At 70.8% G+C, this 108,201-nt stretch carries 113 protein-coding genes and 4 tRNA genes (1 of these 117 cut by a window edge); 99 read left to right on the forward strand and 18 right to left on the reverse strand.

Annotation, left to right across the window (positions count from 1 at the left end; genetic code table 11):
• From AC068A_RS14620 to AC068A_RS14670, 11 genes are all read left to right on the forward strand, one after another.
• Nucleotides 1-281, forward strand: partial view of an NADH-quinone oxidoreductase subunit C gene (locus AC068A_RS14620; protein ID WP_478584824.1) — the 3' portion only. Its footprint begins 826 nt before the window's first position; only the last 281 of its 1,107 coding nucleotides appear in the window; its start codon lies off the left edge, out of view; its stop codon occupies nt 279-281.
• Nucleotides 278-1,237, forward strand: a complete 960-nt coding sequence (locus AC068A_RS14625) for a complex I subunit 1/NuoH family protein (protein WP_478584826.1) — start codon at nt 278-280, stop codon at nt 1,235-1,237. Before AC068A_RS14620 ends, AC068A_RS14625 begins: the two co-directional genes overlap by 4 nt.
• Nucleotides 1,234-1,869 (forward strand): NuoI/complex I 23 kDa subunit family protein, encoded by a 636-nt coding sequence (locus AC068A_RS14630; RefSeq protein WP_478584985.1) that lies wholly within the window; start codon nt 1,234-1,236, stop codon nt 1,867-1,869. The genes AC068A_RS14625 and AC068A_RS14630 overlap by 4 nt, the downstream gene beginning before the upstream one ends.
• Nucleotides 1,866-2,468, forward strand: coding sequence for an NADH-quinone oxidoreductase subunit J family protein (locus tag AC068A_RS14635; RefSeq protein WP_478584828.1), 603 nt, complete (start codon nt 1,866-1,868; stop codon nt 2,466-2,468). Before AC068A_RS14630 ends, AC068A_RS14635 begins: the two co-directional genes overlap by 4 nt.
• Nucleotides 2,468-2,827: an NADH-quinone oxidoreductase subunit NuoK gene (nuoK, locus tag AC068A_RS14640; RefSeq protein ID WP_478584830.1), complete on the forward strand. Its 360-nt coding sequence runs from the start codon at nt 2,468-2,470 to the stop codon at nt 2,825-2,827. Before AC068A_RS14635 ends, nuoK begins: the two co-directional genes overlap by 1 nt.
• Complete coding sequence (locus AC068A_RS14645; protein WP_478584832.1) at nt 2,824-4,827, forward strand: NADH-quinone oxidoreductase subunit 5 family protein; 2,004 nt, start codon at nt 2,824-2,826, stop codon at nt 4,825-4,827. The genes nuoK and AC068A_RS14645 overlap by 4 nt, the downstream gene beginning before the upstream one ends.
• Before the next feature lie 14 nt (nt 4,828-4,841).
• A complete protein-coding gene (locus AC068A_RS14650; RefSeq protein WP_478584986.1) occupies nt 4,842-6,437 on the forward strand; it encodes a complex I subunit 4 family protein in 1,596 nt (531 codons plus the stop codon).
• Nucleotides 6,434-8,065 (forward strand): NADH-quinone oxidoreductase subunit N, encoded by a 1,632-nt coding sequence (locus AC068A_RS14655; protein WP_478584834.1) that lies wholly within the window; start codon nt 6,434-6,436, stop codon nt 8,063-8,065. Before AC068A_RS14650 ends, AC068A_RS14655 begins: the two co-directional genes overlap by 4 nt.
• A 232-nt stretch (nt 8,066-8,297) precedes the next feature.
• A complete protein-coding gene (htpX, locus tag AC068A_RS14660) occupies nt 8,298-9,161 on the forward strand; it encodes a zinc metalloprotease HtpX (protein ID WP_478584836.1) in 864 nt (287 codons plus the stop codon).
• Nucleotides 9,158-9,550 carry a YccF domain-containing protein gene (locus AC068A_RS14665; protein ID WP_478584838.1) on the forward strand — a complete coding sequence of 131 codons (393 nt, stop codon included), beginning with the start codon at nt 9,158-9,160 and terminating at the stop codon, nt 9,548-9,550. The genes htpX and AC068A_RS14665 overlap by 4 nt, the downstream gene beginning before the upstream one ends.
• A gap of 43 nt (nt 9,551-9,593) precedes the next feature.
• Nucleotides 9,594-10,574, forward strand: a complete 981-nt coding sequence (locus AC068A_RS14670) for a glycosyltransferase family 2 protein (RefSeq protein WP_478584840.1) — start codon at nt 9,594-9,596, stop codon at nt 10,572-10,574.
• Nucleotides 10,575-10,619: 45 nt separating this feature from the next.
• Here AC068A_RS14670 and AC068A_RS14675 read toward each other — a convergent pair whose 3' ends face one another.
• Nucleotides 10,620-12,050: a SulP family inorganic anion transporter gene (locus tag AC068A_RS14675; protein ID WP_478584842.1), complete on the reverse strand. Its 1,431-nt coding sequence runs from the start codon at nt 12,048-12,050 to the stop codon at nt 10,620-10,622.
• 361 nt (nt 12,051-12,411) lie between these two features.
• Nucleotides 12,412-12,900, reverse strand: coding sequence for a YajQ family cyclic di-GMP-binding protein (locus AC068A_RS14680; protein ID WP_179173479.1), 489 nt, complete (start codon nt 12,898-12,900; stop codon nt 12,412-12,414).
• Between the two features lie 202 nt (nt 12,901-13,102).
• Here AC068A_RS14680 and AC068A_RS14685 point away from each other — a divergent pair.
• A tRNA-Tyr gene (locus AC068A_RS14685) sits at nt 13,103-13,184 on the forward strand.
• 208 nt (nt 13,185-13,392) lie between these two features.
• Here AC068A_RS14685 and AC068A_RS14690 read toward each other — a convergent pair.
• Nucleotides 13,393-14,049: an SDR family oxidoreductase gene (locus AC068A_RS14690; RefSeq protein ID WP_478584844.1), complete on the reverse strand. Its 657-nt coding sequence runs from the start codon at nt 14,047-14,049 to the stop codon at nt 13,393-13,395.
• 55 nt (nt 14,050-14,104) lie between these two features.
• Nucleotides 14,105-15,430, reverse strand: coding sequence for an amidohydrolase family protein (locus tag AC068A_RS14695; RefSeq protein WP_478584846.1), 1,326 nt, complete (start codon nt 15,428-15,430; stop codon nt 14,105-14,107).
• Nucleotides 15,431-15,803: 373 nt separating this feature from the next.
• Between AC068A_RS14695 and AC068A_RS14700 the strand changes: the two genes are divergently transcribed.
• The 7 genes from AC068A_RS14700 (at nt 15,804) to AC068A_RS14730 (ending at nt 18,992) form a co-directional block, all read left to right on the forward strand.
• Nucleotides 15,804-15,876, forward strand: a tRNA-Thr gene (locus AC068A_RS14700).
• 49 nt (nt 15,877-15,925) lie between these two features.
• Nucleotides 15,926-15,998, forward strand: a tRNA-Met gene (locus AC068A_RS14705).
• 89 nt (nt 15,999-16,087) lie between these two features.
• Nucleotides 16,088-16,252: a 50S ribosomal protein L33 gene (rpmG, locus tag AC068A_RS14710; RefSeq protein ID WP_003956487.1), complete on the forward strand. Its 165-nt coding sequence runs from the start codon at nt 16,088-16,090 to the stop codon at nt 16,250-16,252.
• A gap of 126 nt (nt 16,253-16,378) precedes the next feature.
• Entirely contained in the window at nt 16,379-16,831 is a 453-nt protein-coding gene (locus AC068A_RS14715; protein WP_478584848.1) for an FAS1-like dehydratase domain-containing protein, read from the forward strand.
• A 1-nt stretch (nt 16,832) separates the two neighbouring features.
• On the forward strand, nt 16,833-17,261 hold the full coding sequence (locus AC068A_RS14720; RefSeq protein ID WP_478584850.1) for a MaoC family dehydratase: 429 nt from the start codon (nt 16,833-16,835) through the stop codon (nt 17,259-17,261).
• A 72-nt stretch (nt 17,262-17,333) separates the two neighbouring features.
• Nucleotides 17,334-18,560 (forward strand): UDP-N-acetylmuramate dehydrogenase, encoded by a 1,227-nt coding sequence (locus tag AC068A_RS14725; RefSeq protein WP_478584988.1) that lies wholly within the window; start codon nt 17,334-17,336, stop codon nt 18,558-18,560.
• 15 nt (nt 18,561-18,575) lie between these two features.
• Nucleotides 18,576-18,992 (forward strand): hypothetical protein, encoded by a 417-nt coding sequence (locus AC068A_RS14730; protein WP_478584851.1) that lies wholly within the window; start codon nt 18,576-18,578, stop codon nt 18,990-18,992.
• A 45-nt stretch (nt 18,993-19,037) separates the two neighbouring features.
• On the opposite strand, the gene AC068A_RS14735 is transcribed toward AC068A_RS14730, so the two are convergent.
• Both AC068A_RS14735 and AC068A_RS14740 read right to left on the reverse strand, forming a co-directional pair.
• Nucleotides 19,038-20,069, reverse strand: a complete 1,032-nt coding sequence (locus AC068A_RS14735; protein WP_478584852.1) for an adenosine deaminase — start codon at nt 20,067-20,069, stop codon at nt 19,038-19,040.
• 183 nt (nt 20,070-20,252) lie between these two features.
• Nucleotides 20,253-21,479 (reverse strand): pyridoxal phosphate-dependent aminotransferase, encoded by a 1,227-nt coding sequence (locus tag AC068A_RS14740; RefSeq protein ID WP_478584853.1) that lies wholly within the window; start codon nt 21,477-21,479, stop codon nt 20,253-20,255.
• A gap of 192 nt (nt 21,480-21,671) precedes the next feature.
• Here AC068A_RS14740 and AC068A_RS14745 point away from each other — a divergent pair.
• From AC068A_RS14745 to AC068A_RS14785, 9 genes are all read left to right on the forward strand, one after another.
• Nucleotides 21,672-21,744, forward strand: a tRNA-Trp gene (locus AC068A_RS14745).
• Nucleotides 21,745-21,849: 105 nt separating this feature from the next.
• Nucleotides 21,850-22,131: a preprotein translocase subunit SecE gene (gene secE, locus AC068A_RS14750; RefSeq protein ID WP_385673224.1), complete on the forward strand. Its 282-nt coding sequence runs from the start codon at nt 21,850-21,852 to the stop codon at nt 22,129-22,131.
• Between the two features lie 84 nt (nt 22,132-22,215).
• Nucleotides 22,216-23,115 carry a transcription termination/antitermination protein NusG gene (gene nusG / locus AC068A_RS14755; RefSeq protein WP_478584855.1) on the forward strand — a complete coding sequence of 300 codons (900 nt, stop codon included), beginning with the start codon at nt 22,216-22,218 and terminating at the stop codon, nt 23,113-23,115.
• Between the two features lie 166 nt (nt 23,116-23,281).
• The gene (gene rplK / locus AC068A_RS14760) at nt 23,282-23,716 is read left to right on the forward strand and encodes a 50S ribosomal protein L11 (RefSeq protein WP_478584857.1); all 435 of its coding nucleotides are present in this window, start codon (nt 23,282-23,284) and stop codon (nt 23,714-23,716) included.
• An 88-nt stretch (nt 23,717-23,804) separates the two neighbouring features.
• A complete protein-coding gene (gene rplA / locus AC068A_RS14765; protein ID WP_478584859.1) occupies nt 23,805-24,533 on the forward strand; it encodes a 50S ribosomal protein L1 in 729 nt (242 codons plus the stop codon).
• Nucleotides 24,534-25,087: 554 nt separating this feature from the next.
• The gene (gene rplJ, locus AC068A_RS14770; RefSeq protein ID WP_478584861.1) at nt 25,088-25,618 is read left to right on the forward strand and encodes a 50S ribosomal protein L10; all 531 of its coding nucleotides are present in this window, start codon (nt 25,088-25,090) and stop codon (nt 25,616-25,618) included.
• A 111-nt stretch (nt 25,619-25,729) separates the two neighbouring features.
• Entirely contained in the window at nt 25,730-26,113 is a 384-nt protein-coding gene (gene rplL, locus AC068A_RS14775) for a 50S ribosomal protein L7/L12 (protein WP_478584863.1), read from the forward strand.
• 594 nt (nt 26,114-26,707) lie between these two features.
• On the forward strand, nt 26,708-30,190 hold the full coding sequence (gene rpoB, locus AC068A_RS14780; protein ID WP_478584865.1) for a DNA-directed RNA polymerase subunit beta: 3,483 nt from the start codon (nt 26,708-26,710) through the stop codon (nt 30,188-30,190).
• A 98-nt stretch (nt 30,191-30,288) separates the two neighbouring features.
• Nucleotides 30,289-34,188: a DNA-directed RNA polymerase subunit beta' gene (locus AC068A_RS14785; protein WP_478584866.1), complete on the forward strand. Its 3,900-nt coding sequence runs from the start codon at nt 30,289-30,291 to the stop codon at nt 34,186-34,188.
• 142 nt (nt 34,189-34,330) lie between these two features.
• Here AC068A_RS14785 and AC068A_RS14790 read toward each other — a convergent pair whose 3' ends face one another.
• Nucleotides 34,331-36,844: a YfhO family protein gene (locus tag AC068A_RS14790; RefSeq protein ID WP_478584868.1), complete on the reverse strand. Its 2,514-nt coding sequence runs from the start codon at nt 36,842-36,844 to the stop codon at nt 34,331-34,333.
• Between the two features lie 424 nt (nt 36,845-37,268).
• Between AC068A_RS14790 and rpsL the strand changes: the two genes are divergently transcribed.
• The 4 genes from rpsL (at nt 37,269) to tuf (ending at nt 41,629) form a co-directional block, all read left to right on the forward strand.
• Nucleotides 37,269-37,640, forward strand: a complete 372-nt coding sequence (gene rpsL / locus AC068A_RS14795; RefSeq protein WP_007265893.1) for a 30S ribosomal protein S12 — start codon at nt 37,269-37,271, stop codon at nt 37,638-37,640.
• Between the two features lie 2 nt (nt 37,641-37,642).
• Complete coding sequence (gene rpsG / locus AC068A_RS14800; protein ID WP_114053724.1) at nt 37,643-38,113, forward strand: 30S ribosomal protein S7; 471 nt, start codon at nt 37,643-37,645, stop codon at nt 38,111-38,113.
• Nucleotides 38,114-38,152: 39 nt separating this feature from the next.
• On the forward strand, nt 38,153-40,282 hold the full coding sequence (fusA, locus tag AC068A_RS14805) for an elongation factor G (RefSeq protein WP_478584871.1): 2,130 nt from the start codon (nt 38,153-38,155) through the stop codon (nt 40,280-40,282).
• A gap of 153 nt (nt 40,283-40,435) precedes the next feature.
• Complete coding sequence (gene tuf / locus AC068A_RS14810) at nt 40,436-41,629, forward strand: elongation factor Tu (RefSeq protein ID WP_478584872.1); 1,194 nt, start codon at nt 40,436-40,438, stop codon at nt 41,627-41,629.
• 243 nt (nt 41,630-41,872) lie between these two features.
• On the opposite strand, the gene rfbC is transcribed toward tuf, so the two are convergent.
• Together rfbC and rfbA are read right to left on the reverse strand one after the other, a co-directional pair.
• Nucleotides 41,873-42,472, reverse strand: a complete 600-nt coding sequence (gene rfbC / locus AC068A_RS14815; protein WP_478584874.1) for a dTDP-4-dehydrorhamnose 3,5-epimerase — start codon at nt 42,470-42,472, stop codon at nt 41,873-41,875.
• Nucleotides 42,469-43,344, reverse strand: coding sequence for a glucose-1-phosphate thymidylyltransferase RfbA (gene rfbA / locus AC068A_RS14820; protein WP_478584876.1), 876 nt, complete (start codon nt 43,342-43,344; stop codon nt 42,469-42,471). The genes rfbC and rfbA overlap by 4 nt, the downstream gene beginning before the upstream one ends.
• Before the next feature lie 83 nt (nt 43,345-43,427).
• On the opposite strand from rfbA, the gene rfbB reads away from it, so the two are divergent.
• The 44 genes from rfbB to glmM all read left to right on the forward strand — a co-directional run bounded on the left by rfbB (nt 43,428) and on the right by glmM (nt 76,924).
• On the forward strand, nt 43,428-44,405 hold the full coding sequence (gene rfbB / locus AC068A_RS14825; RefSeq protein ID WP_478584878.1) for a dTDP-glucose 4,6-dehydratase: 978 nt from the start codon (nt 43,428-43,430) through the stop codon (nt 44,403-44,405).
• Complete coding sequence (rfbD, locus tag AC068A_RS14830; RefSeq protein WP_478584880.1) at nt 44,402-45,367, forward strand: dTDP-4-dehydrorhamnose reductase; 966 nt, start codon at nt 44,402-44,404, stop codon at nt 45,365-45,367. The genes rfbB and rfbD overlap by 4 nt, the downstream gene beginning before the upstream one ends.
• Nucleotides 45,364-46,695 (forward strand): lipopolysaccharide biosynthesis protein, encoded by a 1,332-nt coding sequence (locus tag AC068A_RS14835; RefSeq protein ID WP_478584882.1) that lies wholly within the window; start codon nt 45,364-45,366, stop codon nt 46,693-46,695. Before rfbD ends, AC068A_RS14835 begins: the two co-directional genes overlap by 4 nt.
• Before the next feature lie 68 nt (nt 46,696-46,763).
• On the forward strand, nt 46,764-47,450 hold the full coding sequence (locus tag AC068A_RS14840) for a glycosyltransferase family 2 protein (RefSeq protein WP_478584883.1): 687 nt from the start codon (nt 46,764-46,766) through the stop codon (nt 47,448-47,450).
• The gene (locus AC068A_RS14845) at nt 47,450-47,881 is read left to right on the forward strand and encodes a DUF2304 family protein (protein WP_478584884.1); all 432 of its coding nucleotides are present in this window, start codon (nt 47,450-47,452) and stop codon (nt 47,879-47,881) included. The genes AC068A_RS14840 and AC068A_RS14845 overlap by 1 nt, the downstream gene beginning before the upstream one ends.
• A gap of 8 nt (nt 47,882-47,889) precedes the next feature.
• Complete coding sequence (locus AC068A_RS14850; RefSeq protein ID WP_478584886.1) at nt 47,890-48,792, forward strand: glycosyltransferase family 2 protein; 903 nt, start codon at nt 47,890-47,892, stop codon at nt 48,790-48,792.
• A gap of 76 nt (nt 48,793-48,868) precedes the next feature.
• Nucleotides 48,869-50,809, forward strand: coding sequence for a hypothetical protein (locus tag AC068A_RS14855; protein ID WP_478584888.1), 1,941 nt, complete (start codon nt 48,869-48,871; stop codon nt 50,807-50,809).
• A gap of 111 nt (nt 50,810-50,920) precedes the next feature.
• Nucleotides 50,921-53,527 (forward strand): N-acetylmuramoyl-L-alanine amidase, encoded by a 2,607-nt coding sequence (locus AC068A_RS14860; RefSeq protein WP_478584890.1) that lies wholly within the window; start codon nt 50,921-50,923, stop codon nt 53,525-53,527.
• Nucleotides 53,528-54,083: 556 nt separating this feature from the next.
• Nucleotides 54,084-54,392 carry a 30S ribosomal protein S10 gene (gene rpsJ, locus AC068A_RS14865; protein ID WP_003948644.1) on the forward strand — a complete coding sequence of 103 codons (309 nt, stop codon included), beginning with the start codon at nt 54,084-54,086 and terminating at the stop codon, nt 54,390-54,392.
• A 14-nt stretch (nt 54,393-54,406) separates the two neighbouring features.
• Nucleotides 54,407-55,051 (forward strand): 50S ribosomal protein L3, encoded by a 645-nt coding sequence (rplC, locus tag AC068A_RS14870; protein WP_361090689.1) that lies wholly within the window; start codon nt 54,407-54,409, stop codon nt 55,049-55,051.
• Nucleotides 55,052-55,056: 5 nt separating this feature from the next.
• Nucleotides 55,057-55,707, forward strand: coding sequence for a 50S ribosomal protein L4 (gene rplD / locus AC068A_RS14875; RefSeq protein WP_125540845.1), 651 nt, complete (start codon nt 55,057-55,059; stop codon nt 55,705-55,707).
• Nucleotides 55,707-56,030 (forward strand): 50S ribosomal protein L23, encoded by a 324-nt coding sequence (gene rplW, locus AC068A_RS14880; protein ID WP_030298212.1) that lies wholly within the window; start codon nt 55,707-55,709, stop codon nt 56,028-56,030. The genes rplD and rplW overlap by 1 nt, the downstream gene beginning before the upstream one ends.
• Nucleotides 56,031-56,070: 40 nt before the next feature.
• Nucleotides 56,071-56,907 carry a 50S ribosomal protein L2 gene (gene rplB / locus AC068A_RS14885; RefSeq protein WP_114053737.1) on the forward strand — a complete coding sequence of 279 codons (837 nt, stop codon included), beginning with the start codon at nt 56,071-56,073 and terminating at the stop codon, nt 56,905-56,907.
• A gap of 12 nt (nt 56,908-56,919) precedes the next feature.
• Entirely contained in the window at nt 56,920-57,201 is a 282-nt protein-coding gene (rpsS, locus tag AC068A_RS14890) for a 30S ribosomal protein S19 (protein WP_478584896.1), read from the forward strand.
• Nucleotides 57,202-57,243: 42 nt separating this feature from the next.
• Nucleotides 57,244-57,591 carry a 50S ribosomal protein L22 gene (rplV, locus tag AC068A_RS14895; RefSeq protein WP_385428049.1) on the forward strand — a complete coding sequence of 116 codons (348 nt, stop codon included), beginning with the start codon at nt 57,244-57,246 and terminating at the stop codon, nt 57,589-57,591.
• Complete coding sequence (gene rpsC / locus AC068A_RS14900; RefSeq protein WP_179173312.1) at nt 57,591-58,430, forward strand: 30S ribosomal protein S3; 840 nt, start codon at nt 57,591-57,593, stop codon at nt 58,428-58,430. Before rplV ends, rpsC begins: the two co-directional genes overlap by 1 nt.
• Nucleotides 58,431-58,435: 5 nt before the next feature.
• Nucleotides 58,436-58,855 carry a 50S ribosomal protein L16 gene (gene rplP, locus AC068A_RS14905; RefSeq protein ID WP_352193895.1) on the forward strand — a complete coding sequence of 140 codons (420 nt, stop codon included), beginning with the start codon at nt 58,436-58,438 and terminating at the stop codon, nt 58,853-58,855.
• A complete protein-coding gene (gene rpmC, locus AC068A_RS14910) occupies nt 58,855-59,079 on the forward strand; it encodes a 50S ribosomal protein L29 (protein WP_125540842.1) in 225 nt (74 codons plus the stop codon). The genes rplP and rpmC overlap by 1 nt, the downstream gene beginning before the upstream one ends.
• A complete protein-coding gene (rpsQ, locus tag AC068A_RS14915) occupies nt 59,079-59,360 on the forward strand; it encodes a 30S ribosomal protein S17 (RefSeq protein WP_079429300.1) in 282 nt (93 codons plus the stop codon). The genes rpmC and rpsQ overlap by 1 nt, the downstream gene beginning before the upstream one ends.
• 102 nt (nt 59,361-59,462) lie before the next feature.
• Nucleotides 59,463-59,831 carry a 50S ribosomal protein L14 gene (gene rplN, locus AC068A_RS14920; protein ID WP_003956455.1) on the forward strand — a complete coding sequence of 123 codons (369 nt, stop codon included), beginning with the start codon at nt 59,463-59,465 and terminating at the stop codon, nt 59,829-59,831.
• A gap of 2 nt (nt 59,832-59,833) precedes the next feature.
• Complete coding sequence (gene rplX, locus AC068A_RS14925; RefSeq protein ID WP_179173314.1) at nt 59,834-60,145, forward strand: 50S ribosomal protein L24; 312 nt, start codon at nt 59,834-59,836, stop codon at nt 60,143-60,145.
• Nucleotides 60,145-60,696, forward strand: a complete 552-nt coding sequence (rplE, locus tag AC068A_RS14930) for a 50S ribosomal protein L5 (protein ID WP_179173315.1) — start codon at nt 60,145-60,147, stop codon at nt 60,694-60,696. The genes rplX and rplE overlap by 1 nt, the downstream gene beginning before the upstream one ends.
• 5 nt (nt 60,697-60,701) lie before the next feature.
• Nucleotides 60,702-60,887 carry a type Z 30S ribosomal protein S14 gene (locus AC068A_RS14935; RefSeq protein WP_003956452.1) on the forward strand — a complete coding sequence of 62 codons (186 nt, stop codon included), beginning with the start codon at nt 60,702-60,704 and terminating at the stop codon, nt 60,885-60,887.
• Nucleotides 60,888-61,107: 220 nt separating this feature from the next.
• Nucleotides 61,108-61,506 carry a 30S ribosomal protein S8 gene (rpsH, locus tag AC068A_RS14940; RefSeq protein ID WP_042812335.1) on the forward strand — a complete coding sequence of 133 codons (399 nt, stop codon included), beginning with the start codon at nt 61,108-61,110 and terminating at the stop codon, nt 61,504-61,506.
• 20 nt (nt 61,507-61,526) lie between these two features.
• Nucleotides 61,527-62,066 (forward strand): 50S ribosomal protein L6, encoded by a 540-nt coding sequence (gene rplF, locus AC068A_RS14945; RefSeq protein ID WP_114053744.1) that lies wholly within the window; start codon nt 61,527-61,529, stop codon nt 62,064-62,066.
• A 4-nt stretch (nt 62,067-62,070) separates the two neighbouring features.
• Nucleotides 62,071-62,454, forward strand: a complete 384-nt coding sequence (rplR, locus tag AC068A_RS14950) for a 50S ribosomal protein L18 (protein ID WP_114053745.1) — start codon at nt 62,071-62,073, stop codon at nt 62,452-62,454.
• A 45-nt stretch (nt 62,455-62,499) separates the two neighbouring features.
• Nucleotides 62,500-63,102: a 30S ribosomal protein S5 gene (rpsE, locus tag AC068A_RS14955; RefSeq protein WP_361913662.1), complete on the forward strand. Its 603-nt coding sequence runs from the start codon at nt 62,500-62,502 to the stop codon at nt 63,100-63,102.
• Nucleotides 63,102-63,284: a 50S ribosomal protein L30 gene (rpmD, locus tag AC068A_RS14960; RefSeq protein ID WP_005313525.1), complete on the forward strand. Its 183-nt coding sequence runs from the start codon at nt 63,102-63,104 to the stop codon at nt 63,282-63,284. Before rpsE ends, rpmD begins: the two co-directional genes overlap by 1 nt.
• Before the next feature lie 2 nt (nt 63,285-63,286).
• The gene (rplO, locus tag AC068A_RS14965) at nt 63,287-63,742 is read left to right on the forward strand and encodes a 50S ribosomal protein L15 (RefSeq protein WP_179173318.1); all 456 of its coding nucleotides are present in this window, start codon (nt 63,287-63,289) and stop codon (nt 63,740-63,742) included.
• A gap of 187 nt (nt 63,743-63,929) precedes the next feature.
• Nucleotides 63,930-65,243 (forward strand): preprotein translocase subunit SecY, encoded by a 1,314-nt coding sequence (gene secY / locus AC068A_RS14970; RefSeq protein ID WP_478584907.1) that lies wholly within the window; start codon nt 63,930-63,932, stop codon nt 65,241-65,243.
• Nucleotides 65,243-65,890, forward strand: coding sequence for an adenylate kinase (locus AC068A_RS14975; protein ID WP_478584909.1), 648 nt, complete (start codon nt 65,243-65,245; stop codon nt 65,888-65,890). Before secY ends, AC068A_RS14975 begins: the two co-directional genes overlap by 1 nt.
• A gap of 89 nt (nt 65,891-65,979) precedes the next feature.
• On the forward strand, nt 65,980-66,816 hold the full coding sequence (gene map, locus AC068A_RS14980; protein WP_478584911.1) for a type I methionyl aminopeptidase: 837 nt from the start codon (nt 65,980-65,982) through the stop codon (nt 66,814-66,816).
• A 128-nt stretch (nt 66,817-66,944) separates the two neighbouring features.
• Nucleotides 66,945-67,166, forward strand: coding sequence for a translation initiation factor IF-1 (infA, locus tag AC068A_RS14985; protein ID WP_003956442.1), 222 nt, complete (start codon nt 66,945-66,947; stop codon nt 67,164-67,166).
• Nucleotides 67,167-67,239: 73 nt separating this feature from the next.
• On the forward strand, nt 67,240-67,353 hold the full coding sequence (gene rpmJ / locus AC068A_RS14990; RefSeq protein WP_003956441.1) for a 50S ribosomal protein L36: 114 nt from the start codon (nt 67,240-67,242) through the stop codon (nt 67,351-67,353).
• A gap of 196 nt (nt 67,354-67,549) precedes the next feature.
• A complete protein-coding gene (gene rpsM, locus AC068A_RS14995; protein WP_179173322.1) occupies nt 67,550-67,930 on the forward strand; it encodes a 30S ribosomal protein S13 in 381 nt (126 codons plus the stop codon).
• A 55-nt stretch (nt 67,931-67,985) separates the two neighbouring features.
• Nucleotides 67,986-68,390: a 30S ribosomal protein S11 gene (rpsK, locus tag AC068A_RS15000; protein WP_003956432.1), complete on the forward strand. Its 405-nt coding sequence runs from the start codon at nt 67,986-67,988 to the stop codon at nt 68,388-68,390.
• Between the two features lie 154 nt (nt 68,391-68,544).
• Entirely contained in the window at nt 68,545-69,567 is a 1,023-nt protein-coding gene (locus AC068A_RS15005) for a DNA-directed RNA polymerase subunit alpha (protein ID WP_003956430.1), read from the forward strand.
• Nucleotides 69,568-69,704: 137 nt separating this feature from the next.
• Nucleotides 69,705-70,181, forward strand: coding sequence for a 50S ribosomal protein L17 (gene rplQ, locus AC068A_RS15010; RefSeq protein ID WP_361090656.1), 477 nt, complete (start codon nt 69,705-69,707; stop codon nt 70,179-70,181).
• A 108-nt stretch (nt 70,182-70,289) separates the two neighbouring features.
• The gene (gene truA, locus AC068A_RS15015; RefSeq protein WP_478584915.1) at nt 70,290-71,141 is read left to right on the forward strand and encodes a tRNA pseudouridine(38-40) synthase TruA; all 852 of its coding nucleotides are present in this window, start codon (nt 70,290-70,292) and stop codon (nt 71,139-71,141) included.
• A 95-nt stretch (nt 71,142-71,236) separates the two neighbouring features.
• Nucleotides 71,237-72,874: an ABC-F family ATP-binding cassette domain-containing protein gene (locus AC068A_RS15020; RefSeq protein ID WP_478584917.1), complete on the forward strand. Its 1,638-nt coding sequence runs from the start codon at nt 71,237-71,239 to the stop codon at nt 72,872-72,874.
• Nucleotides 72,875-72,912: 38 nt separating this feature from the next.
• Entirely contained in the window at nt 72,913-74,193 is a 1,281-nt protein-coding gene (locus tag AC068A_RS15025) for a glycosyltransferase family 87 protein (protein WP_478584919.1), read from the forward strand.
• Between the two features lie 238 nt (nt 74,194-74,431).
• A complete protein-coding gene (gene rplM, locus AC068A_RS15030; RefSeq protein WP_478584921.1) occupies nt 74,432-74,875 on the forward strand; it encodes a 50S ribosomal protein L13 in 444 nt (147 codons plus the stop codon).
• Between the two features lie 42 nt (nt 74,876-74,917).
• On the forward strand, nt 74,918-75,433 hold the full coding sequence (gene rpsI, locus AC068A_RS15035) for a 30S ribosomal protein S9 (protein ID WP_179173326.1): 516 nt from the start codon (nt 74,918-74,920) through the stop codon (nt 75,431-75,433).
• 132 nt (nt 75,434-75,565) lie between these two features.
• Nucleotides 75,566-76,924, forward strand: a complete 1,359-nt coding sequence (gene glmM / locus AC068A_RS15040; protein ID WP_478584923.1) for a phosphoglucosamine mutase — start codon at nt 75,566-75,568, stop codon at nt 76,922-76,924.
• A 24-nt stretch (nt 76,925-76,948) separates the two neighbouring features.
• Here glmM and AC068A_RS15045 read toward each other — a convergent pair whose 3' ends face one another.
• Both AC068A_RS15045 and coaA read right to left on the reverse strand, forming a co-directional pair.
• A complete protein-coding gene (locus tag AC068A_RS15045) occupies nt 76,949-77,908 on the reverse strand; it encodes a DUF389 domain-containing protein (protein WP_478584925.1) in 960 nt (319 codons plus the stop codon).
• 42 nt (nt 77,909-77,950) lie between these two features.
• Nucleotides 77,951-78,946, reverse strand: coding sequence for a type I pantothenate kinase (gene coaA, locus AC068A_RS15050; protein WP_478584926.1), 996 nt, complete (start codon nt 78,944-78,946; stop codon nt 77,951-77,953).
• 321 nt (nt 78,947-79,267) lie between these two features.
• Here coaA and AC068A_RS15055 point away from each other — a divergent pair, with 321 nt between their 5' ends.
• The 8 genes from AC068A_RS15055 (at nt 79,268) to AC068A_RS15090 (ending at nt 87,435) form a co-directional block, all read left to right on the forward strand.
• Nucleotides 79,268-80,044 (forward strand): hypothetical protein, encoded by a 777-nt coding sequence (locus tag AC068A_RS15055; RefSeq protein ID WP_478584928.1) that lies wholly within the window; start codon nt 79,268-79,270, stop codon nt 80,042-80,044.
• Nucleotides 80,045-80,167: 123 nt separating this feature from the next.
• Complete coding sequence (glmS, locus tag AC068A_RS15060; protein ID WP_478584929.1) at nt 80,168-82,018, forward strand: glutamine--fructose-6-phosphate transaminase (isomerizing); 1,851 nt, start codon at nt 80,168-80,170, stop codon at nt 82,016-82,018.
• Nucleotides 82,019-82,032: 14 nt separating this feature from the next.
• A complete protein-coding gene (locus tag AC068A_RS15065) occupies nt 82,033-82,401 on the forward strand; it encodes a holo-ACP synthase (RefSeq protein WP_478584931.1) in 369 nt (122 codons plus the stop codon).
• Between the two features lie 64 nt (nt 82,402-82,465).
• Nucleotides 82,466-83,875 carry an NAD(P)H-hydrate epimerase gene (locus tag AC068A_RS15070; protein WP_478584933.1) on the forward strand — a complete coding sequence of 470 codons (1,410 nt, stop codon included), beginning with the start codon at nt 82,466-82,468 and terminating at the stop codon, nt 83,873-83,875.
• Nucleotides 83,876-84,127: 252 nt separating this feature from the next.
• Nucleotides 84,128-85,267 (forward strand): alanine racemase, encoded by a 1,140-nt coding sequence (gene alr, locus AC068A_RS15075; protein ID WP_478584935.1) that lies wholly within the window; start codon nt 84,128-84,130, stop codon nt 85,265-85,267.
• A gap of 20 nt (nt 85,268-85,287) precedes the next feature.
• Nucleotides 85,288-86,487, forward strand: coding sequence for an alpha/beta fold hydrolase (locus AC068A_RS15080; protein WP_478584937.1), 1,200 nt, complete (start codon nt 85,288-85,290; stop codon nt 86,485-86,487).
• Nucleotides 86,429-87,001, forward strand: a complete 573-nt coding sequence (gene tsaE, locus AC068A_RS15085) for a tRNA (adenosine(37)-N6)-threonylcarbamoyltransferase complex ATPase subunit type 1 TsaE (RefSeq protein WP_478584939.1) — start codon at nt 86,429-86,431, stop codon at nt 86,999-87,001. The genes AC068A_RS15080 and tsaE overlap by 59 nt, the downstream gene beginning before the upstream one ends.
• Before the next feature lie 158 nt (nt 87,002-87,159).
• Nucleotides 87,160-87,435, forward strand: a complete 276-nt coding sequence (locus tag AC068A_RS15090; RefSeq protein WP_478584941.1) for a hypothetical protein — start codon at nt 87,160-87,162, stop codon at nt 87,433-87,435.
• A 46-nt stretch (nt 87,436-87,481) separates the two neighbouring features.
• Here the strand turns inward: AC068A_RS15090 and AC068A_RS15095 are convergent, their stop codons facing one another.
• Complete coding sequence (locus tag AC068A_RS15095) at nt 87,482-88,045, reverse strand: hypothetical protein (RefSeq protein WP_478584943.1); 564 nt, start codon at nt 88,043-88,045, stop codon at nt 87,482-87,484.
• A gap of 150 nt (nt 88,046-88,195) precedes the next feature.
• On the opposite strand from AC068A_RS15095, the gene tsaB reads away from it, so the two are divergent.
• Genes tsaB through AC068A_RS15120 form a run of 5 tightly spaced genes read left to right on the forward strand, consistent with a single transcriptional unit; the run spans nt 88,196 to nt 91,533 of the window.
• On the forward strand, nt 88,196-88,858 hold the full coding sequence (tsaB, locus tag AC068A_RS15100) for a tRNA (adenosine(37)-N6)-threonylcarbamoyltransferase complex dimerization subunit type 1 TsaB (protein WP_478584944.1): 663 nt from the start codon (nt 88,196-88,198) through the stop codon (nt 88,856-88,858).
• A gap of 32 nt (nt 88,859-88,890) precedes the next feature.
• Entirely contained in the window at nt 88,891-89,406 is a 516-nt protein-coding gene (gene rimI, locus AC068A_RS15105) for a ribosomal protein S18-alanine N-acetyltransferase (protein ID WP_478584990.1), read from the forward strand.
• Nucleotides 89,399-90,574 (forward strand): tRNA (adenosine(37)-N6)-threonylcarbamoyltransferase complex transferase subunit TsaD, encoded by a 1,176-nt coding sequence (tsaD, locus tag AC068A_RS15110; RefSeq protein ID WP_478584946.1) that lies wholly within the window; start codon nt 89,399-89,401, stop codon nt 90,572-90,574. The genes rimI and tsaD overlap by 8 nt, the downstream gene beginning before the upstream one ends.
• Complete coding sequence (locus tag AC068A_RS15115) at nt 90,571-90,852, forward strand: hypothetical protein (RefSeq protein WP_478584947.1); 282 nt, start codon at nt 90,571-90,573, stop codon at nt 90,850-90,852. The genes tsaD and AC068A_RS15115 overlap by 4 nt, the downstream gene beginning before the upstream one ends.
• Nucleotides 90,853-90,888: 36 nt before the next feature.
• Nucleotides 90,889-91,533, forward strand: coding sequence for a hypothetical protein (locus AC068A_RS15120; RefSeq protein WP_478584949.1), 645 nt, complete (start codon nt 90,889-90,891; stop codon nt 91,531-91,533).
• Here the strand turns inward: AC068A_RS15120 and AC068A_RS15125 are convergent.
• Nucleotides 91,520-92,749: a class I SAM-dependent methyltransferase gene (locus tag AC068A_RS15125; RefSeq protein ID WP_478584951.1), complete on the reverse strand. Its 1,230-nt coding sequence runs from the start codon at nt 92,747-92,749 to the stop codon at nt 91,520-91,522. The two genes, AC068A_RS15120 and AC068A_RS15125, sit on opposite strands and share 14 nt — an antisense overlap.
• 100 nt (nt 92,750-92,849) lie before the next feature.
• Here AC068A_RS15125 and AC068A_RS15130 point away from each other — a divergent pair, with 100 nt between their 5' ends.
• The 3 genes from AC068A_RS15130 (at nt 92,850) to AC068A_RS15140 (ending at nt 95,058) form a co-directional block, all read left to right on the forward strand.
• Entirely contained in the window at nt 92,850-93,821 is a 972-nt protein-coding gene (locus AC068A_RS15130; protein WP_478584953.1) for a polysaccharide deacetylase family protein, read from the forward strand.
• A complete protein-coding gene (locus AC068A_RS15135) occupies nt 93,818-94,708 on the forward strand; it encodes a polysaccharide deacetylase family protein (RefSeq protein WP_478584955.1) in 891 nt (296 codons plus the stop codon). Before AC068A_RS15130 ends, AC068A_RS15135 begins: the two co-directional genes overlap by 4 nt.
• A 131-nt stretch (nt 94,709-94,839) precedes the next feature.
• Entirely contained in the window at nt 94,840-95,058 is a 219-nt protein-coding gene (locus AC068A_RS15140; protein WP_478584957.1) for a hypothetical protein, read from the forward strand.
• A gap of 91 nt (nt 95,059-95,149) precedes the next feature.
• Here AC068A_RS15140 and AC068A_RS15145 read toward each other — a convergent pair whose 3' ends face one another.
• Complete coding sequence (locus tag AC068A_RS15145) at nt 95,150-96,553, reverse strand: FtsW/RodA/SpoVE family cell cycle protein (protein ID WP_478584959.1); 1,404 nt, start codon at nt 96,551-96,553, stop codon at nt 95,150-95,152.
• Between the two features lie 391 nt (nt 96,554-96,944).
• On the opposite strand from AC068A_RS15145, the gene groES reads away from it, so the two are divergent.
• On the forward strand, nt 96,945-97,253 hold the full coding sequence (gene groES, locus AC068A_RS15150) for a co-chaperone GroES (protein WP_360635802.1): 309 nt from the start codon (nt 96,945-96,947) through the stop codon (nt 97,251-97,253).
• A gap of 114 nt (nt 97,254-97,367) precedes the next feature.
• Nucleotides 97,368-98,999 carry a chaperonin GroEL gene (gene groL, locus AC068A_RS15155; RefSeq protein ID WP_478584962.1) on the forward strand — a complete coding sequence of 544 codons (1,632 nt, stop codon included), beginning with the start codon at nt 97,368-97,370 and terminating at the stop codon, nt 98,997-98,999.
• Between the two features lie 145 nt (nt 99,000-99,144).
• On the opposite strand, the gene AC068A_RS15160 is transcribed toward groL, so the two are convergent.
• From AC068A_RS15160 to AC068A_RS15170, 3 genes are all read right to left on the reverse strand, one after another.
• Nucleotides 99,145-99,837: an ester cyclase gene (locus AC068A_RS15160; protein WP_478584963.1), complete on the reverse strand. Its 693-nt coding sequence runs from the start codon at nt 99,835-99,837 to the stop codon at nt 99,145-99,147.
• A 104-nt stretch (nt 99,838-99,941) separates the two neighbouring features.
• The gene (locus tag AC068A_RS15165; protein WP_478584965.1) at nt 99,942-100,715 is read right to left on the reverse strand and encodes an SDR family NAD(P)-dependent oxidoreductase; all 774 of its coding nucleotides are present in this window, start codon (nt 100,713-100,715) and stop codon (nt 99,942-99,944) included.
• Between the two features lie 118 nt (nt 100,716-100,833).
• The gene (locus AC068A_RS15170) at nt 100,834-101,511 is read right to left on the reverse strand and encodes an MOSC domain-containing protein (RefSeq protein ID WP_478584967.1); all 678 of its coding nucleotides are present in this window, start codon (nt 101,509-101,511) and stop codon (nt 100,834-100,836) included.
• A gap of 79 nt (nt 101,512-101,590) precedes the next feature.
• On the opposite strand from AC068A_RS15170, the gene AC068A_RS15175 reads away from it, so the two are divergent.
• Nucleotides 101,591-102,556 (forward strand): LysR family transcriptional regulator, encoded by a 966-nt coding sequence (locus AC068A_RS15175; protein WP_478584969.1) that lies wholly within the window; start codon nt 101,591-101,593, stop codon nt 102,554-102,556.
• 166 nt (nt 102,557-102,722) lie between these two features.
• Here the strand turns inward: AC068A_RS15175 and AC068A_RS15180 are convergent, their stop codons facing one another.
• A complete protein-coding gene (locus AC068A_RS15180) occupies nt 102,723-103,049 on the reverse strand; it encodes a WhiB family transcriptional regulator (RefSeq protein ID WP_385428017.1) in 327 nt (108 codons plus the stop codon).
• Between the two features lie 388 nt (nt 103,050-103,437).
• On the opposite strand from AC068A_RS15180, the gene AC068A_RS15185 reads away from it, so the two are divergent.
• The 4 genes from AC068A_RS15185 (at nt 103,438) to AC068A_RS15200 (ending at nt 108,084) form a co-directional block, all read left to right on the forward strand.
• Nucleotides 103,438-104,049, forward strand: a complete 612-nt coding sequence (locus tag AC068A_RS15185) for a response regulator transcription factor (RefSeq protein WP_003948568.1) — start codon at nt 103,438-103,440, stop codon at nt 104,047-104,049.
• 366 nt (nt 104,050-104,415) lie between these two features.
• A complete protein-coding gene (locus tag AC068A_RS15190) occupies nt 104,416-105,045 on the forward strand; it encodes a sigma-70 family RNA polymerase sigma factor (RefSeq protein ID WP_478584971.1) in 630 nt (209 codons plus the stop codon).
• Nucleotides 105,046-105,239: 194 nt separating this feature from the next.
• Nucleotides 105,240-106,754: an IMP dehydrogenase gene (gene guaB / locus AC068A_RS15195; protein ID WP_478584973.1), complete on the forward strand. Its 1,515-nt coding sequence runs from the start codon at nt 105,240-105,242 to the stop codon at nt 106,752-106,754.
• A gap of 205 nt (nt 106,755-106,959) precedes the next feature.
• The gene (locus AC068A_RS15200) at nt 106,960-108,084 is read left to right on the forward strand and encodes a GuaB3 family IMP dehydrogenase-related protein (protein ID WP_478584975.1); all 1,125 of its coding nucleotides are present in this window, start codon (nt 106,960-106,962) and stop codon (nt 108,082-108,084) included.
• Nucleotides 108,085-108,201 lie beyond the last annotated feature (117 nt).

The following is a 108,201-nucleotide window of genomic DNA, read 5'->3' on the forward strand; positions in this document are numbered from 1 at the left end:
CTGCGTCCGATGCGGGAGCGGAGGCTCCGGTGCGGCCCGCGCGCCGTACGCGTTCTGCTGCGGACGGCTCGGCGAGCCAGGCCGCGGCCGGTGCCGCCGACGCCGGGAGCGAGCGCAAACCGCCCGCCCGGCGGAGCTCGGACGCCCCCTGGCACGATCCGAAGCCCGCCTTCGACGAGGGCGAACCGCCGGCCGGACGACCCCGCAAGGCCGAAACCGGCCCGGACACCGACCCGGACGGCACCCCCGACACCACCCCTGACAACGGAGGCGACGCGTGAACGACGTACTCGACGTCGCCCTGCGGCTGCTCGTCGTCTTCGCCGTCTTCCTCGTGCTCCCGCTCGTCGTCGGGCAGACCGAGCACAAGGTGATGGCGCACATGCAGGGCCGCCTCGGCCCCATGTACGCCGGCGGCTTCCACGGCTGGGCCCAGCTCGTCGCCGACGGCGTGAAGTTCGCGCAGAAGGAGGACGTGGTACCGGCCCAGGCCGACCGCCGCATCTTCCAGCTCGCCCCCGCCGTCGCCCTGCTCCCCTACCTCCTCGTCCTCATCGCCATCCCCATCGGCCCCGGCGAGGGCGCGGTCGGCCAGGTCATCGACGCCGGCCTGTTCTTCGTCCTCGCCGTGATGGGCGTCGGCGTCCTCGGCAGCCTGATGGCCGGCTGGGCCTCCGCCAACAAGTTCTCCCTGCTCGGCGGCCTGCGCACCGCCGCCCAGCTGCTCGCCTACGAGCTGCCCATGCTGCTCGCCGCCGCCTCCGTCGCGATGGCCGCCGGGACCGTGTCCCTGCCCGGCATCGTCGGGGCCTTCGAGTGGTGGTGGCTGCCCTGGCAGATCGTCGGCGCGCTGGTCTTCTTCACCGCAGGCCTCGCCGAACTCCAGCGCCCGCCCTTCGACATGCCCGTCGCCGACTCCGAGATCATCTTCGGCGCGTACACCGAGTACACGGGGCTCCGCTTCGCCCTGTTCCTGCTCGCCGAGTACGCGGGCATCGTCGTGCTGTGCGCCCTGACCACCGTCCTCTTCCTCGGCGGCTGGCACGGGCCCTTCGGCGGCGGCTGGGGCTGGACCCTGCTGAAGACCGCCGTCCTCGCCTTCGTCGTGATCTGGCTGCGCGTCAGCTACCCGCGGCTGCGCGAGGACCAGCTCCAGAAGCTCGCCTGGACCACACTCATCCCGCTCGCGCTCGCCCAGATCGCGCTCACCGGCATCGTGAAGGTGGCGATCAGCTGATGCCCATCCCCGGATCCGGCCTCGCCAAGGGGCTCGCCGTGACGCTGCGCACGATGACGAAGCGCTCGCACACCGCCCAGTACCCCGACGTACAGCCCGAACTGCCGCCCCGCACCCGCGGCGTCATCGGCCTGTTCGAGGAGAACTGCACCGTCTGCATGCTGTGCGCCCGCGAGTGCCCCGACTGGTGCATCTACATCGACTCCCACAAGGAGACGGTCCCCGCCGCCACCCCCGGCGGCCGCGACCGCAGCCGCAACGTCCTCGACCGCTTCGCGATCGACTTCTCCCTGTGCATGTACTGCGGCATCTGCATCGAGGTGTGCCCCTTCGACGCCCTGTTCTGGTCGCCGGAGTTCGAGTACGCGGAGACCGACATCCTCGAACTGACCCACGAGCGCGACAAGCTCCGCCAGTGGATGTGGACCGTCCCGGCCCCGCCCGCCCTGGACCCCGCCGCCGAGGAGCCCAAGGAGCTCGCCGCCGCCCGCAAGGCGGCGGAGAAGGCCGAAGCCGCCGCGGCAGCCGCGGCCGCTGCCGCCGAGGCCGCCGGCCCCGCCGGCCCTGCCGATTCCGCCGGACCCGCCGAGCCCGGGACCGATGCGCCGACCCCTGGGGAGGCAGACGCGTGACCCCCGCAGCCACCACCCTGGCCGCCGCCGCGACGGCCACGGCCGACCGCGGGTTCCTGTCCCCGACCGGCGTCGAGATCGCGTTCCTCCTCGTCGGCCTCGCCACCCTCGGCGCGGCCGTCATCACGGTCACCACCCGCCAGCTCGTCCACGCCGCCCTGTGGCTGGTCGTCGCGCTCGGCGGGATCGCCGTGGAGTACCTGCTGCTCACCGCCGAGTTCATCGCCTGGGTCCAGGTCTTGATCTACCTCGGCTCCGTCGTCGTCCTGCTGCTGTTCGGGCTGATGCTCACCAAGGCGCCCATCGGCCGCTCCCCGGACGCCGACTCCGGCAACCGGTGGGTCGCGCTCGGCGTCGCCGCCGTCGCGGCCGCCACCCTCGTCTGGGTCGTCACCGACGCCTTCCGCACCACGTGGATCGACCTCGACGGGCCCGTCCAGGGCTCCACCAAGGTCTCCGGCGAAATCCTCTTCCAGCACTGGGTGCTGCCCTTCGAGGCGCTCTCCGTCCTCCTCCTCGCAGCCCTCATCGGCGCCATCGTGCTGTCCCGCAAGGACACCGCAGCCCCCGCCCCCACCAGCGACAAGGGGACGAGCTGATGCACCTCGCCTACCCCGCCGTACTCGCGGCGCTGCTGTTCTGCACCGGCCTGTACGGCGTCCTCGCACGCCGCAACGCCATCCTGGTCCTGATGTCCGTCGAGCTGATGCTCAACGCCGTCAACCTCAACCTGGTGGCCTTCGACGTCTGGCTCCGCGACACCCTGCACGCCGGCCAGGCCCTCACCCTCTTCACCATCGCCATCGCCGCCGCCGAGATCGGCATCGGCCTCGCGATCGTGCTGATGGTCTACCGCAACCGCGGCACCTCGGACGTCGACCGGCTGCGCGACACCGCCGAGGGCCACGAGCCCGTCCCCGCCGACACCCCGCACACCCGGAGCGAGGCCACCGCGTGAGCACCACGACCCTCGCCGTCCTCGTCCCCCTCCTGCCCTTCCTGGGCGCCGTCGCGGGACTGCTCCTCGGCCGCAAGGCCCCCGGCTTCGTCCGGCCGCTCGCCGTGCTCCCGGCCCTGGCCGCGGCCGTCCTTGCCGTGCTCGTCGCCGTCCGGCAGGGCGGCGGACAGCCCATCGAGACCGCGACCCGGCTCACCCCGACCGGCTCCGTGCCCATCGACCTGTCGCTGTACCTGGACGGGTTCGCCGTGCTGACCGCCGTCCTGGTCGGCCTCGTCTCCACCTGCGTCCAGCTGTACTCGACGGCGTACCTGCGCGAGGACCCGCGCTACCCCTCGTACGCCGCCCTGATCTCCCTGTTCACCTCCGCCATGCTGGTCGTCGTCTACACCGGCGACCTGATGGTGCTGCTGGTCGGCTGGGAAATCATGGGCATCTGCTCCTACTTCCTCGTCGGGCACTACTGGGAGACCCAGGCGGCCCGCTCCGCCTCCCTGAAGGCCTTCCTCGTCACCAAGCTCGGCGACGTCCCCTTCCTCATCGGCCTGTTCGCCCTCGCCACCGACGCCGGCTCCTTCCGGATCACCGCGGTCCTGGACACCGTCGCCGAGGGCGGGCTCGACCACCCGACGCCGATCGCGCTGCTCCTGCTCGCCGGCGTCGCGGGCAAGTCCGCGCAGTTCCCGCTGCACACCTGGCTCCCCGACGCCATGGCCGGCCCCACCCCGGTCTCCGCGCTGATCCACGCCGCGACGATGGTCGCCGCCGGCGTGTACTTCATCGCCCGGCTGCTGCCCGTGTTCACGGCCTCCGCGGCCGCGCTGGTCGTCATGGCGGCCATGGCGGCCGTCACGATGATCGGCTCGGGCCTCGCCGCGCTGGCCCAGGACGACATCAAGCGCGTACTCGCCTACTCCACCATCGGCCAGCTCGGCTACATGACCGGCGCCCTGGCCGTCGGCGACCGCGGAGCCGCCGTCTTCCACCTCCTGTCCCACGGCGCCTTCAAGGCGCTCCTCTTCCTCGGCGCCGGCGTGATCATCCACGCCGCCGGCACCAACTCCCTGGCCGCCATGGCCCGGATGGACGGCCTCGCCAAGCGCATCCCCGACGCCTTCTGGACCATGACGGTCGGCCTGCTCGCGCTCGCCGCGATCCCGCCGTTCGCCGGCTTCTTCTCCAAGGAAGCCGTCCTCGTCGCCGCCGAGAAGGCCTCGGCCGGGCACACCGAGTCCGTACCCGGCGCCGTCGGCTGGCTCGTGCTCGCCGCCGGACTGCTGACCGCGCTGCTCACCGCCGCCTACGCCACCCGGCTGTGGCTGATGGCCTTCCGCGGCAAGGGCGCCCCCGCCCCCGACCACGGCAAGGAGCCCCTCGCCATGACGGGCGTGCTGTGGCTGCTGGCGATCCCCTCGACCGCCTTCGGCCTCGCCGCCGTCCCGGTCGCCGACTGGTTCGACGGCGGTCGGCTCACCCCGACCACCACCACCTCGCTGCTGGGAACCGGCGCCGCCGTCGTCGGCGCCGTGCTGACCCACGCCCTGTGGCAGCGCGCCGCCGCCCAGGCCGCCGCCGGCGCCTACCGGGAGGCCGCCGTGCCCGCGGCCGTCGCCGCCGCGGAGTCCGCCGCCGAGACCCCCGAGGTCGCCGAGGTCACCCACGACCACCCCGCCGTCCCGGCCGGCCCCGCCCCGGACCCCGGGCGCGCACTGCTCGGACCGCTCCACCGGCACGCCGCCGCCGGCTTCCACCTCGACGCCGTCTACGACCGGCTCTTCGCCCGGCCCGTCCGCGCGGCCGCCGGCCTCGTCCGCTTCCTCGACCGCGAGGTCGTGGACACGTACGTCAGCGGCGCGGGCGCCGGCCCCCGGCTGCTCGGCAGCCTCGTCCGCCGCGCCCAGACCGGCAACGTGCAGAGCTACCTGAGCGCCCTGTTCGCCGGAGCCGTGGTGCTGGCGATCGCCACCGCCGTCCTCGCCAACGTCAACGCCGGATCGTGAGCCGTGAGGCAGCCGTGATCGATATCAGCCCGTCCGTGATGCAGTTCCTCCTGGTCTTCGCCGTGGCCGCACCGCTCCTCGGTGCCGCCGCGGCGCTGCTGCCGGCCCCGCCCGGGCTCAAGGGCAGGAGTCCCGAACAGGCCGTGCTCCGCCACGGCGTGACCGTGACCGGCGCGGTCCTCGCCGCCGCGCTCGCCCTCGCCGCGGGCTTCGACCACGACACGCCCGCCCGCTTCCAGGCGACCACGGACCTCAGCTGGATCCCGGCGCTGCAGGTGCGGCTCCACCTCGGCGTCGACGGCATCTCGCTCCCCCTCCTCGTGATGACCGCGCTGCTGTTCTTCCTCTGCGCGCTGTACAGCTACTTCAAGCTCCCCGCAGGCCCGTCCCCGAAGGCCTTCGTCGCGCTGCTCCTCGTCCTCGAGTCCGGCACCCTCGCGACCTTCGCCGTCCTCGACCTGCTGCTGTTCTTCCTCGCCTTCGAGATGGTCCTCATCCCGATGTACTTCCTCATCGCCCGCTGGGGCGGTGCTCAGCGGCAGGCCGCCGCCTGGAAGTTCATCCTCTACACCCTCCTCGGCTCCGTGGTCATGCTGCTCGGCCTGCTGCTGATCGGCCTGAACAGCGGCACGTTCGACATGGTGGCACTCGCCACCGACAACGGCCGCGGACTGTCCGCGACCACCCAGCTTCTGGCGGCCCTCTCCATCGGCGTCGGCCTCGCCGTGAAGACCCCGATGTGGCCGCTGCACAGCTGGCTGCCCGACGCCCACACGGCCGCCCCCACCGTGGGCTCCGTCCTGCTGGCCGGCGTCCTGCTCAAGATGGGCACGTACGGGTTCGTCCGCATCCTGCTGCCCGCCACCCCCGAGGGCATGGCCGCCCTCGCCCCGTACCTGGGCGCGTTCGCGGCCGTCGGCATCGTCTACGGGTCCCTCGCCTGCCTGTGGCTCGCCCGCAAGGGCAACAGGGGCGACCTCAAGCGGCTCATCGCGTACTCCTCCGTCGGCCACATGGGCTTCGTCCTCCTCGGCATCGCCTCCATGACGCCCACCGGGGTCAACGGCGCCCTGTTCGCCAACATCGCGCACGGCCTGATCACCGGCCTGCTCTTCTTCCTCGTCGGCGCGCTCAAGGACCGCTACGGCACCGCCGACCTCGACACCCTCGCCGGAGCCACCGGCGCCGCCCTCTACGGCCGCGCCCCCCGCCTCGGCGCGCTGCTGGCCTTCGCCGCCGTCGCCTCCCTCGGCCTGCCCGGGCTGGCCGGGTTCTGGGGCGAGATGCTGGCCCTGTTCGGCGCCTTCGAGCCGGCCGTGGGGCTGTCCCGGCCCGCCTTCCTCACCTGGATGGCCCTGGGTGCCTTCGGCACCCTGCTCACCGCCGCCTACCTGCTGATCGTCGTACGGCGGGTGTGCATGGGCGACCCCGCGCGGCAGCCGCGGACCGGGGTCGGCGCCGTGCCCGCCCTCGCGGACGTCCAGGGGTACGAGTTCGCCGCCTGGACCCCGCTCGTCGCCCTCACCGTCCTCGCCGGCCTGTGGCCCGCGGTCCTCCTCGGCCTCACCGATCCGGCCGTCCAGAAGCTCCTCGCAGGAGGCAACGCATGACGGCCCTGTACACGGCCACGGTCACAGCCACCGCCACCGCCGCCGATGCCACGGCCACCGCCGCCGGCGGCTCCGCGGCGAGCCTGGTCCAGAGCGTCGACTGGCTCGCGATCATGCCGGTGGTCATTCCGGCCGCGGTTGCCCTGGTCGTGCTCGTCGCCGACCTCTTCGCGGCCGAGCAGCGCAAGCCGCTGCTCGGCTGGGCCTCCGTGGCCGGCCTCGCCGCCGCCACCGCCTCCCTGCTGCCGCTGCGCGCCGGCGACCGGGCCACGTTCTGCCTCACCGGCGACCCGGCCGCCTGCAGCTACACCGCCGACCACTTCACGCTGGTCATCCAGTTCCTGGTGCTGACCGGCGCCCTGGTCACCGCCCTGCTGTCGGTCACCGCCGTCCACGACGCGCGCATGCCGGCCGGCGAGTACTGGTTCCTGCTGCTCTCCTCCGCCGCCGGCGCGGCCCTGCTGCCCGCCTCCCGCGACCTCGCCACGCTGATCGTCGCCCTGGAGGTCGCCTCCCTGCCCGCCTTCGCCCTCGTCGGCATGCGCCGCGGCGACCGGCTCTCCTCCGAGGCCGCCCTCAAGTTCTTCCTGTCCTCGGTCACGGCCACCGCCGTCTCCCTGTTCGGCATCAGCCTCGTGTACGCGGCCACCGGCTCCCTGCACCTCGTCCAGGTCGCCGACCGGCTGGAGGACGTCCCCGGGCAGCTCGACACCCTCGCCATGGCCGGTGTCGCGCTCACCCTCGTCGGCTTCGCCTTCAAGACCGCGGCCGTGCCCTTCCACTTCTGGGTGCCGGACACCTACGTCGGCGCTCCGCTGCCCGTGGCCGGCTACCTGTCGGTGATCGGCAAGGCCGTCGGCTTCACCGGCCTCATCCTCGTCACCGTCATCGCCTTCCCCGCGTACTCCGACATCTGGGGCCCCGCCCTCGCCGTCCTCGCCGCGCTGACCATGACGCTCGGCAACGCCGCCGCGCTGCGCCAGTCCGCCGACCGGCCCGGCGGCGCCGTACGGCTGCTCGCCTGGTCCTCCGTCGGCCAGGCCGGCTACCTGCTCGTGCCGATCGCCGCCGCCGCGTACTCCGACCGCGACCAGATCGGCTCCACCGTCGCGTACGCCCTGATGTACGCCGCCGTGAACCTCGGCGCCTTCGCCGTCGCCGCCCTCGTGGGCCGCACGAAGCCGCTCCAGCGGATCAGCGACTACCGCGGCCTGTACGCCGAGCGGCCGGCCGCCGCCCTCGCCCTGGCCTTCTTCCTGCTCTGCCTGGCCGGCCTGCCGCCGGGCATCATCGGCCTGTTCGCCAAGGTCGCCGTCTTCGGCTCCGCGGTGGACGCCGGCCTGGGCTGGCTGGCCGTGCTCATGGCCGTCAACGTCGTCATCGCCCTGTACTACTACCTGCGCTGGACCGCGGTGCTCTTCCGCGCCCCGGAGCCGCTCCCGGCCGCCGCGGCGGACGCCGGCACCGCAGCCGAGGCGGGCGCCGGGCCGGCCGCCGCAGGGGCCCGTGCCGCGACGCCGTGGCCGGTCGCCGTCGCGATCGCGGTCACGGCCGCCGTCTCGGTGGTGCTGTCGGGAGCCCCGCAGCTGGTGCTGCGCTTCGCGGCGGGCGGCCTCTTCCCGCTGTAGGCCGCAGCGCGCCGCGGGCCGTCCCCGTGCGGCGCCGCGGGCGCCCGTACGCGGATGCGCTCACCCGGACGGAGCAGCGCCCGCCGTGCCGTGCCGCCCCGGCCACCGGGGCGGCCGCGCGGCACCCGCCCGGGAACCAGACGCCCTCACCTCGCGTTGACCAGGAAGGAAGGGTCCACTGGACCGTGGGCCCCTCGCGAGGTCCCCCGCCGCACGATTTGGAGGGCGTACCGTGCACCGCCGGCACAACGGGCTGAAGACCGCCGTACTCCTCGGCGGGCTGTCCGCACTCATCATCTTCATCGGGAGCCTCTTCGGGCGGGGCGGCCTGATCATCGCCGTCGTCGTCGCCCTCGCCACCAACGCGTACGCGTACTGGAACAGCGACAAGCTGGCTCTACGCGCGATGCGCGCCCGCCCCGTGAGCGAGTTCGAGGCCCCCGCGCTCTACCGCATGGTGCGCGAGCTCTCCACCTCCGCACGCCAGCCCATGCCCCGGCTCTACATCTCGCCCACCGACGCGCCGAACGCCTTCGCCACCGGCCGCAACCCGCGCAACGCCGCGGTCTGCTGCACCGAGGGGATCCTGCGCATCCTCGACGAGCGCCAGCTGCGCGGGGTCATCGGCCACGAGCTGAGCCACGTCTACAACCGCGACATCCTGATCTCGTCGGTCGCCGGAGCACTCGCCTCTGTGATCATGTTCCTGGTGAACTTCGCCTGGCTGATACCGATCGGCCGCTCCGACGACGACGAGGGGCCCGGCCTCATCGGCTTCCTGCTGATCATGATTCTGGGCCCGCTGGCCGCCTCCGTGATCCAGCTGGCCATCAGCCGGTCCCGCGAGTACGAGGCCGACGCCTCCGGCGCCCAGCTCACCGGCGACCCGCTCGCCCTGGCCGACGCCCTGCGCAAGCTGGACGCCGGCGTCAAGCAGCGCCCCCTGCCCCCCGAGCCCAGACTGGAGACCGCGAGCCACATGATGATCGCCAATCCGTTCCGCCCCGGCGCAGGCCTTTCTAAGATGTTCTCCACTCACCCTCCGATGGCCGAGCGCATCGCCCGGCTCGAACAGATGGCAGGCCGCAGTCAGTGAAGACCATCCTCAACGTCATTTGGCTGCTGCTCAGCGGCATCTGGCTGTTCCTCGGCTACTGCCTGGCAGGCGTGCTGCTGTGCATCACCATCATCGGCATCCCGTTCGGCATAGCCGCCTTCCGCATCGCGGTCTACGCCCTGTGGCCCTTCGGGTACACGGCGGTCGAGCGCCGGGACGCGGGCGCCGGATCCTGCATCGGCAACGGGCTGTGGCTCGTCCTGGCGGGCTGGTGGCTGGCCCTGGGCCACATCGCGACCGGCATCGCGCTGTGCATCACGATCATCGGCATTCCGTTCGGCATCGCCAACTTCAAGATGGTCCCGCTCTCCCTGCTCCCGCTGGGCCGCGAGATCGTCCCCACCGACGCCCCGTTCGCGTCCCGGTAAGCCGGTCGGCGGCGCCGCCTCAACCCACGGGCAGGAAGAACCAGTGTCGGCTGCGATCACGGGCACGACCCTGTCGGTCATCGTGCCGATGTACAACGAGGAAGAAGCCCTTCCCGCCCTGGTGGCCCGCCTCCGGCCGGTACTGGACGGCACAGGGGCCGCGTACGAGGTGGTGGCCGTCGACGACGGCAGCACCGACCGGACCGCCGAGCTCCTGGAGAAGTTCCGCACCGAATGGCCCGAGCTGCGGATCGTCCGGCTGCGCGGCAACTCCGGCCACCAGGCGGCCCTGCGCGCCGGCCTGCACCGCTCCGTCGGCGCGTACGTGGCCAGTCTCGACGCCGACCTCCAGGACCCGCCGGAGAAGATCCCGGAGATGCTGGACCTGGCCCGCTCCCAGCAGCTCGACATCGTCTACGGCGTCCGCTCCGACCGCAGCACCGACACCGGCTTCAAACGCCACACCGCAGGCGCCTACTACTGGCTGATGCGCCGCCTCGTCGGCAAGCAGGTGCCCGCGCAGGCAGGAGACTTCCGGCTGCTCAGCCGCGAGGCCGTGGAGGCCCTCAAGGCGCTGCCCGACCAGCACCAGGTCTACCGCCTGCTCGTGCCCTGGCTCGGCTTCCCCAGCGGCCAGGTCACCTACCGGCGGGGCGAGCGGGTCGCGGGTGAGACCAAGTACCCGCTGAGCAAGATGATCCGGCTCGCCGTCGACGGGATCACGAACTTCTCCGCGGCCCCGCTGCGGCTGGCGACCTGGCTCGGCGTGGTCAGCTTCCTCGCCTGCCTCGTGATGATCGCCGTCTCGCTCGGGGTCTTCCTGGCCGGGCAGACGGTGCCCGGCTGGACCTCGCTGTTCGTCGCCATGCTCTTCCTCGGCGGCATCCAGCTGATCTGCGTGGGCCTGCTGGGCGAGTACATCGGCCGCATCTACACCGCGGTCCAGCGCCGCCCCACGTACTTCGTCGGCTACGACTCGGCGCGCGACGACACCCCGAAGAGGCCCGACCCGAACGGGAGCTGACGCGCGGCGCCGACGGCCCGCCGGCCCGGCGGCGCACTGCCCCGGTCAGCCGACGCCCTCCCGGCCGGCCAGCGGGGCCCGGCCGCGCTCCCACCCGTGCAGGGCCGTCAGGCAGGCGTGGTCGAGGTGCCGCAGCCCGCTCAGGTCCAGCCGCACCGGCTGCCCGGCCGGCAGCGCGTCCAGTGCGTCGAGCAGCTTCGGCAGCCGCAGGAAACTGGCGTTCCCCAGGACCCGTACGCGCAGCTCCCCGTCCTCCTCCGCCACCTGCTCCACGTGCACGTGGGAGGTCTCCCAGGCCGCCTTCGCGATGGCGATCCCCAGCCCGACCAGCACCCCCTCGAAGAGGTTCGTGGCGACGATCGCCACCGCCGTCGCCACCAGCACCACGGCCTCACCCCGGTGCGTCCGCCACAGCGCGGCCACCGCCCGCCCCGGCAGCAGCTTCCAGCCCGCGTGCAGCAGCACCCCGGCCAGCGCCGCCAGCGGCACCGCCGCCAGCAGCTGCGGCAGCGCCACGGCGAACAGCAGCAGCCAGGCGCCGTGCATCACCCGGGCCGCCCGGGTGCGCGCCCCCGCCTCCACATTGGCGGCACTGCGCACGATCACCGCCGTCATCGGCATCGCCCCCAGCAGCCCGCACACGGTGTTGCCGACACCCTGCGCGACGAGCTCCCGGTCGTAGTGGGTCCGCGGCCCGTCGTGCATCCGGTCCACGGCGGCCGCGCTGAACAGCGTCTCCGCGGAGGCGATCAGCGCCAGCGCGATCACGGTCCCGCAGGCCCCAGCCGAGGCCAGCACCGCGAACCCGTCCCAGCCGGGCGGCGCCACGGCCTCCACGACCCCCTCCACCCGGACCCTCGCGACCGGCAGCCGCAGCAGCACGCAGACCGCGGTCGCGGCCGCCACCCCGACGAGGGCGCCCGGTACGAGCCGCAGCCGCGCCGGCATCCGCCGCCAGACCGCGATCACCGCGATGGTCCCGGCCCCCAGCGCCACCGCCGTCCAGTCGGCCTGCCCCGCCAGTGCCGGCACCGCCCCCAGCTTCTCCAAGGTGCCGCCGGGCGCCGACACCCCGCCCACCGCGTACAGCTGCCCGGCGATCAGCACCAGCCCGATTCCGGCCAGCATCCCCTGCACGACGGCGACGGAGATCGCCCGGAACCACCGGCCGAGCCGCAGCACGCCCATTCCGACCTGCAGCATCCCGGCGACCAGCACGAGCACCCCGAGCGCGGCCAGGCCGTGCGCGGTCACCGCCTCGTACACGAGCACGGTCAGGCCGGCGGCCGGCCCGCTCACCTGGAGCGAGCTGCCCCGGAACCAGCCGGTGACCAGCCCGCCGACCACGCCGGTGACGATCCCCCACTCGGCCGGCACCCCGGAGGCGACCGCCACCCCCAGACACAGCGGCAAGGCGACCAGGGCGACGACGAGGGAAGCCCCGAAGTCCTCGCGGAACGTGCCGGCCCAAGGCATGCGGAACCCCCTGATGCGGTGACGCGGCGGTGACGGATGCCACCCAGCCTGGTGGGCGCGCACCCCGCAGCCCAAGCCCCCACCGGCGGCCTCCCGGGCGCACACGCCGCGCACGCGGGGCACACGTCCCCCACGCCCACGCAGCGCGCCGCCTGCGCCTACGACCCGCCGCGGGCTGCGGAGCTCACCCGGCACTCCGGGGGAACCCGGCGGGCCCGTCCCCGCCGAAGGTGCGCACGGACACCCCGGCACCCGGCCCGCGGGCCCACCCGTCGGGACGGACGGGCCCGCGTGGGGGAGGGGGCGCACATGGGGCCGAGGCACGTCGGCCGGGCGTGTTCGCGCAGGTCAGGGGCCTTGATCAGCGGTAGTTCACGAACTGGATCGCGAAGTCCAGGTCCTTGCCCTTGAGCAGCGCCTGGACGGCCTGGAGGTCGTCACGGCTCTTCGAGCTGACGCGCAGCTCGTCGCCCTGGACCTGCGCCTTGACGCCCTTCGGGCCCTCGTCGCGGATCATCTTCGCGACCTTCTTGGCGTTCTCCTGGGAGATGCCCTCCTCGATCGAGGCGAAAATCTTGTACTCCTTGCCGGACAGCTGCGGCTCACCGGCGTCCAGCGCCTTGAGCGAGATCCCGCGCTTGACCAGCTTGGTCTCGAACACGTCGAGGACGGCCTTGACCCGGTCCTCCGAGTTCGCCTCCATCAGGATCTTCTCGCCGGACCAGGAGATCGAGGCGCCGGTGCCCTTGAAGTCGTAGCGCTGCGAGAGTTCCTTGGCGGCCTGGTTGAGGGCGTTGTCGACCTCCTGCCGCTCGACCTTCGAGACGATGTCGAAACTGGAGTCGGCCATGTGCTGTGGCTCCTTGAAGTCGGCTGTCGGTGCCCCGGAGGGGCGGCGGCCGGCCCTACCCGGCCCGCTCCGCAAAGCCTAGCCACCGCACCCGCCGGCAGCGCTGATCAATCCGGTGGCGAAGCACCCCGGAGCATCGGGTATTGTTTACGTCGTTGCCAGGGAGAACCGCCGCAAAGCGGTCTCGACGGCGGCATCCCATGGCGGTGTGCCCGAGTGGCCAATGGGAGCGGACTGTAAATCCGTCGGCTTAGCCTACCCAGGTTCGAATCCTGGCGCCGCCACACTGGAGGAACGGCCCCTGATCTGCGGAAACGCGGACCAGGGGCCGTTCTGCGTTCAGGCGGCGGCGATCTGCGGTTCAAGAGCCCGGCCGGACGGCGTCTGGACGGGATCTCGAGGCTTCCGCAGGGCCGGCCGGGTGACCCCGGCCCGGCACCGGCATCCCCGGCCCCGTCAGGCCGGCGCCCCGGCTCCGCCGTGCGCCGGCCCTCAGTTGCCCGCCACGTCCTTGACGGCCACCGACACCGGCACCGAGCCCGCGACCAGCTCCAGCGTCAGACCCGCCGTCGCCGGGGTTTCGAGCAGCTCCGCCAGCACCGCCGCCACGTCGTCGCGCGGCACCGCCCCGCCGCCCGCGTGCGCCTCCAGGCGCACCAGCCCCGTCCCGGGGTCGTCGACCAGCGACCCCGGGCGCAGGACGGTCCACTCCAGGCCGAGGCGGGTGCGGACGTGGTCGTCGGCCTCGCCCTTCGCCCGCAGGTAGGCGTCGAACACCTCGTCGCCCTTGTGCTGCGCGTCCGCGCCCATCGAAGACACGATCAGGAAGCGCCGCACCCCGGCCCGTTCGGCCGCATCGGCGAACAGGACCGCCGCGCCCCGGTCCACCGTGTCCTTGCGGGCGATCCCGCTGCCCGGGCCCGCCCCCGCCGCGAACACCGCCGCCTCCGCGCCCTGGAGGATGCCCGCCACGTGCTCGACCGTCGCCGACTCCAGGTCGCACAGCACCGGTTCGGCGCCCGCTGCCCGCAGGTCGTCGCCCTGCGTCCGGTTGCGGATGATGCCCGCGACCTCGTACCCGCGCACGGCGAGCAACCGCTCCAGCCGCAGCGCGATCTGACCGTGTCCACCCGCAATGACGATGCGCATGAGCCGACCGTACGACGACCCGGGCCCGGCCGCCCGCGAAACAGACGCCCGACGCTCAGGGACCGGGCTCCATACGGCCCTGCCGGGGCAGGTCCAGGGCCACTGCGACCGCCGAGTCGCAGTACTCCCGCACGGCGCTCGTCCGGGCGACGACCCGCCCGCGGTGGATCACGATCCGGCTGTACGCGAGGGACAGCACCCCCGCGATCCGGTCCCCGCGCACCGCGACCAGCTCCGCCGGGAACCCGGCCTCCACCCGCACCTCCGGCAGGCCCATCGCCTCCCGGGCGGCGGCGCTCACCGCGTCGTAGGCCTCCGCCGGCCGCAGCCCGCCCTGGGAGGCCAGCAGGTACGCCCCCTCCAGGGGGTCGCCCCGGCCCACCGGGTTCCCGGCGTCGCGCAGGGCCCCGCTGCCGGCCGCGACCCGCACCCCGGCGGCCCGCAGCAGCCGCACGGGCGCGGTACGCAGGCTCCGCCGCTCCAGCGCCGCACAGTCGCCCTGGGGCAGGCAGGTCACCCGTACGCCGGCCGAGGCCAGCCGGTCGGCGGCGCGGTGGGCCACCTCCAGCGGGAGCCGGGACAGGCCGCCGCACGGGCCGATCGTCACGCCCGGCCGGATCCCGCCGGCCATCGCGGCGAGCCGGGCCAGTCGGCCGGGGTCGTCACCGTCCGTGTGCAGGTCCACGGGGCAGCCGTGCTCGGCGGCGAGCCCCAGTACGGCCTCCAGGAAGCCGGCCGGGTCCGGGTCGAGGTCCGGGCAGCCGCCGATGACCGAGGCGCCCATCCCGACCGCGTCCCGCAGCATGGCACGCCCGTCCGCGCCCGCGGTCCCGGTCAGCAGCCGGGGCACGGCCACCGCGGTCAGGTCGGCGAGGCCGCGCAGCGAGCGGCGGGCGGCGAGGACGGCCTCCAGCGCCCCGAGGCCGTGCACCCCGCCGATCCGGACGTGCGAGCGCACGGCCGTCGCGCCGTGGCCGAGCTGGAGCAGGGCGGCCTCGGTGGCCCGGCGCTGCACCTGGTCCGGCGCGTACGAGACGGGTCCGTCGGCGTCGGCGGTCAGGGCCGTGTCCCCGTGGGCGTGCGGCTCGGCGGGGGCGGGCAGCAGCAGGAAGCCGGACAGGTCCACCCGGGCCGGCGCCGCCGAGGGCAGGCTGCCGGCGCTGCCGACGGCCTGGATCCGGCCGCCGCCGAGCCGGACGTCGACCGTGCGGCCGTCCGTGAGGCGGGCCCCGGCGAGCAGCAGCGGGGTGGACTCGGCGGCCGCCGCGTGCCCGCCCGGGCCCGGGCCCCCGCCGCGGCCGCCGCGCGAGGACCCCGGGCCGCCCTCGCCGCGGCCGCTGCGCGGGGACGGGGGCGGCTGCTGCGGCTGGCTGTCGGACATCGCGCTCCTGCGGTGGTGCGGTGGTGCGGTGGCTCGGGCGGGTCCTGGCCGGGGGGCCGGGGCCCCGCGCGGCGCGGCCTGCCGCCCAAGATCACGCAGCGTGCCCCGAGCCTAGGGCGCGAGGCTCCCGCCTTCACGCAGGCCGCAATAGTCGTACCGCCGTGCCACCCTCGGACCGGCTGCCGCGTCCCGCGTACGGGGCCGCCGGCGGGGGCCGCGCACCGGGCCGCGTACGGGCCGCCGAACAGGGGCTGCGCACGGCTGCACACGGCCTGCGCACGGGCCGGCGCACCGCTCCGGAAGGGGGGCCGGGGGTGGCCCCGGCAATGGATTTGGGCGATCGGCTGGCAACCGTGTAATGTCTTCCTCGCTCGCCCCAATAGCTCAGTCGGTAGAGCGTCTCCATGGTAAGGAGAAGGTCTGCGGTTCGATTCCGCATTGGGGCTCTGGTGAGAGAGGCCCCCCACCCTCGGGTGGGGGAGCCGATCGCATCAAAGCGGCGTAGCTCAGTCGGTAGAGCAAGCGGCTCATAATCGCTGTGTCACCGGTTCAAGTCCGGTCGCCGCTACCCACAGTAGCCGATTGCGGGGTCGGTCTCCCGATCGGCTACTCTTTTATGCGTTCGATCCGTCCATTAGTCCGTCAAGGAGCACTCACGTGGCTGCCACCGACGTCCGCCCGAAGATCACGCTGGCCTGCGTGGAGTGCAAGGAGCGGAACTACATCACCAAGAAGAACCGGCGTAACAACCCGGACCGTCTTGAGATGAAGAAGCACTGCCCGCGCTGCAACTCGCACACCGCGCACCGCGAGACCCGCTGACACCGGCGCAGTCTCGAACACAGGCAACGCCATGAGGTCGTCCCCTTCAGGGGGGCGGCCTCGTGTCGTTTCCGCGACCTCGAGTCCCCGTCCGTGTCCGTCATTTTCCACAGGAGGTAGGGAGCCATGGCGCTCGACCAGTCCTTCGTCGGGCGGAGCTACCCGCCCACCGATCCGTACGAGGTCGGCCGCGAGAAGATCCGCGAATTCGCGGTCGCGGTCGGGGATGCGAACCCCGTCTACACCGACACCGAGGCCGCTAAGGCCGCCGGCTACCAGGACGTGATCGCCCCGCCGACCTTCGTCTTCGCGATCACCTTCGCCGCCGCGGGCCAGGTCGTCGCCGACCCGCAGCTCGGACTGGACTACAGCCGGGTCGTCCACGGCGATCAGAAGTTCGCCTACCACCGCCCCGTACGGGCCGGTGACCGGCTCTCGGTGACCTCCACCATCGAGGCCGTGAAGACCCTGGCAGGCAACGACATCATCGACATCCGCGGCGAGGTCCACGACGAGACCGGCGAGCACGTGGTGACGGCGTGGACGAAGCTCGTCTCCCGCGCCCCCGAGGAGGCCTGAGATGACCGCGAAGATCAAGTACGACGAGGTCGAGGTCGGCACCGAACTCCCCGCGGCGTCCTTCCCCGTGACCCGCGCCACGCTCGTCCAGTACGCGGGCGCCTCCGGCGACTTCAACCCGATCCACTGGAACGAGAAGTTCGCCAAGGAGGTCGGCCTCCCGGACGTGATCGCCCACGGCATGTTCACCATGGCCGAGGCCATCCGCGTCGTCACCGACTGGACCGGCGACCCGGGCGCGGTCGTCGAGTACGGCGTCCGCTTCACCAAGCCGGTCGTCGTCCCGAACGACGACACCGGCGCGCTGATCGAGGTCAGCGGCAAGGTCGCCGCCAAGCTCGACGACAACAAGGTCCGGGTGGACCTGACCGCGACCAGCGCCGGCCAGAAGGTGCTGGGCATGTCGCGGGCCGTGGTCCGGCTGGCCTGAGCCGGGCGCCCAAGCCCGGCCGAAAGCCCGGCCCAAGCCGGGCCTGAGCCGGCCCGCGCGGCTGCCGCGCACCTGAAGGAAGCGGCCCGCACCTTCCGGACCCCCCGGCCTCCGCCCTCCCCATCACCCGGGCGGAGGCCGAGCGCCGGCCCGACGGGGGCGGCGGGGCCCGCACCGACCGCCGGGACGTACGGTCCGTGGCCCCGCCGGGAACCCGCGGCCGCGGACCGTACTCTTGTCCACGTGCAGGAACTCCACGACGCCCCCCTGGCCCCGCTGACCACCTTCCGCCTCGGCGGACCCGCCACCCGACTGGTCACCGCGACCACCGACGCCGAGGTGGTCGAGGCCGTTCGCGCCGCGGACGAGAGCGGCACCCCGCTCCTCGTCATCGGCGGCGGCAGCAACCTGGTCATCGGCGACCGCGGCTTCGACGGCACTGCCCTGCGCATCGCCACCACCGGCTTCCACCTCGACGGCACCACCCTGGAGCTCGCCGCCGGCGAGAACTGGTCCGACGCCGTCACCCGCACCGTCGAGGCGGGCTTCGCCGGCATCGAATGCCTCGCCGGAATCCCCGGCTCCGCCGGCGCGACCCCGATCCAGAACGTCGGCGCGTACGGCCAGGAGGTCTGCGACACCATCACCGAGGTCGTCGCCTACGACCGCACCCGCCGCGAGACGGTCACCCTCACCGCCGCCGAGTGCGCCTTCTCGTACCGCGACAGCCTCTTCAAGCACCAGCCCGAGCGGTACGTCGTCCTGCGCGTCCGCTTCGCCCTGGAGGACGCCGGCGGGCTGTCCGCGCCCATCAAGTACCCCGAGACCGCCCGCGCCCTCGGCGTCGGGGCCGGCGACCGCGTGCCGGCCGCCCTCGCCCGCGAGACCGTGCTGCGCCTGCGCGCCGGCAAGGGCATGGTCCTCGACCCCGCCGACCACGACACCTGGTCCGCCGGCTCCTTCTTCCACAACCCGATCCTGACCCGCGAGGCGTACGCCGCCTTCCTCGCCCGCGTCCAGGAGCGCCTCGGCCCCGACACCGCCCCGCCCGCCTACCCGGCCGGCGAGGGCCGTACGAAGACCAGCGCCGCCTGGCTCATCGACAAGGCCGGCTTCACCAAGGGCTACGGCACCGGCCCCGCCCGGATCTCCACCAAGCACACCCTCGCCCTCACCAACCGCGGCGAGGCCACCACCGAGGACCTGCTCACCCTGGCCCGCGAGGTCGTCGCCGGCGTCCACGCGGCCTTCGGCGTCACCCTGGTCAACGAGCCGGTGACGGTCGGCGTCAGCCTCTGAGGAGCCCCGGCCGCCATGCTCTGCCCACGGCACGGGGCCGGTACGGACCCCACCCGCCTGGTGGGACGCACGATCAGCCGCATCGTCGCGTCCTGGCACGTCTGCGAGGGCGAACGCTCCGAGGCGCCCCTCGACGTCTGGCTCATCGACAGCGAGGGCGAGTCCACCAGGATCAGCACCGGGTCCGACGGCTGCCTGATCGTCGAGTCCGCCGCCCCCCACGAGCCGTACGACATGGGGGAGTGGGGCCGCATCGAGGTCGGCGAGGACCTCGGCGACCACCCCTTCCTGCGCCACCTCGGCGACACCGTGGCGCGGGTGTCCGAATTCGCGGCGCCCGAGACCGGGCGCACCCAGCTGGAGATCGGGTTCGGCGACGGCGACCGGGTCCGGGCCGACTGCTGGCAGGGCGACCTGCGGCTCACCCGCTGACCGGCTCACCCGCTGACCGGCTCACCCGCTGACCGGGCGGGCCGGCTACTCCGCCAGCCAGTGGTCGATGCCCGTCAGCAGTTTGTCCTGCACGTCGTGCGGCGCTGCCGACCCCCGCACCGACTGGCGGGCCAGCTCGGCCAGCTCCGCGTCCGTGAACCCGTGGTGCCGGCGGGCGATCACGTACTGCGCCGCCAGCCGCGACCCGAACAGCAGCGGGTCGTCCGCGCCCAGCGCCATCGGCACCCCCGCCTCGAACAGCGTCCGCAGCGGGACGTCCTCCGGCCGCTCGTACACCCCGAGCGCCACGTTGGACGCGGGGCACACCTCGCAGGTGACCCCCGACTCGGCGAGCCGCCGCAGCAGCCGCGGGTCCTCGGCCGCCCGCACCCCGTGCCCGATCCGCGCCGCGTGCAGATCGTCCAGGCAGTCCCGGACGGAGGCCGGGCCGGTGAGCTCGCCGCCGTGCGGGGCCGCCAGCAGGCCCCCCTCGCGGGCGATGGCGAACGCCCGGTCGAAGTCCCGGGCCATGCCGCGGCGCTCGTCGTTCGACAGGCCGAAACCGACGATGCCGCGGTCGGCGTAGCGCACGGCCAGGCGGGCGAGCGTACGGGCGTCGAGCGGGTGCTTCATGCGGTTGGCCGCGATCAGCACGCGGATGCCGAGCCCCGTGTGGCGGGACGCCGACTCGACCGCGTCCAGGATGACCTCGACGGCCGGGATCAGGCCGCCCAGGTGCGGGGCGTACGAGGTGGGGTCGACCTGGATCTCGAGCCAGCCGCAGCCGTCGCGGACGTCCTCCTCCGCGGCCTCGCGGACCAGGCGCTGGATGTCCTCCGGCTGCCGCAGGCACGAGCGGGCGGCGTCGTACAGCCGCTGGAAGCGGAACCAGCCGCGCTCGTCGGTGGCGCGGAGCTTCGGCGGTTCCCCGCCGGTCAGCGCCCCGGTCAGCGCCTCGGGCAGGCGCACGCCGTACTTGTCGGCGAGCTCCAGCAGGGTCGACGGCCGCATGGACCCGGTGAAGTGCAGGTGCAGATGGGCCTTCGGCAGAAGCGTGAGATCGCGTGCGTGCTCCATCCGGTGATCCTGCCGTACCCGTCACCCGTTCGGCACCGGATTCCCTGAACGGGACCTTGCCCGAACGTAAAAACGTGCCCCCGCACCCCCGGAGCACGGCCCGCGGACCCCTTGAGCGCAAAAAGGAGCGGCGCCGCCCCCGCGGGGGACGGCGCCGCTCCGGTCGGCCGGCGGTGCTCAGGCTCAGGCCTTCGCCTCGGCCAGCAGCTTCTGGATCCGGGACACGCCCTCGACCAGGTCCTGGTCGCCCAGGGCGTACGAGAGGCGCAGGTAGCCGGGGGTGCCGAAGGCCTCACCCGGGACGACCGCGACCTCGGCCTCGTCCAGGATCAGCGAGGCGAGCTCCGCGGAGGTCTGCGGGCGCTTGCCGCGGATCTCCTTGCCGAGGAGCCCCTTGACCGACGGGTACGCGTAGAACGCGCCCTCCGGGGTCGGGCAGAACACGCCGTCGATCTCGTTGAGCATCTTCACCATCGTCTGGCGGCGGCGGTCGAAGGCCTTGCGCATCTCCGCGACGGCGTCCAGGTCGCCGGAGACGGCGGCGATCGCGGCGACCTGGGCCACGTTCGAGACGTTCGAGGTGGCGTGCGACTGGAGGTTGGTCGCGGCCTTGACGACGTCCTGCGGGCCGATGACCCAGCCCACGCGCCAGCCGGTCATGGCGTACGTCTTGGCGACGCCGTTGACGATGATGCACTTGTCGCGCAGGGCCGGCACCAGCACCGGCAGCGAGGTGAACTTCGCCTCGCCGTAGACCAGGTGCTCGTAGATCTCGTCGGTCAGCACCCACAGGCCGTGCTCGGCGGCCCACTCGCCGATCGCCTTCGCGTCCTCCTCGCTGTAGACCGCGCCGGTCGGGTTGGAGGGGGAGACGAACAGGACGACCTTGGTCCGCTCGGTGCGCGCGGCCTCCAGCTGCTCGACGGAGACCCGGTAGCCGGTGGTCTCGTCGGCGACGACCTCGACCGGGACACCGCCGGCCAGCCGGATCGACTCCGGGTAGGTGGTCCAGTACGGAGCCGGGACGATGACCTCGTCACCCGGGTCCAGGATCGCGGCGAAGGCGTTGTAGATCGCCTGCTTGCCGCCGTTGGTCACCAGCACCTGCGACGCGTCGACCTCGTAGCCGGAGTCGCGCAGCGTCTTCTCGGCGATGGCCTTCTTCAGCTCGGGCAGGCCGCCCGCCGGCGTGTACCGGTGGAACCTCGGGTCGCGGCAGGCCTCCACCGCAGCCTCGACGATGTAGTCCGGGGTGGGGAAATCGGGCTCGCCCGCGCCGAAGCCGATGACCGGGCGCCCGGCGGCCTTGAGGGCCTTGGCCTTGGCATCGACGGCGAGGGTGGCGGACTCGGAGATGGCGCCGATACGGGCGGACACCCGGCGCTCGGAGGAAGGCGTAGCAGAGCTCATGCGGCCAATCGTCCCAGAAGCCGCGGAGGCCCCGCACAACGTTTCAGACATCGGACGGACCACCCGGATCTGCGCTCTGTTCGACGTCAGGGCGTGGAACACGTACACTCACCTGTCGTTGGACCTCGCCGGCCACAGCACAGCGTGAGCACTCCGTGCACTCGCCTGTATGCGGTAGGTTGGGGGACGCAAAGGGTCGTAGCTCAATTGGTAGAGCACTGGTCTCCAAAACCAGCGGTTGGGGGTTCGAGTCCCTCCGGCCCTGCTCCACACTCCTTGTCGGATGTGTGCGCAGGTACGTACTTAGATGCAACGCCGTGCGGCGCAACCGGGCGCGGCCACGGCCCCGACCCGGATTCAGGTGAGAGACGTGACGGACGCCCTGGGCTCCATCGACAAGCCTGACGCCGAGGACGGCACCCGCGAGAAGAAGGCCCGCAAGGGCGGCAAGCGCGGAAAGAAGGGCCCTCTGGGCCGGCTCGCGCTGTTCTACCGCCAGATCGTCGCCGAGCTCCGCAAGGTCGTCTGGCCGACCCGAAACCAGCTCACGACGTACACCACCGTGGTGATTGTCTTCGTCGTCATCATGATCGGTCTGGTGACCGTGATTGACTATGGATTCCAGGAAGCCATCAAGTTCGTCTTCGGCTGATCCTCGCGGAGGGCGGCGCCTTGATGGGTGCCGCCCCTTTTCGCATGTTCCACCACCTTTTGTATCCAGGAAGAAGCAGCCACCGTGTCTGACCCGAACCTGAACGCGAGCCACGACTCCGTCGAGTCCGTCGAGGACGAGCTCGACATCGTCGAGGCGGCAGACGCTGTGGACCCCGACGAGGCGGAGCTCGCCGACGCCGAGGCCGGTGCCGCTGCCGAGGAGGCCGCGCTGCACGTCGAGGGCGACGTCGACGCCGGCGCCGGTGAGGCCGCCGAAGCCGACGCCGGTGAGGAAGAGGCCGCGGAAGCCGCGGCCGAGGCCGCGCCCGCGGAGGAGGCCGAGGAGGCCGCCGAGGCGGAGGACGTCGACCCGATCCAGGCCCTGCGCGACGAACTGCGCACGCTGCCCGGCGAGTGGTACGTGATCCACACCTACGCGGGCTACGAGAAGCGCGTGAAGGCCAACCTGGAGCAGCGTGCCGTCTCGCTGAACGTCGAGGAGTTCATCTACCAGGCCGAGGTGCCCGAGGAAGAGATCGTCCAGATCAAGAACGGCGAGCGCAAGAACGTCCGGCAGAACAAGCTGCCCGGCTACGTGCTCGTCCGCATGGATCTGACGAACGAGTCCTGGGGCGTCGTCCGCAACACCCCGGGTGTCACCGGCTTCGTCGGCAACGCCTACGACCCGTACCCGCTGACCCTGGACGAGATCGTCAAGATGCTCGCCCCGGAGGCGCAGGAGAAGGCCGCCAAGCAGGCCGCCGAGGAGGCCGGCCTCCCGGCGCCCGCGGTCAAGCGCACCATCGAGGTCCTGGACTTCGAGGTCGGCGACTCGGTCACCGTCACCGACGGCCCGTTCGCGACGCTGCAGGCGACCATCAACGAGATCAACCCGGACTCGAAGAAGGTCAAGGGCCTCGTCGAGATCTTCGGTCGCGAGACCCCGGTCGAGCTCAGCTTCGACCAGATCCAGAAGAACTGATCTTCTGAGTCACCGCTTCCGGCCAGGTCAGGCCGCCCCGCAAAGGGCGGTCTGACCTGCTCGGTTTTAAGCCCCGCACCGATACCCGCTATCGTGGTGCGGTATGCCTCCATCCGGATGACCCGGATCGGCGGCGGAAAACTCTCACTAGGACCCGGAGAGAGCAATGCCTCCCAAGAAGAAGAAGGTCACGGGGCTTATCAAGCTCCAGATCAACGCCGGTGCGGCCAACCCGGCCCCGCCGGTCGGCCCCGCGCTGGGTCAGCACGGCGTCAACATCATGGAGTTCTGCAAGGCCTACAACGCCGCGACCGAGTCGCAGCGCGGCATGGTCGTGCCGGTGGAGATCACGGTCTACGAGGACCGTTCCTTCACCTTCGTCACCAAGACCCCGCCGGCCGCCAAGCTGATCCTCAAGGCTGCGGGCGTGGAGAAGGGCTCCGGCACCCCGCACAAGGACAAGGTCGCCAAGCTGACGGCCGCCCAGGTCCGCGAGATCGCCGAGCTGAAGATGCCCGACCTGAACGCCAACGACGTCGACGCCGCCATGAAGATCATCTCTGGCACCGCGCGTTCGATGGGCGTCACCGTCGAGGGCTGATTTCAGCCACCCCAGCACCACCCGTGGTAGGGCCAAGCGCTGGCCCGCACCACAACTCCATGCCTGAAGCGAAAAAACAGGAGCAGAAGTGAAGCGCAGCAAGACTCTCCGCGCTGCGGACGCCAAGGTCGACCGGGAGAAGCTGTACGCCCCGCTCGAGGCCGTCCGTCTCGCCAAGGAGACCTCCTCGGTCAAGTTCGACGCCACCGTCGAGGTCGCCTTCCGCCTGGGTGTTGACCCGCGCAAGGCCGACCAGATGGTCCGTGGCACCGTGAACCTCCCGCACGGCACCGGTAAGACCGCCCGGGTCCTGGTCTTCGCGACCGGTGACCGTGCTGCGGCCGCGGAGGCCGCCGGCGCCGACATCGTCGGCAACGACGAGCTGATCGACGAGATCGCCAAGGGCAACCGCCTGAACGAGTTCGACGCGGTTGTCGCCACCCCGGACCTCATGGGCAAGGTCGGCCGCCTCGGCCGCGTGCTCGGTCCGCGTGGTCTGATGCCGAACCCGAAGACCGGCACCGTGACGATGGATGTGGCCAAGGCCGTCACCGACATCAAGGGCGGCAAGATCGAGTTCCGCGTCGACAAGCACTCGAACCTGCACTTCATCATCGGCAAGGTCTCCTTCTCCGATGAGCAGCTGGTCGAGAACTACGGCGCGGCCCTGGAGGAGATCCTCCGTCTGAAGCCGTCCGCCGCCAAGGGCCGCTACCTGAAGAAGGCCGCCGTGAGCACCACCATGGGCCCCGGCATCCAGGTCGACCCGAACCGCACCCGGAACCTCCTCGTCGAGGAAGACCCGGCTGCTGTCTGATCGGGCGGAGCCACCCGGCTCACCTGACCGGCTGAACGCCTGAACGGGCCCCCGCACTCCCTCGGGAGGGCGGGGGCCCGTTCGCGTTCGGGGAGCGGCCCCGAAGGGCCTGAAAGCCGTCCCAGGAGGCCGTCAAGGCCGCCTGGGGAGCGCTACCGCGGCGCCCCTCGCCCCTCGACCGGCTGATGGCCGGCGACGGGGCGACGGGAACAGCCGGCTCGGGCCGGACGCCGAGCGCGCCGAGGGGGCCGAACGCAAGCCCGAGGAGGTCCGGGAGACGCCCGGCGGCCTCGGCCGCTGACCGATTTGCCTGACCGGCGCCCGGTCGTCTAATCTTCCACGGAAGCCAAAGACCGCTGGTCGTTGCCGCGCCCGTGAGGGAGCGGCGGCCGAAGGATCCGCTGAAAGCGGGCGACCCGCGCAGGTGACTGTGGAAATGCTCCCGGGATTTCGATCCTGGTCGAGCCTTGCCCCGTGCGCCTGCGCCCGGGGCGCTTTGTTTTGTCCAGCCCCTTCTGCGCGGTCCTCATCACCCGGAAGGAGGCCGACGCTCTATGGCAAGGCCCGACAAGGCTGCCGCGGTAGCCGAGCTGGAGGACATGTTCCGCAGCTCGAACGCCGCTGTGCTGACCGAGTACACGGGGCTCACCGTTGCGCAGCTCAAGACGCTGCGTCGTTCGCTCGGTGGGAACGCCCAGTACGCCGTGGTGAAGAACACGCTGACCAAGATTGCGGCCAACTCGGTCGGGATCACCGCGCTGGACGAGCACCTTGCTGGTTCGACCGCGGTCGCCTTCGTCACCGGTGACCCGGTGGAGTCGGCGAAGGCTCTGCGTGACTTCGCCAAGGACAACCCCAAGCTCGTCATCAAGGGCGGTGTCCTTGAAGGCAAGGCACTGTCCGCCGACGAGATCAAGAAGCTTGCGGACCTCGAGTCCCGCGAGGTTCTGCTCGCCAAGCTGGCCGGCGCGATGAAGGGCAAGCAGTCCCAGGCTGCCTCGCTCTTCCAGGCGCTGCCGTCGAAGTTCGTCCGCACTGCGGAAGCGCTTCGCGTCAAGCTCGCCGAGCAGGGCGGTGCCGAGTAATTCGGCTCGCGCATTGATCCGCGCCGCCTAGTGCGCGGGTCGTAGCGGGCCGTTACGCCCGCCTTTCGATACATCTCGGCACCAGCCGAATTAGTGGAAGGATCGCCCATCATGGCGAAGCTGTCTCAGGACGACCTGCTCGCTCAGTTCGAGGAGATGACCCTCATCGAGCTCGCCGAGTTCGTGAAGGCCTTCGAGGAGAAGTTCGACGTCACCGCCGCCGCGGCCACCGTCGCCGTTGCCGCCGGCCCGGGTGCCCCGGCCGCCGAGGCCGAGGAGGAGAAGGACGAGTTCGACGTCATCCTCACCGGCGCCGGCGACAAGAAGATCCAGGTCATCAAGGTCGTGCGTGAGCTGACCTCCCTGGGTCTGAAGGAGGCCAAGGACCTCGTCGACGGCACCCCGAAGCCGGTCCTCGAGAAGGTCAACAAGGAGGCCGCTGACAAGGCCGCCGAGGCCCTCAAGGGCGCCGGTGCCTCCGTCGAGGTCAAGTAACACCTCTGAGGCCGCCTGACGGCCTCTGCGAAGGGCGATCACCCGAGAGGGTGGTCGCCCTTCGGCGCATTCGGCACTGCCTGACTTGCCCTGTCGCCGTTGGGGAGTAGGGTGATCATCGTTGCCCCGTGCGAGGGTCCCGCGGCGGGGCCGAGATGATCCGCACGGAGCAGGGGGCCTTGACGAACGGCACGCGGCGCGCAATTCTCAGGACCGTCGCCAGCTCGATCCGGGATCGGGGACACCGATCGGGGATCCGAGGCATGGATCGACTACGAAGAGGGCAGTACTGATACGCGCTCTGTGTACGAGAGCCGCGACGTTGGATGCAGGGTTGGGTTTTAACGACGTGGGGAAGGCCTGTTGCCGGTTTCCGGAAACCTGGTCTGGACATCAGTGAGCCGAGTGGCTACACTGACCCTTTGCGCTGCCTGTTAGCTGTCCCCTGCCCGTCGCCAGGGGCATGCCCACGCTCGAGCACACGTGATTGATACGCCCTGACCTGGCATTTCAACCAGTTCGGGGAGTGCGTCTCCTGTGTCGGCTGGGACCGGTACGCGCGTAGTGAGTCCGAGCCCTCGGAAGGACCCCCTCTTGGCCGCCTCGCGCAACGCCTCGACCAATACGAACAACGGTGCCAGCACCGCCCCGCTGCGCATCTCCTTTGCAAAGATCAAGGAGCCGCTCGAGGTTCCGAACCTCCTGGCGCTGCAGACCGAGAGCTTTGACTGGCTGCTCGGCAACAACGCCTGGAAGTCTCGCGTCGAGTCGGCGCTCGAGAGTGGACTGGACGTTCCCACGAAGTCCGGTCTCGAGGAGATCTTCGAGGAGATCTCGCCGATCGAGGACTTCTCCGGGTCGATGTCGCTGACCTTCCGCGACCACCGGTTCGAGCCGGCGAAGAACTCGGTCGACGAGTGCAAGGAGCGCGACTTCACGTACGCGGCGCCGCTCTTCGTCACGGCCGAGTTCACGAACAACGAGACCGGTGAGATCAAGTCTCAGACGGTCTTCATGGGCGACTTCCCGCTCATGACCAACAAGGGCACCTTCGTGATCAACGGCACCGAGCGTGTCGTCGTGTCGCAGCTGGTGCGCTCCCCCGGTGTCTACTTCGACTCCTCCATCGACAAGACGTCCGACAAGGACATCTTCTCCGCCAAGATCATCCCGTCCCGCGGTGCCTGGCTGGAGATGGAGGTCGACAAGCGCGACATGGTCGGTGTCCGCATCGACCGCAAGCGCAAGCAGTCCGTGACCGTCCTCCTGAAGGCCCTCGGCTGGACCACCGAGCAGATCCTCGAGGAGTTCGGCGAGTACGAGTCCATGCGCGCCACCCTGGAGAAGGACCACACCCAGGGCCAGGACGACGCGCTGCTCGACATCTACCGCAAGCTGCGTCCGGGCGAGCCGCCGACCCGTGAGGCCGCGCAGACGCTGCTCGAGAACCTGTACTTCAACCCGAAGCGCTACGACCTGGCGAAGGTCGGCCGCTACAAGGTCAACAAGAAGCTCGGCGCCGACGAGCCGCTCGACGCCGGCGTGCTGACCGTCGACGACGTCATCGCGACGATCAAGTACCTCGTCAAGCTCCACGCGGGCGAGACCGAGACCATCGGCGAGTCCGGCCGTTCGATCGTCGTCGAGACCGACGACATCGACCACTTCGGCAACCGCCGCCTGCGCAACGTCGGCGAGCTCATCCAGAACCAGGTCCGCACGGGTCTGGCGCGTATGGAGCGCGTCGTCCGCGAGCGCATGACCACCCAGGACGTCGAGGCGATCACGCCGCAGACCCTGATCAACATCCGGCCGGTCGTCGCCTCCATCAAGGAGTTCTTCGGCACCAGCCAGCTGTCGCAGTTCATGGACCAGAACAACCCGCTGTCCGGGCTGACCCACAAGCGCCGTCTCTCCGCGCTCGGCCCCGGTGGTCTGAGCCGTGAGCGGGCGGGCTTCGAGGTCCGTGACGTCCACCCGTCGCACTACGGCCGCATGTGCCCGATCGAGACCCCCGAAGGCCCGAACATCGGTCTGATCGGCTCGCTCGCGTCCTACGGCCGCGTCAACGCGTTCGGCTTCGTCGAGACCCCGTACCGCAAGGTCGTCGACGGCCAGGTCACCGACGAGGTCGACTACCTGACCGCCGACGAGGAAGACCGCTTCGTCATCGCCCAGGCCAACGCGCGCCTGGACGAGGAGCTCCGCTTCGCCGAGGGCCGCGTCCTGGTCCGCCGCCGTGGCGGCGAGGTCGACTACGTCCCCGGTGACGACGTCGACTACATGGACGTCTCGCCGCGCCAGATGGTGTCGGTCGCGACCGCCATGATCCCCTTCCTCGAGCACGACGACGCCAACCGCGCCCTCATGGGCGCGAACATGATGCGCCAGGCCGTTCCGCTCATCAAGGCGGAGGCCCCGCTCGTCGGCACCGGCATGGAGTACCGCTGCGCCGTCGACGCCGGCGACTCCATCAAGGCGGAGAAGGACGGTGTCGTCCAGGAGGTCTCGGCCGACTACATCACCGTCACCAACGACGACGGCACGTACACCACGTACCGCGTCGCCAAGTTCAACCGCTCCAACCAGGGCACCTCGGTCAACCAGAAGGTCATCGTCAACGAGGGCGACCGGGTCGTCGAGGGCCAGGTCCTCGCCGACGGTCCGGCGACCGAGAACGGCGAGATGGCGCTGGGCAAGAACCTGCTCGTGGCGTTCATGCCGTGGGAGGGCCACAACTACGAGGACGCGATCATCCTGTCGCAGCGCCTCGTCCAGGACGACGTCCTCTCCTCGATCCACATCGAGGAGCACGAGGTCGACGCCCGTGACACCAAGCTCGGCCCCGAGGAGATCACCCGGGACATCCCGAACGTCTCCGAGGAGGTCCTCGCCGACCTCGACGAGCGCGGCATCATCCGCATCGGTGCGGACGTCGTCGCCGGCGACATCCTGGTCGGCAAGGTCACCCCGAAGGGTGAGACCGAGCTGACCCCGGAGGAGCGCCTGCTCCGCGCGATCTTCGGCGAGAAGGCCCGCGAGGTCCGCGACACCTCGCTGAAGGTGCCGCACGGTGAGATCGGCAAGGTCATCGGCGTCCGCGTCTTCGACCGCGAGGAGGGGGACGAGCTTCCCCCGGGCGTGAACCAGCTGGTCCGCGTCTACGTCGCCCAGAAGCGCAAGATCACCGACGGTGACAAGCTCGCCGGCCGCCACGGCAACAAGGGTGTCATCTCCAAGATCCTCCCGATCGAGGACATGCCCTTCCTCGAGGACGGCACCCCGGTCGACATCATCCTCAACCCGCTCGGTGTCCCGTCCCGAATGAACCCGGGACAGGTCCTGGAGATCCACCTCGGCTGGCTCGCCAGCCGCGGCTGGGACGTCTCCGGCCTCGCGGACGAGTGGGCCCAGCGTCTGCAGAACATCGGTGCGGACCAGGTCGCTCCCGGCACCAACGTCGCCACCCCGGTGTTCGACGGCGCCCGCGAGGACGAGCTGGCCGGCCTGCTGCAGCACACCATCCCGAACCGCGACGGCGAGCGCATGGTGCTCCCGTCCGGCAAGGCGCGCCTGTTCGACGGCCGCTCCGGCGAGCCGTTCCCGGACCCGATCTCGGTCGGGTACATGTACATCCTCAAGCTCCACCACCTGGTCGACGACAAACTCCACGCCCGTTCGACCGGTCCGTACTCGATGATCACGCAGCAGCCGCTGGGTGGTAAGGCGCAGTTCGGTGGCCAGCGCTTCGGTGAGATGGAGGTGTGGGCGCTCGAGGCTTACGGCGCCGCCTACGCCCTCCAGGAGCTTCTGACCATCAAGTCCGACGACGTGACCGGCCGCGTGAAGGTCTACGAGGCCATCGTCAAGGGCGAGAACATCCCCGAGCCGGGCATTCCCGAGTCCTTCAAGGTGCTCATCAAGGAAATGCAGTCGCTCTGCCTCAACGTGGAGGTGCTGTCCTCGGACGGCATGTCCATCGAGATGCGCGACACCGACGAGGACGTCTTCCGCGCTGCGGAGGAGCTGGGTATCGACCTGTCCCGGCGCGAGCCGAGCAGCGTCGAAGAGGTCTGACGGGCCTGGCCGGGGGCTCGCAACCGCAGCCCCCGGCCATCCCCGGGACCGTTCAGACCATGATTGAGACACGACCCCGAAAGAGGGATTGACGCACAGTGCTCGACGTCAACTTCTTCGACGAGCTGCGGATCGGCCTTGCCACCGCGGACGACATCCGTACCTGGTCGCACGGCGAGGTCAAGAAGCCGGAGACCATCAACTACCGCACCCTGAAGCCCGAGAAGGACGGACTCTTCTGCGAGAAGATCTTCGGCCCCACCCGGGACTGGGAGTGCTACTGCGGCAAGTACAAGCGTGTCCGCTTCAAGGGCATCATCTGTGAGCGCTGTGGCGTCGAGGTCACGCGCGCCAAGGTGCGCCGTGAGCGGATGGGCCACATCGAGCTTGCCGCCCCCGTCACCCACATCTGGTACTTCAAGGGCGTCCCGTCGCGCCTGGGCTACCTGCTGGACCTCGCGCCGAAGGACCTCGAGAAGGTCATCTACTTCGCCGCGTACATGATCACGTTCGTCGACGACGAGCGCCGCCAGCGCGACCTGCCGTCGCTGGAGGCCCACGTCTCCGTCGAGCGCCAGCAGATCGAGAACCGCCGCGACGCCGACCTCGAGGCCCGCGCCAAGAAGCTCGAGGCCGACCTGGCCGAGCTCGAGGCCGAGGGCGCCAAGGCCGACGTGCGCCGCAAGGTGCGCGAGGGCGCCGAGCGCGAGATGAAGCAGCTCCGCGACCGCTCCCAGCGCGAGATCGACCGCCTGGACGAGGTCTGGAACCGCTTCAAGAACCTCAAGGTCCAGGACCTCGAGGGCGACGAGCTCCTCTACCGCGAGCTGCGTGACCGCTTCGGCACGTACTTCGACGGCTCGATGGGTGCCGCGGCGCTGCAGAAGCGCCTGGAGTCCTTCGACCTGGAGGAGGAGGCCGAGCGCCTCCGCGAGATCATCCGCACCGGCAAGGGCCAGAAGAAGACCCGTGCCCTGAAGCGTCTGAAGGTCGTCTCCGCGTTCCTCCAGACCAGCAACAGCCCCAAGGGCATGGTCCTGGACTGCGTCCCGGTCATCCCGCCGGACCTGCGTCCGATGGTGCAGCTGGACGGTGGCCGCTTCGCGACCTCCGACCTGAACGACCTGTACCGCCGCGTCATCAACCGCAACAACCGCCTGAAGCGCCTCCTCGACCTCGGTGCCCCCGAGATCATCGTGAACAACGAGAAGCGCATGCTCCAGGAGGCCGTGGACGCCCTCTTCGACAACGGTCGTCGTGGTCGTCCGGTGACCGGTCCCGGCAACCGCCCCCTGAAGTCCCTCAGCGACATGCTGAAGGGCAAGCAGGGCCGCTTCCGCCAGAACCTGCTCGGCAAGCGAGTCGACTACTCGGCGCGTTCCGTCATCGTCGTCGGCCCGCAGCTGAAGCTGCACCAGTGCGGTCTGCCCAAGGCCATGGCGCTGGAGCTCTTCAAGCCGTTCGTGATGAAGCGCCTGGTCGACCTGAACCACGCGCAGAACATCAAGTCGGCCAAGCGCATGGTCGAGCGCGGCCGCACCGTCGTGTACGACGTCCTCGAAGAGGTCATCGCCGAGCACCCGGTGCTGCTGAACCGTGCGCCCACGCTGCACCGCCTCGGCATCCAGGCCTTCGAGCCGCAGCTGGTCGAGGGCAAGGCCATCCAGATCCACCCGCTCGTCTGCACCGCGTTCAACGCGGACTTCGACGGTGACCAGATGGCCGTCCACCTGCCGCTCTCCGCGGAGGCGCAGGCCGAGGCCCGCATCCTGATGCTGTCCTCGAACAACATCCTCAAGCCGGCCGACGGCCGCCCGGTGACGATGCCGACCCAGGACATGGTCCTCGGTCTGTTCTTCCTCACCACGGACGGCGAGCTGCGCGACGTCAAGGGCGAGGGCCGTGCCTTCGGCTCCACCGCCGAGGCGATCATGGCCTTCGACGCCGGCGAGCTCTCGCTGCAGTCGCAGGTCGACATCCGCTTCCCGGTGGGCACCATCCCGCCGCGCGGCTGGGTCCCCCCGGTCGCCGAGGAGGGTGAGCCGGAGTTCCAGCCGGGCGACAGCTTCCGTCTGAAGACCACGCTGGGCCGTGCGCTCTTCAACGAGCTGCTGCCGGAGGACTACCCGTTCGTCGACTACTCGGTGGGCAAGAAGCAGCTCTCCGAGATCGTCAACGACCTGGCCGAGCGCTACCCCAAGGTCATCGTGGCGGCGACGCTCGACAACCTGAAGGCGGCCGGCTTCCACTGGGCGACCCGTTCCGGCGTCACCGTGGCCATCTCCGACGTCGTGGTCCCCGAGGCCAAGAAGGAGATCGTCGCGGGCTACGAGGCGCAGGACGAGAAGGTCCAGAAGCAGTACGAGCGCGGTCTGATCACCAAGGACGAGCGCACGCAGGAGCTCATCGCGATCTGGACCAAGGCGACCAACGAGGTCGCCGAGGCGATGAACGCGAACTTCCCCAAGACCAACCCCATCTTCATGATGGTTGACTCGGGTGCCCGAGGAAACATGATGCAGATGAGGCAGATCGCCGGTATGCGTGGTCTGGTGTCGAACGCGAAGAACGAGACCATCCCGCGTCCGATCAAGGCCTCGTTCCGTGAGGGCCTGTCCGTGCTGGAGTACTTCATCTCCACCCACGGTGCCCGTAAGGGTCTGGCCGACACCGCCCTGCGTACCGCCGACTCGGGTTACCTCACCCGTCGTCTGGTGGACGTCTCGCAGGACGTGATCATCCGCGAGGAGGACTGCGGCACCGAGCGCGGCCTGAAGCTGAAGATCGCCATCCGGGACGAGACCGGTGTCCTGCGCAAGGCCGACGACGTCGAGACGTCGGTGTACGCGCGCATGCTCGCCGAGGACGTCGTCGTGGACGGCAAGGTCCTGGCCCCGGCCAACGTCGACCTGGGCGATGTCCTCATCGACCAGCTCGTCGCGGCCGGCGTGGAGGAGGTCAAGACCCGCTCGGTCCTGACCTGTGAGTCCGCCGTCGGTACCTGCGCCTTCTGCTACGGCCGCTCCCTGGCCACCGGCAAGCTGGTCGACATCGGTGAGGCGGTCGGCATCATCGCCGCCCAGTCCATCGGTGAGCCCGGTACCCAGCTGACGATGCGTACCTTCCACACCGGTGGTGTGGCCGGTGACGACATCACGCAGGGTCTGCCGCGTGTCGTCGAGCTCTTCGAGGCCCGTACCCCGAAGGGTGTCGCCCCGATCTCCGAGGCCGCCGGCCGCGTGCGGATCGAGGAGACCGAGAAGACCAAGAAGATCGTCATCACGCCGGACGACGGCAGCGACGAGACGGCCTACCCGATCTCCAAGCGCGCCAAGGTCATCGTCCACGAGGGCGACCACGTCGAGGTGGGCCAGAAGCTCACCGCGGGTGCCACCAACCCGCACGACGTGCTGCGCATCCTCGGCCAGCGTGCCGTCCAGGTCCACCTGGTCGGCGAGGTCCAGAAGGTCTACAACTCGCAGGGCGTGTCGATCCACGACAAGCACATCGAGATCATCATCCGGCAGATGCTCCGCCGCGTGACGATCATCGAGTCGGGCGACGCCGAGCTGCTTCCGGGCGAGCTCGTCGAGCGGTCGAAGTTCGAGGTCGAGAACCGTCGTGTGGTCACCGAGGGCGGTCACCCCGCCTCCGGCCGTCCGCAGCTGATGGGTATCACCAAGGCCTCGCTCGCCACCGAGTCCTGGCTGTCGGCGGCGTCCTTCCAGGAGACGACCCGGGTTCTGACCGACGCGGCGATCAACGCCAAGTCGGACTCCCTGATCGGCCTCAAGGAGAACGTCATCATCGGTAAGCTCATCCCGGCCGGTACGGGCCTCGCCCGCTACCGCAACATCCGGGTGGAGCCCACCGAGGAGGCGAAGGCCGCGATGTACTCGGCCGTCGGCTACGACGACATCGACTACTCGCCCTTCGGCACCGGCTCCGGCCAGGCTGTCCCGCTGGAGGACTACGACTACGGCCCGTACAACGGCTAAGAGTCGCCAAGAGGAAGCCCCCCGCTGCTCCGGAAGGAGCGGCGGGGGGCTTCCTCGTATGCATGCACGTACGGGCAGCGGCAGAACCCGAGGGCGCGGGCCCGGGCCGGCCCGGGCAGGGCCCTCGGGTTCGGCCCGGGCCTCAGGCGCGGCGCCGGCGGTGGAGGCCGGTGAGGGTGACCACGGCCAGGGTCAGCAGGGACAGGGCGGCGCCGGCCAGGCCCGGGGTGAGCCCCTTCGGGGTGAAGGTGCAGGCGAGCTTCGTCGTGCCGGGGGAGAGGGGCAGGGCGAGCAGGCCGTGGAAGGAGCCCGGGGTCACCGGCTTCGCGTCCGCCGTGCACTGCCAGCCGGGGACGGCGGTCATGGCGAAGACGGCGGTGCCGGTGGAGCCCACGGGGAGGACGGCCCGGATGCTGTGCCCGCCCGTGGCGACGTCGGCGGCACCCGTCCGGGTGAGGCTGCGGACGGTGTCGTCCAGCTTGGCGCGGTCCAGGCAGCCGATCGGGTGGTTCCCGGCAGTGGCGTCCCTGGTCCTGGTCTGCACCGTCACCGCCACCGTGCCGTCCGCCGGAACCGGGCCCAGCTTCACGACACCCGTCATCTGGTCCTCCAGGGGCCGCTGCCCGTGGTTGAACCGGAGGGTGCCGTACAGGTCGGGGGAGAACCAGTAGGCCTCCGAGCCGGGGCTGCACTGCGCCGTGTACGTCTGCTCCGTGGCCGTGCCGCCCCGGACCGTCCGCGGGACCTGGTACACGGCCGCGCCGAGGACGTTCTCCTGGCGGGCGTACACGCTCTCCGCCGGGTTCGGGGAGGTGAAGGGGCCGCTGCGGACCGTGACGAGCGGGGGAGCCGGGAAGCGGGTCGTGGCCCAGGTGTCCTTCGCCGGGCCGGGGCTGACGCGGGCGCCGATCGCGAAGATCGCGTCGAGGACCGGGTTGTCGGCGCCGAAGAAGGTCCGGCCGTCGTTCTTGAAGCCGTAGCCGAGGGGCTCCAGCGCCTGGTACGTGACCTCCGGCAGGTAGCTGCTGTAGTACTGCGGGCCCTCCGCGCCCAGCGCCAGGGCGTCGTTGTACGAGGTCTGCGGCGCGCCCGAGTCGGTCCGGTACCGGGGCCAGCCGTCCACCTCGCGGACGGCGTCGTGGTGCGCGCCGATCGAGCGGTTCGAGGTGGCGATCGGCTTGGCCCAGCGCTCGCGGGAGCGGCGGGTGTCGGCACTGGCCGCGGCCGCGGTGGACTCGGCGAAGACCACGCCGGCCATGAGCAGGGCGGCCGCGGGGACCAGGAAGCGGCGCCGGCCGCCCTGCACCCGGTCGCCCTGCACCAGCAGAACCAGGGCCAGGGCCAGGAGCGAGACCGCGCCGCCGCCGATGACCGCCCGCCAGGTCCAGCCGCCGAAGTCGTCGGTGTGCCGGAGCAGGAAGGCCGCGGCGACCAGCAGGCCCGCCGCCGAGGCCAGGTGGAGCGGCCGCGGCCGGTGGGCCAGGGACAGCCAGGCCAGGACCACGACCATGCCGCTGAAGACGAACGCCTCGCGGTACGGGTTGCCGTTCGGCACCGCGAGCCCGTGCCACAGGTACTGGGTGGGCGGGAACTGGAAGGAGGCGAGGACCAGCAGCGTCGCCGCCGCCCACACCAGGCGCGTCTTGCGGGCGATGGCCGCGTTGAACAGGAAGGACCCGGCCAGGATCAGGCCCAGCGAGGCCACGTACAGCCGGGGCCGGCCGCCCCACAGGTGGGTGGCCGGCAGCATCCCGGACAGGAAGACCTCGATCCGCACCGGGTCGAAGGACGCGGCCTGCGTCGGCTGCGCGGCGCCGCTGGACAGGAAGGACGGCAGGAGCAGCGGCAGGGTGAGCAGGATGCCGGTCCCGGCGGCGGTCGAGGCCCGCCACAGGGCGCGCAGCCGCTGCCGGCCGGTCAGGTCCAGGGTGGCCATGCGGACCGCGAGCAGCACGCAGGCGGCCATCGTGGCCATCATCGCCGTGTAGAAGTTGCCGAACCAGGCGAGCGCGACGAACAGCGCGGTGCCGGTCCAGCGGCGCTCCTGCAGGCACCACTCCACGGCGATGCCGAGCAGCGGGAACGCCACCAGGCCCCACAGCCACATGGGGATGTACGAGGCGTCGCTCAGCGCCCAGCCGCACAGCCCGTAGCAGGCGCCGAGGACCCCGCGCTGCCACCACGGCCCGGGGTGGAGCCGGCCGAGGTAGACGGCCATCACGGCGGCGGCGGTGCCCATGGTGACCGGGGTGACCAGGAAGACGGCGAGGTCGACGTGGGCCCGCGGGACGAGGACGGCCAGCCAGGAGAACGGATTGCCGAGGTACGTGTGGTAGTCGGACAGGAACTGCTGTCCGAAGCCGCCGCGCCAGCTGAACAGGACGTCGCCCGCGGCCTGCCCGTGGACCAGGTCCCACAGCCCCCGGTGGAAGGGCACGTACTGGTTGGCCTGGTCGTTGATGGCCCGGCCGGTGGTGCCGAAGGGGTGGGTGCCGCGGACCGCCCAGGACGCGCAGAACGCGCCGGCGGTGAGCAGGAAGGCGAGCAGCGGCCCGTACAGGTGTCCGAGCCGTGGCGTCCGGCGGCGGAGGCGGGGATCGGGATCGGAGTGGACCGGGCTGTCCGCGGCCGTCGACTCGGGGGTGACCGTCCGCAATGTCCCGCTCCCTGATGGTGGTGCCGTTTGGGCTGAATCGCTGACGCATCCTAGTTGCCGGGAGGGGCCGGCCCGGCCGCTGCGAGCGGCGGCCGTCGACGGCCCATACCACATCCGGGGAGCGGGGGCATCCGAGGCGGCCGGTACCCAAGTGCCACATGACCGGCGGGGATGTCGCGGGGGTCGCGGCGGGGCCTTTGTTTTGACCGGAGTGGATGCGGTGGGTACGCTCAGACCTTGTGCCTGGGGTGTGCCTGGGCTCCCGTGCGTGTCCATCAACCGCACGCGAGTCGCACCGGCCACCGAGATCCACGCGTCTTTCTGTGCTTGCGCAGAGGGCTGCAGGATCCGACACACCCGACCGCGTGGGTCGGCAAAGTTCCAGGTTAGCTTCACTACACGGCACACAGAAACCGGAGAAGTAGTGCCTACGATCCAGCAGCTGGTCCGCAAGGGCCGGCAGGACAAGGTCGAGAAGACGAAGACGCCCGCGCTTGAGGCTTCGCCCCAGCGTCGCGGCGTCTGCACGCGTGTGTTCACGACCACCCCGAAGAAGCCGAACTCGGCGCTCCGCAAGGTCGCGCGTGTGCGTCTGACCTCCGGCATCGAGGTCACCGCTTACATTCCGGGTGAGGGACACAACCTGCAGGAGCACTCCATCGTGCTCGTGCGTGGTGGCCGTGTGAAGGACCTGCCGGGTGTTCGTTACAAGATCATCCGCGGTGCGCTTGACACCCAGGCTGTCAAGAACCGCAAGCAGGCCCGCAGCCGCTACGGCGCCAAGAAGGAGAAGTAAGAATGCCTCGTAAGGGCCCCGCCCCGAAGCGCCCGGTCATCATCGACCCGGTCTACCAGTCTCCTCTTGTCACCTCCCTGATCAACAAGATCCTGCTGAACGGCAAGCGCTCCACCGCCGAGCGCATCGTCTACGGCGCCATGGAAGGCCTCCGCGAGAAGACCGGCAACGACCCGGTCATCACGCTGAAGCGCGCGCTGGAGAACGTCAAGCCGTCGCTCGAGGTCAAGTCCCGCCGCGTCGGTGGTGCGACCTACCAGGTTCCCGTCGAGGTCAAGCCGGGTCGCCAGTCGACCCTCGCGCTGCGCTGGCTCGTGGGTTACTCCCGCGCCCGCCGCGAGAAGACCATGACCGAGCGCCTCATGAACGAGCTCCTCGACGCCTCGAACGGCCTTGGTGCGGCCGTGAAGAAGCGTGAGGACACGCACAAGATGGCCGAGTCCAACAAGGCCTTCGCGCACTACCGCTGGTAGTCGCAACCCACATCGAGACCGAGAGAAGACTGAAGCCTTATGGCTACCACTTCGCTTGACCTGGCCAAGGTGCGCAACATCGGCATCATGGCCCACATCGACGCGGGCAAGACGACCACCACCGAGCGCATCCTGTTCTACACCGGTGTGTCCTACAAGATCGGTGAGGTCCACGACGGCGCTGCCACGATGGACTGGATGGAGCAGGAGCAGGAGCGCGGCATCACGATCACGTCTGCCGCGACGACCTGCCACTGGCCGCTCGAGAACGTCGACCACACCATCAACATCATCGACACCCCGGGTCACGTGGACTTCACGGTCGAGGTGGAGCGTTCGCTCCGCGTCCTCGACGGTGCCGTCACCGTGTTCGACGGTGTCGCCGGTGTGGAGCCGCAGTCCGAGACGGTGTGGCGTCAGGCCGACCGTTACGGCGTGCCGCGCATCTGCTTCGTCAACAAGCTGGACCGCACCGGCGCCGAGTTCCACCGCTGCGTCGACATGATCAAGGACCGCCTGGGCGCGGTTCCGATCGTCATGCAGCTCCCGATCGGTGCCGAGGCCGACTTCCAGGGCGTTGTCGACCTGGTGAAGATGAAGGCGCTCGTCTGGTCCGCCGAGGCGACCAAGGGCGAGATGTACGACGTCGTCGACATCCCGGCCACGCACACCGAGGCTGCCGAGGAGTGGCGCGGCAAGCTGCTCGAGGCCGTCGCCGAGAACGACGACGAGATCATGGAGCTGTACCTGGGCGGCGAGGAGCCGACCGAGGAGCAGCTGCACGCCGCCGTGCGCCGCATCATCATCGGCTCCGGCAAGGGCGGCGGTTCCACGATCACCGCGGTGTTCTGTGGTACGGCGTTCAAGAACAAGGGTGTTCAGCCCCTGCTCGACGCTGTCGTCCGCTACCTGCCGTCGCCCCTGGACATCGAGGCCATCGAGGGCCACGACGTCAAGGACGCCGAGACCGTCGTGAAGCGCAAGCCGTCGGACGAGGAGCCCCTCGCCGCGCTCGCCTTCAAGATCATGAGCGACCCGCACCTGGGCAAGCTCACCTTCGTCCGGGTTTACTCGGGCCGCCTGGAGGCCGGCACTGCGGTGCAGAACTCCGTCAAGGGCAAGAAGGAGCGCATCGGCAAGATCTACCGCATGCACGCGAACAAGCGTGAGGAGATCGACTCGGTGGGCGCCGGTGACATCGTCGCCGTCATGGGCCTGAAGCAGACCACCACCGGTGAGACGCTGTGCGACGAGAAGAACCCGGTCATCCTGGAGTCCATGGACTTCCCGGCGCCGGTCATCCAGGTCGCCATCGAGCCCAAGTCCAAGGGTGACCAGGAGAAGCTGGGTGTCGCCATCCAGCGTCTCGCGGAGGAGGACCCCTCCTTCCACGTTCACTCGGACGAGGAGACGGGCCAGACCATCCTCGGCGGTATGGGCGAGCTGCACCTCGAGGTGCTGGTCGACCGTATGAAGCGCGAGTTCAAGGTCGAGGCCAACGTCGGCAAGCCGCAGGTCGCGTACCGCGAGACCATCCGCAAGTCGGTCGAGCGCCACGACTACACGCACAAGAAGCAGACCGGTGGTACCGGTCAGTTCGCCAAGGTGCAGATCGCGATCGAGCCGATCACGGACGCCGAGGGTCCGGCGTACGAGTTCGTGAACAAGGTCACCGGTGGCCGCGTGCCGAAGGAGTACATCCCTTCGGTCGACGCCGGTGCGCAGGAGGCCATGCAGTTCGGCATCCTGGCCGGCTACGAGATGACGGGCGTCCGCGTCACGCTTCTCGACGGTGCCTTCCACGAGGTCGACTCCTCCGAGCTCGCGTTCAAGATCGCCGGTTCGCAGGCCTTCAAGGAGGCCGCGCGCAAGGCGTCCCCCGTGCTGCTCGAGCCGATGATGGCCGTTGAGGTCACCACGCCCGAGGACTACATGGGCGATGTCATCGGCGACATCAACTCCCGCCGTGGCCAGATCCAGGCCATGGAGGAGCGTCACGGCGCCCGCGTCGTGAAGGGCCTCGTGCCGCTGTCGGAGATGTTCGGCTACGTCGGAGACCTCCGCAGCAAGACCTCGGGTCGCGCCAGCTACTCGATGCAGTTCGACTCCTACGCCGAGGTTCCGCGGAACGTCGCCGAGGAGATCATCGCGAAGGCCAAGGGCGAGTAACTCTCCCGAGCACACGCTTTAGGCTTGTCACCGGAACCTCTGGGGCAACAGGAGCAATTCAAAAAACCTGTTGCCCCGGGGGCCGGCTTTCCAGCAAAGATCACCTGGCGCCGATGAGTAAGGCGTACAGAACCACTCTCCAGGAGGACCCCCGTGGCGAAGGCGAAGTTCGAGCGGACTAAGCCGCACGTCAACATCGGCACCATCGGTCACATTGACCACGGTAAGACGACCCTCACGGCCGCCATTACCAAGGTGCTGCACGACGCGTACCCGGACCTGAACGAGGCCTCGGCCTTCGACCAGATCGACAAGGCTCCCGAGGAGCGCCAGCGCGGTATCACCATCTCCATCGCGCACGTCGAGTACCAGACCGAGGCGCGTCACTACGCCCACGTCGACTGCCCGGGTCACGCGGACTACATCAAGAACATGATCACCGGTGCTGCGCAGATGGACGGCGCCATCCTCGTGGTCGCCGCCACCGACGGCCCGATGCCGCAGACCAAGGAGCACGTGCTCCTGGCCCGCCAGGTCGGCGTTCCGTACATCGTCGTCGCCCTGAACAAGGCCGACATGGTGGACGACGAGGAGATCCTGGAGCTCGTCGAGCTCGAGGTGCGCGAGCTCCTCTCCGAGTACGAGTTCCCGGGCGACGAGCTCCCGGTCGTCCGCGTCTCGGCGCTGAAGGCGCTCGAGGGCGACAAGGAGTGGGGCGAGAAGCTCCTCGGCCTGATGGCTGCCGTGGACGAGTCGATCCCGACCCCGCCGCGTGACACCGAGAAGCCGTTCCTGATGCCCGTCGAGGACGTCTTCACCATCACCGGTCGCGGTACGGTCGTCACCGGCCGTATCGAGCGTGGTGTCCTGAAGGTCAACGAGACCGTCGACATCATCGGCATCAAGAACGAGAAGACCACCACCACGGTCACCGGCATCGAGATGTTCCGCAAGCTGCTCGACGAGGGCCAGGCCGGTGAGAACGTCGGTCTGCTGCTCCGCGGCATCAAGCGCGAGGACGTCGAGCGCGGCCAGGTCATCATCAAGCCGGGCTCGGTCACCCCGCACACCGAGTTCGAGGCCCAGGCCTACATCCTGTCCAAGGACGAGGGTGGCCGCCACACGCCGTTCTTCAACAACTACCGTCCGCAGTTCTACTTCCGTACCACGGACGTGACGGGCGTTGTGACCCTGCCGCAGGGCACCGAGATGGTCATGCCGGGCGACAACACCGAGATGTCCGTCCAGCTCATCCAGCCGGTCGCCATGGAGGAGGGCCTGAAGTTCGCCATCCGTGAGGGTGGTCGCACCGTGGGCGCCGGCCAGGTCACCAAGATCGTGAAGTAAGTTCTTCACGCTCTGACCGGGTAGTCCGCGCGAGCGGGCTCCGTGTCTGGCACGAGGGCCCCTTCCCCACCGCTTCGGCGGCGGGGAAGGGGCCCTTCGCCGTGTCCGGGACCCGTGCGCCAGCCCCGTACGGGCCCCGCCCGTACGAGGGGGAGGGGCGCGGGGGGAGACGGGAAAGGGCCGCACCCCCGTCGCGGGGTGCGGCCCTCTGCGGCCCTCGTGTTGTCCGTACGGCGGCGGACGTCAGTTCACGCGCAGGGACTCGGTGAACTCCTTGCAGGCGGCGTAGTCGGGCAGCTGGCCCGTCTCGATGGCCTGCGCCAGGGACGGGGCGGCCTCGTCGCGCGCGGACAGCAGCGGGGTCTCCGCCGGCCAGTCGATGCCCAGGTCCGGGTCGAGCGGGTGAACGGAGTGCTCGCCGGTCGGGTTGTACGTCTCCGAGCAGAGGTACGAAAGCGTCGCGTCGTCCGTCAGTGCGCAGAAGCCGTGGCCCATGCCCTCGGGGATGTAGACCGCGCGGCGGTCCACGTCGTCGAGGCGGACGCCCTCCCAGCGGCCGAAGGTCGGGGAGCCGACCCGCAGGTCCACGATGACGTCGAGCACGGCGCCGCGCACGCAGGTCACGTACTTGGCCTGGCCGGGCGGCACGTCGGCGAAGTGGATGCCGCGGACCACGCCGCGCGCGGAGACCGAGAGGTTGGCCTGCGCCAGCTTCAGCGGGTGCCCGACGAGCTCGGACAGCTTGTCGAAGCGGTACCACTCGGTGAACAGGCCGCGCGGGTCGCCGTGCAGCTGCGGGGTGATCTCGTAGACGCCCTCGAGGGAGAGCTCGCGGAACTTCACTTGGCGGCCTCCTCGTCGAGCAGGCCCAGCAGGTACTGGCCGTAGCCGCTCTTCAGCAGCGGCTGGGCCAGCTCGCGCAGCTGCGCGTCGTCGATCAGGCCGGCCCGCCAGGCGGCCTCCTCGATGCAGCCGATCTTGAAGCCCTGGCGCTCCTCGATGACGCGGACGAACTCGGAGGCCTGGACCATCGAGACGAAGGTGCCGGTGTCCAGCCAGGCGGTGCCGCGGTCGAGGATGGTGACGTTCAGCTCGCCGGCCTGGAGGTACGCGTCGTTGACGGCGGTGATCTCCAGCTCGCCGCGGGCGCTGGGCTTGAGGTCGCGGGCTATCTCGACGACGCGGTTGTCGTAGAAGTACAGGCCCGGCACCGCGTAGCGGGACTTCGGCTCGGCCGGCTTCTCCTCGATGGAGATGGCCTGGCCGTTCTCGTCGAACTCGACGACGCCGTACGCCGTCGGGTCCGCGACCGGGTACGCGAAGACCCGGCCGCCCTTGGAGTCGGTGTGCTCGGCCAGGCGGGTGCCGAGGCCGCTGCCGTGGAAGATGTTGTCGCCCAGGATCAGGGCCACGGACTCGTCGCCGATGAAGTCGGCGCCCAGCACGAACGCCTGGGCGATGCCCTCGGGGCGCTCCTGGACCGCGTACTCCAGCCGCAGGCCGAACTGGGATCCGTCACCGAGCAGGCGCTCGAACTGGGGACGGTCCTCCGGCGTGGTGATGACGAGAATCTCGCTGATTCCGGCCATGACCAGGGTGGAGAGCGGGTAGTAGATCATCGGCTTGTCGAAGACGGGGAGCAGCTGCTTCGAGACTGCCCGGGTCAGCGGCCAGAGTCGGGATCCGGTGCCGCCGGCCAAGAGAATTCCACGCATGGCACCACACTATGCGAGAGCAACCGGAACGAAGCGGTCCGGCCCCATGGGGCAGTAGGACAAGCGACTAGACTCTCCGTACTATGCGCATCCTTGTGACCGGCGGCGCCGGCTTCATCGGTTCAGAATTTGTCCGCCAGCAGCTCGCCGCGGACGCATCGGCCCAGATCACGGTCTTCGACAAGCTCACCTACTCCGGAGTCGAAGCCAACCTCGCCCCGGTCGCCGGCCACTCCGGTTACAAGTTCGTCAAGGGCGACATCTGCGACGCGGACGCAGTCGACGCGGTCATGCCCGGCCACGACGTGGTCGTGCACTTCGCCGCCGAGTCGCACGTGGACCGCTCCATCGCGGGCGCCGGCCCGTTCGTCATGACGAACGTCGTCGGTACGCAGGTCCTGCTGGACGCCGCCCGCAAGCACGGCGTGGGCCGCTTCGTGCACATCTCCACCGACGAGGTGTACGGCTCGATCAACGAGGGCTCCTGGACCGAGGAGTGGCCGCTGGTGCCCAACTCCCCGTACTCCGCCTCGAAGGCCTCCTCCGACCTGCTGGCCCTGGCCTACGCACGCACCCACGGCATGGACGTCGTGGTGACCCGCTGCTCCAACAACTACGGGCACTACCAGTTCCCGGAGAAGGTCATCCCGCTGTTCGTCACCAACCTGATGGACGGCAGGAAGGTCCCGCTGTACGGCAACGGCGGCAACGTCCGCGACTGGCTGCACGTCTCCGACCACTGCCGCGGCATCGACCTGGCCATGCGCAAGGGCCGCGGCGGCGAGGTCTACAACATCGGCGGCGGCACCGAGCTCACCAACAAGGAGCTCACCGGCGTCCTGCTGGAGGCCGCGGGCCTCGGCTGGGACATGGTCGAGCACGTCGAGGACCGCAAGGGCCACGACCTGCGCTACTCCATCGACATCAGCAAGATCAACGCGGAGCTGGGCTACGCCCCGCAGGTCCGCTTCGAGGACGGCATCGCGCAGACCATCGCCTGGTACCGCGAGAACCGCGCCTGGTGGGAGCCGCTGAAGGACAAGGCAGCGCTGCAGAAGTGACCGCCGACACGAACGCCGACGCCGCACCCGTCTCCTCCTCCACCCCCGCAGCCGCCGGACGCTGGCTCGTCACCGGCGCCGCGGGCATGCTCGGCCAGGACGTCCTGGCCGTCCTGAAGGACGCCGGGATCGAGGCCTCCGGCCTGCGCCGCGCCGACCTCGACATCACCGACGCCGCGGCCGTCCGCGCCGCCGTCGAGGGTGCCGCCGTCGTGGTCAACTGCGCCGCCTGGACCGACGTGGACGGCGCGGAGACGGCCGAGGAGGCCGCCACCGCCGTCAACGGCACCGGTGTGCGCGTGCTCGCCGCGGCGTGCGCCGACGCCGGGGCCCGCCTGCTGCACGTCTCCACCGACTACGTGCTGCCCGGGGACGCCTCCGAGCCGTACCGCGAGGACGCGGCCACCGGCCCGGTCAACGCGTACGGCCGCAGCAAGCTGGTCGGCGAGCAGGCCGTCGCCGAACTGCTGCCGCAGAACGGCTACGTGGTCCGCACCGCGTGGCTGTACGGCGAGCACGGGCCGAACTTCGTCGCCACCATGCTGAAGCTGGCCGCGCAGCGCGACACCCTCGACGTGGTCGACGACCAGCACGGGCAGCCGACCTGGTCGTACGCGCTCGCGCGCCGGCTGGTCGAACTGGGCCTGGCCGCGCTGGCCGGCCGCGCCCCGGGCGGCGTGTACCACGGCACCGCGAGCGGCCGCACCACCTGGTTCGGGCTGGCCCGCGAGAGCTACCGGCTGAGCGGGCTGGACCCGGAGCGGATCCGGCCGACGACCTCGGCCGCGTTCGTCCGGCCGGCCGTGCGCCCGGCCTTCAGCGTGCTCGGGCACGACCGGTGGGCCGAGGCGGGCCTGGCCCCCCTGGCCGACTGGCGCGAGCAGCTGGCCGAGGCCCTGGCGGCGCCGGTGTTCACCGCACTGGCCGACGCGGCGTCGGCCCGGAACGGAAGTACGGGATGAAGTCCCTGCCGAGCAGGCTCACCGCGGCGCTGCCGCCGGGCACCGTCGCGGTGGCCGGCGGCACTGTCGTGCTGGGTGCGGCCTCGTACGTCCACCTGGGCGTCGCCGGGCACAGCCTGTCCACCGAGGCCATGGCGAACGTCTCCGTCCTGTGGACGATCGTCATGTCGGTCGGCATCGGCGTGTTCTTCCCCGTCGAGCAGGAGCTCACCCGGATCGTCGCCGCCCGCGCGGTCCTCGGCCAGGGCGCCGCCCCCGTGCTGCGCCGGGCCACCGCCATGACCTCCGCGATGCTCGGCGCGACCCTGCTCGTCCTGGGCCTGGGCGCCGGCCCGATCGCGGACCTCCTCTTCCGCGGCGACCGCGGCCTCGTCGCCGCGCTCGCCGGGGCCTTCACCGGCATGGCCGTCTGCTACCTGACCCGCGGGGTGCTGGCCGGCCTCGGCCGGTTCGGCGCGTACGGACTCCAACTCGCCCTGGACGGCGGGCTGCGGATCGCCCTGGCCTTCGGCTGCGCCCTGGCCGGGCTGGACTCCGCGCTCGCCTACAGCCTGGTGCTGGCCGTCGCCCCGGTCGCCGCCGTGCTCGCCACGCTGCCGGCGCTGCTGCGCGCGGTGGGGCCCGGCGAGGCCGTCTCCTGGCGGGAGCTGACCGGCGGGCTGGGCCTGCTGATCTGCTCCACGCTGCTGTCCCAGGTCGTCGTCAACGCGGCGGTGATGAGCACCAAGCTGCTCGCCCCCGCCGACAGCGCGCTGATCGCCGCCCTGCTGAGCGCACTCGTCCTGGCCCGGGTGCCGCTGTTCGTCTTCGGCTCGCTCCAGGCCTCGCTGCTGGGCGGGCTGACGGCCGCGTACACGGCCGGGGACCGGGCGGCGTTCTCGGCGATGCTGCGCCGGATCGGCGTGGTCGTGGGGCTGCTCGGGCTGCTCGGCGGCGTGCCCGCCACCGCGCTCGGCCCCTGGCTGATCGACGTGCTGTTCGGGGCCGAACCGGTCCTGGGAAGCCTCGACTTCTTCCTGCTGTCCGCCGGCACCGTGGCGTACATGTTCGCGATGGTGCTGGGGCAGGCGCTGATGGTATTCAAGCGGCACAACCTGCAACTGTTGTGCTGGGCCGTCGGCACCGCCGTCCTGGCCGGCGTCACGTTCGCGCCGGGTGACGTGGCCCTGCGCGTCATCCTGGCCTACACTCTCGGCTCCCTCGCCACCGTGCTCGGTATGCTGGCGGTGCTGAGGCTGAGGTTCCCCGGGGCTGCCCCGGGCGCGACCGAAGTACCCGGGGACCAGGGCGCCGAGAGCGTGCCGGTCGCCGGGGGGGCCAGGGAGTGACCATGCCGGCCTTCGATGTCTCACCGATCACCGAGCACGTGCACGTGCCGATTTCCGCTGGAGCTACCGTGTCCCAATACGACGATGTCTGGCTGGTCATACCGGCCTATAACGAAGGCCAGGTGATCGCCGGCGTCGTCGAGGAAGCGCGTACCACCTTTCCGAACGTGGTCGTCGTCGACGACGGCAGCTCCGACGACTCCGCCGAGCACGTCGCGACCACCGGCGCCCACCTGGTGCGCCACCCGGTCAACCTCGGCCAGGGTGCGGCCCTCCAGACGGGTCTGAAGTACGCCCTCGCGCAGCCCGGTGCCAAGTACTTCGCGACCTTCGACGCGGACGGCCAGCACCAGACCGCGGACGTGGAGAAGATGGTCGCCGTCCTGCGCGCCGACGAGGCGGACGTGGTGCTCGGCTCCCGCTTCATCGAGCAGAACGGCCAGGTGCCGTGGATCAAGCGGGTCGTGCTGCGCACGGCCGCCGCCGTGAGCCCCACCGCCCGCAAGCTCAAGCTGACCGACGCGCACAACGGGCTGCGCGTGCTCAGCCGCAAGGCGGCCGAGCAGCTGGACATCACCATGAACGGCATGGCGCACGCTTCGGAGATCGTCGGCTTCCTGGCCGCCTCCGACCTGCGCGTCGCCGAGGTCCCGGTGAACATCCTCTACACCGACTACTCGCGCGCCAAGGGCCAGTCCCTGATCAACGGCGTCAACATCGTCTTCGACATCACTATGCGGGAGCGTGGCCGCTGATGAGGTACTTCTGGATTCAGCTGCTGCTCATCGCGGGCTCGCTGTCGATGGCCCTGATGTTCATACGCACGTGGGGCCAGGCGAAGAACCGTGCGTGGAAGCGCATCGCGTTCTCGGTGTTCGTCGTGGTCAACGTGTACGCGGTGCTCCGCCCGGGCGATGTCACCTGGGTCGCGCACCAGCTCGGCGTCGGCCGCGGCACCGACCTGGTGCTGTACGTGATGGTGCTGGCGATGGGCTTCCTGACGCTCAACACCTTCCTGCGCTTCCGCTCGCTGGAGAAGAAGATCACCGACCTCGCCCGGACGGTGGCCCTGAGCGAGGGCGCCCGGCACAACGAGGAGCGCCTCGGCGGCAGCACCGACGGCGCCGGCGCCAAGGCCGGGGCCAAGGCCGGGACCGAGGCCGACTCCGAGACCGTGAAGGCCTGACACCTGTGGTGACCTTCGACTTCATGCTCCCCTACTACGGGGACGTGCAGCTGATGCAGGACGCCGTCCGCAGCGTCCTGGCCCAGACGGACCCGAACTTCCGCCTCGTCGTGGTCGACGACGGCAAGGAGCCGGACGTCCCGGGCTGGTTCGAGTCGCTCCGCGACCCGCGGGTGACGTACCTGCGCAACGAGCAGAACCTCGGCATCACCAAGAACTTCCAGAAGTGCGTCTACCTCTCCGAGGCGGACCACGTCGTCATCATGGGCTGCGACGACCTGCTGCACCCGCACTACCTGGAGACCGTCCGCGGGATCGTCGAGGCCAACCCGGGCATCGGCATGGTCCAGCCCGGCGTCGAGGTGATCGACGGCGAGGGCAGGGTGGCGTACGGGCTCGCCGACCAGACCAAGCGGCGGCTGTACGCCCCGCAGGTCAAGGGCCGGCGGGTGATGGGCGGCGAGGAGCTGGCCACCAGCGTGCTGCGCGGCAACTGGCTGTACTTCCCGTCGATCTGCTGGCGGGGCGACGCCCTGCGCAAGGTCAACTTCCGTGACGACTACTCGGTGATCCAGGACCTGGCGCTGGTGGTCGACCTGCTCGAAGCCGGCGAGCAGATGGTGATCGACGAGACGGAGACCGTCTTCAGCTACCGCCGCCACGCGGTCAGCGAGTCCTCCGTCCAGGCGTTCTCCGGTACCCGCTTCACCGAGGCCGAGCGGTACTTCCATGCCGTGGCCGAGCGCATGGACGCCCGGGGCTGGGCCAAGGCGGCGAAGGCGGCGCGGTTCCACAGTGCCTCCCGCTTCCACGCGATCACCATGCTGCCCGGCGCGCTGCGCCGCGGGAACCGCGAGGGGCTGCGCACGCTCGCCCGGCACGCCTTCACCTCAGGTCAGCGAGCCGACTGACCCGGCGTTCACGACGACAGACCGCGGCCGCGGGGTCCTGCGGCCGCGGTGCCGCCCGCGACCGATTTGGATGGACATGACACACCTGGCCCCCGAGGTGGTCGGTGAGCCCGGTACGACGCACGGCCGCCCCGGTGCCGCCTCCGGCACCGGGCCCGCGGTCGGCGAGGCGGTCCCGTCCGGCGCGGGGCGCCGGCGCGCCTGGATGTCGCGGCGCTGGGCACACGCCGCCGCGGAGGTCGCCGTCAGCCTGGCGGCGGCCCTCGGCTTCATGCTGCTCAGCCGCCACATCAGCGTCAACCCCGTCGTCCGCCTCGGCCAGGTCAGCGCGCTGGCCGCGCTCCAGAAGTACGCGGCCCTCATCGGCCTCCCGCTGCTCGCGCTGCTGCTGTACACCGCCTACCGGGGGGCGGCCCGCCGCCACGGGATCGTCAAGCGCCTGGTCTGCGCCGCCCTGGCGGGCCTGGCCACCGGCGTGATCGCGGGCGGCGTGGTCGTCGCCCTGCGCGGCACGCCCCACCCGCTCGGCGGCCAGGAGGGCGACCCGGGCGTCCTGATCGACATGGCCAACTCGTTCCTGCACCACGAGGGCATGTCGGGCATCTACCCGCCCGCCTTCCCGGCGCTGATGGCCCTCTGGGCGAAGATCCGCTACAACGGCCGCGGCGAGACCGGCTTCGCCCTGCACGACCTCCAGATTTTCTTCACCGCCGTGGCCGGCCCGATGGCGTACGCCTCCTGGCGGCTGCTGCTGCGGCCCTTCTGGGCGATGCTGATCGCCGTCCCCGCCGCCGTCCTCTTCCTCGACCCGATCCGGCCGTACAGCCACGTCGTCATGATCGTGCTGCTGCCGCTCCTCGGGTACTGGCTGCGCCACATGCGCCGCGCCGGCCGGCTCGGCCTGCGGCAGCTGCTGCTGCGCGGCGCCGCCGCCGGCGTGATCTTCGGCGCGCTGTTCCTCTGGTACTCCGGCTGGTACATCTGGGCGGCTCCCGGCGCGGCCGTGCTCGCGCTGTTCCTGTTCCCCTGGTACCAGGGCGCGCCGGTCCGGAAGCGGGCCGGGCTGTTCGTCGGGACCACCGTGCTGACGGCCGGCATCGTCGGCTCCCCGCTGCTGTACCAGATGCTCCGGCTCGGCGCGGAGAATCCCGACCGCTACGCCTTCCTGTCCGTCTACGCGGACCCGGGCTACGTCCTCGGCTGGGTCTCGGACCGGTCCGGGACCCTGACCCACCAGACCTGGCCGGTGGCCGGCGAGATGGCGGGACAGAGCGGGTTCGCCCTGCTCCTCCTCTTCGGGGTGGGCCTCGGCCTCGGCCTGGGCCTGCGCCACGTCATGGTCCGCACCGCCGGGGCCGTCCTGGCGGGCGCCTGGTTCGCCCGCTTCTGGTTCGCCTCGCACATGGCCCACGACAAGGCCGTGCAGCTCTACCCGCGCACCACCTGGATCATCATGTACTGCCTGATGATCCTGGCCGTCTTCGGCCTGATGGCGGCGGTGCACCGGGGCTCCGGATGGATCGAGCGCACCCTGCGCGCGGCCCGGGGCGACGACGGCGCCGGGGCGGGGGCCGCCCGGGTCATCCCGCGGCGCGTGGTCCGCCAGCTCGCCGCCGGCATGGTGTGCGTGCTCGCCCTGTTCGCGGCCATGGGGTCGTCCTGGTCGGTCAACCGGTACATGCCCTCGGCCGACGTCGACTCGATGGGCATCGACGCGTACCGCGCCCACACGATCAAGGAGCGGGACGGCAGCTGCCCGCGGTTCTCGCCCGTCAAGAAGTGCGACGACATCGAGAAGGACGACTGGAAGCCCGGTCCGATCCAGGACTTCATCTGGTGCGCCGGCATCGTCGCCGACGACTGGCCCTCCGTCTGCGGGCTGAAGGCCCCCAAGAAGGTGCGCTCCCGGATGGACATCGAGCGGGACCGGCAGGCCGAGTACGAGAAGCAGAAGAGCAAGGCGGAGCAGGACAAGGCCGCGCAGAACAAGACCGAGCCGGACAAGACGAAGCAATAGGGGAGCCGTCCCACCCTGCGGGCCGGGCTGTCAGTGCCTGCCAGTAGCATCCGCCGCGACAGATGTCAGAAATCACCGGGGCGGACTTGCCTTAGGGGTGGGAAGGCGAACGTGAAACTGAATCGTGTACGGGGGACGGCCCTGGCGGCCGCGCTCGGGGCTGTCACGGTCCTGGCCGTCCAGGCGACGGCGGGGGCCGAGTCGGCCCCCTCCGCCGGCACCGGGACGGCGTCGGCGTACAGCTCCAAGGGCAAGGCCAAGGGCCCGGCCGAGAGCGAGCTGCACAAGCTCGCCCTGAAGGCCAAGGGTGCCGGCGAGGCCGTGCTCGCCCAGCAGGACACCCAGCCGTTCGGCCTGCTGGGCGTCTCGTGGACGGACCCGAAGACCGAGGTCAAGGGCACCATCGAGGCCCGGGCCCGCGACGCCCGGACCGGCAAGTGGTCGCGCTGGATCAAGCTGGAGCCGCTCAAGCCCGGCATGGACGGGCCGCGCCCGGGCGCCAAGGGTGCCACGGAGCCGGTCTGGGTCGGCGCCTCCGACGGCGCCGAGGTACGGGTCAAGGGCGGCGGCACGCTCCCCGCCGGTCTGGAGCTCAACCTGGTGGACCCGGGCGGCAAGGGCAGCGAGGCCAGGAAGAACGGCACGCTGAACGCGCAGCCGGCGGCCTTCTCCGCTGTGGCCGCGGACCCCGGGCCGGCCTCCACCGCGCCCAAGCCGACCGTGGTCTCGCGCGCCGAGTGGGGCGCCGACGAGTCGCTGAACAACGAGGGCCCGGTCTACCTCCCCGGCGGGAAGGTCAAGGCGGTCTTCGTCCACCACACCGCCGACGCCCAGCCCTACGACTGCGCGCAGTCCGCGGCCATCGTCCAGGGCATCCACGTCTACCACGTGAAGACCAACGGCTGGCGCGACCTCGGCTACAACTTCCTCGTCGACAAGTGCGGCACGATCTTCGAGGGCCGGCAGGGCGGCGTCGACCAGCCCGTCCTCGGCGCGCACACCTATGGCTGGAACTCCGAGTCGGCGGGCATCGCCGTCCTCGGGGACCACACGACCACCGGGATCCCGCAGGCCGCGCAGGCCGCGATCTCCCGCATCGGCGCGTACAAGCACGGCCAGTACGACGGCGACATGAACGGCACCACCACGCTGACCGCGGGCGCCACGCAGACCAACTTCTTCGGCACCTCCTACACCGCCGGCCAGACGTACACCTTCCGGTCGCTCTCCGGGCACCGGGACGGCTTCAACACCCAGTGCCCGGGCGACGCCCTGTACGGGCAGCTCGACGCGATCCGCGCGTCCGGCCCCGCGGCGCAGCTGAAGGTCGCCACCGTGAACGGCAAGGCGGTCCAGCCGGGCACGGTCCACCAGACCTCCGGCCCGCTCTCCCTGGCCTGGACCACCAGCACGCCCAGCGACAAGCTGGCCAAGTTCGAGCTGCTGGTCGACGGCGCCCCGGTCGCGACGGTGCCGGGCACCGCCCGCACCGCGGGCACGGTGCTGCCCCTGGGCAGCCACCAGGTCGAGGTCAAGGCCACCGCCGCCAACGGCACGACGTCGACCACGCTCCCGGTCAGCGTCGTCGCGGAGGTCCAGCCGGCGACGTTCGTGCCGGTCACCCCGAAGCGGCTGATGGACACCCGTGAGGGCCTCGGCGTCCCGAAGGCGCAGGTGGGCCCGGGCGGCGTGGTCACCCTGCCGGTGGCGGGCGTCTCCGGCGTCCCGGCGACCGGCGTCACCTCCGTCGTGCTGAACGTGACGGCGACCAACCCGACCGAGGCGAGCTTCGTGGCGGTGTACCCGAGCGGTACGACCCGGACCAGCGCCTCGAACCTGAACTTCACCGCCGGCCGCACGATCCCGAACCTGGTGGTCGTGCCGGTGGTGGACGGCAAGGTGAGCTTCTACAACAACTCGGGCCGCGTCGATCTGATCGCGGACATCACGGGTTACTTCGCGGAGGGTGCGGCGGGCTCGTCGCACTTCAACATCGGCCCGAAGCGGCTGATGGACACCCGTGAGGGCCTCGGCGTCGCCAAGGCGCAGGTGGGCCCGGGCGGCGTGGTCACCCTGCCGGTGGCCGGTGTGCAGGGCGTCCCGGCGACGGGCGTGACCGCGGTGGTGCTGAACGTGACGGCGACCAACCCGACGGACGCGAGCTTCGTGGCGGTGTACCCGAGCGGTACGACCCGGACCAGCGCCTCGAACCTGAACTTCACCGCGGGCCAGACCATCCCGAACCTGGTGGTCGTGCCGGTGGTGGACGGCAAGGTGAGCTTCTACAACAACTCGGGCCGCGTCGACCTGATCGCGGACATCACGGGCTACTTCGCGGAGGGTGCGGCGGGCTCGTCGCACTTCAACATCGGCCCGAAGCGGCTGATGGACACCCGTGAGGGCCTCGGCGTCCCGAAGGCCCAGGTGGGCCCGGGCGGCGTCGTCACCCTCCCGGTGGCGGGCGTCTCCGGCGTCCCGGCGACCGGCGTGACCGCGGTGGTGCTGAACGTGACCGCGACCAACCCGACCGAGGCGAGCCACGTGTCGGTCTACCCCAGCGGCACGACCCGTACCAGCGCCTCGAACCTGAACTTCACCGCCGGCCTGACCATCCCGAACCTGGTGGTCGTGCCAGTGGTGGACGGCAAGGTGAGCTTCTACAACAACTCGGGCCGCGTCGACCTGATCGCGGACATCACGGGCTACTTCGCCCAGTGAACCGATAACGGAACCCCGTCGGCGGGGGCCTCCCGGGCAGCGGCCCGGGCGGCCCCCGCCGTGCTGTGGGCCGGCGGGGCCGCGGGGCACCGGAGGTGCCGGAGGCGAAGGCCCGGCGACCGCCGCGTGGCGCGGTTTGACCGCTTACTGCGGAGGGGTATTCTCTTCGGCCCGATTGGCCAGGTACGCGCCTCGTATGGCAGACTACTCAAGTTGCTCGGCTGCGTGTCGATGCTGCGCGCCTCCCGCCGGGAGGACCGGAAGCGAGTCCCACAGTACTCGTCGCCTTTATCTGCCCCACGGGGCAGCAATGGGGCGGACGTACGGGAATCTTCCGGGAAGCGTCAGCACGATGCCGGCCAGGCGCTCGGCGGGTGTTTCTCCCCCGAAACGCGGTCCAGGGACCGCACCCCTGAACAAGGGAATTTCCGCATGGGAATTTTCTGAGAGGGAGTGCGACACGCCCGACCGCGTGGGTCGGAGAGAGGCGGTGGAGGGATCCACAGCCGGCCGAGGGCCAGAGCGTTTCCACAACAGACAGGACTACGGAGTAGCCATGGCGGGACAGAAGATCCGCATCCGGCTCAAGGCCTACGACCACGAGGTCATCGACTCCTCGGCGAAGAAGATCGTCGAGACGGTGACCCGCACTGGTGCGTCGGTCGCGGGCCCGGTGCCGCTGCCCACTGAGAAGAACGTGTACTGCGTCATCAAGTCGCCGCACAAGTACAAGGACTCGCGCGAGCACTTCGAGATGCGCACGCACAAGCGCCTGATCGACATCCTCGACCCGACGCCCAAGACCGTTGACTCGCTGATGCGCCTGGACCTTCCGGCCGGCGTTGACATCGAGATCAAGCTCTGAGAGGCGTCGAGAAGATGGCAAAGCAGATCAAGGGCGTCCTGGGCGAGAAGCTCGGCATGACCCAGGTCTGGGACGAGAACAACCGTGTCGTCCCGGTCACCGTCGTCAAGGCCGGTCCCTGCGTCGTCACCCAGGTCCGTACCAACGACACCGACGGCTACGAGTCGGTCCAGATCGCCTTCGGCGAGATCGACCCGCGCAAGGTGAACAAGCCCCTCAAGGGCCACTTCGCCAAGGCCGACGTGACCCCCCGCCGCCACCTGGTGGAGCTCCGCACCTCCGACGCCAGCGAGTACACGCTCGGCCAGGAGATCACCGCTGCCGTGTTCGAGTCCGGCGTCAAGGTTGACGTCACGGGCAACAGCAAGGGCAAGGGCTTCGCCGGTGTCATGAAGCGCCACAACTTCCGGGGCCTCGGCGCCGGTCACGGTGTGCAGCGCAAGCACCGCTCCCCCGGTTCGATCGGTGGCTGCGCCACCCCTGGGCGCGTCTTCAAGGGCGTGCGCATGGCTGGTCGTATGGGCAACGAGCGCGTCACCACCCAGAACCTGACCATCCACGCGGTGGACGCGGAGAAGGGTCTGCTCCTCATCAAGGGTGCGGTCCCCGGTCCGAACGGCGGCCTCGTCCTGGTCCGTACCGCGGCCAAGGGGGCTTGAGGTTAATGAGCACCATTGACATCCTTTCGCCGGCAGGCGACAAGGCCGGTACCGTCGAGCTCCCCGCGGAGATCTTCGACGCGAAGACCAGCGTTCCGCTGATCCACCAGGTCGTCGTCGCGCAGCTGGCCGCGGCCCGTCAGGGCACGCACAAGACCAAGACCCGTGGCGAAGTCCGTGGTGGTGGCAAGAAGCCTTACCGCCAGAAGGGCACCGGCCGCGCCCGTCAGGGTTCGACCCGCGCTCCGCAGTTCGCCGGCGGTGGCGTCGTCCACGGCCCCGTGCCGCGTGACTACTCGCAGCGGACCCCGAAGAAGATGAAGGCCGCCGCCCTCCGCGGTGCCCTCTCGGACCGTGCGCGTCACTCCCGCATCCACGTCGTCACCGGCGTGGTCGAGGGTGCCGTCTCCACGAAGGCCGCCAAGACGCTGTTCGGCAAGATCACGGAGCGCAAGAACCTGCTCCTGGTCGTCGAGCGTGCCGACGAGGCCGCGTGGCTGTCCGCCCGCAACCTGCCCCAGGTGCACATCCTGGAGCCGGGCCAGCTGAACACGTACGACGTGATCGTCTCCGACGACGTGGTCTTCACCCAGGCCGCGCTGGAGTCCTTCGTGTCTGGCCCCAAGGCCGATGAGACCGAAGGGAGCGACGCCTGATGTCCGAGGCGACCGTTACCAGCAAGACCTTCACCGACCCGCGCGACCTGCTGATCAAGCCGGTTGTCTCGGAGAAGAGCTACGCGCTGCTGGACGAGAACAAGTACACGTTCATCGTCGCGCCCGGCGCCAACAAGACCCAGATCAAGCAGGCCGTCGAGGCGGTCTTCTCGGTCAAGGTCACCGGGGTCAACACGATCAACCGTCAGGGTAAGCGCAAGCGCACCAAGACCGGTTTCGGCAAGCGTGCTGACACGAAGCGCGCCATCGTGACCCTCGCTGAGGGCGACCGTATCGACATCTTCGGCGGCCAGGCCTCCTAACGGAGTCCTGAGTCGTCCGGAATCGGACGAGGACTGAGAAATGGGTATCCGCAAGTACAAGCCGACGACCCCGGGCCGTCGTGGCTCCAGCGTCGCCGACTTTGTCGAGATCACGCGGTCCACGCCGGAGAAGTCGCTGGTCCGCCCCCTGCACAGCAAGGGCGGCCGTAACAACACCGGTCGTGTGACCGTTCGCCACCAGGGCGGTGGCCACAAGCGCGCCTACCGCGTGATCGACTTCCGTCGTCACGACAAGGACGGCGTGCCGGCCAAGGTCGCGCACATCGAGTACGACCCCAACCGCACCGCGCGCATCGCGCTGCTGCACTACGCCGACGGCGAGAAGCGCTACATCATCGCGCCGCGCGGTCTGCAGCAGGGTGACCGGATTGAGAACGGCCCGACGGCCGACATCAAGCCCGGCAACAACCTGGCGCTCCGCAACATCCCGGTCGGTACGACCATCCACGCCATCGAGCTGCGTCCCGGCGGCGGTGCGAAGTTCGCCCGCTCCGCGGGTGCCTCCGTGCAGCTGCTGGCGAAGGAGGGCACCATGGCCCACCTTCGTATGCCGTCCGGTGAGATCCGTCTCGTCGACGCGCGCTGCCGCGCCACCGTCGGCGAGGTCGGCAACGCCGAGCAGTCGAACATCAACTGGGGCAAGGCCGGCCGCATGCGCTGGAAGGGCGTCCGCCCGACCGTCCGCGGTGTCGCGATGAACCCGGTTGACCACCCGCACGGTGGTGGTGAGGGCAAGACCTCCGGTGGTCGCCACCCGGTCAGCCCGTGGGGTCAGAAGGAGGGTCGTACTCGTTCGCCGAAGAAGGCTTCGAACAAGTACATCGTCCGCCGCCGCAAGACGAACAAGAAGCGCTAGGAGCGGGTTTAGATGCCGCGCAGTCTCAAGAAGGGACCCTTCGTTGACGGCCACCTCCTGAAGAAGGTGGACGCTCAGAACGAAGCCGGTACCAAGAACGTCATCAAGACCTGGTCCCGTCGCTCGATGATCATCCCCAGCATGCTGGGTCACACGATCGCGGTGCACAACGGCAAGACCCATGTCCCGGTGTTCGTCACCGAGTCCATGGTCGGCCACAAGCTCGGCGAGTTCTCGCCGACTCGCACCTTCCGCGGCCACGTCAAGGACGACCGGAAGTCGAAGCGCCGCTAAAGCGGGGTGGAAACGACTATGACTTACACCGAAGGGACAACCATGGAAGCCAGGGCCCAGGCGCGGTACATCCGCGTCACGCCCATGAAGGCCCGCCGCGTGGTGGACCTCATCCGTGGCATGGACGCCACGGAGGCTCAGGCGGTCCTGCGTTTCGCTCCGCAGGCCGCGACTGTGCCGGTGGGCAAGGTGCTCGACAGCGCCATCGCCAACGCCGCGCACAACTACAACCACACGGACGCCTCCTCGCTGTTCATCAGCGAGGCGTTCGTTGACGAAGGCCCGACCCTGAAGCGGTTCCGTCCGCGCGCCCAGGGCCGTGCCTACCGGATCCGCAAGCGGACCAGCCACATCACCGTGGTCGTCAGCAGCAAGGAAGGAACCCGGTAATGGGCCAGAAGGTAAACCCGCACGGGTTCCGGCTCGGCATCACCACCGACTTCAAGTCGCGCTGGTACGCCGACAAGCTGTACAAGGACTACGTCAAGGAAGACGTCGCCATCCGTCGGATGATGACGTCCGGCATGGAGCGCGCCGGCATCTCGAAGGTTGAGATCGAGCGCACCCGTGACCGCGTGCGTGTGGACATCCACACCGCTCGTCCGGGCATCGTCATCGGCCGCCGTGGCGCCGAGGCCGACCGCATCCGCGGTGACCTCGAGAAGCTCACCGGCAAGCAGGTCCAGCTGAACATCCTCGAGGTCAAGAACCCCGAGCTCGACGCTCAGCTGGTTGCGCAGGCCGTGGCCGAGCAGCTCTCCTCCCGCGTCTCCTTCCGCCGTGCCATGCGCAAGAGCATGCAGGGCACCATGAAGGCCGGCGCCAAGGGCATCAAGATCCAGTGTGGTGGCCGTCTCGGCGGCGCCGAGATGTCCCGGTCCGAGTTCTACCGCGAGGGTCGTGTCCCGCTGCACACGCTGCGCGCGAACGTGGACTACGGCTTCTTCGAGGCCAAGACCACCTTCGGCCGCATCGGCGTGAAGGTCTGGATCTACAAGGGCGACGTCAAGAACATCGCCGAGGTTCGCGCCGAGAACGCTGCGGCCCGCGCGGGTAACCGCCCGGCCCGTGGTGCCGGCGCTGGCGACCGTCCCGCCGGCCGTGGTGGCCGCGGTGGCGAGCGCGGCGGCCGTGGTGGCCGCAAGCCGCAGCAGGCTGCCGCTGCCGAGGCCCCCAAGGCCGACGCCGCTGCCGCCGCTCCGGCCGAGAGCACCGGAACGGAGGCCTGACCGACATGCTGATCCCCCGTAGGGTCAAGCACCGCAAGCAGCACCACCCCAAGCGCCGCGGCATGGCCAAGGGTGGCACTGAGGTGGCATTCGGCGAGTACGGCATCCAGGCGCTGACCCCGGCGTACGTGACGAACCGTCAGATCGAGTCCGCTCGTATCGCCATGACCCGTCACATCAAGCGTGGCGGCAAGGTCTGGATCAACATCTACCCGGACCGTCCGCTCACGAAGAAGCCCGCCGAGACCCGCATGGGTTCCGGTAAGGGTTCCCCCGAGTGGTGGATCGCGAACGTGCACCCGGGCCGGGTCATGTTCGAGCTGTCCTACCCGAACGAGAAGATTGCGCGTGAGGCTCTCACTCGTGCGGCCCACAAGCTGCCGATGAAGTGCCGGATCGTCAAGCGCGAGGCAGGTGAGTCGTGATGGCGGCCGGTACCAAGGCGTCGGAGCTGCGCGAGCTGGGCAACGAGGAGCTCGTTGCCAAGCTGCGCGAGGCCAAGGAAGAGCTGTTCAAGCTCCGCTTCCAGGCGGCGACCGGACAGCTCGAGAACAACGGCCGGCTCAAGGCCGTCCGCAAGGACATCGCCCGGATCTACACCCTGATGCACGAGCGTGAGCTCGGCATCGAGACGGTGGAGAACGCCTGATGAGCGAGAAGAACGTGACTGAGAAGACCGAGCGCGGCTTCCGCAAGACCCGTGAGGGCCTGGTCGTCAGCGACAAGATGGACAAGACCGTCGTCGTCGCCGTTGAGGACCGCGTCAAGCACGCGCTGTACGGCAAGGTCATCCGCCGTACGAACAAGCTCAAGGCCCACGACGAGCAGAACGCTGCCGGTGTCGGCGACCGCGTCCTCATCATGGAGACGCGTCCGCTGTCGGCGAGCAAGCGCTGGCGCATCGTCGAGATCCTCGAGAAGGCCAAGTAATCACCTGAGGGGTTTCCCTCAGGTTCGTTCCGCCAGGCTCGGCCGGGGCCGCCCGCTTGAGGGCGCCCCGGCCGGGAACCGGCAGACAAACAGGAGATAGACGTGATCCAGCAGGAGTCGCGACTTCGCGTCGCCGACAACACTGGTGCCAAGGAGATCCTTTGCATCCGTGTTCTCGGTGGCTCGGGTCGCCGCTACGCGGGCATCGGTGACGTCATCGTCGCCACCGTCAAGGACGCGATCCCCGGTGGCAACGTGAAGAAGGGTGACGTCGTCAAGGCGGTCATCGTTCGCACCGTCAAGGAGCGCCGCCGCCAGGACGGCTCGTACATCCGCTTCGACGAGAACGCCGCCGTCATTCTGAAGAACGACGGCGACCCTCGCGGCACCCGCATCTTCGGCCCGGTCGGCCGTGAGCTGCGCGAGAAGAAGTTCATGAAGATCATCTCGCTCGCGCCGGAGGTGCTGTAAGCATGAAGATCAAGAAGGGCGACCTGGTCCAGGTCATCACCGGTAAGGACAAGGGCAAGCAGGGCAAGGTCGTCGCGGCCTTCCCCGGCGAGAACCGCGTCCTGGTCGAGGGTGTCAACCGGGTCAAGAAGCACACCAAGGCTGGTCCGAACCAGGCCGGCGGCATCGTGATCACCGAGGCCCCCGTCCACGTTTCGAACGTTCAGCTGGTCGTGGAGAAGGACGGCAAGAAGGTCGTCACCCGCGTCGGTTACCGCTTCGACGACGAGGGCAACAAGATCCGCGTTGCCAAGCGCACGGGTGAGGACATCTGATGGCTACCACTCCGCGTCTGAAGACGAAGTACCGCGAGGAGATCGCGGGCAAGCTGCGTGAGGAGTTCTCGTACGAGAACGTCATGCAGATCCCCGGCCTCGTCAAGATCGTCGTGAACATGGGTGTCGGTGACGCCGCCCGTGACTCGAAGCTGATCGACGGCGCCATCCGCGACCTCACCACGATCACTGGTCAGAAGCCGGCCGTTACCAAGGCCCGCAAGTCCATCGCGCAGTTCAAGCTGCGCGAGGGTCAGCCGATCGGTGCCCACGTCACCCTCCGTGGCGACCGCATGTGGGAGTTCCTGGACCGCACCCTGTCGCTCGCGCTGCCGCGCATCCGCGACTTCCGCGGCCTGTCCCCGAAGCAGTTCGACGGCCGTGGCAACTACACCTTCGGTCTCACGGAGCAGGTCATGTTCCACGAGATCGACCAGGACAAGATCGACCGCGTCCGGGGTATGGACATCACCGTGGTGACCACGGCGACCAACGACGCTGAGGGCCGCGCGCTCCTCCGTCACCTCGGCTTCCCCTTCAAGGAGGCGTAAGCGAGATGGCGAAGAAGGCTCTGATCGCAAAGGCTGCCCGCAAGCCCAAGTTCGGTGTGCGCGCGTACACCCGCTGCCAGCGCTGCGGTCGTCCCCACTCCGTGTACCGCAAGTTCGGCCTGTGCCGCGTGTGCCTTCGTGAGATGGCTCACCGTGGCGAGCTGCCGGGCGTGACCAAGAGCTCCTGGTAAACCCCTCTGTCTCTGGACAGTTGGGATTGCCGGTAACTCTCGGTAAGCATCTGGGTCGGCGGAGGCCCCTCCCCCATGCCGTAGGCTAGTGGGGTTGGGCGTCCGCCGCCCGCACGACTTACTACGCCGTAGGTCCCCGCACCGCACCCGTCCCGTCTCAGTACGGGGAGAGGGATGGCGCATACAGGAAACCCCGGCGAGAGAGGCCGAAGGCCAATTCATGACCATGACTGACCCGATCGCAGACATGCTCACGCGTCTGCGGAACGCTAACTCGGCGTACCACGACTCCGTCGTGATGCCGCACAGCAAGATCAAGTCGCACATCGCGGAAATCCTCAAGCAGGAGGGTTTCATCACCGGCTGGAAGGTCGAGGACGCCGAGGTCGGCAAGAACCTCGTCCTCGAGCTGAAGTTCGGTCCGAACCGCGAGCGCTCGATCGCCGGCATCAAGCGAATCTCGAAGCCGGGTCTGCGTGTTTACGCGAAGTCCACCAACCTGCCGAAGGTCCTCGGCGGCCTGGGCGTGGCGATCATCTCCACGTCCCACGGTCTCCTGACCGGCCAGCAGGCGCAGAAGAAGGGCGTGGGTGGGGAAGTCCTCGCCTACGTCTGGTAGTCGGGAACGGAGGAAAAGCTATGTCTCGTATCGGCAAGCTCCCCATCCCGGTTCCCGCCGGCGTGGACGTCACCATCGATGGCCGCACGGTCGCGGTGAAGGGCCCCAAGGGTCTCCTCTCCCACACCGTCGCCGCCCCCATCGAGATCGTTAAGGGCGAGGACGGCGTTCTGAACGTCACCCGTCCGAACGACGAGCGTCAGAACAAGGCCCTCCACGGCCTGTCCCGCACGCTGGTGGCCAACATGATCACCGGTGTGACCCAGGGATACACCAAGGCGCTCGAGATCAGCGGTGTCGGTTACCGCGTGGCCGCGAAGGGCTCCGCCCTGGAGTTCCAGCTCGGCTACAGCCACCCGATCCTGGTGGAGGCGCCCGAGGGCATCTCCTTCAAGGTCGAGTCGCCGACCAAGTTCTCGGTCGAGGGCATCGACAAGCAGAAGGTCGGCGAGGTCGCCGCCAACATCCGCAAGCTGCGGAAGCCCGACCCGTACAAGGCCAAGGGCGTCAAGTACGCGGGCGAGGTCATCCGCCGCAAGGTCGGAAAGGCTGGTAAGTAAAGCCATGGCATACGGTGTGAAGATCGCCAAGGGCGACGCTTACAAGCGCGCTGCGAAGGCGCGCCGCCACATCCGCATCCGCAAGAGCATCTCGGGTACGGCGGAGCGTCCGCGCCTCGTCGTGACCCGCTCGAACCGCGGTATCACCGCTCAGGTCATCGACGACCTCAAGGGTCACACCCTGGCGTCGGCGTCGCACCTGGACGCGTCGGTCCGCGGCGGCGAGGGTGACAAGTCCGCGCAGGCCAAGCAGGTCGGTCTCCTGGTCGCCGAGCGCGCCAAGGCCGCCGGTGTCGAGGCCGTCGTGTTCGACCGCGGTGGCAACAGGTACGCCGGGCGCATTGCCGCTCTGGCTGACGCCGCCCGCGAAGCCGGGCTGAAGTTCTAAGCCCCGGTTCCGGGACTAACGGACGTAACAGAGAGAGGTAATCCAATGGCTGGACCCCAGCGCCGCGGCAGCGGTGCCGGTGGCGGCGAGCGGCGGGACCGGAAGGGTCGCGACGGTGGCGCTGCCGCCGAGAAGACCGCCTACGTTGAGCGCGTTGTCGCGATCAACCGTGTCGCCAAGGTTGTGAAGGGTGGTCGTCGCTTCAGCTTCACCGCGCTGGTCGTGGTGGGCGACGGTGACGGCACCGTGGGTGTCGGTTACGGCAAGGCCAAGGAAGTTCCCGCGGCCATCGCCAAGGGTGTCGAGGAGGCGAAGAAGAACTTCTTCCGCGTCCCCCGCATCCAGGGCACCATCCCGCACCCGATCCAGGGCGAGAAGGCCGCGGGCGTCGTCCTGCTGAAGCCTGCTTCCCCCGGTACCGGTGTTATCGCCGGTGGCCCGGTGCGCGCCGTTCTGGAGTGCGCCGGCGTTCACGACATCCTGTCGAAGTCGCTCGGCTCCGACAACGCGATCAACATCGTGCACGCGACCGTGGAGGCCCTGAAGGGCCTGCAGCGTCCCGAGGAGATCGCGGCCCGCCGCGGTCTGCCGCTCGAGGACGTCGCGCCCGCGGCCCTGCTTCGTGCGCGTGCAGGGGCGGGTGTGTGATGGCTCGCCTCAAGATCACGCAGACGAAGTCGTACATCGGCAGCAAGCAGAACCACCGCGACACCCTCCGTTCGCTCGGGCTCAAGCGCCTGAACGACGTGGTCGTCAAGGAGGACCGCCCCGAGTTCCGCGGCATGGTGCACACCGTCCGCCACCTCGTGACGGTTGAGGAGGTTGACTAATCATGGCTGAGACCAGCCCGCTGAAGGCCCACAACCTCCGTCCCGCCCCCGGCGCCAAGACCGCCAAGACCCGTGTCGGTCGTGGTGAGGCGTCGAAGGGTAAGACGGCCGGTCGTGGTACCAAGGGTACGAAGGCCCGTTACCAGGTTCCGCAGCGCTTCGAGGGTGGCCAGATGCCCCTCCACATGCGCCTGCCGAAGCTGAAGGGTTTCAAGAACCCGTTCCGCACCGAGTTCCAGGTCGTGAACCTGGACAAGCTGGCCGCGCTCTACCCGCAGGGTGGCGAGGTCACGGTGGCCGACCTGGTCGCCAAGGGTGCCGTTCGCAAGAACCAGCTCGTCAAGGTCCTGGGCCAGGGCGAGATTTCCGTGGCGCTGACGGTCTCGGTTGACGCCGTGTCCGCCTCCGCCAAGGAGAAGATCGCCGCCGCCGGCGGCTCCGTCACCGAGCTCGTCTAAGACGACACCTAGGTGACAGACAGCTAGAAACCTGACCGGGGATGCCTCACAAATGGGGCATCCCCGGTTGGTCGTTCCACGGGGGGCGCAGTCGCCGGTAAGGTGGCCTGCACCTTTGCTTGTACGTATTCGTCGAACCTCAGACCGTCACCTCTGACGCAGTAGCGCGGGGGTCGCAGGAGGCACCGTGCTCACCGCGTTCGCCCGGGCGTTCAAGACGCCCGACCTGCGCAAGAAGCTGCTCTTCACGCTCGGCATCATCGTGCTGTTCCGGCTCGGGTCCCACATCCCGGTACCCGGCGTGAGCTACAAGAACGTCCAGATCTGTGTCGACCAGGCCGGAAGCAGCAACGGGCTCTTCGGTCTCGTCAACATGTTCAGCGGCGGCGCGCTGCTCCAGATCACGGTCTTCGCGCTCGGGATCATGCCGTACATCACGGCGAGCATCATCCTGCAGCTGCTGACCGTGGTCATTCCGAAGCTGGAGACCCTCAAGAAGGAGGGCCAGTCCGGCACGGCGAAGATCACGCAGTACACGCGCTACCTGACGGTCGCGCTCGCGATCCTCCAGGGCACCGGTCTCGTCGCCACGGCCCGCACCGGCGCGCTGTTCCAGGGCTGCCCGGTCGCGAGCCAGATCGTCCCGGACCGGTCGATCTTCACCACCATCACGATGGTCGTCACGATGACCGCCGGCACCTGTGTCGTCATGTGGCTCGGTGAGCTGGTCACCGACCGCGGCATCGGCAACGGCATGTCGATCCTGATGTTCATCTCGATCGCCGCCGGCTTCATCGGCGCGCTGTGGCAGATCAAGCTCCAGGGCAAGATCGCCGACGGTTGGGTCGAGTTCGGTGTCGTGATCCTCGTCGGCCTGGCGATGGTCGCGCTGGTGGTCTTCGTCGAGCAGGCCCAGCGCCGCATCCCGGTCCAGTACGCGAAGCGCATGATCGGCCGCCGCGCGTACGGCGGCACCTCGACCTACATCCCGCTCAAGGTGAACCAGGCCGGTGTGATTCCGGTCATCTTCGCCTCGTCGCTGCTGTACATCCCGGCGCTGATCGTCCAGTTCAGCGGATCCACCGCAGACTGGGCGATCTGGATCCAAAAGCACTTCGTCACGGGTGACCACCCCTACTACATCGCGACGTACTTCCTCCTGATCGTCTTCTTCGCGTTCTTCTACGTGGCGATTTCGTTCAACCCCGAGGAAGTTGCAGACAACATGAAGAAGTATGGTGGGTTCATCCCGGGTATCCGCGCCGGTCGACCCACCGCCGAGTACCTGAGCTACGTGCTCAACCGGATCACCTGGCCGGGGTCGCTGTACCTGGGTCTGATCGCTCTAGTGCCGACGATGGCGTTGGCCGGCTTCGGAGCGAACCAGAACTTCCCGTTCGGCGGGACGAGCATCCTGATCATCGTGGGTGTGGGTCTGGAAACCGTGAAGCAGATCGAGAGCCAGCTCCAGCAGCGCAATTACGAAGGGTTCCTCCGCTGATGCGTATCGTCCTCGTCGGACCGCCCGGTGCGGGCAAGGGAACGCAGGCCGCGTTCCTTGCAAAGAACCTGTCGATTCCGCACATCTCGACGGGCGACCTGTTCCGGGCCAACATCAGCCAGAACACCGAGCTGGGCCGCCGCGCGAAGGCGTTCATGGACGCCGGCAAGCTCGTCCCGGACGAGATCACCGTCGGCATGGCCAAGGACCGCATGGAGCAGCCGGACGCCGTGAACGGCTTCCTGCTGGACGGCTTCCCGCGCAACGTGTCGCAGGCCGAGGCCCTGGACGAGATGCTCCAGACCGCGGGCATGAAGCTCGACGCCGTCCTCGACCTGGAGGTCGAGGAGGACGAGGTCGTCAAGCGCATCGCCGGCCGCCGGATCTGCCGCAACGACTCCGCGCACGTGTTCCACGTCGAGTACAGCGCCCCGAAGACCGAGGGCGTCTGCGACAAGTGCGGCGGCGAGCTGTACCAGCGCGACGACGACTCCGAGGCCACGGTCCGGACCCGGCTGGAGGTCTACCACACGCAGACCGAGCCGATCATCGACTACTACAAGGCCCAGGGCCTGCTGGTGACGATCCCCGCCCTCGGCAAGGTCGAGGAAGTCACGCAGCGCGCGATGGACGCCCTGAAGAAGTAGTACCCCTGCTGTGCGTACGGCCGCGGTGTCCCCGGGACACCGCGGCCGTACTGTTGAGAAGACCCGGTTCAAAGGTGGAAGGCACGTTCATGGTCCAGATCAAGACCCCCGAGCAGATCGCGAAGATGCGCGAGGCAGGGCTGGTCGTCGCCGCGATCCACGCGGCGACCCGTGAGGCGGCCGTTCCGGGCGCCACGACGCGGGATCTGGACATGGTCGCGCGCAAGGTGATCGCCGATGCCGGCGCCAAGTCGAACTTCCTGGGCTACGGCGGCTTCCCCGCGACCATCTGCACCTCGGTGAACGAGGTCGTCGTCCACGGCATCCCGGACGAGAAGACGGTCCTGAAGGACGGCGACATCATCTCGATCGACGCCGGCGCAATCGTCGACGGCTGGCACGGCGACGCGGCCTTCACGGCCTTCGTGGGCACCGGTCACGCTCCGGAGCTGATCGAGCTCTCCCGGGTGACCGAGGAGTCCATGTGGGCCGGTATCGCCGCGATGAGGAACGGCAACCGCCTCGTGGACATCTCGAAGGCGATCGAGGGCTACATCCGCCGCCAGCCGCGGCCCGCGGCCGGCAAGTACGGGATCATCGAGGACTACGGCGGCCACGGCATCGGCTCCGAGATGCACATGGACCCGCACCTGCTGAACTACGTCTCGCGCAAGCGGGGCAAGGGCATCAAGCTGGTCCCGGGCGTCTGCCTGGCGATCGAGCCGATGGTCTCCCTCGGAACCGCCCGGACGGAGGTACTGGCGGACGACTGGACGGTCATCACCACGGACGGCACCTGGTCCTCGCACTGGGAGCACTCCGTCGCCCTGACGGAGGACGGTCCCATCGTCCTGACCAGCCCGGACTGCGGCAAGGCGAAGCTGGCGGAGTACGGGGTCACCACGGCTCCGGACCCCCTCGGTTAATGATCTAGACTCGTGGGCAAACTTTCCGGATTCGTCTTTCTGGGTGCCCTGACGTAGACTGACTCGTCGGCTTACGTGCATTCTCATGCCCGTGGGCTGATCAAGGTAGCCGATTCGAAAGGCGAAGCGTGGCCAAGAAGCAAGGTGCCATCGAGATCGAGGGCACCGTGATCGAGTCCCTCCCGAACGCCATGTTCAAGGTGGAGCTCCAGAACGGTCACAAGGTCCTCGCGCACATCAGCGGCAAGATGCGCATGCACTACATCCGCATCCTGCCCGATGACCGGGTCGTCGTGGAGCTCTCTCCGTACGACCTGACGCGTGGCCGGATCGTCTACCGATACAAGTAGATCTTGCTCTCACTCCTGCCTGGGCTGACGTCCCGGTGCGGGTGGTGGCACTGACCCGGAGAACCTTAAGAACATGAAGGTCAAGCCGAGCGTCAAGAAGATCTGCGACAAGTGCAAGGTGATCCGCCGTCACGGCCGGGTCATGGTCATCTGCGACAACCTGCGCCACAAGCAGCGCCAGGGCTGACGCACGCCGACCGACCTGCACTTCGCAGTTCTTCGCGCGACGTAAGAAAACGTACATACGCAGGACCCGCCCAGCCCCGCAGGGGGTCGGCGGCACCTCCGGCGGGGGCCGGGGACCCGGACGTACCACTGCCCACGGGTGGTCGGCGGTCGGGAGCGGTTCTGCGGAAGACCCCCGAACACACAGGAGCCATTGAATGGCACGCGTTTCCGGTGTTGACATCCCGCGCGAAAAGCGCGTGGAGATCGCACTCACCTACGTCTTCGGTATCGGGCGCACCCGGTCCAAGGAGATCCTCGCCTCGACCGGCGTGAACCCGAACACCCGCGTTCGTGACCTGTCCGAGGAGGACCTGGTCAAGATCCGCGAGTACGTGGACGCCAACCTCCGCACCGAGGGTGACCTCCGCCGCGAGATCCAGGCCGACATCCGCCGCAAGGTGGAGATCGGCTGCTACCAGGGTCTGCGCCACCGCCGTGGCCTGCCGGTCCGCGGTCAGCGCACCAGCACGAACGCGCGTACCCGCAAGGGCCCGCGTCGCGCGATCGCCGGCAAGAAGAAGCCGGGCAAGAAGTAGTCCTGTTCAGCGGTCTTGCGCTGTAGGACCGACCACCTCCCCGTAGGAGAAACAGATGCCCCCCAAGGGTCGTCAGGGCGCTGCCAAGAAGGTGCGCCGCAAGGAAAAGAAGAACGTCGCTCACGGCCACGCGCACATCAAGAGCACGTTCAACAACACGATCGTCTCGATCACGGACCCGTCCGGCAACGTGATCTCCTGGGCCTCCGCCGGCCACGTCGGCTTCAAGGGCTCGCGCAAGTCCACCCCCTTCGCCGCGCAGATGGCCGCCGAGTCGGCCGCCCGCCGCGCGCAGGAGCACGGCATGCGCAAGGTCGACGTCTTCGTCAAGGGTCCGGGCTCCGGCCGCGAGACCGCGATCCGCTCCCTCCAGGCCACCGGCCTCGAGGTCGGCTCGATCCAGGACGTCACCCCCACCCCGCACAACGGCTGCCGTCCGCCGAAGCGCCGCCGCGTCTGACGCTGCGCGTTTCGACGCACTGAGCTGCGGTTCCGGGCGGTGCACCCCCTGTGGGGGCGCACCGCCCGTACCCTTGCAGCTGTAACACCGTCGGGCTCCGCCCGGTGGCCGTAGGACGTCAAATAGTGGGCGTCCACGACTGAAGGAAAAAGACATGCTTATCGCTCAGCGTCCTTCGCTGACCGAAGAGGTCGTCGACGAGTACCGCTCGCGGTTCGTGATCGAGCCGCTGGAGCCGGGCTTCGGCTACACCCTCGGCAACTCCCTGCGCCGTACCCTCCTGTCCTCGATCCCGGGTGCCGCTGTCACCAGCATCCGCATCGACGGTGTCCTGCACGAGTTCACCACCGTGCCGGGCGTCAAGGAGGACGTGACCGACCTCATCCTCAACATCAAGCAGCTGGTCGTCTCCTCGGAGCACGACGAGCCGGTCGTGATGTACCTGCGCAAGCAGGGCCCCGGCCTGGTCACCGCCGCGGACATCGCGCCCCCGGCCGGTGTCGAGGTGCACAACCCGGACCTGGTCCTCGCCACGCTGAACGGCAAGGGCAAGCTGGAGATGGAGCTGACCGTCGAGCGCGGTCGCGGCTACGTCTCCGCCGTCCAGAACAAGCAGGTGGGCCAGGAGATCGGCCGCATCCCGGTCGACTCCATCTACAGCCCCGTGCTCAAGGTCACCTACAAGGTCGAGGCGACCCGTGTCGAGCAGCGCACCGACTTCGACAAGCTGATCGTCGACGTCGAGACCAAGCAGGCCATGCGCCCGCGCGACGCCATGGCGTCCGCCGGCAAGACCCTGGTCGAGCTGTTCGGTCTGGCCCGCGAGCTCAACATCGACGCCGAGGGCATCGACATGGGCCCGTCCCCGACGGACGCCGCCCTGGCCGCCGACCTGGCGCTGCCGATCGAGGAGCTGGAGCTCACGGTCCGCTCCTACAACTGCCTCAAGCGCGAGGGCATCCACTCCGTGGGTGAGCTCGTCGCCCGCTCCGAGGCCGACCTGCTCGACATCCGCAACTTCGGTGCGAAGTCGATCGACGAGGTCAAGGCGAAGCTGGCCGGCATGGGCCTGGCCCTCAAGGACAGCCCGCCCGGATTCGACCCGACCGCCGCCGCGGACGCCTTCGGCGCGGACGACGACGCCGACGCCGGTTTCGTCGAGACCGAGCAGTACTGATTCCTCCCGTCGCCGGCGGCTGGGGCTTCGGCCTCAATCGCCGGCCGGGCTTGATTCGATCTTTCCCGGGGCGTCCGCCCCGGGGGAACTGACACCGGTACCTGACACGGCCGGTGCAGATACGAAGGAGTAACACCATGCCGCGTCCCGCCAAGGGAGCCCGTCTGGGCGGCAGCGCCGCGCACGAGAAGCTTCTCCTCGCGAACCTCGCGAAGTCGCTGTTCGAGCACGGCCGCATCACGACGACCGAGGCCAAGGCCCGCCGCCTGCGTCCGGTCGCCGAGCGTCTGATCACCAAGGCGAAGAAGGGCGACATCCACAACCGTCGCCTGGTTCTCCAGACGATCACGGACAAGAGCATCGTCCACACGCTGTTCACCGAGATCGCCCCGCGCTTCGAGAACCGCCCCGGTGGTTACACGCGCATCACCAAGATCGGCAACCGTCGCGGCGACAACGCCCCGATGGCGGTCATCGAGCTCGTCGAGGCCCTGACCGTGGCCCAGCAGGCCACCGGTGAGGCCGAGGCCGCCACCAAGCGTGCGGTCAAGGAGGCCGAGGCCAAGGCTGAGGCCGAGGCCCCCGCCGAGGTCGAGGAGACCAAGGAGGCCTGATCCTTCGGGATCGTGCCTGCCTGATCGGCTCTGAACGGGCCCGCCCCTTCCCGGGGCGGGCCCGTTCTGCATGGGTGGAAGAGCATGCGGCTTGAGAGGATCGCTCACGTGAGTGACGAGGTGGAGCCCGGGCACGTCCGGGTCAGGCTGGACCTGAGTTACGACGGCACGTACTTCTCCGGCTGGGCGAAGCAGCGCACGCTGCGGACCGTCCAGGGCGAGTTGGAGTCGGCGCTGCAGACCGTGATGCGGCTGCCCCACCCGGTCGAGCTGACCGTGGCCGGGCGGACCGACGCGGGCGTGCACGCCCGCGGGCAGGTCGCCCAGTTCGACCTGGCCGAGGAGGTGTGGGCGGAGCACGGCGACAAGCTGCTGCGCCGTCTCGCGGGCAAGCTGCCGCACGACGTACGGGTCTGGAAGGCGGCCGAGGCGCCGGCGGGCTTCAACGCCCGTTTCTCCGCCGTGTGGCGCCGCTACGCCTACCGCGTGGGCGACCACCCCGGGGGCGTGGACCCGCTGCTGCGCGGCCACGTGCTGTGGCACCCGTGGCCGCTGGACGTGGACGCCATGAACGAGGCCGCCACCGAGCTGCTCGGCGAGCACGACTTCGCCGCGTACTGCCGCAAGCGCGAGGGCGCCACCACCATCCGCACCCTCCAGCAGCTGAGCTGGGCGCGGGGCGGGGACGGGATCGTCACCGCGACCGTCCGTGCCGACGCCTTCTGCCACAACATGGTCCGCTCGCTGGTCGGCGCCCTGCTGCACGTCGGGGACGGGCACCGGCCGACGGACTGGCCCGGCACGGTGCTGCGGGCCGCCGTACGGGACTCCTCGGTGCACGTGGTCAAGCCGCACGGGCTGACCCTGGAGGAGGTCGGCTACCCGGCGGACGAGCTGCTGGCGGCGCGCAGCAAGGAGGCCCGGAACATGCGCACGCTGCCGGGCGCCGGCTGCTGCTGACCGGCCGCACCGCCGGCTGCTGCCGACCGGCTGCGCCCCCCGGCTGGGGATTCCGCCGGTAAACGGTTTGGGCGTATCCCGGCCGGGCTGCGAGCATGCCCGGCATGGGACATCTCGAAGCCGGCCACCTGGAGTACTGCCTTCCCGACGGGCGGGTGCTGCTCCCCGACGTCTCCTTCCGGGTGGGAGAGGGGGCCGTGGTCGCCCTGGTGGGGGCGAACGGGGCCGGCAAGACCACCCTGCTGAGGCTGCTGTCCGGCGAGCTCCAGCCGCACGGCGGCTCCGTCACCGTCAGCGGCGGCCTCGGGGTGATGTCGCAGTTCATCGGCTCGGTCCGGGACGAGACCACCGTCCGCGACCTGCTGGTCTCCGTGGCGCACCCGCGGATCCGCGAGGCCGCCAAGGCCGTGGACCGGGCCGAGCACCTGATCATGACCGTCGACGACGAGGCCGCGCAGATGGCGTACGCGCAGGCCCTCAGCGACTGGGCGGACGTCCAGGGGTACGAGGCGGAGACGCTGTGGGACGTGTGCACCACGGCCGCGCTGGGGGTCCCGTACGACAAGGCGCAGTTCCGCGAGGTGCGCACGCTCTCCGGCGGTGAGCAGAAGCGGCTCGTCCTGGAGGCGCTGCTGCGCGGACTGGACGAGGTGCTGCTCCTCGACGAGCCGGACAACTACCTCGACGTGCCCGGCAAGCGGTGGCTGGAGGACCAGCTGCGGGCCACCCGCAAGACGGTGCTGTTCATCTCGCACGACCGGGAGCTGCTGTCCCGCGCCGCCCAGAAGATCATCGCGGTCGAGCCCGGGGTCGACGGCTCCGACGTGTGGGTGCACGGCGGCGGCTTCGACACCTTCCACGAGGCCCGCAAGGAGCGATTCGCCCGCTTCGAGGAGCTCAAGCGGCGCTGGGAGGAGAAGCACGCCCAGCTGAAGAAGCTGGTGGTCACCCTGCGGCAGGCGGCCGCGGTCAGCCACGAGATGGCCTCGCGGTACGCGGCGGCCCAGACGCGGCTGCGGAAGTTCGAGGAGGCCGGCCCGCCGCCGGAGCCGCCGCGGGAGCAGGAGATCCGGATGCGGCTGAAGGGCGGGCGGACCGGCGTCCGCGCCCTGACCTGCAAGAACCTGGAGCTGACCGGCCTGATGAAGCCCTTCGGCCTGGAGGTCTTCTACGGCGAGCGGGTCGCCGTGCTCGGCTCGAACGGCTCGGGCAAGTCGCACTTCCTGCGGCTGCTGGCCGGGGACCCCGAGAACCCGGTCGCCCACACGGGGGAGTGGAAGCTCGGCGCCCGGGTCGTGCCCGGCCACTTCGCGCAGACGCACGCGCACCCCGAGCTGTTCGGCCGGTCGCTCGTCGACATCCTGTGGACGGAGCACGCGAAGGACCGCGGCGGGGCCATGTCGGCGCTGCGCCGCTACGAGCTGGAGCGCCAGGGCGACCAGCCGTTCGAGAAGCTGTCGGGCGGCCAGCAGGCCCGCTTCCAGATCCTCCTGCTGGAGCTTGCGGGCACCACGGCGCTGCTCCTGGACGAGCCGACGGACAACCTGGACCTGGAGTCCGCGGAGGCGCTTCAGGACGGCCTGGAGGCCTACGAGGGCACTGTGCTGTGCGTCACGCACGACCGCTGGTTCGCGCGCACATTTGACCGTTTCCTGGTCTTCGGTTCAGACGGTGTTGTGCGGGAGACTCGGGAACCCGTCTGGGACGAACGTAGGGTCGAGCGGGAGCGCTAGGGGGAGCCCGCCCCCGGGCGGGTCGATCGGGAGGCGTTGTGCGGCTGCGGCCTGGCACCTGGCTCAGGAAGTGGGACGACCCGGCGGTGCGGCGGGCCCTGGCCGCCCGGCTGTCGGCCCCCGCCCCCCGGCTCTGGTTCGCCGGGCTGCTGCTCGTCGTCCTCGGGATTTCCGTCTCCACCAGCCTGCGGTCGAACTGGGGCTCGGACAACGCCTTCGTCGTGAAGGCCGCGGACACGCTGCTGGCGGGCGGTTCGCCGTACGAGGACAAGCGCTTCCTGTACCTGCCGAGCGCCGTGGTCATGGCGGTCCCGGAGGCGCTGCTGCCGACGCCGGTGCTGCGCTGGGTGCTGCCGCTCGCGATCTCCGGGCTGCTGGCCGCGGGCTGGTGGGCGGCGCTGCGGCTGTTCTCGGTGCCGGCCCGCTCGCGGTTCGCGGTCGGCGGGTTCGCCGTCCTCGCGCTGGCCTTCCGGCCGTACGTGAACCTCGTGCTGATCGGCAACTGGACGGCCGTATCGGCGGCCGCCCTCCCCCTCGCCCTGCTGCTCGCCCACCGCCGCTCGTGGACGGCCGCCGGACTGGTGGTGGGGCTGGCGATCGCCTGCAAGCCGATGCTGGTGCCCATCGGGCTGCTGTTCGTGCTGGCCGGGCGGTGGCGGGGGCTGGCGGCGGCCGTGCTGGTGCCGCTGGGGATGTCGCTGCTGGGCGCGCTGCTGATGCCGAGCCCTTCGCTGTTCTTCACCAAGACGCTGCCCTTCCTGCTCCAGGGCCAGGACGCCTACGCCCTGCCCTGGGACGCCTCACCGATCGCGGTGCTGCCCCGGCTGGGGGTGCCGGTGCCGGTCGCGGTGCTGGTGGCGGGGCTGGGGGCGCTCGGCGGGCTGTGGGCGGCCTGGCGGCGGTGGCGGCGGGAGGACGACCAGGACCGGGGCGAGCTGCGGCTGGCGGAGACGGCCTGCATGGTGATGCTGGCCGCGTTCCTGGTGTCGCGGCCCTCCTTCGACCACTACCTGCTGGTGGTGCTCCCGCTGCTGCTGGCCTCGGGGGTGCGGGCGGGGTCCGCGGTGCATTCGGGCTGGTTCTGGGTGGGGATGTTCCCGCAGGTCGCGGGCGTGCCGTGGCCCTCCGAGCTGGAGCGCAAGCGGCGGGCGTTCAAGGACTGCTTCACGCTGTGCGTGTTCGCCGGGAGCCTGATGCGGCGGTGCCTGCGCCCGGCGCGGGTTAACCTGGAAGGCGTACGAACTGCGGGGACCCTTCCCGGGCCCGGAACAGAGCGCACTGCGGAGCCCGCCGAGGCGGGCTCCGGGTCTGCGTTTTGACCCTTCCAGGGCACGGTGGGTATCCTGCTGGTTCGTTATGCGTATTGGCTTGCTCATTCTCACGTGAAAGGGCCTTACGCCGGTCCACCGGGCCGATGACCAGCGGTACACACGGGTTGCGTCCCCGTCGTGCACCTGGGCTGTCGTGATCGTCTTTGGTGGCCTTGTCAGGACCCTTCCCTTCGGGCCGCGAGGCTCGGGGGAGAACCCATCACTGAAGAAGCGAAGGCATACGACCGTGCGTACGTACAGCCCCAAGCCCGGCGACATCTCGCGCCAGTGGCTCGTCATCGACGCCAAGGACGTTGTCCTCGGCCGTCTGGCGACCCAGGCCGCTGCCCTCCTGAAGGGCAAGCACAAGCCGACCTACGCCCCCCACATGGACATGGGCGACTTCGTCGTCATCATCAACGCCGACAAGGTCCACCTGTCCGGCAACAAGGCGTCCCAGAAGATGGCGTACCGCCACTCCGGCTTCCCGGGTGGTCTGCGTTCGGTTCGCTACGACGACCTGCTGGCGAACAACCCGGAGAAGGCCGTCGAGAAGGCCGTCAAGGGCATGCTCCCCAAGAACTCCCTCGGCCGTCAGATGCTCTCGAAGCTGAAGGTCTACTCGGGCGACCAGCACCCGCACGCTGCCCAGCAGCCGGTGCCGTTCGAGATCACCCAGGTCGCGCAGTAGTTCCGGCCACCCCCTAAGACGTAGAGAATTCTGAGGAGCATCGTGGCCGAGACCACCGCCGAGACCCCCGTCGACGAGTTCGAGGGCGTCGAGGAGTACACCACCGAGTCGGACGTCGTCGTCGAGGGCGACTACACCTCCGAGTCCCTTGCCGGTCGCTTCGGCGACCCCCAGCCGGCCGCCGGCCTGGGCCGTCGCAAGAACGCCATTGCCCGTGTCCGGATCGTTCCGGGCTCCGGCAAGTGGAAGATCAACGGTCGCACCCTCGAGGACTACTTCCCGAACAAGGTGCACCAGCAGGAAGTCAACGAGCCGTTCAAGCTGCTCGAGCTCGACGGCCGTTACGATGTCATCGCCCGCATCGCGGGTGGCGGCGTCTCCGGCCAGGCCGGCGCCCTGCGCCTCGGCGTGGCCCGTGCGCTGAACGAGGCGGACGTCGACAACAACCGCCCGGCGCTGAAGAAGGCCGGCTTCCTCTCCCGCGACGACCGTGCGGTCGAGCGCAAGAAGGCCGGTCTCAAGAAGGCCCGTAAGGCTCCGCAGTACAGCAAGCGTTAATCTGCGCCTGCTGTTCAGCAACGACCGCCCCGGCAGCACTCTCTGTGCTGCCGGGGCGGTTCGTTTACCGCCACGAGCGGCACATACCTGTCACCAGCGGTCTCAAGCGAAGCGCGATCTTGGAGGACAACAGTGGGACAACTCTTCGGGACGGACGGTGTACGCGGCGTCGCCAATGCGGATCTGACGGCTGAGCTCGCGCTCGGCCTCTCCGTGGCAGCGGCCCACGTACTGGGCGAGGCCGGCACCTTCGCGGGCCACCGGCCGACGGCCGTGGTCGGCCGCGACCCGCGGGCCTCGGGCGAGTTCCTGGAGGCCGCGGTCGTCGCGGGCCTCGCGAGCGCGGGCGTGGACGTCCTGCGCGTCGGTGTGCTGCCCACCCCCGCGGTGGCGTATCTCACCGGTGCGCTGGGTGCCGACCTCGGCGTGATGCTCTCCGCCTCCCACAACGCGATGCCCGACAACGGCATCAAGTTCTTCGCGCGGGGCGGCCATAAGCTCGCCGACGAGCTGGAGGACCGGATCGAGGCCGTCTACGAGGAGCACCGCACGGGCGCGCCCTGGGACCGGCCCACCGGCGCCGGCGTCGGCCGGGTCTCCGAATACGACGAGGGCTTCGACAAGTACGTCGCCCACCTCATCGGGGTCCTCCCCAACCGCCTGGACGGGCTGAAGATCGTCCTGGACGAGGCGCACGGCGCGGCCGCCCGCGTCTCGCCCGAGGCCTTCGCCCGGGCCGGCGCCGAGATCGTCACCATCGGTGCCGAGCCCGACGGCCTGAACATCAACGACGGCTGCGGCTCCACCCACCTCGACCTGCTCAAGCGGGCCGTCGTCGAGCACGGCGCCGACCTCGGCATCGCCCACGACGGCGACGCCGACCGCTGCCTCGCGGTCGACGCCTCCGGCGCGGAGGTCGACGGCGACCAGATCCTCGCGGTGCTGGCCCTGGCCATGCGCGAGGCCGACACCCTGCGCGGGAACACCGTCGTCGGCACGGTCATGTCCAACCTGGGCTTCAAGCTGGCCATGGAGGCCGAGGGCATCCAGGTCGTGCAGACCGGCGTCGGCGACCGGTACGTGCTGGAGGCGATGAAGGAGCACGGCTACGCGCTGGGCGGCGAGCAGTCCGGCCACGTGATCATCCTCGACCACGCGACGACCGGCGACGGCACGCTGACCGGCCTGATGCTGGCCGCGCGCGTCGCGGCCACCGGCCGGTCGCTGGCGGAGCTGGCCGGCGTCATGCAGCGGCTCCCGCAGATCCTGATCAACGTGCCCGACGTGGACAAGTCCCGGGTCGCCACCTCCGGCGAGCTGGCCGAGGCCGTCGCCGACGCCGAGCGCGAGCTCGGCACCACCGGCCGGGTGCTGCTCCGTCCGTCCGGTACGGAGCCCCTGGTCCGGGTGATGGTGGAGGCCGCCGACATCGAGCAGGCCCGCGCGGTGGCGCAGCGCCTCGCGGACGCCGTGAAGACGGCGCTCGGCTAGCCGCTCCCGCGTGGCCCGACCGGGCTACGGGCGCCGTGGCGCACTCGGCCGCCGGACCATCCGGTGCTGCTGGGTGCGCCACAGCAGTTTCCAGCCCACGAGGGTGGCGACCCCGGCCAGGACGATGCCGGACAGGTTCAGCGCCAGCTGCATCGCCGAGCCCCACATCTGTCCGTAGTCCCCGAAGCTGAAGGCAACGGCGGCGTTCGCGGCGGCCGGGACGGTGGTGACGGAGATCGCCACGCCGACCAGGGCGCCGGCCTTCGCCGAGGTCAGGGACAGGGTGCCGGCCATGCCGGCGAGCAGGGCCACGATGAAGGAGAACGGGTCGGGCTGCCAGATGAAGCTGGTGTTCGGGCGCGGGTTCTCCAGCATCGCCTCCTCGAACTGCCCCAGCCCGGTCATCGCCAGGCTGAACAGGGTCGTCGCCGCCATCGCCACGGTGAAGCCCACCACCAGGGCGAAGGCGGAGCGGCCGGCGAGCTTCGGCTCCCGCTGCACCAGCCCGGTGCAGATCCCGGCGAGCGGCCCGAACTCGGGGCCGAGGGCCATCGCGCCCACGATCAGGATGGCGTTGTCGAGGACCACACCGCAGGCCGCGATCATCGTCGCGATGGCGAGGAACAGCAGGTAGGTGATGGTGAGGGTGGACTCCTCGTGGGTCGCCTCGGCCAGCTGCTCCCAGATCACGGCGTCCGCGGCCTCGCCCGGGGCCTCCTCCTCCGCCTCGTCGGCGCGGGCGGACAGGGACAGGTCGATGTGCTCGACGGCGATGGCGCCGTCCCGGTCGACGGCCAGCTCCCGCAGACCGTGCAGCAGCTCGTCCCCGGCCTCACGGGCCACGTCGCACAGCACGATGTCGCCGGCCGGGTCGCGGGCCGCCCCGGAGAGCACGGCCACGTGCGTGGTGCCGACCGTCCGGCCGATCAGTGCGAGGACCGCGTCGGTCCGGTCGTGCGGCACGATGATCCGCAGATGCAGCATGCCCGCACAGTAGCCCCCGCAGGGCACGCGGAGGCGCTGCCGTCAGAGCTTGCGCAGGCTGAGTTTCTGCACCTTGTGGTCCGGGCCCTTGCGGACGACGAGGGTGGCCCGGCCGCGGGTGGGGGCCACGTTCTCCAGCAGGTTGGGCTTGTTGATCGTCCGCCACATGGTCTGCGCGTACTCCATCGCCTCCTCCTCGGAGACCTGCGTGTACGTGCGGAAGTACGAGAAGGGGTTCTGGAAGGCGGTCTCGCGCAGCTTCCGGAACCGGTTGAGGTACCAGCGCTCGATGTCCTCGGCGCGCGCGTCCACGTACACGCTGAAGTCGAAGTAGTCGGCGAGGCCGACCCGGGTGCGCCCGTCCTTGCCGGGGAGGGCCGGCTGGAGCACGTTCAGGCCCTCGACGATCAGGATGTCCGGGCGGCGGACGACGAGCCGCTCGCCGGGGACGATGTCGTAGATGAGGTGCGAGTAGACCGGGGCGGTGACCTCGTCCCTGCCCGCCTTGATGTCGGCGACGAAGCGGGTGAGCGCCCGGCGGTCGTAGGACTCGGGGAAGCCCTTGCGGGAGGTGAGCCCGCGCCGCTCCAGCTCCTTCATGGGGTAGAGGAAGCCGTCCGTGGTGACGAGCTCCACGCGCGGGTGCTCGGGCCAGCGGGCCAGCAGGGCCTGGAGCAGGCGGGCCACGGTGGACTTGCCGACGGCGACGGAGCCGGCGACGCCGATGACGAAGGGGGTGCCCTGCTGGCTGCCGTGGCCGGTGCCGCCCGCGTCGCCGAGGAAGGTGTTGAGGGTGCCGCGGAGGGTGCTGGTGGCGCCGACGTACAGGTTGAGCAGCCGGGACAGGGGCAGGTAGATGTCGCGGACCTCGTCGAGGTCGATGACGTCGCCCAGGCCGCGCAGCTGCTCCACCTCCTCGGCGGTCAGCGGCAGCGGGGTGCGCTCGCGCAGGGCGCTCCACTCGGCGCGGGTGAGATCGACGTACGGCGAGACCTCGGCCCGGCGCGGGGACCGCTCGGGCCGCTCCGGGCGCTTCATCGCGCATTCCGGTTCGGGCGTGCTGCTTCGTGGCGGCGAAGTGATCACACCGCCATTGTCGTGGCTCGGGGCCGTTCGTGGGTGGTGTGGTCGGTCACGTGGTGCGGAGGCACGGAGGCACGGAGGCGCGGAGGCACGGAGGCGCGGAGGCGGCTTTCGGTCTCGCTGAGATCACGATCGGCCGCGAAGGGGCGTTCGGGCGGGCGGGTGTCGGCGGGGGCACGTACATTGCTGATCATGGTGGCTCCGGCGCGCTCCCATGGGGAGTGGGTGCCGTCCGGGCCTCCCGACCGTCATTGCATCACCCTGTGGGGGTTTTTCGTGCGCAGCACCCTTGTCCGCCGTTCCGTCATGACCGCCTCCGCCGTCTCGCTGGCCCTGCTCGCCACCGCGTGCGGCTCGTCCGAGGACAAGAAGGACGACGCCAAGCCGTCCGCGCCGGCAGCCTCCGCGCCGGCCGCCGCCCCGGCCAAGGGCAAGACGGACGCCGAACTGGCGCCCCTCCTGCTGACCCAGGCCGAGGCCCCCAAGGACAGCGTGGTCAAGACGCCCTCCGCGGCCCAGATCGCGGCCCACGCGGCCACCACCGACAAGGCCGAGTGCAAGCCGATCGTCCAGGCCGCGTCGATGGCGCCCCAGGGCGCCTCCGCCGGTGTGGCCCGTGTCCAGGTCGGCGGCACCTCCGGCAAGGCCGCCGACCCCAACGCGTCGGAGGCGGACAAGGCGAAGGCGGCCCTGGAGATGCTCGCCGGTGCCACCGGCACCTCCGTGACCCTGACCTCCTACGACGGCAAGGGTGCCGAGGAGGCGTTCACCGCCTTCAAGACGGCGGGCACCGCCTGCGCGGGCGGCTACACGATGACGCAGGGTGGCGAGAGCCTCAAGGTCAACAAGATGGTGGCGGGCGACGCCGTCACGGCGGGCGACGAGGCCGCCTCCTTCGTCGCGGACTTCGGCGACGCCGAGGCCTCGATGGCCGGGCAGCTGATCGTGGTGCGCAAGGGCAACACCCTCGCCACGTTCTCGGTGCAGAACCTCGGCGGCAAGCCGGCGCTCCCGAAGGACGTCATCGACGCGCAGGTCAAGAAGCTCGGCTGAGCCGCGCCCCGGCGCCCGGCGCCTGAACGACCGTCAACCCCGCTCCGGCGCATTCGCCGGGGCGGGGTTTTCGTCTTGTCCAAGTGCGGGGCAGGAAGCGGCTCGCGGCGTACGCTGCGCCGTATGTGCGGAATCGTGGGTTATGTAGGAGCGCAGTCGGCGCTCGATGTGGTCATCGCCGGACTCAAGCGGCTGGAGTACCGCGGCTACGACTCGGCAGGGGTCGCCGTGCTCGCCGACGGGCGGGTCGCGTCCGCCAAGAAGGCCGGGAAGCTGGTCAACCTGGAGAAGGAGCTCGTCGCGCATCCGCTGCCGGCGGGCTCCACGGGCCTGGGGCACACGCGTTGGGCCACGCACGGCGGGCCCACCGACGCCAACGCCCACCCGCACCTGGACAACGCGGGCCGGGTGGCCGTCGTCCACAACGGCATCATCGAGAACTTCGCCGTGCTGCGCGCCGAACTCGCCGAGCGCGGGCACCGGCTGGAGTCGGAGACGGACACCGAGGTCGTGGCCCACCTGCTGGCCGAGCGGTTCGCCGCCGCCGGGAACGACCTCGCGGAGGCCATGCGGCAGGTGTGCCGGCGGCTGGAGGGCGCGTTCACGCTGGTCGCGGTGCACGCCGACGCGCCGGACGTGGTGGTCGGCGCCCGCCGGAACTCCCCTCTGGTCGTGGGCGTTGGGGAGGGTGAGCACTTCCTCGCCTCGGACGTGGCCGCGTTCATCGCCCACACGCGGTCCGCGATCGAGCTGGGGCAGGACCAGGTCGTCGAGCTCCGCTGCGACGGGGTCTCGGTGACCGGGTTCGACGGTTCGCCCGCAGAGGTGCGGGCGTACCACGTGGACTGGGACGCCTCGGCGGCCGAGAAGGGGGGATACGACTACTTCATGCTCAAGGAGATCGCCGAGCAGCCGAAGGCTGTCGCCGACACCCTCCTGGGCAGGATCGACGCGAGCGGCTCGCTGACCCTGGACGAGGTGCGCATCCCCGCCACTGTGCTCCGGGAGGTCGACAAGGTCGTGATCGTGGCGTGCGGTACGGCCTACCACGCGGGCATGATCGCGAAGCTGGCCATCGAGCACTGGACCCGCATCCCGTGCGAGACGGAGCTGGCGAGCGAGTTCCGCTACCGCGACCCGATCCTGGACCAGCGGACGCTGGTGGTGGCGATCTCGCAGTCCGGCGAGACCATGGACACCCTGATGGCGCTGCGGCACGCGCGCGAGCAGGGGGCCAAGGTGCTGGCCATCTGCAATACGAACGGGTCGACGATCCCGCGGGAGTCGGACGCCGTGCTGTACACCCACGCCGGTCCCGAGGTCGCCGTCGCCTCGACCAAGGCGTTCCTGACGCAGCTGGTGGCCTGCTACCTGGTCGCGCTCTACCTCGGGCAGGTCCGGGGCACCAAGTGGGGCGACGAGATCCAGGCGGTGGTCCGCGAACTGTCCGACATCGCCGCGGCCGTGGACGCCGTCCTGGAGACGATGGAGCCGGTGCGGGCCCTGGCCCGGTCCCTGGCCGACAAGAACACCGTGCTGTTCCTCGGGCGGCACGTCGGCTACCCGGTGGCGCTGGAAGGCGCGCTCAAGCTCAAGGAGCTCGCGTACATGCACGCCGAGGGCTTCGCGGCGGGCGAGCTCAAGCACGGGCCGATCGCGCTGATCGAGGAGGACCTGCCGGTGGTGGTGGTCGTGCCGTCGCCGCGCGGGCGCTCGGTCCTGCACGACAAGATCGTGTCGAACATCCAGGAGATCCGGGCGCGCGGGGCGCGGACCATCGTGATCGCGGAGGAGGGCGACCAGGCGGTGGTCCCGTACGCCGACCACCTGATCCGCATCCCGGCGACGCCGACGCTGCTCCAGCCGCTGGTGGCGACGGTGCCGCTCCAGGTGTTCGCGTGCGAACTGGCGACGGCGCGCGGGAACGAGGTGGACCAGCCGCGTAATCTCGCGAAGTCCGTGACCGTGGAGTGAATGGGTAGTTCGTTGTGATTATCGGCGTGGGGATCGACGTTGCCGAGATCGACCGCTTCGGTGCAGCGCTGGAGCGGACGCCGGGCATGGCCCAGCGGCTCTTCATCGAGTCCGAGTTGCTGCTGCCGAGCGGCGAGCGGCGCGGAACCGCCTCGCTCGCCGCCCGGTTCGCCGCCAAGGAGGCACTGGCCAAGGCGCTCGGCGCGCCCGCCGGGATGCTGTGGACCGACGCCGAGGTGTACGTGGAGGAATCCGGGCAGCCGCGGGTGCGGGTGCAGGGGACGGTCGAAGCGCGGGCGGTGGCGCTCGGGGTGAAGTCCTTTCACCTTTCGCTCAGCCACGACGCGGGAGTCGCCTCGGCGGTGGTCATCGCCGAGGCGTAGCGCAGAGCCGTAGCCCGGGGCGTAGCGCAGCCGATCGGGCCGCCCGATCGGGCAGGCTGGGGGCATGCGTACTGCTTACAGCGTGGAGAACGTACGGGCGGCCGAACGGCAGCTGATGGCCCGGCTCCCGGAAGGCGCCCTGATGCAGCGGGCGGCGGCCGGACTCGCCGCCGCCTGCGCGGACCTGCTGCCGAAGGTGTACGGGGCGCGGGTCGTGCTGCTCGTCGGGCCGGGGGACAACGGCGGCGACGCGCTGTACGCGGGCGCCCGGCTGGCCCGGCGCGGCGCCGGGGTGACCGCGGTGCCGATGGACCCGCAGCGGATGCACCCGGGCGGGCTGGCCGCGCTGCGGGCCGCCGGCGGGCGGGTCGCCGAGACCGTGCCCGACCGGGCGGACCTCGTCGTGGACGGGCTGCTCGGCATCGGCGGGCGCGGCGGACTGCGGCCGGCGGCCGCGGCACTGGTGGAGCGGATCCCGGCCGGGGCGGCCGTGGTCGCCGTGGACCTGCCGAGCGGGGTGGACGCGGACACCGGGGAGGTGGCCGGGGCGGCCGTGCGGGCCGACGTCACCGTGACCTTCGGGACGCACAAGCCGGGGCTGCTGATCGACCCCGGGGCGTCGCGGGCCGGCGTGGTGCGGCTCGTGGACATCGGGCTGGAGTTCGACGCCTCCGCCGGCCCCGAGGCCGAAGCCCTCCAGCACGCCGACGTGGCGCGGCTGCTGCCGCGGCCCGCCGCGTCCAGCGACAAGTACCGCCGGGGCGTCATCGGCATCGTCGCCGGATCGGCGCAGTACCCCGGCGCGGCCGTGCTCGCCGTGGCGGGAGCCCTGCGGGGCGGTGCGGGCGCCGTGCGGTACGTCGGCCCGGCGGTGGAGGAGGTGCTCGCCCGCTACCCCGAGACGCTGATCGGGTGGGGCCGGGTCCAGGCGTGGGTCGTCGGACCCGGGCTGGGGGAGGGGCGCGGCCAGGACGTCGCCCGGGTCCTGGCCGACCCGGTGCCGGTGCTGGTGGACGCGGACGGGCTGCGCGGGCTCGATCCGGAGGTGCTGCGCGCCCGTCCGGCGGCCACGCTGCTGACCCCGCACGCCGGGGAGGCGGCCGCCCTGCTGGGGGTGCCGCGGGAAGCGGTGGAATCCGGGAGGCTGGCGGCCGTACGGGAGTTGGCCGGGCGGTACGGGGCCGCGGCCCTGCTCAAGGGGTCGACGACGCTCGTGAGCGACGGGGGCGGGCGCCGGCCGGTGCGGGTGAACCCCACCGGTACGCCGTGGCTGGCGACGGCGGGCAGCGGCGACGTGCTGTCGGGGCTCGGCGGGTCGCTGCTGGCGGCCGGGCTGGCGGCCGCCGATGCGGGGGCGGTGGCGGCGTACCTGCACGGGCTTGCCGCTCGGCTGGCCGCCGCGGGGGCGCCGGTCCTCGCCCATGAGGTGGCCGAGGCCCTCCCCGCCGCCTGGCGCAACGCCACCCACCCCTGACCCCCCGCCGGGCCGCGCCGCCGCTCCGGGGACCGGGCCCCCGGCCCCCCGCGCCCCGCGCCCCCCGCCCCGATCGCCGACGGGGCTGATGCGTGCCGGCGGGGCGGCGTTGGGCCGACGGGGCTCGCCCGTTCGGTGGGCCGGGCGCGCGGGCCGTTGCCCGGCCGGCGCCGGTGGGCGGCGCCGGGAGGCCGGCCCGGAGGGGAATGGCGGTCGCGCGGGGGTGGGGCGGGCTCTGAGAGACTGGGGGCGATGAACGAGACACCGGGGCGCGTGTACGCCGAGATCGATCTGGACGCCGTACGGGCGAACGTGCGCGCACTGCGCGCCCGGGCCCCCCGGGCCGAGCTCATGGCCGTGGTCAAGTCGAACGCCTACGGGCACGGCGCGGTCCCCTGCGCCCGCGCGGCCCTCGACGCCGGCGCCACCTGGCTCGGCACCGCCACCCCGGAGGAGGCGCTCGCCCTGCGCGCCGCCGGGATCGGCGGCCGGATCATGTGCTGGCTGTGGACCCCCGGCGGGCCCTGGCGCGAGGCGATCGAGGCCGATGTCGACGTGTCCGTCAGCGGGATGTGGGCCCTCGACGAGGTGACCGCCGCCGCCCGGGCGGCCGGGCGGACCGCCCGGATCCAGCTCAAGGCCGACACCGGCCTCGGCCGCAACGGCTGCCAGCCCGCCGACTGGGCGGAGCTCGTCGGTGCGGCGGCCGCCGCCGAGGCCGAGGGAACCGTCCGCGTCACCGGCGTCTGGTCGCACTTCGCCTGCGCCGACGAGCCCGGGCATCCCTCCATCGAGCTTCAGCTCGCTGCATTTCGCGACCTGCTCGCGTACGCCGAGAAGGAGGGGCTGGAGCCCGAGGTCCGGCACATCGCCAACTCGCCGGCGACGCTGACCCTCCCCGACAGCCACTTCGACCTGGTGCGCTGCGGCCTCGCCGTCTACGGCGTGTCGCCCGCCCCCGAGCTCGGGACCCCCGCCGAGCTCGGGCTGCGCCCGGCGATGACCCTCAAGGCGTCCGTGGCCCTGGTCAAGACGGTGCCCGCCGGCCACGGCGTCAGCTACGGCCACCACTACGTCACCGACGACGAGACGACCCTCGCGCTGATCCCCGCCGGGTACGCCGACGGCATACCCCGGCACGCCTCCGGCCGCGGCCCGGTCTCCGTCGGCGGCCGGATCCGGCGTGTCGCCGGGCGTGTCGCGATGGACCAGTTCGTCGTCGACCTCGGCCCCGGAGCCGCGGTGCGGGCGGGGGACGAGGCCGTTCTGTTCGGCAGCGGCGAGCACGGCGAACCCACCGCCGAGGACTGGGCTCAGGCGGCAGGGACCATCGCGTATGAGATCGTCACTCGTATCGGAGGGCGCGTACCCCGCGTCTACCGCAACGGCTGAGTTGAGTTGAGGACGACGGCGTGAGCGAGAACTGGCGCAGGGCCGGCTGGGCCGGAGCCGTGATCGGCGTGATAGCCGCGGGTGCGGCGGCCGGTGTCGCCGTCGAACGGATCACGGTCGGGCGCAGCGTGCGCCGCAAGGCGCGCCTCGCCCTCGACGCCGCCGGCGACTACGGCTCCCTGCGCGGAACGCCGGGCGCCGCCTACGCCGACGACGGGACCGAGCTCCACTACGAGGTCGAGGAGCCGGACGGGGACGCCGCCCAGCGGCCGCGCCCCCGCCTGCGCCGCAAGGAGCGTCCCGCGCCGACCGTCGTGTTCTGCCACGGCTACTGCCTGGCCCAGGACTCGTGGCACTTCCAGCGCGCCGCCCTGCGGGGCCTCGTCCGCGCCGTGTACTGGGACCAGCGCAGCCACGGCCGCAGCGCTCGCGGCTTCGCCCAGGCCGACGGCGAACCGGTGACGATCGACCAGCTGGGCCGCGACCTGAAGACCGTCATCGACGCCGCCGCCCCGGAGGGCCCGCTGGTCCTGGTGGGTCACTCGATGGGCGGTATGACCATCATGGCGTTCGCCGAGCAGTACCCGGAGCTGGTGCGCGACCGGGTGCTCGGGGTCGCCCTGGTGGGCACGTCCAGCGGCCGCCTGAACGAGGTGACGTACGGTCTGCCCGCCATGGGCGTGGGCGCGGTGCGCCGGATCCTGCCGCCCGTGCTCAAGGCGCTCGGCTCGCAGGTGGAGCTGGTGGAGCGGGGCCGCCGGGCCACCGCCGACCTCTTCGCCGGCATGATCAAGCTGTACTCGTTCGGCGCCCCGCGCGAGGTCGACCCGGGCGTCGCCCGGTTCGCGGAGCGGCTCATCGAGGGCACGCCCATCGACGTGGTCGCCGAGTTCTACCCGGCCTTCCAGGCGCACGACAAGACGGCCGCCCTCCAGCGGTTCGCGGACATCCCCGTCACCGTCATCGGCGGGGACCACGACATGATCACCCCGGCGGCGCACAGCCAGGCGATCAAGGACGCGCTGCCGGCCGCCGAGCTCGTCGTCCTGGAGCGGGCCGGGCACCTGATGATGCTGGAATACCCGCAGACGGTGACCGGGCTGCTGACCGAGCTGCTCGCGCGCACCGGTGCGGTGCCCGCAGCGGCTAACGTTGGCGGACATGGAAGAAGTACCGCTGGAAGCCCCTCCCAGCCCGGCGCGGGGATCTCGGGATCCTGAAGGCGCCGCCGCAGGGGCGCGCATCACCGTCGACTCGCCCGAGGCCATGCAGGCCCTGGGCCGCAGCATCGCCGGCCTGCTCCGTCCCGGCGACCTCGTCCTGCTGACCGGGGAGCTCGGCGCGGGCAAGACCACGCTGACCCGCGGGCTCGGCGAGGGGCTGGGCGTCCGGGGCGCGGTGACCTCGCCGACCTTCGTGATCGCCCGGGTGCACCCCTCGCTGCGCGGCGGGCCGGCGCTGGTCCACGTGGACGCGTACCGGCTGGGCGGCGGGCTGGACGAGATGGAGGACCTGGACCTCGACGTCTCGCTGCCGGAGTCCGTGGTCGTCGTCGAGTGGGGCGACGGCAAGGTCGAGGAGCTCTCGGAGGACCGGCTGCACGTGGTGATCGCGCGGGCGGTCGGCCACGAGGAGGTCCTGGACGACGTACGGGAGGTCACCGTGCGCGGTGTCGGCGATCGCTGGGCCGCACCGGGCCTGCTGGCGGGCCTCGGGGCCGTCGCGGCGGGCTGAGGCCCGGCCGGCCCCGGGGATGCTTTCCGGGGCGGGCCCCAAGAGGTACCGACAAGGTGTCGGCAAGATATTGCGCCGGGAGAGGCGCGCGTGGTCACATGGTACGGAGGGCAGGTTAGGCCTACCTAAGTGCGGCCGGCCCGGGCCAGGAGGCAGCCATGTCGACAGGAGCAGCGGCACCGCGCGACCCCCGCATGTCCGCCGTGCCCATGGGCGTCTTCTCCGCGGTGCCGATGGGCGTGCTGCTCGCCGCGGGCGCGGCCGCGGCGGCCGTCTCGACGCCGCCGGCGCGCGAGCGCGCACGGCAGGAGGCGGACGGACCGCAGGAGCCGGCCGGTCCAGCCGGTCCGGCCGGCGCGGGCGCGGCGGCCGATGGCAGCGGCCGCGGACCCGGCCGGCGCGAACAGGCCGCCCCGGAGCCCGAGGCGGCCTGAGGATCCTTCGTTCGGGTGAAGTCGGGGGACGTCGACCTCAGGGGACTCAGGGGACGACGACGACCTTCGAGTTGATCGTCGCGAAGGCCCACATCGCGTCGCCGTCCGCCCGGCTCATCCGGATGCCGCCGGTCTTCCGGGTCGGGTCGGGCTCGGGCAGCTTCCCGTCCGCGCGGGCACTGAAGCCGATCACGACCCCGCTGCCCTCGGCGATCGCGAAGCGCACGACGTGCTCGACCGGCACGCCGTCCGAGCCGGTGACCGCGTTCGAGCGGGAATTCACCAGGTAGGTGCCCGGCTTCGGGTGCACCGTGCTCGGCACCACCGCGAAGGTCCTCGGCTCCTTCCCGTCCTCGGTGACCAGCCACACCCGCTTCAGGGCCGCCGAGTACACGACGCGCGTACCCGTGCCGGAGTCGGCCGGCACGGCGTTCGGCTTCGCCGGTCCGGGCGCCGGCGCGGGCGCCTGGGCCGAGGGCGCCGCCGACGGCGCGGCCCCGTGCGCGGGCGGCGCGGGCGCGGTCGCGGAGGCCTGGTAGCCGAGGAACCCGACCGCGGCGATCGCTGCGGCGGTGAGCCCGGCCACGATTCCCGAGCTGCTGCGTCCCACTTGCTCCACCTCTCGTGCTTCCCCGGTGCGCCGGGTCCCGGCACATCCCGGGCCGAGTCCCGAGTTCGAATCCTGGGGTCGAAGGTAGCAGCCGGGTTGCCCGCCGCCCGGCCGCGAGGGCCGGGCCCCGGGGAGTCGTAGGCTGTTCGTGTGCTCTTGCTCGCTGTAGATACCGCCACGCCCGCCGTCACCGTCGCCCTGCACGACGGCGAGAACGTCCTCGCCGAGTCCCACCAGGTCGACGCCCGCCGCCACGGGGAGCTCCTGCTGCCGTCGGTGGACCGGGTCCTCGCCGAGGCCGGGCTGAAGCTCGACGCCCTCACCGGCATCGTCGTCGGCGTCGGCCCCGGCCCCTACACCGGGCTGCGCGTCGGCCTCGCCACCGCGGCCACCTTCGCCTCCGTCCTCGGCATCCCCGTGCACGGCCTGTGCACCCTCGACGGCCTCGCGTACGCCGCGGGGGCCGCCGGGATCGAGGGCCCCTTCACCGTCGCCACCGACGCGCGGCGCAAGGAGGTCTACTGGGCCCGCTACGAGGACCCGCTCACCCGGGTCGGCGAGCCCGCCGTGGACCGCCCGGCCGAGATCGCCGAACGGGTCGCCGGGCTGCCGGCCGTCGGCCAGGGCGCCCTGCTGTACCCGGAGGTGTTCACCGACGCGCGCGGCCCCGAGCACCAGAGCGCCGCGGGCCTCGCGGCGCTGGCGGTGCACCGGCTCGCGGCCGGGCAGGAGTTCCTGCCCCCGACGCCGCTCTACCTGCGCCGGCCCGACGCGCAGGTGCCGAAGAACTACAAGGTGGTCACCCCGCAGTGACCGCAGGTACCGGTACCGCCGTGCTGCGCGAGATGCGCTGGTGGGACATCGAGCCCGTGCTGGAACTGGAGCAGGAGCTGTTCCCCGAGGACGCCTGGTCCGCCGGAATGTTCTGGTCCGAGCTCGCCCACGCCCGCGGCCCGCACGCCACTCGCCACTACGTGGTGGCCGAGACCGTGTCCGACAGCGGCTCCGCCGCGGGGGCGGGCCGCCTGGTCGGCTACGCCGGGCTGGCCACCGCCGGCGACCTGGCCGACGTACAGACCATCGCGGCCGCACGCGACCAGTGGGGGACCGGGCTCGGCGCCCGGCTCCTCACGGACCTGCTGCGGGCCGCCACCGCGTTCGAGTGCGCCGAGGTGCTGCTGGAGGTACGGGTGGACAACACCCGGGCCCAGAAGCTCTACGAGCGCTTCGGATTCGAGCCGATCGGCTTCCGCAGGGGCTACTACCAGCCCGGCAACGTCGACGCGCTCGTGATGCGCCTTTCCGATCCCGCACACTCCGTCCCCGCGGACGGACCCGTACAAGGTGAGACCCATGGCTGACGAACCCCTCGTCCTCGGCATCGAGACCTCCTGCGACGAGACCGGCGTCGGCATCGTCCGCGGCACCACCCTGCTGGCGGACGCGGTCGCGTCGAGCGTCGACGAGCACGCCCGCTTCGGCGGCGTCGTGCCCGAGGTGGCCTCCCGCGCCCACCTGGAGGCGATGGTCCCGACCATCGAGCGCGCCCTGAAGGAGGCCGGGGTCAGCGCCCGCGACCTCGACGGCGTCGCGGTCACCGCCGGCCCCGGCCTCGCGGGGGCGCTGCTGGTCGGCGTCTCGGCGGCCAAGGCGTACGCGTACGCGCTCGGCAAGCCGCTCTACGGGGTGAACCACCTGGCCTCGCACATCTGCGTGGACCAGCTGGAGCACGGGCCGCTGCCGGAGCCGACGATGGCGCTGCTGGTGTCCGGCGGGCACTCCTCCCTGCTGCTCGCCCCGGACATCACCTCCGACGTGCGGCCGCTGGGCGCGACCATCGACGACGCGGCCGGCGAGGCCTTCGACAAGATCGCGCGCGTGCTCCAGCTCGGCTTCCCCGGCGGCCCGGTCATCGACCGGCTGGCCAAGGAGGGCAACCCCAAGGCGATCAACTTCCCGCGCGGGCTGACCGGGTCGCGCGACCCGGCGTACGACTTCTCCTTCTCCGGGCTCAAGACGGCCGTCGCCCGCTGGATCGAGGCGAAGCGGAACGCGGGCGAGGAGGTGCCGGTGCGCGATGTCGCGGCCTCCTTCCAGGAGGCCGTGGTGGACGTGCTGACCCGCAAGGCGATCCGCGCCTGCAAGGACGAGGGCGTCGACCACCTGATGATCGGCGGCGGGGTCGCGGCCAACTCCCGGCTGCGTGCGCTCGCGCAGGAGCGCTGCGAGGACGCGGGGATCATCCTGCGGGTGCCGCGGCCGAAGCTGTGCACGGACAACGGCGCGATGGTCGCGGCGCTGGGCGCGGAGATGGTCAAGCGGAACCGTCCCGCCTCGGACTGGGACCTGTCGGCGGACTCCTCGCTGCCGGTGACGGACCCGCACGTGCCGGGCGTCGGCCAGGAGGACGGGGACGGGGACGGGAACGGGGACCGGGCCGAGCACGGCCACGCGCACGGCCACGGTCACAGCCACGACCACGACCACGACCACGTGCACGAGCTGAGCAAGGACAACCTGTACTCGTGAGCACGGTCGCGCTGATGTGGGAGGCCCGCGCCGCCGACGGCCGCGGCGGCGAGCTGCTGGAGTGGGCCCGTGCGCAGGTCCTCGCCCGGGAGCCGCTGCGCCGGGAGGTGCTGCGGGCCCCGCAGGACCGGGTGCTGGTGATCACCTGGTGGGAGGCTGCCGAGGGCCTGGCGGCCGACCTCCCCGAACTCCCGGAGCCCGCGGCCGACCTGATCACGCGCGCGGTGCACCGCTGGCGGTTCGAGTCGGTGGAGGCGGAGACCTCCGGCGGGTCCTGAGCCGCGGGGCGGCCGGCGGCCGCTAGGGTCATGCGCATGACACGCCCTGACCTGCCGCCCCCGCCGCCGCCCGCCCACGTGCGGGCCCGGCTGGACGGGGCCTCCGTACAGGCCCTGCGTGCCGACCGCGTGCGCATCCTGCGGGAGTTGGACCGGCGCAGCCTGGGCCCCGGGGCACTGCTCCTGCTCTGGGCCGTGGCCGCCGTCTTCGCCGTCGGCTGGTCCCTCGTCGGCGCGGCCCTGATGTCCTACGAGACACCGGACCCCTTCTCGGTGGTCTACGGCACCGTCTTCGCCCTGCTCGGCGCGGGCGTGATGATCCCGACCGGGTTCTGGTTCGCATGGTGCGTCCGGCGGGACCGCGAGATGCGCCGGCTGCTGCGCGCCTGGGCCGAGGCGGACCCTGACCCGGCCGCCGACGCGTGGCTGCGCTCCCCCGGGATGAGCCTGCTCTGGGCGCTCGCCTCCTTCGCGGCGGCCGCGTTCGGGCTCTGCGTGTCCTTCGCCGCCGCGGCATCGGCCCGGCCGGGCGACAGCACGTACGGCGAGGTGGCGTACCTCATCGGCCTCGGCACCATCCTGTGGGTTGCCGGCCTGCTGGGCCTCGGCAAGGCCGGCGCGCACTACCGCTGGGCCGTGCGCGCCTTCCCGCCTCGGCCGGCCGGCGTCACGGGGCGCTGACGGGCGACCCGATCAGCATCGACGGGGCGCCCGCGACCCGGGTCAGGAACACGGTCGCCGCGTTCCGCCCCTGCGGCTTGACCTTCTTGCGCAGCTCCTCGGGCTCGATGGCCGAGCCGCGCTTCTTCACGGTCAGGATGCCGACCTCGCGCTCGCGCAGCAGGGCTTTCAGCCTCTTCAGGCCGAACGGCAGCACGTCGGTGATCTCGTACGCGGTCGCGTACGGCGTCGCGCGCAGCTCGTCCGCGGTGACGTAGGCGATGGTCGGGTCGATGAGCCGGCCGCCGAGTTCCCGCGCGACCTCGGCGACCAGGTGGGCGCGGATGACGGCGCCGTCGGGCTCGTACAGGTAGCGGCCGACCGGTCCGGTCTCCGGGTCGGGCAGCGGGGCGGCGGTGTGCAGGGTGCGCGGGCCGGGGAGCAGGGTCGCGCGGACGGCGCCCGGGTCGGTCCCGAACCACAGCACGGCCTCCTTCACGTCCCCGTGGTCGGAGATCCACTCGGCCTCGGCCTGCTCCGGCACCGCCTCGTGCGGGATCCCGGGGGCGATCTTGACGGCCGCGTACCGCGCCGTACGGGCCGCCTCCACCGCCCAGGACAGGGGCGGCGAGTAGGCCTCCGGGTCGAAGATCCGCCCGCCCGTCGCCCGGCCGCCACCCCTCACGGACGCGCTGCGCGCGGCCCCTCCCCGATTGCCGCCGCGCCGGGCGGGGTCGAGGAAGACGGCGTCGTACCCGGCGGTGTCGACGCCGGTCACGTCCGCCTCCCGGACCTCGACCAGGTCCGCCAGCCCCAGCGCCTCGGCGTTGGCCCGGGCCACGGCGGCGGTCAGCGGGTCGCGGTCCACCGCCAGCACGCGGATGCCGAGCCGGGCCAGGGCGAGGGCGTCCCCGCCGATGCCGCAGCACAGGTCGGCGACGCTGCGCACGCCGAGCGCCGCGAACCGCTGGGCGCGGTACGCGGCCACCGGGGCGCGCGTGGCCATCTCGGCGCCGCCGGGCGTGAAGTACATCCGGAACGCGTCCGCCCCGAACTTGGCAGCCGCGCGCTGCCGCAGCCGGGCCTGCCCGAGCGCGGCGGAGACCAGCTGCGCGGGGTGCTCGCGGCGCAGCCGGGTGGCGACGGCGAGCTCCTGGCCCGGGTCGTAGTCGCGGAGCGAGTCCAGGAGGGCGCGGCCCTCGGGGGTCAGGAGGGCGGCGAAGTCTTCGGGGGTCACCCCCTCATTGTCGGTCAGTGTGGGCCACTCGATGGAAGGTCGTCTTCCGTTCGCGGTGTCGGCGGGGCGGAGCGCTGTTGCGATGTCAGGATCCGCTGCTATGCAGCTAGTACGACAAAAGGAACAAAAAGCGCTTCTTGGTCGCCGGCGTGCTGCCGGCTCGCGCGGCCGGACGGGGGTCGCCCTGTCCGCCCTGCTCGTCGCCGCCCTGGGAACGGCCTGCGGCACCTCCGCGGACTCCGGCGGCTCACCCGCCCCGACCAAGGGGGGCAAGGGCGCCCCGGCGGCTGCCGGGGCCGCGGGCGGTGCCGAGGGCGCGGCGCCCGGCACCCGCGCCGAACAGCAGGCGGCAGCCCGGCAGGCCCGGCTCGCCGCGGTGAAGAAGTGGAAGCTGGACAAGCCGCCGCTGGACGCGCCGCCGGCGCCGAAGCGGAAGCCGGAGATCACCACCCGCGAGGGCTTCGAGGTCGACGGCCACGAGGACCTCCCGCCCGTCTTCACCTCGATCCCGACGGAGGAGAAGGTCGTCTTCCTGACGGTCGATGACGGCGCCGAGAAGGACCCCGAGTTCCTGAAGATGATGCAGGAGCTGAAGATCCCGTACACGGCGTTCCTCAGTGACTACCTCATCCGCGAGAACTACTCGTACTTCAAGGAGATGCAGGCCGCCGGCGTCACCCTGAACAACCACTCGCTCAACCACCGCTACCTGCCGGCGCTCTCGTACGAGAAGCAGCGCGAGGAAATCTGCGGACAGCAGGACACGATGCAGAGGAAGTTCGGCAAGCGGCCGACGGCCTTCCGCCCGCCGTACGGGAACTACAACGAGGACACCCTGCGTGCGGCCAAGTCCTGTGGAATCAAAGCGGTTCCGCTGTGGAACGCCGAGGCCTTCCCGAGCCGCATGGACTACCGTGAATGGGACCGCGACCTGCACCCCGGAGATATCATCCTCACGCATTTCCGGGGGAGCGAGGACTGGGAGGGCACCATGCCCGACATGGTCCGCCACGTCATGAAGACCGTCACGGACAAGGGGTACGCCGTGGCCCGCTTGGAGGATTACTTGTGAGGTACGCGCGCCGGCCGGTGGCCGGGACGCTGGCGGCCGGCGCGCTCGCGCTGTCCCTGACGGGGTGTGGGAACAGCGTCGACCCCATCGAGCGGCTGGGCCGGAAGGCCACCGACGGGCAGCCGAGCCCTTCGGCCTCGTCCGGGGCCGCCGCCCAGGGCGCCCCGGGCGCGTCGCCCTCGGCCGCCGCCGGCGACCAGGCGTACAGGAAGTGGGGGCTGGCCGCCCCGGTGCAGTTCGCGCCGAAGCCGGCGCAGAAGCCGGCCCTGCCGCCGGCCGCTCCGGGCAAGGCCCAGGTCGTGGACCGAATACCCGTGCCGGCCACGGAGAAGGTCGTCTTCCTGACCTTCGACGACGGGGCCGAGAAGGATCCCGAATTCCTGAAGATGGCGGCCGACCTGAAGCTGCCGATCAGCATGTACCTCACCGACAACGTGGCGTCCTCGGACTACGGGCACTTCGAGAAGCTCCGGGACAACGGCTCCGGCAGCACCATCAACAACCACACCCTGACCCACCCGAACCTCCGGACCCTGCCCTACGCGGCGCAGAAGAAGGAGATATGCGGTCAGCAGGAACGCCTGGAGAAGCGCTTCGGGGCCAAGCCCACCCGCTTCCGCCCGCCGTTCGGCAACTACAACGACGACACCCTCAAGGCGGCCGCCGAGTGCGGCATCACCCAGGTGGTCCTGTGGCGGGCGTCGATGCAGATCAACAACTTCCAGTACGCCGAGGGCTCCGGCCTCAGGCCCGGCGACATCATCCTGGCCCACTTCCGCGGCCCCTCCGAGCTCAAGGGCGCGACGGAGGTCCAGATGACCACCCGCATGCTGCAGAGCATCCAGGAGCAGGGCTTCCGCATAGGCCGCTTGGAGGACTACCTCTGAGCGGGCCTCCCCGAGGCCGCTTGGGACACGGCCCGTTCAGGTGAAGGGCGCGGGCCGCCGGGTACGGGCCCGGCCCGCCGCGGGAGGAATGGACGCAACCCCACACCCCCGCCGCACCGGGAGGCGAAGCGATGCCGATCGACACCGTCGAGCGTTTCCTGAACGTCCTGAGCCCTGCCCACCGGGACAAGGTCCAAGAGCTGCCCCCCGCCCGGCAGCAGGAGCTGGCCGACGCCTGGGAGCGGGAGCTGGAGGAGGACCACGACCTCGACACGCTGTCCGAGCTGTCGCCCGCCGCGGCCGAGGCCGAGGCGGCCAAACGGGTGATCGAGGCCGCGGGCGGCGGCTGAGCAGCCCGGAGGGCGCGGGCGGCCGGTTCCGCGGCGGCCGGGCCGCGCAACGGGCGGCCGACGGTCCCCTCAGCCCTCGGCCCCTCCGCCCTCAGCCCCGCCCGGCCGCCACCACCGGCGTGATCACGGTCTCCACCGGGCCGCGGCGGTCGGCGAGGCGCTGCCGCTCCGCGCTGTCGCTGATCCGCAGCAGCAGGGCGATCATGATCCAGTTGGCCAGCAGGGACGAGCCGCCCTTCGCCAGGAACGGCAGCGCCTTGCCGGTCAGCGGGATCAGCCCCGTCACGCCGCCCGCCACCACGAACACCTGGAGCGCCAGCGCCGCCGACAGGCCCACCGCCAGCAGCTTCCCGAACGGGTCGCGGGCGCCCAGCGCCATCCGCAGCCCCCGCTGCACGAGGAGCGCGTAGAGGAGCAGCACGGCCATGACCCCGGTCAGGCCGAGCTCCTCGCCCACCGTCGTCAGGATGAAGTCGCTGCGGCCCGCGAACACGATCAGCTCCGGGTGTCCGAGGCCGAGCCCCGTCCCGGAGATCCCGCCGGTGCCGAAGCTGAAGAGGGCCTGCGCCGCTTGGTCCGAGGTGACCCCCGGCGGCCGGTCCTTCCAGTAGTACGACAGCGGGTTCAGCCAGGCGGCCACGCGCGCCTTCACGTGCGGCTCGGTCGAGCCCACGACGAACGCGCCGGCCGCGGCCATGACCAGCCCGCACACGATCCAGCCGGTGCGCTCGGTGGCGACGTACAGCATCACCACGAAGACGCCGAAGAAGATCAGCGAGGTGCCCAGGTCGCGCTCGAAGACCAGCACCAGCATCGACAGGATCCACACGGTGACGAGGGGCCCCAGCTGGCGCATCGGGGGCAGCCGCAGGCCCAGGAACCGCCGCCCGGTCAGGGCGAGGGAGTCCCGGTGGACGACCAGGTAGCCGGCGAAGAAGACCGCGATCATGATCTTCACGAACTCGCCCGGCTGCGCGGAGAAGCCGCCGATGACGATCCAGCGCTTCGCGCCGTAGGTGTCCGCGGGCGAGAACGCCGGCGCGGCCAGCAGCACCAGCGCCCCGGCCATCGTGAGGTAGATGAACCGCTGGAGCAGCCGGTGGTCCCGCAGCAGCGCCACCACCAGCAGGCAGGCGGCCACGCCGATCACCGTCCACACCAGCTGGCCGGGAGCGTTGGCCTCCCCGCCGTACCGCTCGATGTACGGCTGGTCCAGCCGGTGCAGCAGCACCAGCCCGAGCCCGGTCAGCAGCATGGCCGGCGGCAGGATCAGCGGATCCGCGTACGGGGCGAACCGGCGCACGCCCAGGTGGGCCACCAGGGCCAGCAGGCTCATGCTGATCGCGAAGCCGGCGAGGTCGGCGGGCAGCTCGCCGTTCAGCCCCAGGCCGGCGCTCGCCTCCCCGAGGACGGTGATGCCGACGACGAGGACGAGCAGCAGCGCCTCGGTGCGGCGGCGGGCTCCGGCCGCCGTCAGCGGCCTCAGCCCCCGCACGGGTCGCCGCGACCGTCGGTGCCGGCGCCGGAAGCGGAAGGCATTGGTCCGATCTGGCCGTCAATGGGGCGCTTTATCTTCATATCGTCTGAGACGGCGGCGCGCTCCCCGAGGTTCCTTCCGGATCGTTCGGGCGGGGGACGGGCGGCGGGGACCCGCCTGGAACCGGCCGACTCGGCGGGCGGGATGGCCGGATGTGTGAACGCGGGAGGAGCGTATTGGCACTCCGCTTGACCGAGTGCTAATCGCCGGAATAGTCTCGCACCTGGCACTCGCCCCCGGTGAGTGCCAACACAGCGACGGGCAGGTCCGGCACCCGCGACGACGGATCCACCTGGTCGCCACCTCAGACAGTTAACCCCGTGAGATCTCCGAAGGGGGAGGTCGGATCGTGACGACCGCCAGCTCCAAGGTTGCCATCAAGCCGCTTGAGGACCGCATCGTGGTCCAGCCGCTCGACGCCGAGCAGACCACGGCCTCCGGCCTGGTCATCCCGGACACCGCGAAGGAGAAGCCCCAGGAGGGCGTCGTCCTCGCCGTGGGCCCGGGCCGCTTCGAGGACGGCCAGCGTCTCCCGCTGGACGTCAACGTCGGCGACATCGTGCTGTACAGCAAGTACGGCGGCACCGAGGTGAAGTACAGCGGCGAGGAGTACCTCGTCCTCTCGGCTCGCGACGTGCTCGCGATCATCGAGAAGTAATTCACTTCTCCCAGAACTGCTTTGATCTGCGCCCCTGGTCACCCCGCTGATTGCCGGGCGGCGAGGGGCGCGGGTCGTTGAACCCGAGTTTTCCGAGAGGGCTGAACCGCTCCCATGGCGAAGATCCTGAAGTTCGACGAGGACGCCCGTCGCGCCCTCGAGCGCGGCGTCAACAAGCTTGCCGACACGGTCAAGGTGACGATCGGCCCCAAGGGCCGCAACGTCGTCATCGACAAGAAGTTCGGCGCCCCCACCATCACCAACGACGGTGTCACCATCGCCCGCGAGGTCGAGCTGGACGACCCGTACGAGAACCTCGGCGCGCAGCTGGTGAAGGAGGTGGCGACCAAGACCAACGACATCGCGGGTGACGGCACCACCACCGCCACCGTCCTGGCCCAGGCGCTGGTCCGCGAGGGTCTGCGCAACGTCGCCGCCGGCGCCTCCCCGGCCGCCCTGAAGAAGGGCATCGACGCCGCGGTCCAGGCCGTGTCCGCCGAGCTCCTCGCGACCGCCCGCCCGATCGAGGACAAGTCCGACATCGCCGCCGTCGCCGCGCTCTCCGCGCAGGACCAGCAGGTCGGCGAGCTCATCGCCGAGGCGATGGACAAGGTCGGCAAGGACGGTGTCATCACCGTCGAGGAGTCCAACGCCTTCGGCCTGGAGCTGGAGTTCACCGAGGGCATGGCCTTCGACAAGGGCTACCTGTCGCCGTACTTCGTCACGGACCAGGAGCGCATGGAGGCGGTCCTCGAAGACCCCTACATCCTGATCCACCAGGGCAAGATTTCCTCGATCCAGGACCTGCTGCCGCTGCTGGAGAAGGTCATCCAGTCGGGTGGCTCCAAGCCGCTGCTGATCATCGCCGAGGACGTCGAGGGCGAGGCCCTCTCCACCCTCGTCGTCAACAAGATCCGCGGCACCTTCAACGCCGTCGCCGTCAAGGCGCCCGGCTTCGGTGACCGCCGCAAGGCGATGCTCCAGGACATGGCCACCCTCACCGGTGCCACCGTCATCGCCGAGGAGGTCGGCCTCAAGCTCGACCAGGCCGGCCTGGACATCCTGGGCACCGCGCGCCGCGTGACCATCACCAAGGACGACACCACCATCGTCGACGGTGCCGGCTCCGCCGAGGACGTGCTCGGCCGCGTCAACCAGATCAAGGCCGAGATCGAGGCGACCGACTCCGACTGGGACCGCGAGAAGCTCCAGGAGCGCCTGGCGAAGCTCGCCGGCGGCGTCTGCGTCATCAAGGTCGGCGCCGCCACCGAGGTGGAGCTCAAGGAGAAGAAGCACCGTCTGGAGGACGCCATCTCCGCGACCCGCGCCGCGGTCGAGGAGGGCATCGTCTCCGGTGGCGGCTCCGCGCTCGTCCACGCCGTCAAGGTCCTGGAGGACAACCTCGACCTGACCGGCGACGAGGGCACGGGTGTCGCGGTCGTCCGCCGCGCCGCGGTCGAGCCGCTGCGCTGGATCGCCGAGAACGCCGGCCTCGAGGGCTACGTCATCACCGCCAAGGTGGGCGAGCTGGAGAAGGGCAACGGCTTCAACGCCGCCACCGGCGAGTACGGCGACCTGGTCAAGGCCGGCGTCATCGACCCGGTCAAGGTCACCCGCTCCGCCCTGGAGAACGCCGCCTCCATCGCCTCCCTGCTGCTCACGACCGAGACCCTGGTCGTCGAGAAGAAGGAAGAGGAAGAGGCCAACGGTCACGGGCACGGCCACGGTCACGGCCACAGCCACTGACCCCCCGATGAGCCGGTCCGCCGACCGCTGACCGGCTCCTTTCGGACTGCGACCCCGGTCGCCGCCGCTCCGCGGTGGCGACCGGGGTCTTTCCGTGGGCCGGGGTCTTTCCGTGGGCGGGCTTCACGGGCCGGGGCCGGTCGGCTCAGGACATCGCCCCGAGCTGCCGCATCAGGGCATTGGTGTCGTAGTGCCACCAGCCTTCCTTGATCATCCCGTTCTCGCAGCGGAAGACCGTCGTGCCGGTCATCGTGCAGGTCTTGCCGGTCGGGGCGATCCCCATGAACTCGCCCTTGTGCTTGCCGGTCCAGGTCCACAGCGTGCTGACGCAGTCGTCCTGCGCCATCTGCGCGTCGCGGGTGAAGGAGAAGTCGAAGGCGCCGCGCCACATCTCCACGTCCTCGCGGATGGCCGCGCGCCCGGTCTTGTCGACGGGGTTGGACACGTCGTGGTCCAGGTAGTCCGGTGCGAAGACCTCCTCGATGACGGCCATGTCGCCCTTCATCGCGATGTCGTCGAACATCCGGTTCGCGAGCAGCGTGTTGAGGTGCTCGTCGCGGACCACGTCCAGGTTGGTGAAGCGCGGCATCCCGTCGCAGAGGGCCACCATCTCCTGGAACATCCGGTCCGTTTCCGGGAGATGAGAGTTCCTCATGGCCTCTTCGTACGACGGGAATTCGACCACGTCGACATAGTGCGTCTCGGATTCGCGGTCCCTGCCGACCACGCTGTGCGTCACGGTGCGCTTGCCGCTGGTCTGCGCCAGGTACCGGTCGAAGAGTTCGCTGACCGCCTCGGGCCTGCTCGTTTCGTAATCGACTATTTGTACGAATGTCATGGCGTCTCCCGGGCTGGATGAGATATGTCCATTTTAGGGAGAATTGCGCCATCCGGCTGACGCTCCTGCGGCCCCTCCTGCCGGGGGCTTCCTCCTGCGGCCCCCTACCGGGGCCCGTACTTGCGGCCCGTATGCGAGGACAGACCGCCCAGCAGCCCGCGCGGCGTCAGCTTCACCACGCCCATCAGCGCCTTGTACCGCGGGTCCGGGATCGAGAGCGTCTTGCCGCGCGCCAGGTCGTCGAGGGCCGCCGCCACCAACTTGTCGGCGTCCAGCCACATCCAGCCGGGAATGTTGTCCGTGCCCATGCCGGCCCGCTGGTGGAACTCCGTCCGCACGAAACCGGGGCACAGCGCCATCAGCCGCACGCCCGACCCGGCCAGGTCCCGCGCCGCGCCCTGCGTGAACTGCACGACCCACGCCTTGCTCGCCCCGTACGTGCCCCGCGGCACGAAGGCCGCCACCGAGGCCACGTTGATGACCCCGCCCCGGCCGCGCGAGCGCATCGACGCGGTGGCCGCCGAGGTCAGCCGCAGCACCGCCTCGATGTGCACCTTCAGCATGGTCAGCTCGTCGGCCATGGGGACTTCGAGGTAGCGGCCCTTGTTGCCGAACCCGGCGTTGTTGACCAGCAGGTCCACCGGATGCGTACGGTCGCCGAGACGCCGCTCGACCGCGGCGATCCCCGCCTCCGTGGACAGGTCCGCGGTCAGCACCTCGGCCTCGATGCCGTGCCGGTCGTGCAGCTCGGTGGCCTGCTCGGCGAGCCGCGCGGTGTCGCGGGCGACCAGTACGAGGTTGTGGCCCCGGGCGGCGAGGCGGCGGGCGAAGGCGGCGCCGATGCCCGCCGTGGATCCAGTGATCAGCGCAGTCGTCATATGCGCAACCTAGCCGCCCCGGACGACAGTCCGGAGCGGGCCCGCCCTGGCGGTACCACTTCGTCCGCTTTCCCGCCGGCAGTGGGCGCCGGCTCCTCGGCGGTGCGTCGCCGACCGGCTACTTCCCGTACTTCTCCATGTACGCGCGGACCTTGTCGTGCGCCTTCGGCTCCATCGCCTCACCGGCCGCCAGAGTCCGCGGCAGCAGCGCGCGTTCGGTGGTGAACGCCCGGAACCACAGCCCCACCGTCACGTCGTGGTCCGGACGGCTGACCACCTCGACCGGGTCGCCGGCCGAGACCTCCCCCTCCTGCACCACGCGCAGGTACGCGCCCGGCCGCACGGCCTGCGTGTACCGCTTGACCCAGCCCGGCTCGCCGAGGGCCCCCTGGAAGGTGCCGCACGGGATGCGGGCCGAGGCCACCTCCAGGACGACATCGGCGCCGATCCGCCAGCGCTCGCCGAGGAGTGCGCCCGTCACGTCGACACCGGAGGTGGTCAGGTTCTCGCCGAAGATCCCGCCGGGCAGCTCGCGTCCCAGCTCGCCCTCCCACCAGTCCAGGTCCTCGCGCGCGTAGGCGTACACCGCCTGGTGGTCGCCGCCGTGGTGGCGCAGGTCGCAGACGGCGTCGCCCGCCAGGCCGCTCGCGCCGACCCCCCGGGGGCCGGGGGCGAAGACGCGGACCGGGCCCGGGACCGGCCGCTTGCCGATACCGGTCACCCCGCCCTCGGCGCTGGTGTGGTCGACGGCCGTCGCGCGGCCGAGGTTCACGGAGATCACATGCTGGGGCGACATGGGGACACGCTAACCCAGCGCCCTCAAAGGGGCACGGGAGTATGCGCGCCGCCATCAAAGCCGGGCTTATGCTCGAAGAATGATCGAGGCACGCCATCTCCGGGTCCTGCGCGCCGTGGCCGACACCGGCTCCTTCTCCGCCGCCGCCCGCGAACTCGGCTGCACCCAGCCCGCCGTCTCCCAGCAGATGAAGGCGCTGGAGCAGTCGGCCGGCACCCCGCTGCTGATCCGCGCCGGCCGCGAGATGCGGCTGACCCAGGCCGGCGCCGCCCTGGTCCGGCACGCCGCCGGGATCCTGGCCGGGCTGACCGCCGCCGAGGAGGAGGTCGCGGCCATCGCCGGGCTGCGCGCCGGCCGGGTCCGGCTCGTGTCCTTCCCCAGCGGCAGCTCCACCCTGGTCCCGACCGCGCTCGCCGCGATGCGGGCCGCGCACCCGGGCACGCGGATCTCGCTGGTCGAGGCGGAGCCGCCGCGCTCGGTGGAGATGCTGCGCGACGGCGACTGCGACGTGGCACTGGCCTTCCGCTACGCGGGGGCCGAGGGGCCGTCCGGTACGGGTGCCGCGGCGGGTACGGGTACGGGTACGGGTGCCGGGGCGGGTGGCTCCGCGCCGGCCGCCGAGTGGGACGATCTCGTCGTGCGGCCGCTGCTGACGGACCGCCTCGTCGGGCTGGTGCCCGAGGGGCACCGGCTGGCCGGGGCGGAGCGGCTGGGCATGGCCGAGCTGGCGGACGAGCCCTGGATCGCGGGCTGCCCGCGCTGCCGCCGCCATCTGGTCGAGGTGTGCGAGGGCGTCGGCTTCACCCCGCGCATCGACTTCGCCACCGACGACTACCCGGCCGTCGCGGGCCTGGTCGGCGCCGGGCTGGGGGTCGCCGTACTGCCGGAGCTCGCGCTGGAGTCCGTACGGGCCAAGGGTGTGAGCACGCTGGCCGTGGAGCCGGCCGTGGAGCGGGAGATCGTGGCGCTGACGCTGCCCGACCTGGCCCGCGTACCGGCCGTGGCGGCGACCCTGGCCGAGCTGGAGCGGGCCGCCGCGCGCTGACCGCCGCGCGCTGACCGCCGGCCGCCGGCCGTGCGCCGTCGGTTCGTCGGCGGTCGGCCGGCGCCGGTCGCGGGGCAGGCACGCGGCGGTCCCGCCCCGCGGGGCACCGCGGGGCGGGGAAACGTTTCTGCATGCTGTTCCTGCGGAGCCGCTCCTGCGGCGGCTGTCAGTCCGGAGGAGTCCGTCCGATGGTGCTCGACGCGGGGATCAGGCGATGGCGGGCCCGGCCCATCAGTTCCTCGCGCTCGTCCTCGGTGAGGCCGCCCCACACCCCGTAGGGCTCGCGGACGGCAAGTGCGTGCGCGGCGCATTCCGAACGCACCGGGCATCGCATGCAGACCTCCTTAGCGGAGGCCTCGCGCGCGCTCCTGGCCGCCCCCCGCTCGCCCTCCGGGTGGAAGAAGAGGGAGCTGTCGACTCCGCGGCAGGCGGCCAGCAGCTGCCAGTCCCAGAGGTCGGCGTTCGGTCCGGGGAGGCGGGAGAAATCTGCCATGGGTAGTCCTCTTGGTGCCGGTACTGAGACGAATACGGTCCAAGTCTCCACACCTACCACACCTACTGTCGTAGTAGATGTAAATATGACTCATTGGGAATCTAGCCTCAGACACGCCCTGAACGGAAGAAAAGCCGCCAAATAGGGCATAGCTCCAGATGGAGGACCGTTGGCGAGTGGCGCCGATGGTGTGATCGCGTCCTCACGTAGAGTGCCGAAGGTGTCCGTCCGACCCGTAACTCTTTCGAGTGACCATCGTTGAGAGAGCGAAGGCGGTTGAACCAAGGCGTTCCCGGACAGGTGTCCGAGAGCATCGACCGCACAGGTGACGATACGTACCAGCCTGGAGGCTCAAGGTGACGCGCATCAGCAGCTGCGGAGGGCGGTCATGACTTCCGTCCTCGTCTGCGACGACTCCCCGCTTGCCCGAGAGGCGCTCCGTCGCGCGGTTGCCACCGTGCCCGGCGTCGAGCGTGTGACGACGGCTGCCAACGGCGAGGAAGTCCTCCGCCGCTGGGGTGCCGACCGCTCCGACCTGATTCTGATGGACGTACGGATGCCCGGGCTCGGCGGTGTGGAGACGGTGCGCCGGCTGCTCTCCGCCGATCCGGGCGCCCGCATCATCATGCTGACGGTCGCCGAGGACCTCGACGGCGTGGCCCTCGCGGTCGCCGCGGGCGCCCGCGGCTACCTGCACAAGGACGCCTCGCGCGCCGAGCTGCGGGCCACCGTCACCCAGGCGCTCGCGGACCCGACCTGGCGGCTCGCCCCGCGCCGGCTCCGCTCGGCCGAGATGGGCGCCGCGCCCACCCTCACCGCGCGCGAGATCCAGGTGCTGGAGGGGATGAGCCACGGCAGGTCCAACGCGGAGATCGGGCGCGAGCTCTTCCTCTCCGAGGACACGGTCAAGACGCACGCCCGCCGGCTGTTCAAGAAGCTGGGCGCCTCGGACCGGGCGCACGCCGTGGCGCTCGGGTTCCGCTGGGGCCTGGTCCGCTGACCGCGGGCCCTTGAGAGCAGTCCCGTCCGCCGCAGGCGGGCGGGGCGGCGCGCCGCCCCGCCCGGTGCGCCCGCCCACCCGAGTGCTCCGGGGTGCTCCCGGGGTTTCCGGCGGCTCCCGATCCCGGCCCTACCGGTGCGTAGCCGGGGGATTGGCGGGGCACAATCCGGGGGGCGTGTCGCTTCGTGCGCGATGCCGCATGCTTGAGTGTGTGGCGCATTTCTGGGATGGGGCCTCGGGAGTATTCGGGCGAGCGGGAGGGGAGCGTGCAAGTTGAAGAGCTCAGGCGCACCCGCTCATAACGCTTCGATGCACAACACGGGCCGTGGTGCCGCGAACGCCCCGGTGCCAAGGCACCATGGATTGATGCGCGACGACGAGGCCCACGGCTCCCCTGCGGCCACCGGCCCCACCGGAGCCGCCAAAGGCAACGGCGCCGAAGCCGTCAGCGCGCTCGTGCGACGCGCCGTGGAAGGCGACGAGCAGGCCACCCACGACCTGCTCGCCTTCGTCCACCCGCTGGCCATCCGCTACTGCCGCACCCGGCTCTCCCGGCTTCCGGGAGACGCCCGCCACTTCGTGGAGGACCTGGCCCAGGAGGTCTGCGTCGCCGTCCTGATGGCGCTGCCGCGCTACCGGGACACCGGCCGCCCCTTCGAGGCCTTCGTCTTCGCCATCGCCGCGCACAAGGTCGCCGACCTCCAGCGGGCCGCCATGCGCCACCCGGGCAGCACCGCCGTCCCCTCCGACGAGATGCCCGAGCGGCCGGACGACTCCCTCGGGCCGGAGGAGCGGGCGCTGCTCAGCAGCGACGCCGCCTGGGCACGGAAACTGCTGGCCAACCTGCCCGAGACGCAGCGCGAGCTCCTCGTCCTGCGGGTCGCGGTCGGGCTGACCGCCGAGGAGACCGGCCAGATGCTCGGGATGTCCCCGGGTGCGGTGCGGGTCGCCCAGCACCGCGCGCTCAGCCGGCTCCGCGCCCTCGCCGAGCAGTAGCGCGGAGTCTTCGCCGCGGAGTCCGGCGCGGGTCCGCGGCGCGGAGTCCGCGGCTCCGCTATGGCCTGCCGGGGCCCGGCGATCAATAGGAGGAAGCGACGAAACTCGGATGTGACCCGGCTCGTGGAATGAGACGCGTCGCTATCCCGTTAGCATGGACATCCGCGCTGAGCAAGACCATTTGGGAAGGTGTCATGACTGTCAACGGCAGTGACTTGTCCGGAGCGCCCGACAAATTCGCCATGCTCGGGCTGACGTACGACGACGTCCTGCTGCTGCCGGGCGCGTCCGACATGGCGCCCGACGAGATCGACACTTCCTCTCTCATCTCGCGCAACGTCCGCGTCAACATCCCGCTGCTGTCCGCCGCCATGGACAAGGTCACCGAGTCGCGCATGGCGATCGCGATGGCCCGCCAGGGCGGCGTCGGCGTACTGCACCGCAACCTCTCCATCGCCGACCAGGCCAACCAGGTCGACCTGGTCAAGCGCTCCGAGTCCGGCATGGTCACCGACCCGATCACGGTGCACCCGGACGCGACCCTGCGCGAGGCCGACGAGCTGTGCGCCAAGTTCCGCATCTCCGGCGTCCCGGTCACCGACGCCGCCGGAAAGCTGCTCGGCATCGTCACCAACCGCGACATGGCCTTCGAGTCGGACCGCAGCCGCCAGGTGCGCGAGGTCATGACCCCGATGCCGCTGGTGACGGGCAAGGTCGGCATCTCCGGCGTGGACGCCATGGAGCTGCTGCGCCGCCACAAGATCGAGAAGCTTCCGCTGGTCGACGACGCGGGCGTCCTCAAGGGCCTGATCACCGTCAAGGACTTCGTCAAGGCGGAGAAGTACCCGAACGCCGCCAAGGACAAGGAAGGCCGCCTCCTGGTCGGCGCCGCCGTCGGCGTCGCCGGCGACGCCTTCGAGCGCGCGCAGGCGCTGATCGAGGCCGGTGCCGACTTCATCGTCGTCGACACCGCGCACGGCCACTCCCGGCTGGTCGGCGACATGGTCGCCAAGATCAAGTCGAACTCCTCCGTCGACGTCATCGGCGGCAACGTCGCCACCCGCGACGGCGCCCAGGCCCTGGTCGACGCCGGCGCGGACGGCATCAAGGTCGGCGTGGGCCCCGGCTCCATCTGCACCACCCGCGTCGTCGCCGGCATCGGCGTCCCGCAGGTCACCGCCATCTACGAGGCTGCGCTGGCCGCCAAGGCCGCGGGCGTCCCGGTCATCGGCGACGGCGGCCTCCAGTACTCCGGCGACATCGCCAAGGCCCTCGTCGCGGGCGCCGACACGGTGATGCTCGGCTCCCTGCTCGCGGGCTGCGAGGAGTCCCCGGGCGAGCTGCTCTTCATCAACGGCAAGCAGTTCAAGTCGTACCGCGGCATGGGCTCGCTCGGCGCGATGCAGTCCCGCGGCGACCGCAAGTCCTTCTCCAAGGACCGCTACTTCCAGGAGGGCGTGGGCGGCGACGACAAGCTCATCCCCGAGGGCGTCGAGGGCCAGGTGCCCTACCGCGGCCCGCTCGCCGCGGTGGTCCACCAGCTGGTCGGCGGCCTGCGCCAGTCGATGTTCTACGTCGGCGGCCGCACGGTGCCGGAGCTCCAGGAGCGCGGCCGCTTCGTCCGCATCACGTCGGCGGGCCTGAAGGAGAGCCACCCGCACGACATCCAGATGACGGTCGAGGCGCCGAACTACACGGGGCGCGGCTGACGATCCCGGGCGACGAGGCGACCCGCTTGCCGGTGCCGACCCCGGACATCGGCATCGGGTGCCTCGTCGGCGACGGGCTCCCCCTGGTGCTCGTCGTACGCGTCGTCGATTTCAGCAGGGTCCCTGTGGAGGAGTAGCCGAACGCCATTGGTCTGCCCGTCGGGGATACTGGACGGGCAGAGTCAAGAGGGAAAGGCCACCACACGTGACTGAGATCGAGATCGGGCGCGGCAAGCGCGGCCGCCGGGCGTACGCGTTCGACGACATCGCCATCGTCCCGAGCCGCCGCACGCGGGACCCGAAGGAGGTCTCGATCGCCTGGCAGATCGACGCCTACCGCTTCGAGCTGCCCTTCCTGGCCGCCCCCATGGACTCCGTCGTCTCCCCGCGGACGGCCATCCGCATCGGCGAGCTCGGCGGTCTCGGCGTGCTGAACCTCGAGGGCCTGTGGACCCGGTACGAGGACCCGCAGCCGCTGCTCGACGAGATCGCGGAGCTGCCGGAGGAGGCCGCCACCCGCCGCCTCCAGGAAATCTACGCCGCCCCGATCCAGGCCGACCTGATCGGCCAGCGGATCAAGGAGGTGCGCGACTCCGGCGTCGTGACCGCCGCCGCGCTCTCCCCGCAGCGCACCGCGCAGTTCTCCAAGGCCGTCGTGGACGCCGGCGTGGACATCTTCGTCATCCGCGGCACCACCGTCTCCGCCGAGCACGTCTCGGGCGCCGCCGAGCCGCTGAACCTGAAGCAGTTCATCTACGAGCTCGACGTCCCGGTCATCGTCGGCGGCTGCGCCACGTACACCGCGGCCCTGCACCTGATGCGCACCGGCGCGGCCGGCGTCCTGGTCGGCTTCGGCGGCGGCGCCGCCCACACCACCCGCAACGTGCTGGGCATCCAGGTCCCGATGGCCACCGCCGTCGCGGACGTGGCCGCCGCCCGCCGCGACTACATGGACGAGTCCGGCGGCCGCTACGTGCACGTCATCGCCGACGGCGGCGTGGGCTGGTCCGGCGACCTGCCCAAGGCCATCGCCTGCGGTGCCGACGCCGTGATGATGGGCTCCCCGCTGGCCCGCGCCACCGACGCGCCCGGCAGGGGCCACCACTGGGGCATGGAGGCCGTCCACGAGGACGTGCCGCGCGGCAAGAAGGTCCACCTGGGCACGGTCGGCACCACCGAGGAGATCCTCACCGGCCCGTCGCACACCCCGGACGGCTCGATGAACCTCTTCGGCGCCCTGCGCCGCTCGATGGCCACCACCGGCTACAGCGAGCTCAAGGAGTTCCAGCGGGTCGAGGTCACGGTCGCGGACTCCCAGCACCGCCGCTGACCCGTACGACGCGGCGAAGGGGGGGGGTCCCCCCCCCAAGGGGGAGGGCACTCTGGGGCGTTGGTGGGGGGGGCCCCTCTGGTCTGGCTCCTCCTCTCGTCCCTCCAACGGAGGGCC

Source organism: Streptomyces sp. NPDC043854, from assembly GCF_056436005.1.

Coding starts and splice junctions, on each gene's coding strand:
- nuoK (WP_478584830.1), top strand. CDS start 2,468: ATGCACCTCGCCTACCCCGCCGTACTCGCGGCGCTGCTGTTCTGCACC.
- AC068A_RS14655 (WP_478584834.1), top strand. CDS start 6,434: ATGACGGCCCTGTACACGGCCACGGTCACAGCCACCGCCACCGCCGCC.
- AC068A_RS14675 (WP_478584842.1), bottom strand. CDS start 12,050: ATGCCTTGGGCCGGCACGTTCCGCGAGGACTTCGGGGCTTCCCTCGTC.
- AC068A_RS14680 (WP_179173479.1), bottom strand. CDS start 12,900: ATGGCCGACTCCAGTTTCGACATCGTCTCGAAGGTCGAGCGGCAGGAG.
- AC068A_RS14690 (WP_478584844.1), bottom strand. CDS start 14,049: ATGCGCATCGTCATTGCGGGTGGACACGGTCAGATCGCGCTGCGGCTG.
- AC068A_RS14695 (WP_478584846.1), bottom strand. CDS start 15,430: ATGTCCGACAGCCAGCCGCAGCAGCCGCCCCCGTCCCCGCGCAGCGGC.
- AC068A_RS14715 (WP_478584848.1), top strand. CDS start 16,379: ATGGCGCTCGACCAGTCCTTCGTCGGGCGGAGCTACCCGCCCACCGAT.
- AC068A_RS14720 (WP_478584850.1), top strand. CDS start 16,833: ATGACCGCGAAGATCAAGTACGACGAGGTCGAGGTCGGCACCGAACTC.
- AC068A_RS14730 (WP_478584851.1), top strand. CDS start 18,576: ATGCTCTGCCCACGGCACGGGGCCGGTACGGACCCCACCCGCCTGGTG.
- AC068A_RS14735 (WP_478584852.1), bottom strand. CDS start 20,069: ATGGAGCACGCACGCGATCTCACGCTTCTGCCGAAGGCCCATCTGCAC.
- AC068A_RS14740 (WP_478584853.1), bottom strand. CDS start 21,479: ATGAGCTCTGCTACGCCTTCCTCCGAGCGCCGGGTGTCCGCCCGTATC.
- rplK (WP_478584857.1), top strand. CDS start 23,282: ATGCCTCCCAAGAAGAAGAAGGTCACGGGGCTTATCAAGCTCCAGATC.
- rplJ (WP_478584861.1), top strand. CDS start 25,088: ATGGCAAGGCCCGACAAGGCTGCCGCGGTAGCCGAGCTGGAGGACATG.
- rplL (WP_478584863.1), top strand. CDS start 25,730: ATGGCGAAGCTGTCTCAGGACGACCTGCTCGCTCAGTTCGAGGAGATG.
- rpsG (WP_114053724.1), top strand. CDS start 37,643: ATGCCTCGTAAGGGCCCCGCCCCGAAGCGCCCGGTCATCATCGACCCG.
- fusA (WP_478584871.1), top strand. CDS start 38,153: ATGGCTACCACTTCGCTTGACCTGGCCAAGGTGCGCAACATCGGCATC.
- rfbA (WP_478584876.1), bottom strand. CDS start 43,344: ATGCGTGGAATTCTCTTGGCCGGCGGCACCGGATCCCGACTCTGGCCG.
- rfbB (WP_478584878.1), top strand. CDS start 43,428: ATGCGCATCCTTGTGACCGGCGGCGCCGGCTTCATCGGTTCAGAATTT.
- AC068A_RS14835 (WP_478584882.1), top strand. CDS start 45,364: ATGAAGTCCCTGCCGAGCAGGCTCACCGCGGCGCTGCCGCCGGGCACC.
- AC068A_RS14845 (WP_478584884.1), top strand. CDS start 47,450: ATGAGGTACTTCTGGATTCAGCTGCTGCTCATCGCGGGCTCGCTGTCG.
- AC068A_RS14855 (WP_478584888.1), top strand. CDS start 48,869: ATGACACACCTGGCCCCCGAGGTGGTCGGTGAGCCCGGTACGACGCAC.
- rpsJ (WP_003948644.1), top strand. CDS start 54,084: ATGGCGGGACAGAAGATCCGCATCCGGCTCAAGGCCTACGACCACGAG.
- rplC (WP_361090689.1), top strand. CDS start 54,407: ATGGCAAAGCAGATCAAGGGCGTCCTGGGCGAGAAGCTCGGCATGACC.
- rplD (WP_125540845.1), top strand. CDS start 55,057: ATGAGCACCATTGACATCCTTTCGCCGGCAGGCGACAAGGCCGGTACC.
- rplW (WP_030298212.1), top strand. CDS start 55,707: ATGTCCGAGGCGACCGTTACCAGCAAGACCTTCACCGACCCGCGCGAC.
- rplB (WP_114053737.1), top strand. CDS start 56,071: ATGGGTATCCGCAAGTACAAGCCGACGACCCCGGGCCGTCGTGGCTCC.
- rpsS (WP_478584896.1), top strand. CDS start 56,920: ATGCCGCGCAGTCTCAAGAAGGGACCCTTCGTTGACGGCCACCTCCTG.
- rplV (WP_385428049.1), top strand. CDS start 57,244: ATGGAAGCCAGGGCCCAGGCGCGGTACATCCGCGTCACGCCCATGAAG.
- rpsC (WP_179173312.1), top strand. CDS start 57,591: ATGGGCCAGAAGGTAAACCCGCACGGGTTCCGGCTCGGCATCACCACC.
- rplP (WP_352193895.1), top strand. CDS start 58,436: ATGCTGATCCCCCGTAGGGTCAAGCACCGCAAGCAGCACCACCCCAAG.
- rpmC (WP_125540842.1), top strand. CDS start 58,855: ATGGCGGCCGGTACCAAGGCGTCGGAGCTGCGCGAGCTGGGCAACGAG.
- rpsQ (WP_079429300.1), top strand. CDS start 59,079: ATGAGCGAGAAGAACGTGACTGAGAAGACCGAGCGCGGCTTCCGCAAG.
- rplX (WP_179173314.1), top strand. CDS start 59,834: ATGAAGATCAAGAAGGGCGACCTGGTCCAGGTCATCACCGGTAAGGAC.
- rplE (WP_179173315.1), top strand. CDS start 60,145: ATGGCTACCACTCCGCGTCTGAAGACGAAGTACCGCGAGGAGATCGCG.
- AC068A_RS14935 (WP_003956452.1), top strand. CDS start 60,702: ATGGCGAAGAAGGCTCTGATCGCAAAGGCTGCCCGCAAGCCCAAGTTC.
- rpsH (WP_042812335.1), top strand. CDS start 61,108: ATGACCATGACTGACCCGATCGCAGACATGCTCACGCGTCTGCGGAAC.
- rplF (WP_114053744.1), top strand. CDS start 61,527: ATGTCTCGTATCGGCAAGCTCCCCATCCCGGTTCCCGCCGGCGTGGAC.
- rplR (WP_114053745.1), top strand. CDS start 62,071: ATGGCATACGGTGTGAAGATCGCCAAGGGCGACGCTTACAAGCGCGCT.
- rpsE (WP_361913662.1), top strand. CDS start 62,500: ATGGCTGGACCCCAGCGCCGCGGCAGCGGTGCCGGTGGCGGCGAGCGG.
- rpmD (WP_005313525.1), top strand. CDS start 63,102: ATGGCTCGCCTCAAGATCACGCAGACGAAGTCGTACATCGGCAGCAAG.
- rplO (WP_179173318.1), top strand. CDS start 63,287: ATGGCTGAGACCAGCCCGCTGAAGGCCCACAACCTCCGTCCCGCCCCC.
- AC068A_RS14975 (WP_478584909.1), top strand. CDS start 65,243: ATGCGTATCGTCCTCGTCGGACCGCCCGGTGCGGGCAAGGGAACGCAG.
- map (WP_478584911.1), top strand. CDS start 65,980: ATGGTCCAGATCAAGACCCCCGAGCAGATCGCGAAGATGCGCGAGGCA.
- rpmJ (WP_003956441.1), top strand. CDS start 67,240: ATGAAGGTCAAGCCGAGCGTCAAGAAGATCTGCGACAAGTGCAAGGTG.
- rpsM (WP_179173322.1), top strand. CDS start 67,550: ATGGCACGCGTTTCCGGTGTTGACATCCCGCGCGAAAAGCGCGTGGAG.
- rpsK (WP_003956432.1), top strand. CDS start 67,986: ATGCCCCCCAAGGGTCGTCAGGGCGCTGCCAAGAAGGTGCGCCGCAAG.
- AC068A_RS15005 (WP_003956430.1), top strand. CDS start 68,545: ATGCTTATCGCTCAGCGTCCTTCGCTGACCGAAGAGGTCGTCGACGAG.
- rplQ (WP_361090656.1), top strand. CDS start 69,705: ATGCCGCGTCCCGCCAAGGGAGCCCGTCTGGGCGGCAGCGCCGCGCAC.
- AC068A_RS15020 (WP_478584917.1), top strand. CDS start 71,237: ATGCCCGGCATGGGACATCTCGAAGCCGGCCACCTGGAGTACTGCCTT.
- AC068A_RS15045 (WP_478584925.1), bottom strand. CDS start 77,908: ATGCTGCATCTGCGGATCATCGTGCCGCACGACCGGACCGACGCGGTC.
- coaA (WP_478584926.1), bottom strand. CDS start 78,946: ATGAAGCGCCCGGAGCGGCCCGAGCGGTCCCCGCGCCGGGCCGAGGTC.
- glmS (WP_478584929.1), top strand. CDS start 80,168: ATGTGCGGAATCGTGGGTTATGTAGGAGCGCAGTCGGCGCTCGATGTG.
- AC068A_RS15070 (WP_478584933.1), top strand. CDS start 82,466: ATGCGTACTGCTTACAGCGTGGAGAACGTACGGGCGGCCGAACGGCAG.
- alr (WP_478584935.1), top strand. CDS start 84,128: ATGAACGAGACACCGGGGCGCGTGTACGCCGAGATCGATCTGGACGCC.
- tsaE (WP_478584939.1), top strand. CDS start 86,429: ATGGAAGAAGTACCGCTGGAAGCCCCTCCCAGCCCGGCGCGGGGATCT.
- AC068A_RS15090 (WP_478584941.1), top strand. CDS start 87,160: ATGTCGACAGGAGCAGCGGCACCGCGCGACCCCCGCATGTCCGCCGTG.
- rimI (WP_478584990.1), top strand. CDS start 88,891: ATGCGCTGGTGGGACATCGAGCCCGTGCTGGAACTGGAGCAGGAGCTG.
- tsaD (WP_478584946.1), top strand. CDS start 89,399: ATGGCTGACGAACCCCTCGTCCTCGGCATCGAGACCTCCTGCGACGAG.
- AC068A_RS15120 (WP_478584949.1), top strand. CDS start 90,889: ATGACACGCCCTGACCTGCCGCCCCCGCCGCCGCCCGCCCACGTGCGG.
- AC068A_RS15130 (WP_478584953.1), top strand. CDS start 92,850: ATGCAGCTAGTACGACAAAAGGAACAAAAAGCGCTTCTTGGTCGCCGG.
- AC068A_RS15140 (WP_478584957.1), top strand. CDS start 94,840: ATGCCGATCGACACCGTCGAGCGTTTCCTGAACGTCCTGAGCCCTGCC.
- groL (WP_478584962.1), top strand. CDS start 97,368: ATGGCGAAGATCCTGAAGTTCGACGAGGACGCCCGTCGCGCCCTCGAG.
- AC068A_RS15160 (WP_478584963.1), bottom strand. CDS start 99,837: ATGACATTCGTACAAATAGTCGATTACGAAACGAGCAGGCCCGAGGCG.
- AC068A_RS15165 (WP_478584965.1), bottom strand. CDS start 100,715: ATGACGACTGCGCTGATCACTGGATCCACGGCGGGCATCGGCGCCGCC.
- AC068A_RS15170 (WP_478584967.1), bottom strand. CDS start 101,511: ATGTCGCCCCAGCATGTGATCTCCGTGAACCTCGGCCGCGCGACGGCC.
- AC068A_RS15175 (WP_478584969.1), top strand. CDS start 101,591: ATGATCGAGGCACGCCATCTCCGGGTCCTGCGCGCCGTGGCCGACACC.
- AC068A_RS15180 (WP_385428017.1), bottom strand. CDS start 103,049: ATGGCAGATTTCTCCCGCCTCCCCGGACCGAACGCCGACCTCTGGGAC.
- AC068A_RS15185 (WP_003948568.1), top strand. CDS start 103,438: ATGACTTCCGTCCTCGTCTGCGACGACTCCCCGCTTGCCCGAGAGGCG.
- AC068A_RS15190 (WP_478584971.1), top strand. CDS start 104,416: ATGCGCGACGACGAGGCCCACGGCTCCCCTGCGGCCACCGGCCCCACC.
- guaB (WP_478584973.1), top strand. CDS start 105,240: ATGACTGTCAACGGCAGTGACTTGTCCGGAGCGCCCGACAAATTCGCC.